The sequence below is a fragment of the Photobacterium sp. TY1-4 genome, assembly GCF_025398175.1.
Taxonomy (GTDB): Bacteria; Pseudomonadota; Gammaproteobacteria; order Enterobacterales; family Vibrionaceae; genus Photobacterium.
Map to the genome: position 1 here is coordinate 286,287 of NZ_CP099734.1, position 113,997 is coordinate 400,283.

The window sequence follows — 113,997 nt, forward strand, 5'->3', positions numbered from 1 at the left end:
GATCTGCTGGCAGCCACACTCGCACTGTTCATGGCTTCCAGGTTTATCAGCGCGCTGCTCTCACTTGACACGCAATTGCTTAATCCTTAATTTTCCGCATTCCGCATTCCGCATTCCGCATTCCGCATTCCGCATTCCGCATTCCGCATTCCGCATTCCGCATGGATGATTATTTTTCACCCAAGGGGTTGCACTGAAAAACGTGATCTGTATAATGCTCGCCACTGCCCGAGATATTGATTCTCGTAACTGCAGTTGTGAACCAATAAGCATTGAGGAAGAAGCTGCTAGACAGCTTAGCAATGTATACTCTGACTTATGTTCGCAGTCATTTAATTGGCTGACAATGTGTCCGATAGGGACACTACGTTCACATAAATCAATCGGCATTCTCTCGTCTTAACGAGTCTGAGTGGCGATATTGTTTGTGTAAATTTTTTAATTGGAGCTCTGTCTCATGCAGAACCAACGTATTCGTATCCGCCTCAAGGCTTTCGATCACCGTTTGATCGACCAGTCTACTGCGGAAATCGTAGAAACAGCCAAGCGCACCGGTGCTCAGGTGAAGGGTCCAATCCCTCTGCCTACTCGCAAAGAGCGTTTCACTGTTCTTATTTCTCCACACGTAAATAAGACTGCACGTGACCAGTACGAAATCCGTACTCACAAGCGCCTTATCGACATCGTTGAGCCAACAGACAAAACTGTTGATGCTCTAATGCGTCTAGATCTAGCTGCTGGCGTTGACGTTCAGATCAGCCTAGGTTAATCGGGGAGATAAGAGAATGATTGGTCTAATCGGTCGTAAAGTGGGCATGACCCGCGTATTTACCGAAGATGGCGTTTCTATCCCAGTAACTGTGGTTGAAGTTGAAGCGAACCGTGTTTCTCAGGTTAAATCTGTAGACACTGACGGCTACAACGCAATCCAGGTAACTGCTGGTACAAAGAAAGCTAACCGTGTTTCTAAGCCAGAAGCTGGCCACTTTGCCAAAGCTGGTATCGAAGCAGGTCGCGGTCTTTGGGAATTCCGTCTGGAAAACAATGAAGAGTTTGCTGTTGGCGCTGAGCTGACTGTTGAGCTGTTCAACGAAGTTAAAAAAGTAGACGTTACTGGTACATCTAAGGGTAAAGGTTTCCAAGGTGCTGTTAAGCGCTGGAACTTCCGTACTCAAGATATGACCCATGGTAACTCCTTGTCTCACCGTGCTCCTGGTTCTATCGGTCAGTGTCAGACTCCAGGTCGCGTATTCAAAGGCAAGAAAATGGCTGGTCACATGGGTGCTGAGCGTGTAACGACTCAAAACCTAGAGATCGTGCGTGTTGACGCTGAACGTAACCTGCTGCTCATCAAAGGTGCAGTCCCAGGTGCGACAGGTGGCAACGTGATCGTTAAACCAGCTGTTAAAGCGTAACGTCAAGGAGTTAGTAATGGAATTGGTAGTCAAAGGCGCTGACGCGCTAACTGTCTCCGAAGCTACTTTTGGGCGTGATTTCAATGAAGCGCTTGTACACCAAGTAGTTGTTGCTTACGCAGCAGGTGCTCGTCAAGGTACACGTGCTCAGAAGACTCGTTCTGACGTTTCTGGTGGTGGCGCGAAGCCATGGCGCCAGAAAGGTACAGGCCGCGCTCGTGCAGGTACAATCCGTAGCCCACTATGGCGTACCGGTGGTGTAACTTTCGCTGCTCGTCCACAAGACCACAGCCAGAAAGTTAACAAGAAAATGTACCGTGGTGCTATGAAGAGCATTCTGTCTGAGCTGGTTCGTCAAGAGCGTCTGATCGTTGTTGACAACTTCTCAGTTGAAGCACCTAAAACTAAAGCACTGGTTGCCAAGCTGAAAGAGCTTGAGCTGACTGATGCACTGATCGTAACTGGCGAACTAGATGAGAATCTATTCCTGGCAGCGCGCAACCTGTACAAGGTTGACGTACGCGATGCTAAGGCAATCGATCCAGTGAGCCTGATTGCTTTCGATAAAGTTGTGATGACTGCTGATGCAGTTAAACAAGTTGAGGAGATGCTGGCATGATCACTGAAGAGCGTATTCTAAAAGTTCTACGTGCTCCGCACATCTCTGAAAAAGCGACTATGGCTGCTGAAAACGGTAACACTATCGTTTTCAAAGTAGCGAAAGACGCAACGAAGAAAGAGATCAAAGCAGCAGTTGAAAAACTGTTTGAGGTTGAAGTCAAGTCTGTAAACACTCTTGTTGCCAAGGGTAAGACCAAACGTCAAGGTATGCGTGAAGGCCGTCGTAGCGACTGGAAAAAAGCGTATGTAATCTTGAAAGAAGGTCAGGACATCGACTTCGCTGGCGGTGCAGAGTAAGACTAGGAGCAAAGAAGAATGGCTATTGTAAAATGTAAGCCGACTTCCCCAGGTCGTCGCCACGTTGTTAAAGTGGTTAACTCTGACCTGCATAAGGGTAAGCCGTACGCGCCACTACTAGAGAAAAAATCTAAGACTGGTGGTCGTAACAATAACGGTCGTATCACAGTACGTCACATCGGTGGTGGTAACAAAAATGCTTACCGTATCATCGACTTCAAACGTACTAAAGATGGTATCCCAGCGAAAGTTGAGCGCCTAGAATACGATCCAAACCGTAGCGCAAACATTGCTCTGGTTCTGTACGCAGACGGTGAGCGTCGCTACATCATCGCACCGAAAGGTCTGAAAGCTGGTGACTCTATCCAGTCTGGCGCAGATGCTGCGATCAAAGTTGGTAACACACTACCAATGCGCAACATCCCAGTAGGTTCAACTGTACACTGTGTTGAACTGAAGCCAGGTAAAGGTGCTCAGCTGGCTCGTTCAGCTGGTGCTTATGCTCAGATCGTTGCACGTGCAGGCACTTACGTGACTCTGCGTCTGCGTTCTGGTGAGATGCGTAAAGTTCTGGCCGAAGGTCGCGCGACTCTAGGTGAAGTTGGCAACGCAGAGCACATGCTACGTGAACTGGGTAAAGCCGGTGCTTCACGCTGGCGCGGTGTTCGCCCAACTGTACGTGGTGTTGTAATGAACCCAGTTGACCACCCACACGGTGGTGGTGAAGGTCGTACTTCTGGTGGTCGTCACCCAGTGACGCCATGGGGTGTACCGACTAAGGGTTACAAGACTCGTAAGAACAAGCGTACCGACAAGTACATCGTACGTCGTCGTAACAAGTAATTTATATCAGAGGATAAGCCATGCCACGTTCTCTCAAGAAAGGTCCTTTTATTGACCTGCACTTGCTGAAGAAGGTAGAGAAAGCGGTGGAAAGCGGTGACAAGAAGCCTGTTAAGACTTGGTCCCGTCGCTCAATGATCATCCCTCAGATGATCGGTTTGACCATCGCTGTCCATAATGGTCGTCAGCACGTTCCTGTTTTCGTTTCTGAAGAAATGATCGGTCACAAGCTTGGCGAATTTGCACCAACACGCACTTACCGCGGTCACGCTGCGGATAAGAAAGCTAAGAAGCGCTAAGAGGAGTATAGGTAATGGAAGCTATCGCTAAACATCGCTTTGCTCGCATCTCACCGCAGAAAGCACGTTTGGTTGCAGATCAACTGCGCGGTAAGCCAGTTGCACAAGCTCTGGAAATTCTGCAGTTCAGCAACAAAAAAGCTGCTGATCTGATCAAGAAAGTTCTGGAATCTGCTATCGCTAACGCAGAACACAACGAAGGCGCAGACATCGATGATCTGAATGTTGCGAAAATCTTCGTTGACGAAGGTCCTACCATGAAGCGTATTATGCCTCGTGCTAAAGGCCGTGCCGATCGCATCTTGAAGCGTTCTAGCCACATCACTGTTGTTGTAGCAGACCGCTAAGAGACTAGGAGAGAAAGCAATGGGTCAAAAAGTACATCCTAATGGTATTCGTCTTGGCATCGTTAAGCCATGGAATACCACTTGGTTTGCTAACAGCCAAGAGTTCGCTGACAACCTAGACGGCGACTTCAAGGTACGTCAGTTCCTGACTAAGGAACTATCTAAAGCGTCTCTGTCACGCATCGTTATCGAGCGTCCTGCGAAGAGCATCCGTGTGACTATTCACACTGCTCGCCCAGGTGTTGTAATCGGTAAGAAAGGTGAAGACGTAGAAAAACTACGCGCTCACGTTGCGAAGATCGCTGGTGTTCCAGCTCAGATCAACATCGCAGAAGTACGTAAGCCTGAGCTAGACGGTCAACTGGTTGCAGACAGCATTACGTCTCAGCTGGAGCGTCGTGTGATGTTCCGTCGCGCGATGAAGCGTGCGGTTCAGAACGCTATGCGTCTTGGCGCGAAAGGTATCAAAGTAGAAGTAAGCGGCCGTCTTGGCGGTGCTGAAATCGCACGTACCGAGTGGTACCGTGAAGGTCGTGTGCCTCTGCACACTCTACGTGCTGACATTGATTACGCAACTTCTTCGGCTCACACCCAATACGGTGTAATCGGCGTTAAAGTTTGGATCTTCAAAGGTGAAGTTCTGGGCGGCATGCCAGTTGCTGAGCCAAAGGCTGACAAGCCTAAGAAGCAGCGCAAAGGCCGTAAATAAGGAGTTTATCGATGCTGCAACCTAAACGCACTAAATTCCGCAAGGCTCATAAGGGTCGTAACCGCGGTCTAGCGAACGGTACTGACGTAAGCTTCGGCACATTTGGTCTGAAAGCTGTTGGTCGTGGTCGTATCACTGCTCGCCAAATTGAAGCGGCTCGTCGTGCTATGACTCGTCACATTAAACGTCAAGGTCAAATCTGGATTCGTATCTTCCCAGACAAGCCAATTACCTCTAAGCCTCTTGAAGTTCGTCAAGGTAAAGGTAAAGGTAACGTTGAATACTGGGTAGCCCAGATTCAACCAGGTAAAGTTCTGTACGAAATGGATGGTGTTCCTGAAGCACTGGCTCGTGAAGCATTCGATCTTGCTGCACGTAAGCTACCTATCAAGACTACATTCGTAACTAAGGCGGTGATGTGATGAAAGCACAAGATCTGCGCGCTAAAAGCGTTGAAGAGCTGAATGCTGAGCTTGTGGGCCTTCTGCGCGAACAGTTCAACCTGCGTATGCAGGCTGCGACTGGTCAACTACAGCAGACTCACACTCTGAAAGCTGTACGTCGCGATATCGCACGTGTTAAAACCGTTCTGACTGAGAAGGCTGGCGCATAATGAGCGAGAAAATTCGTACTCAGCAAGGTCGTGTAGTTAGCAACAAAGGCGACAAGTCTATCGTTGTTGCAATCGAGCGTAAGGTGAAACACCCAGTCTACGGGAAGTACATCACTCGCACGACTAAACTGCATGCACACGACGAAAACAACGAGTGTGGCCAAGGCGATACTGTTGAAATTCGTGAGTGCCGTCCACTGTCTAAGACGAAGTCTTGGACTCTGGTTCGCGTAGTTGAGAAAGCTCGCGTCTAAGCGAACTTGACAACATCCTAACTGAGCGGCCCCGAAAATTTTGGGGCCGTTTATTTTTTGTCTACCCATCGGGCGAAAAGAGTGTTATCATTCGCCGCCTTTGTAGAAAAGGCAAAGCGACCCGTGATGGGTCTAGATGTTTTAAATTAGCGGAGCACTAACATGATCCAAATGCAAAGTATGCTAGAAGCTGCCGATAACTCCGGCGCTCGTAGCGTAATGTGTATTAAGGTTCTGGGTGGTTCACACCGTCGCTATGCACATATCGGTGACATCATCAAAGTTACTGTTAAGGAAGCAATTCCACGCGGTAAAGTTAAAAAGGGTGATGTACTGAAAGCGGTGGTTGTGCGCACTCGTAAAGGCGTACGTCGTCCAGACGGCTCTGTCATTCGTTTTGACCGTAATGCTTGTGTATTGTTGAACGACAACACTGAGCAACCAATCGGTACTCGTATTTTCGGCCCTGTGACTCGTGAGCTTCGTAACGATAAGTTCATGAAGATCGTTTCACTAGCGCCAGAAGTACTGTAAGGAGTAATTCAAATGGCAGCTAAAATCCGTCGCAACGACGAAGTTATCGTTCTTACTGGTAAAGACAAAGGTAAGAAAGGTAAAGTATCTAAGGTTCTAGCAACCGGTAAAATCATCGTTGAAGGTATCAACCTTGTGAAGAAGCACCAGAAGCCTGTACCGGCTATGGGCATCCAAGGTGGCATCGTTGAAAAAGAAGCAGCAATTGACGCTTCTAACGTTGCAATCGTAAACGGTGAAGGTAAAGCGGACCGTGTAGGCTTCCGATTCGAAGACGGCAAAAAAGTCCGTTTCTTCAAATCGACTGGCGAAACTATCAAGTAATTCTGGAGTAGTACACTATGGCGAAACTGCATGATTACTATAAAGAGACTATTGTAAAAGAGCTTGCTGACAAGTTCGAATACAAGAGCATCATGCAAGTCCCAAGGATCGAAAAAATCACACTGAACATGGGTGTGGGCGATGCGATCAACGACAAAAAACTGCTAGAGAACGCAGCTGCTGACATGACTGCAATTGCAGGTCAGAAGCCGCTGATCACTAAAGCACGTAAGTCTGTTGCTGGCTTTAAGATCCGTGAGGGCTACCCTATTGGCTGTAAAGTAACTCTACGTGGCGAACGTATGTGGGACTTTTTCGAGCGTCTAATTTCAATTGCTGTTCCTCGTATCCGTGATTTCCGTGGTCTGAACCCGAAATCATTCGACGGTCGTGGTAACTACAGCATGGGCGTTCGTGAGCAGATTATCTTCCCAGAGATCGATTACGATAAAGTTGATCGTGTACGTGGTCTAGACATCACGATTACGACTTCTGCGAATTCTGACGAAGAAGCTCGTGCTCTGCTATCTGCTTTTAACTTCCCATTCCGTAAGTAAAAGTAAGGGTTACTAATGGCTAAAGAATCCATGAAGGCGCGCGAAGTAAAACGCGCCAAGCTAGTAGCAAAGTTCGCTGAAAAGCGTTCTGCGCTGAAAGCTCTAATCAACGACGTGAACGCGTCTGAAGAAGACCGCTGGAATGCAGTGCTTAAACTTCAGTCACTACCACGTGATTCTGCGAAGTCTCGTCAGCGTAACCGCTGTAACCAGACTGGACGTCCACACGGCTACCTGCGTAAGTTTGGTCTATGCCGTATCAAGGTTCGTGAAGCTTGCATGAAAGGCGAGATTCCGGGTCTGCGTAAAGCTAGCTGGTAATTTGTTACCAAATTAGAATCACGGAGTAATTGACTTATGAGCATGCAAGATCCGATTTCGGATATGCTGACCCGCATTCGCAACGGTCAGGCAGCGAAAAAAGTTGCTGTTAAAATGCCATCTTCTAAGCTGAAAGTTGCTATCGCTAAACTGCTGAAAGAAGAAGGTTATGTGGCTGACTACACCATTGCTGGTGAAGTGAAGCCTGAGCTAGAAGTGACTCTTAAGTACTTCGAAGCGAACCCAGTTATTGAGCAAATCCAACGTGTATCACGTCCAGGTCTGCGCATCTACAAGAAAAAAGATGCTCTGCCTTCAGTGATGGGCGGCCTGGGTATTGCTGTTGTATCCACTTCCAAAGGTCTGATGACTGACCGCGCTGCTCGCAAAGCGGGTCTTGGCGGTGAGATTATCTGCTACGTAGCTTAAGGAGTAGGAAATGTCTCGTGTTGCAAAAGCACCTGTAGTAATTCCTGCCGGCGTAGAAGTTAAACTTAACGGCCAGGAAATCACTGTAAAAGGTGGCAAGGGCGAACTAACTCGCACTATCCATGATGCAGTAGTTCTTTCCCAGGAAGAAAACGCAATCACTTTCGGCCCTCGTGAAGGTGTCGAAAAAGCTTGGGCACAAGCAGGTACTGCACGTGCACTAGTTAACAACATGGTTGTTGGTGTTACTGAAGGCTTCACTAAGAAGCTGATTCTTAAGGGTGTTGGTTACCGTGCTGCTATCAAAGGCAACGCTGTTGGTCTGACCCTAGGTTTCTCGCACCCAGTTGAGCACGAACTACCAGCAGGTATCAAAGCTGAATGTCCAACCCAGACTGAAATCGTACTGACAGGTACTGATAAGCAGCTGATTGGTCAGGTTGCTGCTGATATTCGCGCTTACCGTAGCCCTGAGCCTTACAAAGGTAAAGGTGTTCGTTACGCCGACGAAGTTGTGCGTACTAAAGAAGCTAAGAAGAAGTAAGGTAACACTATGGATAAGAAAGCATCTCGTATCCGTCGTGCGACCCGTGCACGTCGTAAGATCGCTGAGCTGGGTGCAACCCGCCTGGTTGTACACCGCACGCCACGTCACGTGTACGCGCAGGTTATCGCACCAAATGGTTCTGAGGTAATCGCAGCCGCTTCTACAGTAGAAAAAGCGATCCGTGAGCAGGTTAAGAGCACCGGTAACAAAGACGCTGCTGCAGCTGTAGGTAAAGCTATTGCTGAGCGCGCGATTGAAAAAGGCATCTCTAACGTTGCATTCGATCGTTCTGGTTTCCAATACCACGGCCGTGTTGCTGCACTAGCAGAAGCTGCTCGTGAAGCTGGTCTGAAATTCTAAGGTAGGCGGAAGATGGCTAACGAAAAAACTCAATCAGATTTGCATGAAAAGCTGATCGCTGTTAACCGTGTATCTAAGACGGTTAAAGGTGGTCGTATTTTCAGCTTTACTGCACTAACTGTAGTTGGTGACGGTAACGGTCGCGTTGGTTTCGGTTACGGCAAGGCACGTGAAGTACCTGCTGCGATCCAGAAAGCGATGGAAAAAGCTCGTCGTAACATGGTTAATGTTGCCCTAAACGACGGTACTCTGCACCACGCTGTTAAAGGCCGCCACACTGGTTCTAAAGTGTACATGCAGCCTGCATCAGAAGGTACTGGTATCATCGCCGGTGGTGCAATGCGTGCAGTTCTGGAAGTTGCGGGCGTTCGCAACGTTCTGGCAAAAGCATACGGCTCTACAAACCCAATCAACATCGTTCGCGCGACTATTGACGGTTTGAGTGGCATGAACTCTCCAGAAATGATCGCTGCGAAGCGTGGTCTTTCTGTTAAAGAAATTCTGGAGTAATCGACATGGCAAAGACTATTAAAGTAACGCAGACCAAGAGCTCAATCGGCCGTCTGCCTAAGCACAAAGCTACTTTGCGTGGCCTGGGTCTACGTCGCATCAACCACACTGTAGAACTTGAAGATACTGCTTGCGTACGCGGCATGATCAATAAAGTTATCTACATGGTTAAAGTTGAGGAGTAATCAGAATGCGTTTGAATACTCTATCTCCGGCTGCGGGTTCTAAGCCTTCTGCGAAGCGCGTAGGCCGTGGTATCGGTTCAGGTCTGGGTAAAACTTGTGGCCGTGGTCACAAAGGTCAGAAGTCACGTTCAGGTGGTTCTGTACGTCCAGGCTTCGAAGGCGGTCAAATGCCTTTGAAACAGCGTCTACCAAAATTCGGTTTTACTTCTCGCAAGAGCCTGGTAACAGCTGAAGTTCGTCTAGCAGAGCTGGCGAAAGTTGAAGGTGACGTAGTAAGCCTAGAAACACTGAAGGCTGCGAACGTAGTCACTAAGAACATCGAGTTCGTGAAAGTTGTACTTTCTGGTGAAATCGCTCGCTCAGTTACAGTGAAAGGTCTACGCGTAACTAAAGGCGCTAAAGCTGCGATCGAAGCTGCAGGCGGTAAAATCGAGGAATAATTAACTCGAGGATGAGGTACAGATGGCTAAACAACCAGGACAAGATTTTCGTAGCGCCCAAGGTGGCCTAGCAGAGCTTAAGACTCGCCTACTTTTTGTATTAGGTGCAATCTTAATTTTCCGAGCCGGCTCCTTTGTGCCTATTCCTGGTATTGACGCTGCTGTACTTGCCGATCTGTTCGAACAGCAAAAGGGCACCGTCATTGAACTGTTTAACATGTTCTCTGGTGGTGCACTTGAGCGTGCTTCCATCTTGGCGCTGGGGATCATGCCGTATATTTCGGCATCGATTATTGTCCAGCTGCTGACGGTTGTTCACCCGGCCTTGGCCGAGTTGAAAAAGGAAGGGGAGTCTGGCCGTCGTAAGATCAGCCAGTACACTCGTTACGGCACGCTTGTTTTGGCAACCTTCCAAGCAATTGGTATTGCAACGGGGTTACCAAGTATGATCCCAGGCCTGGTGATTAATCCGGGCCTCGGATTTTACTTTGTCGCGGTAGTGAGTTTGGTCACCGGTACCATGTTCCTGATGTGGTTGGGTGAGCAGATTACCGAGCGTGGCATTGGTAACGGTATTTCAGTAATTATCTTTACTGGTATCGTTGCAGGTTTGCCGCCGGCTATTGGACAGACCGTAGAGCAAGCACGTCAAGGTGAATTGCACGTACTTCTTCTACTATTAATTGCAGTTATCTCTTTCGCTGTAATTTATTTTGTAGTGTTCATGGAGCGTGGTCAGCGTCGTATCGTCGTCAACTACGCCAAACGTCAGCAAGGCCGTCGTGTTTTTGCTGCGCAGAGCACTCACCTGCCGTTGAAAATCAACATGGCAGGGGTAATTCCAGCGATTTTTGCATCCAGTATTATTCTGTTCCCGGGCACACTGGCTCAGTGGTTCGGTCAGAATGAGAATCTAGGTTGGCTCAGCGATATCTCGCTGGCGCTCAGCCCAGGTCAGCCACTGTATGTTATGCTGTATGCTGCTGCGATTATTTTCTTCTGTTTCTTCTATACCGCGTTGGTGTTCAACCCGCGCGAGACAGCGGATAACTTGAAGAAGTCTGGTGCGTTCGTACCTGGTATTCGCCCGGGTGAGCAGACCGCGAAGTATATTGATAAAGTGATGACTCGCCTGACACTGGCAGGTGCTCTGTACATTACCTTTATCTGTCTGATCCCCGAGTTTATGATGATTGCATGGAATGTCCGCTTTTACTTCGGCGGTACATCACTACTGATTGTAGTTGTAGTTATTATGGACTTCATGGCTCAAGTTCAGACACATCTGATGTCTCAACAATATGAGTCTGTTTTGAAAAAGGCTAACCTTAAAGGCCACGGCCGATAAGACTAGTTATCCATTTACGGAGTTTAGCAATGAAAGTTCGTGCTTCCGTTAAGAAAATCTGCCGTAACTGTAAAGTTATCAAGCGCAACGGTGTTGTGCGTGTAATTTGCAGTGAGCCAAAGCACAAACAGCGCCAAGGCTAATTAGCAGAAATATTTCTTGCAAATTGAAGGTAGGTTGGCTAAATTAGCCAACCAATCTTTTGTGTGTGCAAAAGAATTGTCCCACCGCTGCGTATCCTAAACGGGCTTTGCAGCGGTTATTCTTGAAAAGTACTAGGAGTGAATAGTGGCCCGTATTGCAGGCATTAACATTCCTGATCATAAACATTCTGTAATCGCTCTTACTGCGATCTACGGCATCGGTAAAACTCGCTCAAAAGCTATCCTAGCTGAAGTGGGTATTGCTGAAGATGTTAAGATCAGTGAACTGACTGAAGAGCAGATCGATCTACTGCGTGATGGTGTAGCCAAGTACACTGTAGAAGGTGATCTACGTCGTGAAGTTTCCATGAACATCAAGCGTCTAATGGACCTTGGTTGTTACCGTGGTCTTCGTCATCGTCGCAGTCTACCACTACGTGGACAGCGTACTAAAACCAACGCACGTACCCGTAAGGGTCCGCGCAAGCCGATCAAAAAATAATCGGATAAGGTAGAGTACAATGGCAAAACAACCAACTCGCGCTCGTAAGCGCGTACGTAAGCAAGTTGCTGATGGCGTTGCGCACATTCATGCTTCTTTCAACAACACAATCGTAACCATTACTGACCGTCAAGGTAATGCTCTGTCTTGGGCAACTGCCGGTGGTTCTGGTTTCCGTGGTTCTCGTAAATCTACGCCGTTCGCTGCACAGGTTGCTGCTGAGCGTTGTGGTGAAATGGCCAAAGAATATGGCGTTAAGAACCTGGAAGTTATGGTTAAGGGCCCAGGTCCAGGTCGTGAGTCTACTATCCGCGCTCTGAACGCTGCGGGTTTCCGTATCACTAACATTGTTGATGCGACTCCGATCCCTCATAACGGTTGTCGTCCACCTAAGAAACGTCGCGTATAACGTTTCGTTTCTAGGAAAACTGGAGAAAGAACATGGCAAGATATTTGGGTCCTAAGCTGAAGCTTAGCCGTCGTGAAGGTACAGACTTGTTCCTTAAGTCTGGCGTTCGCGCGATTGATACCAAGTGTAAAATCGATAACGCACCAGGTGTACACGGCGCTCGTCGCGGTCGTCTATCTGACTATGGCGTTCAGCTTCGTGAGAAGCAAAAAGTTCGTCGTACGTACGGCGTTCTGGAAAAACAATTCCGTAACTACTACAAAGAAGCTGCTCGCCTGAAAGGCAACACAGGTGAAAACCTGCTGCAACTTCTGGAAGGTCGTCTGGATAACGTAGTTTACCGCATGGGCTTCGGCTCAACTCGTGCTGAAGCACGTCAGCTGGTAAGCCACAAAGCGATCCTAGTTAACGGTCAAGTCGTAAACGTTCCTTCTTTCAAGGTAGCGGCTAACGACGTTGTTAGCGTTCGTGAGAAAGCTAAGAACCAAGCACGCATCAAAGCAGCTCTAGAAGTTGCTACTCAGCGTGAACTACCGACTTGGGTCGAAGTAGACAACAGCAAAATGGAAGGTACGTTCAAGCGTCTTCCAGAACGTTCTGATTTGTCTGCCGACATCAACGAACACCTGATCGTCGAGCTTTACTCTAAGTAAGGCTATAGTTAAGAGAGGACACAATGCAGGGTTCTGTAACAGAATTTCTTAAGCCGCGTCTTGTTGATATTGAACAAGTTAGCACGACGCATGCAAAAGTAACTCTTGAGCCGCTAGAGCGTGGTTTCGGTCACACCCTAGGTAATGCTCTACGTCGCATCCTACTATCTTCAATGCCGGGTTGTGCTGTCACTGAAGTAGAGATCGACGGTGTGTTACACGAGTACAGCACCAAAGAAGGAGTACAGGAAGATGTTCTTGAGATCCTTCTGAACCTTAAAGGCCTGGCCGTTAAGGTTGAGGGTAAAGACGAAGTTATCCTTACTCTGAATAAGTCTGGTGCAGGCCCTGTTGTTGCAGGTGACATCACCCACGACGGTGATGTTGAGATTGCGAACCCAGAGCACGTAATCTGCCACCTAACTGATGACAATGCTGACATCAGCATGCGCATCAAGGTAGAACGTGGTCGTGGCTACGTACCAGCGTCTGCTCGTATTCATTCTGAAGAAGATGAGCGCCCAATTGGTCGTCTGCTAGTTGATGCAACTTTCAGCCCAGTTGACCGTATCGCTTACGCTGTTGAGGCTGCACGTGTTGAACAACGTACAGACCTGGACAAGTTGGTTATCGATATGGAGACAAACGGTACGCTTGATCCTGAGGAAGCTATCCGTCGCGCGGCTACAATTCTGGCCGAGCAACTGGATGCATTCGTAGATCTGCGTGATGTACGAGTTCCTGAAGAGAAAGAAGAGAAGCCTGAGTTCGATCCGATCCTACTGCGTCCTGTAGACGATCTTGAACTAACTGTTCGCTCTGCTAACTGTCTGAAAGCAGAAGCGATCCATTACATCGGTGATCTTGTTCAGCGTACCGAGGTTGAGCTACTGAAAACGCCTAACCTGGGTAAGAAGTCTTTGACTGAAATTAAAGACGTGCTGGCTTCACGTGGTCTGTCTCTGGGTATGCGTCTAGAGAACTGGCCGCCAGCATCAATCGCTGAAGATTAATAGTTACTGATATCTAGTTAGAAGGATTAGGTCATGCGCCATCGTAAGAGTGGTCGTCAACTCAACCGCAACAGCAGCCATCGCAAAGCGATGTTCAGCAACATGGCTGGCTCTCTGGTACGTCACGAGCTTATCAAGACTACCCTGCCTAAGGCAAAAGAGCTGCGTCGCGTAATTGAGCCATTGATTACCCTAGCTAAGACTGACAGTGTTGCTAACCGTCGTCTGGCATTCGCACGTACTCGTGATAACGAAGTTGTTGCGAAACTATTTAACGAATTAGGTCCACGTTTCGCTCAGCGTCCAGGCGGTTACACTCGCATTATGAAATGCGGTTTCCGTGCTGGCGATAAAGCCCCTATGGCTTACATCGAGCTAGTAGACCGTCCTGAAGCTCAGGAAGAAGCTGCTGCTGAATAAGCAAATGCGCGTTAAATGAAAGAGGCCGAGTCATTGACTCGGCTTTTTTTATACCTGCGGTTTGGGTTTCGCCGTTGTGATACAAATGAATCCTTCGTTTTGCCCTTTACTGAGTTTGCAAAGTTTTTCCTCTTTCTTTTCTCTTCTCTTTCTCTGCTTATTAATTTCGGTTTGATTACCGGGATGCACTTACCATTCACACCGTGTTGTACTGCTGTTGCTTGCTCTTCGATATGATAAAAATCGGAAATGAGGAGAGGGGAGTATCAAAAGACAGCGTTTTTGTGTGCTTGTGGTTGGTTTTTCATCGTTCGTGTTTTTTTTTGAAATTTAGGGTTGCCAAGTGGATTTGGTTCTCTATAATGCCGCCTCACTGACAGGGACGAAGCAAGCAAACAGCGAGCTGGATTCCACAGTAAGGTACCAAGAATTAATTTTGAAAAAGTGTTTGACACTGAAAATTGATTCGATAGAATGGCTGCCCTGTTCAACGGTAAACCTCAAGCACGAAGTTAACTAGTTGAATAATTTGTTCTTTAACAATTTGACCATGCAATCTGTGTGGGCACTCGTGAAATGATAGTCAAAAGATTTATCAGTGAACTGAGTGACCAAATTGATACTTCGGTATCAGCACAGTCAATTTATTTTTGCTTCTGCTTTTTTAAAAAGCGGCGGCAAGAAATCAGTAATCACTGAGCCGTTTCTTCGGAAACACCAAAACTTTAATTGAAGAGTTTGATCATGGCTCAGATTGAACGCTGGCGGCAGGCCTAACACATGCAAGTCGAGCGGCAGCGACAACATTGACCCTTCGGGTGATTTGTTGGGCGGCGAGCGGCGGACGGGTGAGTAATGCCTGGGAACATGCCTTAGTGTGGGGGATAACCATTGGAAACGATGGCTAATACCGCATAATCTCCTGTCTTTTGCGAGATGGGAGCAAAGAGGGGGACCTTCGGGCCTCTCGCGCTAAGATTGGCCCAGGTGGGATTAGCTAGTAGGTGGGGTAACGGCTCACCTAGGCGACGATCCCTAGCTGGTCTGAGAGGATGATCAGCCACACTGGAACTGAGACACGGTCCAGACTCCTACGGGAGGCAGCAGTGGGGAATATTGCACAATGGGGGAAACCCTGATGCAGCCATGCCGCGTGTGTGAAGAAGGCCTTCGGGTTGTAAAGCACTTTCAGTCGTGAGGAAGGCGGCTAAGTTAATAGCTTAGTTGTTTGACGTTAGCGACAGAAGAAGCACCGGCTAACTCCGTGCCAGCAGCCGCGGTAATACGGAGGGTGCGAGCGTTAATCGGAATTACTGGGCGTAAAGCGCATGCAGGCGGCTTGTTAAGCCAGATGTGAAAGCCCGGGGCTCAACCTCGGAATCGCATTTGGAACTGGCAGGCTAGAGTCTTGTAGAGGGGGGTAGAATTTCAGGTGTAGCGGTGAAATGCGTAGAGATCTGAAGGAATACCGGTGGCGAAGGCGGCCCCCTGGACAAAGACTGACGCTCAGATGCGAAAGCGTGGGGAGCAAACAGGATTAGATACCCTGGTAGTCCACGCCGTAAACGATGTCTACTTGGAGGTTGGTGTCTTGAACACTGGCTTTCGGAGCTAACGCGTTAAGTAGACCGCCTGGGGAGTACGGTCGCAAGATTAAAACTCAAATGAATTGACGGGGGCCCGCACAAGCGGTGGAGCATGTGGTTTAATTCGATGCAACGCGAAGAACCTTACCTACTCTTGACATCCAGAGAACTTTCCAGAGATGGATTGGTGCCTTCGGGAACTCTGAGACAGGTGCTGCATGGCTGTCGTCAGCTCGTGTTGTGAAATGTTGGGTTAAGTCCCGCAACGAGCGCAACCCTTATCCTTGTTTGCCAGCACTTCGGGTGGGAACTCCAGGGAGACTGCCGGTGATAAACCGGAGGAAGGTGGGGACGACGTCAAGTCATCATGGCCCTTACGAGTAGGGCTACACACGTGCTACAATGGCGCATACAGAGGGCTGCAAGCTAGCGATAGTGAGCGAATCCCAAAAAGTGCGTCGTAGTCCGGATTGGAGTCTGCAACTCGACTCCATGAAGTCGGAATCGCTAGTAATCGTGGATCAGAATGCCACGGTGAATACGTTCCCGGGCCTTGTACACACCGCCCGTCACACCATGGGAGTGGGCTGCACCAGAAGTAGATAGCTTAACCTTCGGGAGGGCGTTTACCACGGTGTGGTTCATGACTGGGGTGAAGTCGTAACAAGGTAGCCCTAGGGGAACCTGGGGCTGGATCACCTCCTTAACGATATGACACATTGTTTGATGCAGTGTCCACACAGATTGCCTGGTTAAAATGTGAAGAGCGAAACGATGCTGGGTCTGTAGCTCAGGTGGTTAGAGCGCACCCCTGATAAGGGTGAGGTCGGTGGTTCAAGTCCACTCAGACCCACCACTTCCTGCCCAAGGGAAGTTGGTGAGGCATCGGAAACGTCGGGGCTATAGCTCAGCTGGGAGAGCGCCTGCCTTGCACGCAGGAGGTCAGCAGTTCGATCCTGCTTAGCTCCACCACTCTTTAAGGGTTTTCCCTGAGAATCTTTAAACAGTGGTTTGTTTCTCTTTGGAGAAAACGAAACACATGCTCTTTAACAATCTGGAAAGCTGACTAGTAATTCGATTTTTAGGAATCGAAATTATTGTTTCACCGCAAGGTGAAACGAGTTCTCAAGCAATACACATTCAAGTGTCTTGTGTAAGAAGAGTCCGGCAAAACAAACGAATCCATCAAGCAATTGATGGAAACCTTGGTTGTTTACGATACAGACCCTTTGGGGTTGTATGGTTAAGTGACTAAGCGTACACGGTGGATGCCTGGGCAGTCAGAGGCGATGAAGGACGTACTAACTTGCGATAAGCGCAGATGAGGCAGTAAGAGCCACTTGAGTCTGCGATTTCCGAATGGGGAAACCCAGCTGCAGAAGCAGTTATCATTAAGTGAATACATAGCTTAATGAGGCGAACCGGGGGAACTGAAACATCTAAGTACCCCGAGGAAGAGAAATCAACCGAGATTCCGGCAGTAGCGGCGAGCGAAACCGGATTAGCCCTTAAGCTTTTTATGCGTCAGGTGAAGGCTCTGGAAAGTGCCGCGATACAGGGTGATAGCCCCGTAGCCGACAACGCATTTAAAGTGAAAACGAGTAGGACGGGACACGTGTTATCTTGTCTGAAGATGGGGGGACCATCCTCCAAGGCTAAATACTCCTGACTGACCGATAGTGAACCAGTACCGTGAGGGAAAGGCGAAAAGAACCCCTGTGAGGGGAGTGAAATAGAACCTGAAACCGTGTACGTACAAGCAGTAGGAGCACCTTCGTGGTGTGACTGCGTACCTTTTGTATAATGGGTCAGCGACTTAATTTCAGTAGCAAGGTTAACCATCTAGGGGAGCCGTAGGGAAACCGAGTCTTAACTGGGCGTGCAGTTGCTGGGATTAGACCCGAAACCAGGTGATCTAGCCATGGGCAGGTTGAAGGTGCGGTAACACGCACTGGAGGACCGAACCGACTAATGTTGAAAAATTAGCGGATGACTTGTGGCTAGGGGTGAAAGGCCAATCAAACCTGGAGATAGCTGGTTCTCCCCGAAAGCTATTTAGGTAGCGCCTCGGACGAATACTACTGGGGGTAGAGCACTGTTAAGGCTAGGGGGTCATCCCGACTTACCAACCCTTTGCAAACTCCGAATACCAGTAAGTACTATCCGGGAGACACACGGCGGGTGCTAACGTCCGTCGTGGAGAGGGAAACAACCCAGACCGCCAGCTAAGGTCCCAAAGTTATCGCTAAGTGGGAAACGATGTGGGAAGGCTCAGACAGCCAGGATGTTGGCTTAGAAGCAGCCATCATTTAAAGAAAGCGTAATAGCTCACTGGTCGAGTCGGCCTGCGCGGAAGATTTAACGGGGCTAAGCGATACACCGAAGCTGCGGCAATGTAGTTTACTACATTGGGTAGGGGAGCGTTCTGTAAGCCGTTGAAGGTGGTCTGTAAGGGCTGCTGGAGGTATCAGAAGTGCGAATGCTGACATGAGTAACGATAAAGGGGGTGAAAAACCTCCTCGCCGGAAGACCAAGGGTTCCTGTCCAACGTTAATCGGGGCAGGGTGAGTCGACCCCTAAGGCGAGGCCGAAAGGCGTAGTCGATGGGAAACGGGTTAATATTCCCGTACTTCTTACTATTGCGATGGGGGGACGGAGAAGGCTAGGTGGGCCTGGCGACGGTTGTCCAGGTTCAAGGGTGTAGGCTGATGGTTTAGGCAAATCCGGACCATCTTAAGGCTGAGACCCGATGTCGAGCTGCTACGGCGGTGAAGTCATTGATGCCATGCTTCCGGGAAAAGCCTCTAAGCTTCAGATAGTAAGGAATCGTACCCCAAACCGACACAGGTGGTCGGGTAGAGAATACCAAGGCGCTTGAGAGAACTCGGGTGAAGGAACTAGGCAAAATGGTACCGTAACTTCGGGAGAAGGTACGCTCTTGACGGTGAAGTCCCTCGCGGATGGAGCTATTGAGAGTCGCAGATACCAGGTGGCTGCAACTGTTTATTAAAAACACAGCACTGTGCAAAATCGAAAGATGACGTATACGGTGTGACGCCTGCCCGGTGCCGGAAGGTTAATTGATGGGGTTATCTTCGGAGAAGCTCTTGATCGAAGCCCCGGTAAACGGCGGCCGTAACTATAACGGTCCTAAGGTAGCGAAATTCCTTGTCGGGTAAGTTCCGACCTGCACGAATGGCGTAATGATGGCCACGCTGTCTCCACCCGAGACTCAGTGAAATTGAAATCGCAGTGAAGATGCTGCGTACCCGCGGCTAGACGGAAAGACCCCGTGAACCTTTACTACAGCTTGGCACTGAACATTGACCCTACATGTGTAGGATAGGTGGGAGGCTTCGAAGCAGGTACGCCAGTATCTGTGGAGCCGTCCTTGAAATACCACCCTTGTAGTGTTGATGTTCTAACGTCGCCCCCTTATCGGGGGTGCGGACAGTGCCTGGTGGGTAGTTTGACTGGGGCGGTCTCCTCCCAAAGCGTAACGGAGGAGCACGAAGGTGGGCTAATCACGGTCGGACATCGTGAGGTTAGTGCAATGGCATAAGCCCGCTTGACTGCGAGAATGACGGTTCGAGCAGGTGCGAAAGCAGGTCATAGTGATCCGGTGGTTCTGAATGGAAGGGCCATCGCTCAACGGATAAAAGGTACTCCGGGGATAACAGGCTGATACCGCCCAAGAGTTCATATCGACGGCGGTGTTTGGCACCTCGATGTCGGCTCATCACATCCTGGGGCTGAAGTCGGTCCCAAGGGTATGGCTGTTCGCCATTTAAAGTGGTACGCGAGCTGGGTTTAGAACGTCGTGAGACAGTTCGGTCCCTATCTGCCGTGGGCGTTGGATGATTGAGAGGGGCTGCTCCTAGTACGAGAGGACCGGAGTGGACGAACCGCTGGTGTTCGGGTTGTGTCGCCAGACGCATTGCCCGGTAGCTAAGTTCGGAATCGATAACCGCTGAAAGCATCTAAGCGGGAAGCGAGCCTCAAGATGAGTCATCCCTAAGGCTTTAAGCCTTCTGAAGGGTTGTCGTAGACGACGACGTTGATAGGCAGGGTGTGTAAGCGCTGTGAGGCGTTGAGCTAACCTGTACTAATTGCCCGTGCGGCTTAACCATACAACACCCAAGGGGTTTTACGGACTCCATGAGCACTTGAATGATGTGCTGAGACTTAGTCAGATTTTCCGAGATTGTGATTGACTGCCCGAGGGCGGTGAATCAAAGAATTTGCTTGGCGACCATAGCGTTGCGGACCCACCTGATCCCATGCCGAACTCAGCAGTGAAACGCAGCAGCGCCGATGGTAGTGTGGGGTCTCCCCATGTGAGAGTAGGACATCGCCAGGCTTGATTAACGTGTTCATTTTTTGAAAAGATGAACATCAAAGCAAATAAAGCGGTAACTTGTAAGACTTTATTTGTCACGCAGAATTGCGTGCTGGTATAGCTCAGTCGGTAGAGCGCACCCTTGGTAAGGGTGAGGCCCCCAGTTCAAATCTGGGTACTAGCACCACTATTTTGTTCAGCGACAACAGCACAATGGTCCCACCTGATCCCATGCCGAACTCAGAAGTGAAACGTTGTAGCGCCGATGGTAGTGTGGGGTCTCCCCATGTGAGAGTAGGACATTGCTGAACACCCATTTTAAAACCCAGCCGAAAGGCTGGGTTTTTTCGTTTCTGCTCAGTCACTTTCATGAAAATTTCTCAATATTGCAGCTCGTTGCCCAATTCTTTTTAAGTGCTTTTCCTTGCACCTTGCCAGAAAGTTATATAGTTTATTTAGAAATCTGGACGTCTAAACATCCTGGTGGCGCATTGAATCGATCCGCGCTCGCATCCAAAGGCCGCCAGGTTGTTCGGAAACATGTTGAAGGAGCAAACCAAGATGCCGATAAAAATTCCTGACCAACTCCCTGCAACGGATATTTTGCGTGGCGAGAACATTTTCGTGATGTCTGAAGCGCGTGCAGCGAGCCAGGAGATCCGCCCCCTCAAGGTTTTGCTGTTGAATTTGATGCCCAGGAAGATTGAGACGGAAACTCAGTTCTTGCGGTTATTATCGAATAGCCCGCTTCAGGTGGATGTCGAGCTGCTTCGGATTGATAACCGGCCCACCAAGAATACGCCGACGGAGCATTTAGATACCTTCTACCGCCAGTTTGATATGGTGAAGGGGCGTAATTTTGATGGTTTGATTGTGACTGGCGCCCCTCTGGGGTTGGTACAGTTTGAGGATGTGCTGTATTGGGAAGAGATCCAGACCATCATGAGCTGGGCGAAAGCACATGTAACCTCGACTCTGTTCGTCTGCTGGGCGGCACAGGCGGGGCTCAAGCTGCTGTATGATTTGCCGAAGCGAACCCGGAAGGAGAAGCTTTCCGGGGTGTATTATCATCGCATCCATGATTGCCATCATCCTATATTGCGCGGCTTTGATGATACCTTTCTTGCGCCACACTCACGCTACGCGGATTTCTCCCCGGATTATCTGGCCCAACATACGGATCTCGATATCCTGGCGACGTCTGAACAAGCCGGGGTTTACCTAGCGGCGACGAAAGATAAGCGGAATGTCTTTGTGACCGGTCATCCTGAATATGATGTGCATACCCTGCATAATGAGTATGTGCGTGATTTGAGTGAAGGGATGGAGCCGAATATTCCTGTGAATTACTACCCGGAGGGAAATCCGGACAATCCGCCGGTGGCCAGTTGGCGCAGTCATGGCCACTTGTTGTTCTCGAACTGGCTGAACTACTGTGTGTATCAGCAGACGCCATATGATCTGGAGCATTTCTCGGAGGATAATTTTACCCGGGATGACTAACCATTCCTTGGCTGGCTGGTATGTTGCTGTTGAGGCCCCTTCGCTGTTACATCCCGTGAAGACTAAAAGACCTGCCGAGGCAGGTCTTTGTCATTATTACTTGGCGTTGTCGGCTTCCCAGAGTTTGGCTTTCTGAATCATCGGGGTAATGGTTGAGCCTTGGATCAGAATGGAGAACACCACGACGGCATAGGTCATCACCAGAATCATCTCGCGCACATCAATGTTCTTTTCCGGGATCACGATGATACCGGCTGGAATGGCCATGGCCATCGCTAACGCCAGACCGCCACGCAGGCCGCCCCAAGTCAGGATCTTCACTGAATGCGGGTTATAGCTACGGTAACGCTGGAACCCGAAGTAGGACAACTGGATGCTGAGGAAGCGGCTGAGCAGCACCAGCGGTACGGCGATGACCATCAGGATCCAGTCTTCCTCATGGAAGCTGAACTGCAGCATACTCAGACCGATCAGCAGGAACAGTACCCCGTTGAGGAACTCATCGACCAGTTCCCAGAAATGGTCCAGGTGATCCTCACTTTCTTTTGAGAACCCGATATAGCGCGTCCAGTTCCCAATCATGATCCCGGAGACCACCATCGCCAGCGGACCGGAGACATGGATCAGATCGGCGAAAGCATATCCGGCAGTCGGTACCCCGATAGTCAGCAGCAGTTCCATGGAGTGATCATCTGTGGCACTGATCAGGTAATGGAACAGCAGGCCAAGCAGGAATCCGTAGGCAATCCCACCGATTGCTTCCTGAATAAACAGCTGGCCGACGCCGAGCACGGTCGGTGCTTCGTTACCGAAGGCAATGGTGAATAAGGTGACAAAAATGACCAGGCCGAAGCCATCGTTGAACAAGGACTCGCCTTCAATCTGGGTGGAAATCCGGCGTGGGGCATTGAGTTTCTTGACGATGGCCAGGACGGCGATGGGGTCGGTCGGGGAGATCAGGGAGCCGAAAATCAGGCAGTAAATGAGGTCAAAGTTGATACCGATGAGCTGACAGATGCCCCAGAGAGCAAAGCCGATAAAGAAGGTGGAGAACAGCGTGGCGGCCAATGCCAGAACGGTGATTTCCCACTTCTGATCTTCCAGGTTGGGGAGCTTGATCCCGAGCCCGCCGGCGAACAGCAGAAAGCCTAAAATCCCTTTGAGCAAAAATGATTCGAAGTTGATTTCACCCAGCTGGCTGGCTGCGATTTCTTCTAAATGAAACCATCCGTTTTGACCGGCGATCACGATGCCTAAGGATAAGAGCAGTGCGCCGGCCGTGATCGCAATCGTTGTTTGCATTTTCCCTATTTTGCTGTTGATAAACGCAATAATCATTGCTGCGGCAGCAAGAAAGCAAAGGGTGCTATAAACGGACATCCATGAACCTCGATATAAGCTGAAAAGTAAAGAGACAAATTGTGTCAAAATATAAAGCCATCATGCATTGATAGCTACTGAAAACTTTTCAATATTGAGCCTGAGCCCGGAAACAATAATTCATTTGGACGTCTAGATTTCCATCTAACCTGTGGTAGGATGTTATTCAGCTGTAAAAATGGATAAGGAAGTAGTGCGGTGGGAAAGGGCAAGGAAATATTACAAGCGCGGTTGGCGCAGCAAATCCTGATCATTGACGGCGGGATGGGCACCATGATCCAGGGTTATAAGCTGGACGAAGCAGATTATCGTGGGGAGCGGTTTGCTGACTGGCCTTCTGACCTGAAGGGCAATAATGACTTATTGGTGCTGACCCAGCCCCAGTTGATCCGCGATATTCACAATGCTTACCTGGAAGCGGGTGCCGATATCCTGGAAACCAACACGTTTAACGCCACGACGATTGCGATGGCCGATTATGACATGGAATCGCTCAGCGCCGAGATCAACCGTGAAGCCGCCCGACTGGCGCGTCAGGTGGCTGATGAGTGGACGGCCAAAACGCCGGACAAGCCGCGCTTTGTTGCCGGGGTGCTCGGTCCGACTAACCGTACCTGCTCAATTTCACCGGACGTGAATGATCCGGGCTACCGGAATGTCTCCTTTGATCAACTGGTCGAAGCCTATGCCGAGTCGACCCATGCCCTGATCGAAGGCGGTGCCGATATTATCCTGATTGAAACTATTTTCGATACCCTCAATGCCAAGGCGTGTGCCTTTGCGGTCGATCAGGTGTTTGATGAGCTGGAGATGGCTCTGCCGGTGATGATCTCCGGGACTATCACCGATGCCTCCGGACGAACCCTTTCCGGTCAGACGACCGAAGCTTTCTACAACTCCCTGCGCCATGTCCGGCCAATTTCGTTCGGCCTCAACTGTGCCCTGGGTCCGGATGAGTTGCGCCAGTATGTGGAAGAGCTGTCGCGGATTTCTGAATGCGCGGTCTCGGCTCACCCCAATGCGGGCTTGCCGAATGCTTTTGGTGAGTATGACTTATCGCCGGAGGAGATGGCCGAGCATATTGCGGAGTGGGCGGAGTCCGGTTTTCTGAACCTGGTCGGTGGTTGTTGCGGCACCACACCGGAGCATATTCGCCAGATGGCCGCCGTGACGGCAACCGTAACACCGCGTCCGCTGCCGGAGCTACCGGTGGCCTGCCGGTTGTCCGGACTGGAGCCGCTGGCCATTGAGAAAGACACGCTGTTTGTCAATGTCGGGGAGCGGACCAATGTCACCGGCTCGGCACGCTTCAAGCGACTGATTAAAGAAGAGCAATACGATGAAGCGCTGGAAGTGGCCCGGCAGCAGGTGGAAAACGGCGCCCAGATCATCGATATCAATATGGATGAAGGGATGCTCGATGCCGAAGCCTGTATGGTGCGTTTCCTTAACCTCTGTGCCTCCGAGCCGGAAATTTCCAAAGTACCGATCATGGTTGACTCCTCCAAGTGGGAAGTCATCGAGGCCGGCCTGAAGTGTATCCAGGGCAAGGGGATCGTCAACTCGATCTCGCTTAAGGAAGGCAAAGACAAGTTTATTGAGCAAGCCAAACTGATCCGCCGTTATGGCGCGGCGGTGATCGTGATGGCCTTTGATGAAGTCGGTCAGGCAGATACCCGCGAGCGCAAGCTGGAGATCTGTACCAATGCGTACCGGATCCTGGTCGATGAAGTCGGCTTCCCGCCGGAAGATATCATTTTTGACCCGAACATCTTTGCTGTTGCCACCGGGATTGATGAGCACAACAACTATGCGGTCGACTTTATCGAAGCGGTGGGTGACATCAAACGGGATCTGCCCCATGCGATGATCTCCGGTGGGGTGTCGAATGTCTCGTTCTCTTTCCGCGGTAACAACTACGTCCGTGAAGCGATCCATGCCGTATTCCTTTATCACTGCTTCAAGCGCGGGATGGATATGGGGATCGTTAATGCCGGCCAGCTGGAAGTCTACGACAACGTGCCGGAAAAACTGCGTGAAGCGGTAGAAGATGTGGTGCTCAACCGCCGGGATGATGCAACCGAGCGGCTGCTGGACATTGCGGCTGAATATGCCGGTAAAGGCGTTGGTAAGGAAGAAGATGCCTCGGCGCTGGAGTGGCGGACCTGGCCGGTGGCCAAGCGGCTGGAGCATGCGCTGGTCAAGGGGATCACTGAGTTCATTGTGGCAGACACCGAAGAAGCGCGCGCCAATGCCAGCAAGCCGTTGGAAGTGATCGAAGGCCCGTTGATGGACGGCATGAATGTGGTCGGCGATCTGTTCGGTGAAGGGAAAATGTTCCTGCCCCAGGTGGTGAAATCCGCCCGGGTAATGAAACAGGCGGTGGCCTATCTGGAGCCGTACATCAATGCCGAGAAACAGAGCGGGCGATCGAACGGCAAGATCCTGCTGGCGACGGTGAAAGGGGATGTGCACGATATCGGTAAAAATATCGTTGGGGTCGTCCTGCAGTGTAATAACTACGAGATCATCGATCTCGGGGTGATGGTGCCGTGCGAGCAGATCCTTAAGGTCGCCAAGGAAGAGAATGTCGATATTATCGGTCTGTCCGGTCTGATCACGCCGTCGCTGGATGAAATGGTCCATGTGGCTAAGGAAATGGAGCGTCAGGGCTTTGATCTGCCACTGTTGATTGGTGGTGCGACGACCTCCAAAGCGCACACGGCGGTGAAAATTGAGCAGAACTACCATCAACCGGTGGTCTATGTGAACAATGCTTCGCGGGCGGTGGGCGTGTGTACTTCGCTGCTGTCGGATGAGCTTCGTCCGGTCTTTGTTGAAAAACTCGATGCTGATTATGTCCGGGTACGGGATCAGCACAGCCGCAAGAAACCGCGGACCAAGCCGGTGACGCTGGAAGCGGCCCGGGCGAACCGGGTGGCCATTGACTGGTCCAGCTACATGCCGCCGGTGCCGGCAAAGCCGGGCACCCATGTCTTTGATAACTTTGAGGTCGCGACCTTACGCCAGTACATCGACTGGACCCCGTTCTTTATGACCTGGTCGCTGATGGGTAAATACCCGGCGATATTGGACCACGAAGAAGTGGGGGAAGAAGCGCGTCGCTTGTTTGCCGATGCCAATGAATGGCTGGATCGGATTGAGCTGGAAGGCCTGATGAAAGCACGTGGCATGTGTGCCCTGTTCCCGGCCAACAGCGTTGGGGATGACATTGAGGTCTATACCGATGAGTCCCGCAGTCAGGTAGCGCAGGTGCTGTATAACCTGCGCCAGCAGACGGAGAAACCGAAAGGCTTTAACTACTGCCTGTCGGATTATATTGCGCCGAAAGATAGCGGAAAACCGGACTGGATCGGGGCATTTGCCGTCACCGGCGGCATCGGAGAACGAGAGTTGGCCGATAAATTTAAAGCCCAGGGTGATGATTACAATGCCATCATGGTACAGGCGGTGGCTGACCGGCTGGCAGAGGCCTTTGCCGAGTACTTGCACGAGCTGGTACGCAAGGAAATCTGGGGCTATTCACCGGACGAAGCGCTGTCGAATGACGAACTCATCCGTGAGAAATACCAGGGGATCCGTCCGGCACCCGGCTACCCGGCGTGTCCGGAACATACCGAGAAAGGCACCTTGTGGGAGATGCTCAATGTCGAAGAGGCCATTGGGATGTCACTCACCACCAGCTATGCTATGTGGCCGGGCGCCTCGGTGTCGGGTTGGTACTTCTCCCACCCGGACGCGCGTTACTTTGCCGTCGCCCAGATCCAGGAAGATCAGCGTGACAGCTACGCTGAGCGCAAAGGCTGGGATTTGATTGAAGCGGAGAAGTGGCTGGGGCCGAACCTGTCGGCTTAGGCTCATGGGTCGGCTTCGGCTCATCAATGAAAGCACCATCATGAAGGGCGCCGATTGGCGCCCTTGCTGTTTCTGGTGTGAGCGTTGTGGCTTAAGCTTCCAGGCTTAGGCTTCCAGGATCTGGCGGTGCAACGACTGGACTACCGATTTGGCATCCTGCTCCTGAACCAGGAAGCAGAGGTTATGCGGGCTGGCGCCATAGCAAATCATGCGCAGGTTGTAGTCATCCAGCGAGCCGAAAATTTCCTTGGCGGAGCCCTTGGTCCGGCTCATCCGGTTACCAATCAGGGCCACCAGGCACAGACCCTGCTCAACCTCGACCCGGCACAGTTGGCTGAGCGCTGCCACGGCGGCTTCCGGGAGTTGCGGTGCGCCGCCGGCGGTGTCAGTTTTATCCAGGGTCAGGGAAACGCTGACTTCGGAGGTCGTAATGAGATCGACCGAGACTTTGTGCTCGGCCAGGATCCGGAACACCTCCGCCAGGAAACCGTAGGCATGGAACATGTTCAGGCTGGTCAGGGTCACCATGGTCTGGTTGCAACGTAGGGCAAGGGCCCGGAACAGCGGCGCATCACTGACCTGATCACGGATCCAGGTCCCGCCTTGCTCCGGCGCACGGGATGATCCGATAAACACCGGGATCTGCTGGCGGATCGCCGGGACCAGCGTGGACGGGTGCAGGATCTTGGCTCCGAAGTTAGCCATCTCGGACGCTTCACTGAAACTGATCTCCCGGATGGGTTTCGCTGCGGCGGTGATCCGGGGATCGGTGGTATACATGCCCGGTACATCGGTCCAGATTTCCAGCGTCGTTGCACGGATCGCTTCGGCAACCAACGCCGCGCTGTAGTCACTGCCGCCCCGGCCCAGAGTGGTGGTATTCCCGTCTGGATCGGCGCCGATAAAGCCCTGGCTGACCACGACCTGCTGGGCCAGCAACGGCTCCAGATGGGTTGTGGCCAGTGCACGAATGTCATCCGGTTGTGGGATCGCTTTGCCGAACTGATTGTCGGTGCGCAGGATGTCACGGATATCGACACGCACCGCGTTTACGCCCAGCTCGCAGAGGATCTGGGTAAACAGGTGGGTCGACAGGAGCTCGCCATTGGCAACCAGCTGATCGGTCAGCTGGGCACTCGGCTGGGTTGCAGCCTGCGCGGCCAGTGTTGCGATGCTGTCGAGATGGTCATTGAGCGCCGGCGTGATAAGTTCCGGCGATACTAGCTCGTTCAGGACGGCGTAGTGAATATCTTTCAGTTGGGTCAGTAATTGCTGGCGTCGGTCCGCGTCCCGGACCCCGCCGGCCAGTTCAACCAACAGGTTGGTGACGCCGGAGCAGGCGCTGATCAGGGCCACCCGGGCTGCCGGGTTATGTTTGATGATCATGGCACTGCGGTGCATGGCGGTAAAATCGGCAACACTGGTGCCGCCGAATTTGGCGACGGTCAGGGTGGCGGCGTTATCAACAGGGCTCAAAGCAAGTCTCCCAATATCAGTAATGGTGATGAAGATAGGGATTGACTCGGGAGGTTAGTTCCCGACATCCAATTGTCAGGAGAGCAAATCGGTGAGACGGATAGTTCGCGCTACAACCAGAAGCTCCCCACCTTTCACGACGAAAGGTGACAGCCAGAAGGATTCAGCCTTACTGGCCGATACTGTGGTTCCCCAACCCGGCAGTATCTCGGCGTTACTCCCCCTTGCCAGGATGCCTTGGGGTGGGGCCCCGCAAACCTGGTTACCTGGGTAACGCTCCTCTTCTGTTTTTTCCTGCTGACACTTTGGTCATCAGGGTGAACAAAAAACGTTCTTCATTGAAGCGGATTTACCAGGGGCTTGTCAATGGGCGGATGAAAAATTATGCGGGGAAAATGCAAGGGTGGTCGTTCTAGGGCGCAGGGTTGCGTCCGGGGGCAATTCCCTGAATACTGGACTATTCCCTGAAGCGTTACCGGTGTCGGTGGCCGCTCAGAGAATCATGAACGCTTACCCAGGAGATATAATAATGACAATCGGTAGTTTTTACCCACCACAACGTACCCTGATGGGCCCGGGCCCGTCAGATATCTACCCGCAAGTGTTGCAGGCGCTGAGTCGTCCGACCGTCGGCCACTTAGATCCGTTGTTTATCGGCATGATGGATGAGCTGAAACAGTTGCTGCAGTATGCCTTCCAGACCCAGAACCCGTTCACTATTGCCGTGTCTGCGCCGGGCAGCGCCGGCATGGAAGCGTGTTTCGTGAACCTGGTCGAGCCGGGCGATAAGGTGATCGTCTGCCGCAACGGCGTGTTTGGCGACCGGATGCGGGAAAATGTCGAGCGCTGCGGCGGAGAGGCGGTGATGGTTGAGAACACCTGGGGAGATCCGGTCGATCCGCAGTTGGTCGCCCAGGCGTTGGACGCCAACCCGGATGCAAAAATCGTTGCTTTTGTCCATGCTGAAACCTCGACCGGTGCCCTGACCGATGCCGAAGCGATTGCCAAACTGGCCCGCCAGCACGATTGCCTGACCATTGTCGATGCCGTCACCTCACTGGGCGGCGTCCCGTTGCTGGTGGACGAGTGGCAACTGGATGCGGTGTATTCAGGCAGCCAGAAGTGTTTGTCCTGTGTGCCGGGCCTGTCGCCGCTGACCTTCTCGCCGCGAGCGGTGGAGAAAATTCAGCAGCGCCAAAGCAAGGTTCAGAGCTGGTTCCTCGATCAAAGCCTGGTGCTGGGATACTGGAGCGGTGAAGGCAAACGCAGCTATCACCATACTGCGCCGGTAAACAGCCTGTACGCCCTGCATGAAGCGCTGGTGTTGCTGAAAAATGAAGGACTGGAAAATGCGTGGCAGCGTCATCAGGATACACACTGGGAGCTGCGTGACGGGCTGGAGAAACTCGGGATTGAATTTGTGGTCAATGAAGCGTACCGCTTGCCGCAGCTCAATGCGGTGTACATCCCGGACGGTGTCGATGATGCGCAGGTGCGTCAGACCCTGCTGGAGCGTTACAACCTGGAAATTGGTGCCGGACTGGGCGCCTTGGCCGGGAAGGCGTGGCGGATTGGCCTGATGGGATATGCCGCCCGTAGTGAAAATGTAGCGCTGTGCCTGAAGGCGCTGGAGACGACGCTGAAGTAAGTCAGCTCGGCATCAACCGGAGGCCCGGCACGTGTGCTGGGGGCAGGATCAACAACGGCTACCTCGGTAGCCGTTGTTTCGTGTTTTGTGGCGTTTACTTGGTCTGCGGCGGACAAGCGTTAGTGCACAGGCGTCCGCTTGCCCGGTTCCGGTGTGCTCGCTATTGCGGGATGGTAGACGGCAGGTTCGGCGTCACTCCCTGGCTGAGTGAGGGTAGGTTACCCTCAAAGAGGGGGGTCAGTGCGGCCGGGCTGAAATCATGGGCAGGGAACAGGTACTCGGCTTCCTGGCGGATCTGGGCGGCCCGTGTCGGATTGTCCAGCAACTGGTAGGCGGCGATGAGGTTCTGGTACAAGGCCGGCCTCGGCCAGCTTTTGGCTTTCTCGGTTGCCCAGTCCACATAGTGCTGGATCAGGGCCGGATCCCGGGTTGCTGCACCCAAATGGAGCTGGGTGATTGCCACATCCCACGAGAGCCGGGTCTCCCAGGCCCATGGATTGTTGACGTGTTGCAGGTAGCCGATCTCCGGTGGCCGGGAAGTCTCAAACTTGGTCAGCCAGTAGCCTGAGTAGAGTGTGGTTACCATATAGCTGCTGATCAGCAGCGGCAGCAGGATCATGCAACATCGGATCGCCAGGACATAATTGAGGGTGAGTTTGTAATACTTGGCGGTGAGGTTATCCACCCAATAGATCAGGAGCACGAAGATCACCCAGTGCACCAGGGCATGATAAAACGGGTACTCAAGCTGGGTGTGCAACGTGAGCGGAAAGAACAGAGCCACCAGTGCCAGCCGGGTTCCCGGCGGGGCTTTGCGAATGCGGCTCAGTACGGCGGCCGCAGCGAGCAGCAAGCCAAGTAACGGCAGAGTCCCGCCTTCTACCGCCCAGTACAGGAGCTCGTTGTGCGGATGATCCAGCGCCGGCAGACCGTGCGGTTGCGCGGGATCATGATGGTGCCACTGGGCCGTCTGGGTAAGGTAGGCCGACTCAAAGTTGCCGTAGCCGTAGCCGAGCCACGGCGACTTCCGGTACATCTCCCAGGCTTGCGGCAGGTGAATACTCCGTGCGCTGTGCAGGCTGATCCGGTCTTCCGCCGGGGCCCAGCTGACGGTGGTGCTTAAATGCCAGGACAGACTCAGGCCCAGAGCGACCATCAGCAGCCACATCCGCCATTGTGCTTTGGCGGCAAACCGACACAGGTAAGGCAGGATCAGCAAGGTACCGATGATAGCGGCCAGCCACCCGGTCCGGGAGCTGACAAATACCAGTACCGGGATCGTGACGACCGGAGTGAGCAGCAATCCGGCCTGATGGAGTGACCATTGTCCCCGGTACATGGGTAAGCGGGCCAGGAGGTAAGCCGACAGCACCAGGCCGGTGGCCAGGAACGTCGCCATCACATTGGGCTGCTGAAAAATCCCGTACGGGCGGTTGGCGATGGTGTCGTAGCCGATGGGGTTGTCCGCTTCCAGGCCGAAGAACTGATACCAGCCCAGCAGCGCCTGCAGCCAGACCGCGGCGAGGATCAGCCAGAGCAGGTGCTGGCGTTGCTTGTGGCTGAAGGCAAATTGCTGCAAAGCCAGGAAAAAAAGAAAACCGGCCCACAGCCCCAGTAACCGGCCCGTTGCAGCACTGTCGCCGGCATTCGGGTAGAGCACGGGCAGAGTGAGGAGGATGCAGCAGGCAAACAGGATCAGGGTCAGGCGGGAGTAACGCCAGGTTTTCTGACGGCAGATTTCAAACAGCCCGAAAGCGATTGAGAAGCTGAGCGGGATCCAACTGGCGGTATTGAACGAGAGGGCCAGCCCGGATCCCCCCGGGTTGTGCTGGAAATAGTGCATGGTAAACAGGAACAACACGCTGAGCGTGGCCATAAACGGCTTGATCACCGGTTTGCTGATGCGCTGCTCTGCCAGCCGGGTGCCTTGTACATGTAACAAATTCATGGTCGTTTTCTGCCTGTTGCGCTGCTCGCCTTGTTTGGTTGCAGGCTGAGCGGACCCAGCCTGCGATGGAGATTATCGGGCCTCGGCCAGCTCGGGGTTGGTGGCGGCCGGGAGCAACGGCTTGAGGAAGCGCGCTGTATGGGAGCCTTCAACCCGGGCCACCTGCTCCGGGGTACCGGTGGCAATGATTTCACCGCCGCCGCTGCCGCCTTCCGGACCCAGATCGATGATCCAGTCCGCGGTCTTGATCACATCCAGGTTATGTTCGATCACCACAATGGTGTTGCCGTGATCCCGCAGGCGGTGCAGCACACTGAGTAGCTGCTGGATATCGTGGAAATGCAGACCGGTGGTTGGCTCATCCAGAATATACAGGGTCTTTCCTGTATCGCGCTTGGATAACTCGCGTGCCAGTTTGACCCGTTGGGCCTCACCACCGGACAGGGTGGTCGCGGCTTGGCCCAGCCGGATATAAGATAGGCCAACATCCATCAGCGTCTGCAGTTTTCTTGCAATTGCTGGAACCGCATCAAAGAATTCCCGCGCATCTTCCACCGTCAGCGCCAGCACTTCATCAATGCTCTTGCCTTTGTAGCGGATCTCCAGGGTTTCCCGGTTATAGCGCTTGCCGTGGCAGGCATCGCAAGGCACGTAGACATCCGGCAGGAAGTGCATTTCAACTTTCAGTACCCCATCACCCTGGCAGGCTTCGCAGCGTCCGCCTTTGACGTTGAAACTGAAACGGCCCGGTTTGTAGCCGCGCGAGCGGGACTCCTGGGTACCGGAAAACAGTTCGCGGATCGGGGTGAAGATGCCGGTATAGGTCGCCGGGTTGGAGCGCGGCGTCCGTCCAATCGGGCTCTGGTCGATATCGATCACCTTGTCGCAGTGGTCCAGATCGCGGATTTCCCGGTACGGCGCGGCGTCACCGGCGGTTGCCCCGTTGAGCTGGTGGTGGGCAATCTTGAAGAAAGTGTCGTTGATCAGGGTTGATTTCCCGGAGCCGGAAACACCGGTCACGCAGGTCAGCAGGCCGACCGGGATTTCGACATCAACGTTCTTCAGGTTGTTGCCGGTCGCGCCGATCAGCTTGACGGTCCGCTCGGGATCCATCGCGACCCGCTGCTCAGGGACGGCAATGCTTTTCTTGCCGCTGAGGTACTGGCCGGTCAGTGAGGCGTCGGAGGCAAGGATATCTGCCAGGGTACCTTCGGCAATCACGTTGCCGCCGTGGACCCCGGCACCCGGACCGATATCGATCACATGGTCGGCGGTGCGGATGGCGTCCTCATCGTGCTCGACCACGATCACCGTATTGCCGAGATCCCGCAGGTGGGTCAGGGTGCTGAGCAGGCGCTCGTTATCGCGCTGGTGGAGGCCGATGGACGGCTCGTCCAGCACGTACATCACGCCGACCAGCCCGGCGCCAATCTGGCTGGCCAGACGGATCCGCTGGGCTTCACCGCCGGACAGGGTCTCGGCGCTGCGGGACAGGTTGAGGTAGTTAAGGCCGACATTGACCAGAAAGTGCAGCCGATCGGAGATCTCTTTCAGCACTTTTTCCGCAATTTTGGCTCGCTGCCCGACCAGCGACAGGTTGCCGAAGAAATCCAGCGCCTCATTAATACTCATCTCGCTGATCTGCGGCAAGGTGGTGTCGGCGACAAAGACGTTGCGGGCTTCCAGGCGCAGGCGCGAGCCGTGGCAACTGCTGCATGGCTTGGTCGAGATAAACTTGATCAGATCCTCACGCACCGAGTTGGACTCGGTTTCGCGGTAGCGGCGCTCCATGTTGTTGAGGATCCCCTCGAACGGATGACGCCGGACCGTAATATCGCCGCGGTCATTGATGTACTTAAATTCGATTTCCTGCTTGCCGGACCCCTTGAGGATCACCTGCTGGGTTTTCTGCGGTAGGCTGTTGAACGGCGCTTCGACGTCAAAGTCATAGTGCTCGGCCATCGAGGTGAGCATCTGGAAATAATAGAAGTTGCGTTTGTCCCAGCCGCGGATCGCCCCGCCGGCCAGGCTCAGCTCGCCGTTCTGGACCACTCGTTCCGGATCGAAATATTGCTGCACGCCCAAGCCGTCACAGGTGCCGCAGGCACCGGCCGGGTTGTTGAAGGAAAACAGGCGCGGCTCGAGTTCCTGCATACTGTAGCCGCAATGCGGGCAGGCAAAGTTGGCGGAGAAAATGATTTCCTCGTGTTCGCCGGCCGTCATCGGGCTGACCACCACGGTCCCGCCGGACAGCTCCAGCGCGGTTTCGAACGATTCTGCCAGACGCTGTTGCAGATCGTCGCGGACCTTGAATCGATCGACGACCACTTCGATGGTGTGCTTCTTGTGCAGCTCCAGCGTCGGCGGATCGGACAGGTCGCAGACTTCACCATCGATCCGGGCGCGGATATAGCCCTGGGCGGCAAGGTTGGCCAGGGTCTTGACGTGCTCCCCCTTGCGCTCTTTGACTACGGGGGCCAGCAGCATCATCTTGCTGCCTTCGGGCAGGGCCAGCACTTGATCGACCATCTGGCTGACGGTTTGTGCTGCCAGGGCCACATGGTGCGTCGGACAGCGTGGCTCACCGACCCGGGCAAACAGCAGTCGCAGGTAGTCATACACCTCGGTGATGGTCCCGACGGTCGAGCGCGGGTTGTGGGAGGTTGACTTCTGCTCAATGGAGATGGCCGGAGACAAGCCTTCGATATGGTCGACATCCGGTTTTTCCATCAGTGACAGAAACTGCCGGGCATAGGCCGAGAGGGATTCGACATAGCGGCGCTGGCCTTCGGCGTAGAGTGTATCGAATGCCAGGGAAGATTTCCCCGAGCCGGACAGGCCGGTGATCACAATCAGCTTGTCACGTGGCAGAGTTAGACTGATGTTTTTGAGGTTATGGGTCCGGGCACCCCTGACTTCGATTTGATCCATAGTATGTGAGCTTATGACTGACAAAGTGGGCCGTCATTATCACACAAGGCGAAAACGCTTGAAAGTGGAAACTGTATAAAGATACAGTGTTTGGAGCGATTATTGAGCATTTTGTCCAGGGGCAGATCCGGGCCGCAGTGGCGTGGGGAAACGTGCCGGGCGGCAGCCGGATTGCCGCGGATGAAACGCGAGGATAATTTTGCGCGGAATCACACGGTCTCGCCCTGTTCCCGAACCGGGCAGCATGGTAGACTGCGCGATTCAGTATAAACTTTGAGTAGCAGCCGCTGTAGCAGAATACAGCCCAGCGATCAGATCTGGAGTGAATTATGGCCAGTCGTGGCATCAATAAAGTTATCCTGGTGGGTAACCTAGGAAATGATCCGGAAATCCGTTACATGCCGAATGGTGGTGCAGTAGCAAATATTACCGTTGCTACTTCTGAGTCATGGCGTGACAAGAGCACCGGTGAGCAGCGTGAAAAAACTGAATGGCACCGTGTGGCGCTGTTCGGCAAGTTAGCAGAAGTGGCTGGTGAGTACCTGCGTAAAGGCTCGCAAGTTTACATCGAAGGCCAGCTGCAAACCCGCAAGTGGCAAGATCAGAACGGCCAGGACCGTTACACGACTGAGATCGTGGTTCAGGGTTACAACGGCATCATGCAGATGCTGGGTGGCCGTCAGGGCGGTGGCCAGGGGATGGGCGCACCAATGGGTGGTCAGCAGCAGCAGGGTGGTTGGGGACAACCGCAGCAACCGGCAGCCGCACCACAGCAGGGTTATGCGCCGCAGCAGTCAGCCCCGCAGCATCAAGCGCCGCAACAGCCACAACAGCCTCAGCAGCAGTATAACGAACCGCCGATGGATTTCGACGACGATATCCCGTTCTGAGTCGACAGGTTTGACTGACGGTTGATAAAAAAGCAGCGCCCGGCGCTGCTTTTTTATTGGCTGAAAATGATGCCTCAACCGGCGTTGGCCTTGTCTTTGATAAAATCGATGAACAACTTGGTTTTCACGTGGTTGTATTCGAGTTTGGGGTAATAGGCAAACGCAGCGCTCCGGGGTTGCTTCAGGGCTGGTAGCACCGGGACCAGCAGGCCCTTGCACAGCTCGCGCTGGACCATTTTCTCCCCGGTCAGGATGATCCCCATCCCTGCGACTGCGGCGGCCACCAGGGCTTCGGGGTTTTGGGTGGTGAAATTACCGCGCAGGCGCAGGCGGACGTTGTTTTCAAACACATGCTCTTGCTCATGACCATGGTTGCCGAACAACAGGCAGTTATGCTGCGCCAGCTGCTCCGGGCTGCTGATGTGTGGCTTGTTGTCCAGGTAGCCCGGGGCGGCATAGAACCCGGGCTGGAAGGAGAACAACCGGGTCGCGATATAGCTGGCTGAATTGAAGTCGGTCAGCTCGCGGCTGATAAAGACATCCAGGTTGTGATCGGGCAACTGGCCCGGGGTCACCGTGTGCAGCTCGACCTGAATGTTGGGGTAGGTTTCGATAAATTCGGCCAGGTAATAGACCAGCAGGCGGCTGCCGGTGGCCAGCGGGGCCCCGATCCGCAGTACGCCGCTGACTTCGCCGTAGGTTGACGTGGTTTCAGCCAGCATCTGCTGCCAGTCTTCCAGCAACCGGGCGCTGCGCTGATAAAACAGTTTACCGGCGTCGGTCACGGCCAGGCTGCGGGTGGTTCGTTTGAGCAGCTGTACCCCCAGCTGCTGTTCGAGCCAGGTCAGTCGCTTGGACAGCGCAGAGCTGGAGGTATTGAGTTTGGTCGCGGCCTGGGCCAGCGAGCCTTGGTCGACAACGGTGACAAAACTGTTCGTACAGGTGATCCAATCCATTCTTTCTATCCGCAGGCGGTGACGGTAACCAGTTGACCATCATAACAAATTGGACGGGAACTGCTTGCCTTCTGCTGACCGGGGATTCGGATCAAAGTCAGTGCGCCGCGTCTGCTCTTGGGATTAGCTTCAAAAGGCTAAATTTTACAAATTGTTAAAGTGTCGGCTCACCCACTGACCTCCCGGGTCGGGAGTGGTACTTTGCAACTTTCACCGGCGGGTTGGCCGCCGGAAATATCGTCCATAACCGAGTTCAGTTGGATTTTTATGAGAAAAGCCTCAGGGATGAAGTTGACCAACCGCCTGGTGGCGTTTGTGACGCTCATTGTAATTTGTGCCATTTTCGTCATTTTCATTGGTGGTGCCGTCAGCTTTCGCAAGCTGGGGCAGGATTATCTGACCCATTATCTTGACGGGGTGGTGGCGGTCATTGATCAGGAGTTGGCCGACCCGCAGGGGGCGGATTCCCTGTCGCGCTGGCTGCCCAAATTGCTCAAGGCCAGTAACGTGGTGGAGCTTGAAATCGCCAGTCCGGCCGGGGTGATGTACGCCTATAAGGGGTTGCAGCCGATCAATGATCCGGCGGTTTTGCACCAGGGCAATTATACCCTGAGCCATAATCCCGGCTTTACGGTGCACTTAAAGTCCATCCCGCCGTATACCGAATTTACCTACTCCATCGGGGCCATGTCGTCGATCAGCCTGGCGGTGGTGATCATTATTCTGGGTCTGGTCTGGGGAATGAACTGGCTGCGCCAGCAGTTGTATGGCTCTGAGTTGCTCGAGCACCGTGGACGGATGATCCTGGCCGGGAAAGTGGATGACAATGCCGTCGGCGACGAGCTGGAATGGCCAGCGACGGCCAGCCTGGCGCTGGATCAGATGATTGCCGAACTCAAAGATGCCCGCCAGGAGCGCAGCCGATTTGACACCTTCATCCGGACCCATACCTTTTTGGATCAGCTGACCGGTGCGGCCAACCGGGTGCTGTTTGACAGCCGGCTGCAATCGCTGGTGCAGGAGCCGGAAACCCACGGCGCGGTCCTGATGGTCCGGATTGAGGATTGGGAAGAGCTGCTCGCCGAGCAGGGCAAAGAGGTGGCGGATGAGTTGATCCAGGATGTCGGGATGATCCTGTCCAACCTGATCCAGCGCTACCCCGACACTGTGCTGGCCCGTTATTTCGATGCGGAGTTTGCGATTTTGTTGCCGCAGCAACCGGCCAAAGAAGTGAAGCAGTTTGCCAACCAGTTGCTGAAAGCCCTGGATCGGTTGGATCCCCCGGCGCCGCTGCAGCCGGACAACTGGTGCCATATCGGGATGACCTACTGCGCCAGCGGGGATCGCCGGGGACGGATCATGGACGCGGCAGATATGGCGCTGCGCAGTGCTCAGCTGCAGGGCACCAACAGCTGGGATACCTTCCAGAAAGCGCCGCAGTTTGAAGAAGGCCGGGGCAGCGTGCGCTGGCGCAGTCTGCTGGATCAGGCGTTTGACGGCGGCGGAGTGCTGTTGTATCAGCAACCGGCGCTGACCCTGGATCACCAGGTGATCCACCGGGAGCTGCTGGCCCGGATCCCGGATGAGCAAGGGAAGCTGATCAAAGCGTCCCATTTCTTGAGTGCCGTGACTCAGGTGGGGTACCACACCAGGATGGACAAGGTAGTGGTGGCGAAGACCCTGACCATGCTTAAGCACGGACCGGTCGGGGATGCCCTGTCGGTGAATGTCAGTGTCGAAGCGCTGCTGGAGAAGGCGTTTGTACGCTGGTTGCGTGACGAGTTGTTGCAGACCCCGAGAACGGTGCTCAACCGGCTGTCGTTTGAAATTCCGGAAAGCAGCCTGGTCAAGCACCTTGATGCGATGCGCCCGGTGGCCCGGATGTTGGTGGGGCTGGGCTGTAAGCTGGTGGTCGATCAGGCCGGTCGCACCATTGTCAGCACCCACTATATCAAAGACGTGAAAGCCGATTACATCAAGCTGCACCGGGGATTGATCCGGGGCATTCACCAACGGCAGGAAAACCAGCTGTTTGTCCGCAGTATGCTGGGGGCCTGTGCCAACTCGGCCGCGCAGGTGATTGCTGTCGGGGTGGAAAATGATCAGGAATGGCAAGTGTTGAAGCAATTGGGCGTTCAGGGCGGTCAGGGACGTTTCTTTACCCGCGAAATGTCGTGTGGCTCTAAAGAGGTCTAACCTCTGGTATCTGAATGACAAGAAAATACTATATTATTGATAAAATATCCTTATAATAGTCAAATTATTGACGGAGTGGCGTTATCCGTATTTTCGCGTTGCAAAGAAGACCTATGGTAGAAAGGCTGGCTGGAATTTCATGAAATCTAACCCGTTGCTTAACAGATATTTTCAGAAGAAAAGACGGATAAAGACGGCAAGCCTGGCGATTTTTACCGATTCCGTCACGCTTGTGTATGAAAGTGACACGGGATGGGTGTGTGATCAGCAGGCCGCGATGACGCAGGAAGAGCGCGTTGCGACTGTGGCCGGGCTGATCACGCGTCATCAGCTGGATGGCGCGCAGTTCCGCCTGGTGCTGGGCCATGGCCTGTACCAGAGCATGCTGATCGAAAAGCCGGATTTGCCCCGCGATGAGTATCCGACGGCGCTGCCGTTTCTGGTCAAAGATTTAGTCAACGAATCGCCGGCTTCGCTGGTTGCTGACGGTTTTCCGGCGCCGCTGAAAGAGCGGCTTCAGGTGTTTGTCACCGGGCGGGATCAGGTGATGCAGTTTGTCCGGGTGTGTACGGATGCGGGCGGGACGGTAGCGTTGATCACCGCTGAAGAAGTGGTGTGGGGCCAGCTCACGTCACCGACCCTTAACCAGCTGGTGATGCACCGCCGCCACCAGGGCAACCTGCAACTGACGGCTTTTCAGAGCCAGGAGATGTGTTTCCAGCGCCTGCTGCGCGGCTTTCCTGTGCCGTTGCTGTCGCCGTCTGAAGGCGATGACATGGCCACTGCGTTGCAGCTGGACAGCCTGGCCCTGGAGCTGCAACGCTCCCTGGATTTCCTCAGTGCCCAATTGCGCGATACCCCGATCACACAATTGCTGATCGCTTGCGATGATGAAGATGACGACGCGCTGGCGGCGGCCTTGCGTCAACGCTTGAGTGTGGCGGTCCATGCCGTCACGCCTGTGGATCCGATACTGGCCGGCAATGCGGCCCGGATCGCTCAGGCTGCCCTGACCGCGCCGCTGGATCGTGGCATTAATTTCTACAGTGATGCCCTCAAACCGCAAATCCGCTTGATGACCCTGCAAAATGTCGTGCTGAGCTGGCTGCTCGGGGTGGTGGTGATCGGCTCGCTGGCCGGTTGGCTGGGCTGGCAGAACTATCACCAGGCCCAGCTGCTGGCTGCGGAAAAGACCCGGTTGCAGGCCAAGCAGGATGAGCTGGATCGGGCCAAAGTAGCCCTGGCCAAACATATTCCGAGCCAACTGAAAGTCGAGGTCGCCGGGGAGCTGGAGCAGCACCTGGCAGCCCGTCAGGCAACGCTGGCGGCAATCGAAATGCATGATGACAGCCTCAAGGTGGGGTATGCCGGGATGCTGCAACAATTGTCGCAGGCAGCCAGCCGCGATATTTCCGTGCAGCGGATCCGGGTCAGCGGCCAGCAGATGGACCTGGAAGGCATTGCCCGGACCCCGGATGCCGTCCCGAACTGGTTGCAGGCGTTTCAGGCTCATCCGGCCCTGGCGGAGCGCCGTTTTGAGCAAATGACCCTGGGGCGTGATGAGCGCAATGTGGTGACCTTCGCGTTGCATGCCGAACGTCAGGCGGCAGAACCGCTGGGGCAGGCGCTCTCGAAAATGGGGGACATGCAGTGAACTATTGGTACAAATTGAGTGAGCGCTTTGATCTGCTGACCCGCCGCGAGCAAGGGTTGATCCTGGTGTCAGGATGGACGGTGCTGTTGTTTGTCGGCTTTATGGTGGTGATTGAACCCAGAATGCAGGCCTTGGATTCGGTTGAGCGGCAAATCCTGTCATTAGCCGGCCAGCTGTCCAGCAACGAGCAGCAGATCGATCATATTCAGCGAAAGCTGCAACGGGATCCGAACCGGGAGGTTGAACAGAAAATCAATATGCTGGCGCAGGAAAATGACGCTCTGGAAGCGACACTACAGCAACGGGTGGCCAGCCTGGTTAGCCCGATGCAGATGTCGGCGTTGCTTGAGCAGGTGCTGAAGCGGACCGATCGGCTGCGCTTGCTGTCGCTGACCTCCATGCCGTCCGCCCAGCTCATCAGCGGCAAAGACGAAGGCTATTATATCCACCCGGTTCGGCTGACCTTGCGCGGCCGGTATTTTGATTTGGTGGACTATCTGGATCAGCTCGAAGCCCTGCCGGTGAAATATTACTGGCGTAGCCTGAATTACCAAGTCGATACCTACCCTTGGGCAGAGATTGAGCTGGAAGTATACACCCTGGGCGAAAGTAAGGACTTTATCGGTGGTTAGAGCAGGTTTATTGGGTGCGGTTGTTCTGGCTGCACTGGCCGGGCCGGGCTGGGCCGCCCAGGATCCGACAGCGCCGTTTGGTTGGCAGGCTCCGGCACAGACAAAGCCGGTTGTCCGGGCGCGGTTGCCCCAGCTGCAGGCAGTGGTCTGCGGCGGGCCGGGTGGTTGCCTCGCCATTTTGAACAACGTCCCGGTGGCGTTGGGAGAGCGCATCAGCGGGTATACCCTGGCTGAGATCCGGGAAGGGGCAGTCACCCTCAGCCGGGGTGGAAAGCGATGGCGTTTGGAAGTGTTTGCCGACGATATCAAAACAAACGATTAATTGAAGTGGTTAAGATGCGTGGATTTTTTCTAGGGGTTGCTTTGCTGTCGCTGGCGGGCTGTTCAACCCAGATGGGACACCGGGATCCGGTCGAAATTAAAGGGGCGCTCAATGAAGCGGCCAACGAGGCCAACAGCCGTCCGCTGACCGAGCTGCCGCCGTCGGTCCGGGCCGATTTGCTGCCGCAGGTCGCGTTGCCGGATTATGCCCCGATCAGCGTGCTGGAGAAGCGGTTCCGGGTTAATGCCCGGAATGTCGAGGCGCGGGCCTTTTTTGGCAGCCTGGTCAAAGGGACGGCAGTGAATATGGTGATCCACCCGGAAGTCAGCGGGCGGATTTCCCTGACGTTGCGTGACGTGACCCTGGATGAAGTACTGGCTGTGGTCTCGGACATCTACGGCTATAACACCACGCGCAAAGGCAATATCATCCAGGTGTTCCCGGCCACCCTGCGCACGGAAGTGATCCCGGTTGATTACTTGCAGCTCAAGCGCCGCGGGATCTCGCTGACCTCGCTGACGACCGGCTCGATCACCAGCAGTGAGTCGAGCACCTCGCGCAATAACCGCGACGGCGAAGACAATAACAGCAATAACTATTCCGAAAGCAATGCCACCGCGACCGGCGGCACGACGATTGAAACCACCTCGGAAAGCGATTTCTGGCAGCAACTGGAAAAAGCCGTGCAGGCGATGATCGGCACCGGTCAGGGCCGCAGCATTGTCGTCTCGCCGCAGGCCAGCCTGATCTCAGTCCGGGCGTTCCCGAACGAGCTGCGCGAAGTGAAAACCTTTCTGGGAATTTCCCAGCAGCGCCTCAAACGCCAGGTGGTGCTGGAAGCCAAAATCATGGAAGTGACGCTGAGCGACGGCTATCAGCAGGGGGTGAACTGGAGCAACATCTCCAAGACGCTGGGCGGCACCAGCATTAATGTCGGCCGGACCAGCATCAGCGAAACCCTGCCGGGCGGCAATGCGATTGCCTCGCTGCTGGGCGGCCAGACCAACATTACGATTTCAGACGGCAACTTCGCGTCGGTACTCAGCTTCCTCGATACCCAGGGGGATTTGAATGTCCTGTCGAGCCCGCGGGTCACGGCGGCCAACAACCAGAAAGCGGTGATTAAGGTCGGCGGCGATCAGTATTTCGTGACGGATATTTCCGGCGGCGAAGTGAACAGCGACGGCGGTACGGCATCGCCGGATATCGAGCTGACGCCGTTTTTCTCCGGGATCTCGCTGGATGTGACCCCGCAGATTGATGATGAAGGCGGCGTGCTGTTGCATGTCCATCCGGCGGTGGTGGATGTGACCACTGAAGTGCGTGATATCGAGCTGGGAGAGACGTTCGGAACCTACAAACTGCCGTTGGCGAAAAGTTCGGTGCGGGAATCGGACTCGGTGATCCACGCCCGCTCCGGAGACGTGGTGGTGATCGGCGGCCTGATGAAATCGGCTACCAATGATCAGGTGTCGAAAGTGCCTCTGCTGGGGGATATCCCGGTTCTGGGCCACCTGTTCCGCAACGTCAACAAAGTTGAGAGCAAAACCGAGCTGGTGATCCTGCTCAAGCCGACCGTGGTGAGTGAGCTGACCTGGCAGCAGGAAATTGAGCGCTCGCGCGCTCTGGTCAACGAGTGGTTCCCTGACGAGGGCTGAGCATGTACCAGTCGCATTTCGGACTCAAGGCGCTGCCTTTTACCCTGACGCCGAATACCCGCTCGTTCGTGGCGCTGCCGCCACATCTGGAAGCGATTCAGATGACGCTGGCGGCGCTGGAGATGGGCGAGGGGATCATCCAGATCTCCGGCGAGGTCGGCACCGGCAAAACGCTGGTGTGCCGGATGCTGATCCGCCAGTTGCCGGCCCAGTTCGAGCTGGCTTACCTGCCGACCCCGGCGACCAGCGGTGATGAATTGCGCCGGGCACTGGCCCGGGAGCTCGCGCTGAGCGCCGAGATCCCGGCTGCAACCTTGACCGAGCAGCTCCAGCAGGCACTGATCGCCCGCAAAGCGGCAGGCAAGTCCGTGGTGGTGGTGATTGATGAAGCACAGGCCTTGCCCGATGATGCCCTTGAAGCGATCCGCTTGCTGGGCAACCTGGAAACCGAGCAGGAAAAGCTGCTGCACATTGTACTGTTGGGCCAGCCGGAGCTGGATCAGCGTCTGGCGCAGCATCACCTGCGCCAGTTTCGCCAGCGGATCACCTTCCGCGCCTGTCTGCGCCCGCTCGATCTGGCAGAAACCATCGCTTATATCGAGCAGCGCTTGGCCGAGGCCGGTTGCGAGCGGCCGCTGTTGCAGCTGGCGCAATACCGGGAGATCTGGCTGGCGAGTCGGGGTATCCCGCGATTGATCAACCAGTTGTGTCACAAAGCATTTATTGCGGCATGCAGTCATGGCGTGCCGGCAATTCGTCGAAAAGAAGTCCTGATGGCAATTAAAGATACCCTGGGGGCACGTCAGCCGATGTGCACCTTCCCGATCCTGTGGGGATGGCACGGAGCATGAGTGAAATCAACAAACAGCTGAACGCCCTGAGCCAGCAACAATCGCGTGCCGGTGCGGTGCCGCCGTTGCAGGCCGCCGTGGTCAAACCGGTGCCGTCCCATCCCCGTCGCTGGCGAGCCGTGGCGGCTGCGGGCCTGCTTGTCGTGACCGGCGGTGCGGGCTGGTGGCTGGGGGTCCATGCCCGGCCGTCATCGCCGGCTGATACGGTCGCAGCAACGGCGGTCGAAGCAGAAATGTCGGTCGAGGCATCAGTAGAGACGGCGGTAGAAGCGACAACCGCTGCACCTGAACCAACGGTGGTCTCATCGGTGCGGACCGAACCCCCGTTGCCGCAGGCTGATACGGTGCGAGTGACGGCAATTGCCTCGGCACCGAAATCGGTGTCAGGGCCGGAATCCAAGCCAGAATCAAAGCCGGGCGACGTGCCGGTCATGGCGTTGTCGTCCCGGGCCGCGGTGGCAGTAGCGCCCAAGCCGCAAGCGCCACAGCAAGAGGCGACGCCAATTGCTGCCCATCAACCCGCGAAGGCTGCATCCGTATCATCGGGTGCTGCTCCGCTGAAGCAAGCCGCGGTTGCTGCTGTGCCAGCCCAAACGCCTGCCGAATCCCAGGTTGAAACAACAGGCAATGAAGCGGGCGATGAGCTGGCGGCGGATGAAGCCCTGGTGATCGAAACCGTTGAACTCGACGGTGAGCAACTGTCCCGGGTGGCGTATCAGCGGGCGGAGCAAGCTCTGAAAAGCGGCGACAGCCGCAAAGCGATCCGTCATCTGCGCGAAGCCGTGCAGTACCAGCCGGACTGGATCCTGGCCCGGCAAAAACTGGCGGCGCTGCAATATGGCCGCGGTGAGAGTCGCCAGGCGATGGCGACCTTGCAGGACGGCCTCGCTCTGGATGCGGACCAGCCGGATTTACGTCTGACCCTGGCCAAGCTGTTGGTCAATGAATCGCAACCGCAGGCCGCGCTCAATGTGCTGAGTCAGTTGCCGGAAGCAGGCCGTCATGAATACCTGGCGATGCGCGGCGCCCTGGCGCAGCAGCTGGATCAACCCGAGCTGGCGATGACCAGCTACCAACGCCTGGTCGACGAGCAGCCTTATGATGGCCGCTGGTGGATGGGGCTCGGGATTGCCTTGGAGCGCAATCAAACCCCGGCGCGCGCCCGTGATGCTTATCAGCAGGCACTGTTGATGGGGCGTATTTCACAACAATCACAGCAATTTATTCAACAGCGGCTGGCGCTGCTTGAAGCGCAGGAGGGCTAAGCGCGATGCAAATCCGATTACGAAAACGACTGGGAGACTTGCTGGTCGAAGAGGGCATCGTGGCACCGGAGCAACTGGAGCAGGCGCTGAACCAGCAGCAGAGCACGGGACGGAAGCTGGGCGATACCCTGATCAGCATGGGATTTCTCAGTGAGCAGCAGATGCTGCAGTTTCTCTCCCGTCAGCTGGACATTCCTCTGATTGATTTGACCCGGATGACCGTGTCGCCGGAGGCGGCGGGGTTGCTCTCGGAAGTGCATGCCCGGCGGCTGCGGGCGTTGGTGATCAGTGCCCAGGGAGATACGGTGCGGGTGGCGATGAGCGACCCGGCCGATCTGGCGGCCCAGGAGGCGGTGTTTAATCAGCTGGCGCGGTACCGGGTCGAGCTGGTGATCGCGCCGGAGCGCCAGTTGCTGGCGGCGTTCGATCGCTATTATCGCCGCACACAGGAAATTGTCTCCTTTGCCGAGCAGTTGCAGGCCGAACACCAGAATCGCTCGGAGTTCGGGTTCGGCATGGACGATCCGAACAACGAAGAAGTCACGGTCGTCAAGCTGATCAACTCCCTGTTCGAAGATGCGATCCAGATCGGGGCGTCGGATATCCATATCGAGCCGGATGCCGATGTGCTGCGGATCCGCCAGCGGATCGACGGGGTGCTGCATGAGACCCTGCTCAACGAGCCGAGTGTATCGGCGGCCCTGGTGCTGCGCCTGAAGCTGATGAGCGGGCTCGATATCTCGGAGAAACGTCTGCCGCAGGACGGCCGCTTTAATGTCAAAGTGCGCGGCCATTCCGTGGATGTCCGTGTGTCGACCATGCCGGTGCAGTACGGCGAGTCGGTGGTGATGCGTTTGTTGGATCAGTCGGCGGGGATCCTCAGCCTGGAAGAAATCGGCATGCCGCCGGCGCTGCTGAGTCGTTTGCGACGTCAGCTCAAGCGCCCGCACGGGATGATTTTGGTCACCGGGCCGACCGGCTCGGGTAAAACTACGACCTTGTACGGTGCGCTGAGTGAGCTGAATCAGCCGGGCAAGAAATTGATCACCGCCGAGGATCCGGTGGAGTATCGCTTGCCCCGGATCAACCAGGTTCAGGTGAACAGCAAAATCGGTCTGACGTTTTCATCAATCCTGCGCACGTTTTTGCGTCAGGATCCGGACATCATTCTGATCGGGGAGATGCGGGATCAGGAGACGGTGGAGATCGGCCTGCGATCGGCCCTGACCGGTCACCTGGTCCTCTCGACCCTGCATACCAACGATGCCATCGACAGCGCCTTGCGGATGATGGATATGGAAGCGCCCGGCTATCTGGTGGCCAGTGCGGTGCGGGCGGTACTGGCCCAGCGACTGGTGCGCCGGGTATGCCGGGACTGCGGCGATTCGGTCGCTGTGGAAACCGCCGAGCAACAGTGGCTGGCGGCTCGGTTTCCGCAGCATCAGGCGCGGGCGTTTCATCGGGGGCGGGGCTGCCAGAGCTGCAACTTTACCGGCTATAAAGGGCGGGTAGGGGTGTTTGAGCTGCTGGAGCTTGACCAGCCGATGATGGACGCCCTGCGGGCCAATGATGCCGTGCAGTTCAGCCAAATCGCCCGCAAGTCGGTGGGGTACACGCCGTTGATTGAATCAGCGATGGCGCTGGCGCTGGACGGGGTGACCAGCCTCGCCGAAGTCATGCTGTTGGGCGAAGGGGATTTGAACTTCGCCGGGGCGCAGTAATGAACCGACAGGAGAATGGCGATGCCGACGTTTAACTACCGCGGCCGCGGCCAGCAGGGGGAGTTGAAGCGCGGCCAGATCGAAGCCGCGACCCAGGATGCGGCTGCCGATGCCCTGATGCGTAAGGGGATCATTCCGCTGGAAATCCGCCAGGGACAAGAGCGGAGCGCAGGGCAGGATTGGCAGATGCTGTTCCAGCGTTCAATTCCGCTGGAGGTGCTGGTGATTTTCTGCCGTCAGCTCTACAGCCTGACCAAAGCCGGTGTGCCCTTGCTGCGGGCGATGAAAGGGCTGAGTCAGAGTTCGTCGCATCCGTTAATGCAACAGACGCTCGAAGCCGTCTCCGATGAGCTGGCCAATGGTCGCACGCTCTCGGTGGCGATGAAGCAGCATCCACGGGTCTTCGGCGAACTGTTTGTGTCGATGATCCATGTCGGGGAAAACACCGGTCGGCTGGATGACTCCCTGCTGCAGCTGGCGGGATATTTTGAGCAGGAAATGGAAACCCGGCGGCGGATCAAGTCAGCGATGCGTTATCCCAGTTTCGTCCTGGCGGCGATCATGCTGGCGGTTGTGGTGCTCAATGTGAAAGTGATCCCGCAGTTTACCGCCATGTTCAGTCGCTTCGGAGTCGAGTTGCCCTGGTCGACCAAATTGTTGATCGCCAGCTCGGAGTTTTTTGTCAGTTACTGGCCGCTGATGATCGGGGCCGGGATCGCGGGTTGGATTGGCACCAAAATGTGGCGCCAGACACCGGCGGGCCAGGAAAAATGGGATGCCTGGCGGCTCAGGGTGCCCATTGTCGGGGGGATCATCAATCGGGCCCAGCTGTCGCGCTTTTCACGGACTTTTGCCCTGATGATCCGGGCCGGAGTGCCGCTCAATCAGGCCATTCAGATGGCAGCTGAAGCGTTGGGTAACCGCTTTCTGGAAAACCGTCTGCTGGAGATGAAAAACGGCATTGAAAGCGGCAGCTCGATTGCCAGTACGGCCAACCGGGCCGGGGTGTTTACCCCGCTGGTGCTGCAGATGATCGCGGTCGGTGAAGAGACCGGCCAGGTGGATGATCTGCTGCTGGAGGCGTCCGATTTCTACGATCGGGAAGTGGATTACGACCTGAAAACCCTGACCGCGCGGATTGAGCCGATCCTGCTGGGGATTGTCGCGATGATGGTGCTGCTGCTGGCGTTGGGGATTTTCCTGCCGATGTGGAGTCTGCTCGATGTGGCGCGCGGGGTTTAACCACCGACAGCAGTACAGGATCCACCAGTTCCTCTGGCTCAGTGCCGGTCTGGTGGTGGTGGCCCTGTTACTGCTGGAAGGACGGCGGGTCTATGAGCGGGCGGAGCAGACCCGGTTGGATGTTTTGGTACAGACGTTGCAAAGTAGTGCTTCGAGCCTGCGTCAGCGCTGGGAGCTTGACGGCCGGCCGGCCCGTCAACAACTGGACGGGATCGCGTACGAATTTACCCGGCTGGGGTGGCCGGTGGTGCGTCGGGATGGTGCGCTTGATTGCGAAAAAATCTGGATTTTACTGTCATCCCGGCAGCAACCGGTCCCTTATCAGGGTTTCATTGTGCAAGGTGATGACAATAAACGTCAAAATCAGACCTGTTTTTACGAAATTAACGATAAGAAATGGGTGGCATTATTTTATGAAAGTGAGACAATACACATCAACGGTTTTTTGACGCTTGGTGTGAATTTGTGACGTTGTTTTGACGTTGTGAGTGGAAGGTAGGTAAAAAGTGAAAAAACAAACCGGTTTCTCGCTGGTGGAACTTGTCATCGTGATCATTGTGGTTGGCCTGCTGGCTGTTGCGGCATTGCCGCGCTTCATGAATGTCACGGATGAAGCGAAAAAAGCTTCAATACAAGGTGTTGCGGGTGGTTTTGCAACAGCCGTCCTGTCGGCGCGCGCACAGTGGGAAGCGAATGGACGTCCGGTGTCGGGGAACTACAACGTGGTGAACTATGACGGACAGAACTTTTATCTGACCACGGCCGGGAGCGATCAGGGAGTGATCTCTGAAGGTTACCCGCTGGCTGAGTCGGAAAAGAACATTCGCCAGTTTCAAAGCAGTGATTGTGCGTGGTTGATGGAGAATTTGATGCAAAATCCTCCAAAGGTCACCAGTGTCGCAGAATCGGCCACCAAGAGCGATTACGCTTACCTGGCCAAGGCTGATAATGCGCAATGTCATTTCTACCAGTTAGCGTCGGCAGCTGCCGGCTCGAACGGGGATGCCGTGTCTGCAGAGTCAGGGCATCAATTTGTGTACAAACTGGCCAATGGCCAGGTTGAAGTCCAGTTAGTGAACTAAAAAGAAAGTTGGAGTCAGTTATGAAAAGACAAGGTGGATTTACATTAATCGAGATGGTGGTGGTGATCGTCATCCTGGGTATTTTGGCTGTGACCGCGGCACCGCGTTTCCTGAACCTGCAAGGTGATGCCCGCAACTCGGCCCTGCAAGGCCTGAAAGGTGCGGTCAATGGCGCAGCCGGGATCGTGTACGGCAAAGCAGCGATCGAAGGCCAGGAAAACAAGGCGACAGCCGTTGATGTTGCTGGTGTTAAAACTATTTTCGGTTACCCGACAGCACACGCGGACGGGATCGTCAAAGCATTGTCTAACTTCGATGAAGAGTGGGTCGTGGTAAAAGATACCGGTCAAACTGAAGAAGCAGGTAAAACTATTCTGCTGACCCTGAAAGAGTATAAAAATACTGCGGAAGGCGAGATCCCATATGCGTGTTACCTGACTTACACTGCAGCGACTTCTGCAACGGAAGGCGCGACTGCAACTGTGACAGGCGAAGCGTGTAAAGAGGCTCCAGCGAGCAAACCAACAGACGGTACTGACGCTGGCGACAAAGCTTAATCCGTCAGATAGAGCTCTTCGGAGCTCTATTTACCCAGGGCATCGTGCGGATGCCCTGCGTAAATAGAAAGCTATCTTTATTTCTGTATTTCAGGGTGCGTCATGCCCGGACATCAACGTGGTTTTACCTTAATTGAGCTGATAGCGGTGATTATCCTGGTGGGGATCATCAGCGTGACGGCCGCGTCGCGTCTGATCGGCCGCAGCCATTTTGATGCCTACCTCAACCGGGATCAGGCCATCGCCCTTGTCCGGCAGATCCAGACCATTGCCATGAATCAGGGCGATGTCTCCGCAGCCCCCGATCCCTGCCACGCGCTGATGGTGTCTTCAACCCGCTTCGGCGCGCCGGACGGTTGCTCTCAGACCCAGGCGGCGCTCACGGCGACGGACCATCAGTTGCAATTGTCGGTCACCGGAGCACCGGTGACGGCAATCCGCTGGTATTTCAACCTGCTGGGACGGCCTTATTATCTCAATGCCGATCACCAGCCCCAGCCGCTGTGCCTGAACGGCTGCCGGTTGACGTTTGCTTCCGGCGACCGGGAGCGAGCGGTGATGGTGATCAACCGGGAGGGATATGTGTATGCCGAATAAGCGATGCCCGGATCTAGGGTCATGCCAGTACCAGCGCGGGTTTACCCTGATCGAGGGGGTGATCACCATTGTGATCCTCGCCATTGCGATGATCACCCTGACCAGTTTCCTGTTTCCCCAGGCGGAACGCTCGGCCATTCCTTTTTATCAGGCCCGGGCGGCGGCGATTAGTCAGGCGTTTCTCAACGAAGTCTTATCGCGTAAGTTTGACGAGCATTCGGATCCGAACAATGACAGCGTGCTGCGCTGTGGTGAGGCGGGTGCTGTGGCGTGCTCTGTACCAGAGAGTTCCGGTCGCTGGCCGCGGGATAATGTCGCCGCGGATGGGACCAGCCCGGAATATTTTGCGTATCTCGATCCGGTGAATGACGCGCAGAAAGGTTGGGGCCTGCGGGTTCCGGCAGCCGATGATGTCGATGACTTTCATGGTTGCTGGGGCGAGTTTACGCTCTGTGGTCAGCGCTACGGCAGCAATGCGTATCCCTGGCGCGGGGTGATAGATAGTCTGCTGGAAGCGGAAAAACAGCACGCAGATACCTATCGCAACATGACGGTCCGAATTGATGTGCGCTATGAACCGTCCCTTAATCACGGCGATGGCACAACATACCCACATCAGCATAAGAAAATTGAAGTCACCGTCGATACCGGCCGTTACGGCATCTATACCTTCGTGGCCCTGCGGAGTAACTACTGATGACATCATTTCAGGCTACCCGGGGCTTTACCCTGATGGAAATGATCATCGCGCTGGTGATCCTGGCGATTATTTCCCTGGCGGTGGGCAACTTTTTGCAGTTTGGTGCTCAGAGCTACCTGGATACGGTGCACCGTGACCGGTCGCAGCAGATCGCCCGCTTTGCACTGGAGAAAATGAGCCGCGAGTTGCGCCATGCCGCCCCCAACAGTGTCCAGACCGAGCAAGATGGTCAGTGTGTGGCGTTTTATCCGGTGATGGCTTCCGGTGCTTACTGGGGCAGTGCCCGCGATCAGTCGCAGCTGACGGTCGGCTGGAACAGCGAAGCGGCGCCGGACATACGGGTCGGTGATCATGTGGCAATCGGCTATTACGGTTTTCGTGAATATGAACGTCAGCGTTTGTCGGTGGTCAGCCTGGATGTTTCCGCCCATCAGCTGAACTTAAATGACATCGCCATCGCGGACTCGCCGGGACAGCGGTTTTACATCTACCGGCAGAAAGTCCGGTTCTGTGTCGAGCAGGGCGCGCTCTATCGCCTGATCGGGGACGAGCCGGCCAGTCCGCTCAATCAAATTGCCGACCATCTCGTGCTGCCCGACCCCGATCAGAGCGAGCCGCAGCAGGTGTTCTCTGCCAGCGGCGGCGCGGCCAATTTCGGCGTGGTGCAAATCTTCCTCAAAGTACAGCGTGAGCGGAGCGATGAAGTTTCCCGCTATAACCATACCGTGCAGGTGATCAATGTTTTATAGCAAGCAGCGCGGCAGTGCCCTGATGGTGGCCATTTTCGTCATGACGGTGATGGCCGTGATGGCAGCGGCGATGATCCGGATCGACTGGTCGGGGCAGACCACCACCACCCGCGAAGTGCTGGCGACCCGGGCCTGGTTCGCGGCTCATTCCGGCAATGAGTACCTGCTGAGCCGCTTGTTCCCGCTGGGTCAGACCACTGCCGATGCACAGGTTTGCCAGGGGCAGCCGATCTCCGGATTGGATGCCACGCTGTTTCAGTGCCGCAGCCTGACGCTGCGCTGTGAAACCCGCGAGGTCGGCCCTCACAAGCAATATTATTTAACCGCCACGGCGACCTGTGGCTCGGGCGAAATGTCAGTGACCCGGACCCAGGAGACCTGGGCGAGAGAGTTGGAGTGAAAAACTGATGTGTTGGCGTGTTTTATTCTGTCGTGTCTTTTTCTTGATGGTGCTCCTGGCGCCTGCTGTCGGACTACAGGCCAAGACACTGGAGTTTGGTCGTTACGATGTGTTGGCGACGTCAGGCTTTGCTGACTGTATTGATCAGCCTTGTTCCATCAATTTTCAGGAAAGTTATACCACACCGCCTTTGGTCTTTCTGATGGATACAGTTGAATTTCGCAATGAGGATGATCAGCCATCCAGCTTGGTGATCCTCAATGTGACCCGAGAATCCGTGACGTTCCAGCAACAGCTTCCGCCGTCCCGGCGGAACACAAACCCGAATTTGACTCCCCGGCCGATGCGCCTGATTGACTATCTGGTGATTGAAAAAGGGGTGCACCGGCTGAATGACGAGACTATGTTGATCGCGGAATCAGTCTCGACTCGAAAGTATCAGTATCGTTTAACCACACAAAATAACGCTCACAGAGGCCAATGGGAAACCATTCGCTTTGCGCAGATCCCCGGGGCCGGGAATTTCCCGGCAGGGGTGATCCCCGGCGTGCTCCACCAAGTGCAAACCAGAAATAATGCGGCAGCCAGGTATGCCGACTTCTGGCTGACATCCACGGTTCAGGGGGTCAGCAATCAGACCTTTGAGATTGCTTTGGAGCGCTCTGAAGTGGATGGTCTTTGGGGGCAAAAGCAACGGCCGTACCCGACGGTGGCAGAGGAGATTGGTTATGTTGCCGCTTATGGCTCTGGCACACTCAATGGCCGCCGGTTTCAGATGGGGAGTCAGCAAACCACCAACTCGATCGGCAAAGGCGATCCGGTCACCATTGGCTGTGATACTTATGCCCATTTTGGCCCCTTTCAGTCGATTCCGATTCTTATCGCCAATAAAAACTCCCGTCAGGGCAATAACGGCGGCTGGGTCCGGCGCTGTCGGATGGAACCCGATAAAGCCAGTTTTATGATCGATGAAGACATGGATACCGATGCTGAACGGGGCCATGTCGCGGAGCGGGTGGGTTACTTCCTGTTTGAAAAACCGTTTGAAGTGCAGACCTGTGATTATTTTAACAGTGCAGTTCAGACCTGGAAATTAGCGGACGGGGTGATTGACCATGAGGGGCGGCTGTCGATGTCCGGCAATGCGGCGATTTATGGCGCGGCCCCGGGCCGTCAGGTAGGTTTTTTGCCCAACAGGGTGGTATTCAACGGCAATAGTGGTTGCCCTAGTGGCGGATGCTCCGGGAATGCGGATCTGATGCTGGCGAAAAAGCCGGAATTTACTCCGTTTACCCCGGCGGCCGGCAATGTGATTGCGCCTAAGAATAACCGTGTAGTGCTGGCTCCGGGGAATTACAGTGAAGTGAAACTCAGTGGCCGTGACGAGTTGGTCCTGAGCGGTGGGGAGTACTGGATCGGCAGCCTGAAGGTGTCGGGGCAGGCGTCGATTGAGGTGATCCGGAAGTCGGTCCTGAACGTCAATAGCGCCAGTATTTCGGGGGCCAATGTCCGGGTGAACTATCGTAACGGTCAACCGGGTAATCCGGGGGATCTCTACATTATTCAGCAGGCGCCCAATGGGGAAATCGCTTTATCGGGCGGCATTATCAGTGCTTATCTGGTCAGTCACTACTCGGTGTCGATGAGTGGGATTGTTTACGTCAACGGGGCCGTGACGACGAAGTATTTGAGTATGTCCGGCAATGCCCAAATTCATGGGGACTTGGATGGCTGCGGTCAGCCACCGGTTTCACGGCGGCTGGTGATCACGCCGCAGACGGCCTATGGCCTGACCTGCGAGCGGATGCCGATCAAATTCGAGGTGCAGAAAGCCGATGGCACCATCGATACCGGATTTGTCGGCAATATGCAGGTTTCACCGGACTCCGATCCTGATGGCGCACTTTGTTGGGCGGCGACGCCGAATGGCATTTGTGAGCCGGGCAGCACCTCGATCCCGATGTCCGGCGGGGAGCGCTGGTTGTATTTGCAAAGCCAAAATGTCGGGGATATCCAGGTGTCGGCCCAGCTGACGACGGAGCAGGGCAACACGTTACAGGCGACAGGCGGCCCGTACCGTTTTGCGCCGTTTGGATTTCGGATCAATGGCGGCGCGCCTGCGGCGATGATCGCAGGAAAGCCCCTCAACTTAAAAGTCGAGGCGGTCGCATCGCAAGGGGCCAGCTGCGAAGTGATCCAGGATTACGGTAAAGCGGTCGGTGAAGCAAAAACGTTGACGGTACATTCGTTACGGTATGTCCGGCCGACCACACAGAACATGACGCCCGAAATTGCCGATCAGTCTCTGCGTCCAGGACAAAGCCACGAAACCCAGTTGCGCTTTCAAAACGGGGTCGCGACTTTGCCGATGCAGTATTTTGATGCCGGTGAATTGCAATTTAAATTGCAGGATCTGGCTTGGCAACCGCAACAGTGCGGTGGTGACAGTTGCGAGGATCACCAGGGTGACTGGCAAGGGCTGTTCGGGACGGCTGTGATCTACGCGCGGCCCTATACCTTTGCCTTGTGCGATATTCAATCGGCTGCTGGAAACACTGATTTTTCTGGTACGTCGGGTGATGAAAACTCGCCCGGCTTTGCCCGGGCCGGGGAGCGATTTTCAGTCACGGTGAAACCGCTGGCTTACCCGGATTTTGCCCATTCCTCCGGAAACTATACCGGTGACGGCCCGGGTGAGCTGCTCACCGCGCAGGCGCGTTGGTGCCGCACTCGGGTAACACCGAATTACTATCAGGTGAGTCGCCAGGCACTTGATGCACCGCTGGCCTTGTCGGTCGCCGACAAGCCCCATACTCCGTCAAATGGACAAAGGGGGGAGCTGACAGGCAGCTTGGTACAGCAGTACCAAAGTCCGGCTCAGGCCAAACAGGGGTTGGTGATCGATAACTTGCGCTGGAGCGAAGTGGGAAGCTTATGGCTGAAAGCGGACGGGCGCTATCTGGGATCGGACATTTCTCCCGGGGTTGGCGCCATCGGCCGCTTTTATCCGGCCGCTTTTGTACTGGAAACGAGTGCAGTAAAAAATGCTTATGGCAGCTTTACCTATATGGAGCAGGCGTTTTCGACTGCGTTTTCCGTAGAAGCGCGCAACATCCAGGGCGAGCCAACCCGGAACTATGGTTTATTTTCTCCGGCCCTGAAGGCCAAATTGGCGTTGGTTGCAACCGATCAGGCGCCGGCCGTTTTTCAGCCCAATGACTTAACCGACAGGTTGGCCGGGCCGTCGCGGTGGCAGGACTGGCAGCAGGCAACGCTATCTGTGCCTGATGCTGCACTTGTGTTTAAGCGCAAATGGCTGAAACCGGGCACCCTTGAACAACCGGGGATCTCCGAGCCGGATGGTCCGTATATGACGGATATCGGCTTGGTGGTGATGCCTCGGGATGACTGTACGCACCGAGGCTGTGCCGATTTCGCGAGCCTGGATCTGACGGTTTACGATTCGCAGGGGATGCCGGACAAAGAAGGCACCAAGTTATCTGGCACAGTTGATGCGCGCTACGGCCGGATGACGCTGGAAGATGTCACCGGGCGCTCCGATAGCGAGATCGCTGTGCCGCTGCGGGTGGAATACTGGGACGGTCGCGAGTTTGTCACCAATGTCGACGACAGTGCCTCCTGGTTTGACGGCAAGCATTATTGCAAGCAGATTGTCTCGCAATCGATGAACCTGAACAGTGAGTCAAAGACACTCGAAGGACATCATCAGGTCCGGTTTGGTCAGGCTGTCAACGGCTGGCTCACAGCGTTTCCGCATCAATTGAAGCAAAACGGAGAGGCGCCGGTTGTCTATTACCTCGAGCAGGTCCGCTTCTGGCAAAAACTGGTCAATCATCAGCCGGACAAGGTCGCCTCTACGGATCAGGAGATCACCTGTGAATCCGGATTTGCCGGACCGCAGCCGCAGCCCTGGTTGCTGTATAACTGGCGGGGCAAGGGCGATGAGAATCCCTCGGCGCGGGTGACTTTCGGCGCCTATCGCGGTAACGATCGGGTCATCTACCGCGGGGAAAAAGGTATCAATATCCTGCTCAACTAAAGAAAATGCGGATCTGTGGCAGGTTTGACAAAGCTTGCCTTGTCTCGATCCGTGCCCCCTGTTACATTTAGCGCAATTTAACGATTTTGTAAGCTTGCAGGAATTAGCCGAAGACTATGTTTAAAAAACTTCGTGGCATGTTTTCTAATGACCTGTCTATTGACTTGGGTACAGCCAATACCCTGATTTATGTCAAAGGCCAGGGCATCGTACTTGATGAACCATCCGTTGTAGCCATTCGCCAGGATCGTGCGGGCGCTACCAAAAGTGTTGCCGCCGTTGGCCATGATGCCAAGCAGATGTTGGGGCGAACGCCGGGGAACATTGCCGCGATCCGTCCGATGAAGGACGGGGTGATCGCTGATTTCTACGTCACGGAAAAAATGCTCCAGCACTTTATCAAGCAAGTGCATGACAACAGTATCCTGCGTCCAAGCCCACGCGTGCTGGTGGCCGTACCATGTGGTTCAACCCAGGTTGAACGCCGTGCGATCCGCGAATCGGCCCAGGGTGCCGGTGCGCGCGAAGTGTATCTGATTGATGAGCCGATGGCCGCTGCAATTGGTGCCGGCATGCCGGTGTCGGAAGCGACGGGCTCCATGGTGATCGATATCGGTGGCGGGACCACGGAAGTGGCCGTGATCTCCCTGAACGGCGTGGTGTACTCCTCTTCCGTTCGCATCGGGGGCGACCGCTTCGACGAAGCCATCATTAACTATGTGCGCCGCAACTACGGCAGCCTGATCGGTGAAGCAACAGCAGAGCGGATCAAGCACGAAATCGGCTCGGCCTATCCGGGGGATGAAGTCCGTGAGATCGAAGTCCGTGGCCGCAACCTGGCGGAAGGGGTGCCGCGTAGCTTTACCCTGAATTCCAATGAAATTCTGGAAGCGCTGCAAGAGCCGCTGACCGGGATTGTTTCTGCCGTGATGGTGGCGCTGGAGCAGTGTCCGCCGGAGCTGGCGTCTGATATCTCTGAGCGCGGGATGGTATTGACCGGTGGTGGTGCCCTGCTGCGTGATCTGGATCGCCTGCTGACCGAAGAAACCGGGATCCCGGTGGTTGTGGCCGAAGATCCCCTGACCTGTGTGGCCCGTGGTGGCGGCAAGGCGCTGGAAATGATCGACATGCACGGTGGTGATCTCTTCAGCGAAGAATAATGCCGTCTCTGGCAATCAATCAAACAGGTTATAGCGTTAGATGAAACCTATATTTGGCAGAGGTCCATCCCTGCAACTACGCCTGTTTCTTGCCGTCTTACTGTCAGTCAGCCTGATGCTGGCTGACAGTCGCCTGGATGCCTTCGCCAATGTCCGTTATCTGCTGAACTCCGCAATCGCCCCGCTGCAATACGCGGCAAACCTGCCCCGCGAATTGCTGGAAGGGATGTCGGGACAACTCAGTTCCCATCAACGTTTGTTGGCTGAAAACAAAGCACTGAAGCGCGATTTACTGGTGAAGCAGAGCGACATCCTGTTACTGGATCAGTTGCAGCAGGAAAACCAGCGTTTACGGGATCTGCTGGGCTCGCCGTTTGTCCGTGATGAGAAAAAACTGATTGCGGAAGTGATGGCGGTCGACTCCGATCCGTACAGCTACCAGGTGATGATCGACAAGGGACGGGTTGACGGCGTTTACGAAGGCCAGCCGGTGATCAATGAGAAAGGGGTCGTCGGCCAGGTCTCATACGTCGGGGCCCATAACAGCCGGGTGCTGCTGTTGATCGACGCCACCCATGCCCTGCCGGTTCAGGTGGTGCGCAATGATATTCGGGTGATAGCGTCGGGCAGCGGTCATATCGATCAGGTCCAGCTGGAGCATGTGCCGAGCAGTACCGACATTGAAGTCGGGGATTTGCTGGTCACGTCCGGCTTGGGCGGGCGTTATCCGGAAGGTTATCCGGTCGGCCATGTGACTGAATTTTCGTTTGATAACAAACGACCTTTTGCTCAAATCAAGGCCAAGCCAACCGTGCAGTTTGACCGCTTGCGTTATTTATTGCTGGTGTGGCCGACACCGCGGGAAACTCTCATCGTAGGAGATCAATAGTGGCAACAAGTCGACCGAATGGCCGCTTGCTGATCTGGCTTTCGTTTATTGTGGCGCTGATTTTACAGGCCGCCCCCTGGCCGGGGGAATTGGAGTTATTTCGCCCGTCCTGGGTATTGCTGGTCGCTTTCTACTGGGTGTTGGCCCTGCCGCACCGGGTCAATGTGGGCACTGCCTTGGTACTGGGGCTGCTGTGGGATTTGATGCTGGGCTCGACCCTCGGGGTGCGTGGCCTGATGATGTCGCTGCTCTGCTACATCGTCGCCCTGAATTTCCAGTTGATCCGCAATCTGTCATTGTGGCAGCAAGCCATTCTGGTGGCGTTCCTGACGCTGGCCGGTAAACTGATCGAGTTCTGGGCCGAATATCTGGTTTCCGTCGTCGCGTTCGAGCCGGAGCGTCTGTGGGCGGTCCTCCTGAACTGCCTGCTGTGGCCCTGGCTGTTCTTGTTGTTGCGGCGAATGCGACGCAAGCTCTCAATTCGTTAAATTATTTTTCAAACAAGCCCCGTTCGATGTTAGGTTTTAAGACATGATATCGAACGGATCTTTTTGATAATTCAGTAAATGGTATCATCATGTCTGCATTACAACTGTATCTGGCTTCGGGCTCCCCGCGTCGTAAAGAACTTCTGGCACAACTGGGTTACCGTTTCGAGCGGGTGGCCGTCGATGTGGCAGAGTGCCACCAGCCCGGGGAGAGCCCATCCCAGTACGTTCAGCGCCTGTCGCAGGACAAAGCGCAGGCCGGTGTGGCAGCCACTGACGGCCAGACGCCGGTGCTGGGGTCGGATACGATTGTCGTTGTCGATGATGAGATTTTGGAAAAGCCGAAAGACTTTGCCGATGCCCAGCGGATGCTGCGGCTGCTTTCCGGCCGGGAGCACCAGGTGATGACAGCCGTAACCCTGGCGACGGCAGCTCGCCAGGACACCCGTCTGGTGATCACCAATGTGTGGTTTAAGCCGCTGACAGAACAAGAAATAGAAGCCTACTGGCACAGCGGAGAGCCGCAGGATAAAGCCGGCAGCTACGGGATCCAGGGGATCGGTGGCAAATTTATTGAGCGTATCGATGGCAGTTATTACGCTGTGGTGGGGTTACCCTTAATGGAGACCGACATCATGGTTCAAGACTTTTTAAGTTTATCAATTTAGAGGCAACCATGAGCACAGAGCTGCTGATTAACATAACGCCGAGCGAAACACGTGTGGCGATGATTGAAGGAGGGAGCCTTCAGGAAATACACATCGAGCGAGAATCCAAACGCGGGATTGTCGGTAATATCTACAAGGGCCGCGTGAGCCGGGTGCTGCCGGGGATGCAGGCGGCATTTGTCGATATCGGGCTGGAAAAAGCTGCGTTTCTGCACGCGTCCGATATCGTGCCGCATACGGAGTGCGTGGCCGAAAATGAAAAACAGCAGTTTCAGGTCCGGGATATTTCCGAGCTGGTGCGCCAGGGCCAGGACCTGGTGGTGCAGGTGGTCAAAGATCCGCTGGGCACCAAAGGCGCTCGCCTGACCACTGATGTCACTCTGCCATCGCGTTATCTGGTGTTCATGCCCGGTGCCAGCCATGTCGGCGTGTCTCAGCGCATTGAAAGCGAGAGTGAGCGTGAACGGCTGAAAAAGATTGTCGGTGAGTATTGCGACGATCTCGGGGGCTTTATTATCCGGACCGCTGCCGAAGGGGCGACGGCCGAAGAGATGTCGCAGGATGCGGCGTTTCTCAAACACTTGTGGCGTAAGGTGCTCGAGCGTCGGGCCAAACATAAGCCCAAATCGATGCTCTACGGTGAGCTGGGGCTGGCCCAGCGGATCCTGCGCGACTTTGTCGGTACCGAGCTGGACGCCATTCTGGTTGACTCGCGCATGGGCTATGAAAAGCTCAAGGAATTTACCGACGAGTTTGTCCCGGAGCTGAGCGATAAGCTGGACTATTATGCCGGTGAGCAACCGATCTTTGATCTCTATGATACCGAGAGCGAGATCCAACGCTCGCTGGAGCGCAAGGTCGAGTTGAAATCGGGCGGCTATCTGATCATCGATCAGACCGAGGCCATGACCACGATTGACATCAATACCGGCGCGTTTGTCGGTCGCCGTAACCTGGAAGAGACCATCTTCAATACCAATATTGAAGCGACCAAGGCGATTGCCCGCCAGCTGCGGCTACGCAATCTGGGCGGCATTATCATTATCGACTTTATCGACATGGCGGTGGACGATCACCGGCGTCGGGTTCTGCTCGCGCTGGAGCAGGCGCTGTCCTATGATCGGGTGAAAACCAACATCAACGGCTTCACCCAGCTCGGGCTGGTGGAAATGACCCGCAAGCGGACCCGTGAGAGCATCGAACATGTGCTGTGCGGCACCTGCCCGACCTGTGAAGGTCGCGGGACGGTGAAAACCGTGGAAAGCGTCTGCTATGAAATCCTGCGGGAAATCACCCGGGTCAACCGCGCCTACGATGCGGATCGCTTTGTGGTGTACGTCTCCCCGGCCGTGGCCGAAGCCCTGGCTGGTGATGAGTACCATGCCCTGGCTGAGCTGGAAGTCTTTATCGGCAAACAGGTCAAGATCAAGGCGGAGCCATTGTATATCCAGGAACAATTTGACGTCGTCATGATGTAATTACGATGCGAGGATATTGAGTGACAACGGTTCCGGTTCGCCTGGCACGAGGCGTGATGTGGCTGGCCCTGATGATCCTGGTGCTGGCTGCACTGGCCATCAGTGGCTTGCGTTTTTTTCTGCCTCAGTTGAATGACTACCGCGAACCGATCCGCCAGTGGGCCTCGCAGGAGGCTGAGGTCCGTCTGGAAATCAGCCACGTCGAGGGGCACTGGCGCAACCGCGGTCCGTCGCTGGTGCTGCAGGGGGTTGAAATTGCTCAGGCGGATAAACTGGCGTCCATCATCCATATCGGGGATGTGGAAATGCAGCTCGACCTGCTGGGCTCCGTCCTGGCATGGCGGCCGGTGTTCACCGATGTCCGGATCAGCCAGCTCAGCCTCGACCTGACTCGCCTGCCGGACGAACTGTTGCCCTTGCGCAGCGAACCGGCGTCCGCTGCCGGTGCGGATCAGGATTCCGCTGCATTGATTGCCCGGCTAGAAACCCTGTTTTTTGTCCAGTTGGGTAAATTCTCCCTCAAAGACTCCCATGTCACCTTGAACTCGCCGGCCGGTAAGCCGCTGCGGGTTGATATCAATGAATTGAAGTGGGATGCCACCGGCGCCCAGCACCGGGCAGAAGGGGTGATCAGCGTAGCGGACACTCACTTCAGCCAACTGCAGGTGATTGCCAACTTATCGGCCAACCGCTCCCTGCCGGAGATGTCCGGCAGCATCTATCTTCAGGCACGCAACCTATCAATGACACCGTGGCTGGATCAGCAGCTCGGCAATGCCGAGGTCACCGGCAGCAACCTCAATACCGCGGTGTGGTTGAATTTAAAAGACGGCAAGCTGGCTGACAGCCGGCTGCGCCTGGATAACAGCACCCTGCGCTGGCGGCGTGACGGCCAGTCTCATGAATTTCGCATTCACCACGGGCTGTTGGCACTCAAGCCGCAGCAAACCGAGCACGGTGAGCTGCGCTGGCGCATCGACAGTGAACCAATTCGCTTGCAGACTGACACCCAGCTGTGGCCGGCATTTACCCTGGCCGGGCAGTGGCAGCCGTCGGACTGGCAGCTGGCCATCAGCCGCTTGCCGCTTGCGCCTCTGCTGCCGTTTACCGGTTTTCTTCCCCCTGAGAGTCAGGCCGCCGCTGCATTGGATGCGCTACAGCCCAGTGGCCAGTTACAGGATATCCGCCTGGCTGGCGTTCAGGATCAAGCCCCGCGCTTTTCGGCCCGGTTACATCAGCTCGGGCTGAAACAATGGTCGCTGTTTCCGGAAGTGCACAAGCTGGATGCCGTGGTGTCCGGCAGCCTGAGCGGGGGCAAAGCCGTGCTGTTGCTGCAAGACGATACGCTGCCGTACGGCGATGTCTTCCAGGCCCCGCTGCCGATAGATCGCGGCGAAGTGACGGCTTACTGGCAAGTGGGCGAGGACGGGTGGCGCTTGTGGAGTGATCAGGTGTCGGTTGCCACGCCGGATGTTCGTGCCGATGGCCAGTTCCGGCTCGATTTTCCGGCCGATGCGCCCGCCTGGCTGTCTTTTTACGGGGAAGCGGCCGTCCGCCATGCCGGTGAAGCCTGGCGATACCTGCCGACTTTGGCGCTGGGGCGCGAGCTGACCGATTACCTGTCGGCGGCGATCCGCGGCGGGACCACCGATCAGGCCCAGCTGCTGTGGTATGGCGAGCTGGCGGACTTTCCGTATCCGCGCCACGAAGGGATCTTCCAGGTGAAGGTGCCGTTGACGCAGGGGCGGTTCAGCTTTGATACCCATTGGCCGGAGCTGACGGATCTGGCGTTGGATCTGAGGTTTGAAAATGATCAGATGTTCATTGCGGCCAGCCAGGCGAAAACCCTGGGGGCCACAGCCTCGCGGGTACGCGGTGCTGCCGATTTAGCCCCGGACGGCCATTTAAAGCTGACGCTGGATGTGGCGGCCGAGGGAGCAGCGATCCGGGATTACATGCTGGCGACCCCCCTGGTGGACACCGTCGGGGCAGCACTGACCACGGTGCAGGTCAGCGGGCCGGTAACGTCGCGTTTTCATTTGGATATTCCGTTTGACGGCAGCGAGGTGCGGGCCCAGGGACAGGCTGAGCTGGCGGACAATACCATCGTCATGGAAACACCGCCGCTGCAGCTGGATCAGGTCAGCGGCACCCTGAACTTCGACAACGATCAGGTCCGGGCCGATGCGATCCGCGGCCAATTGCTGGCGCAGCCGGTGTCGGTCAGTTTTACCGGTCAGCAGGCGGATGCCGGGTACCGGGTTGGGGTCCAGGTGAACGGTGACTGGTCGGTGGCGGCGTTGCAACAGCAGATCCGTGATCCGCTGCTGGCCCGGGTTGAAGGGCTGAGCCGCTGGCAGGCGGATGTCGGGGTCGATTTGCATGACACCGGGTTTAATTACCAGGTGAAGGTCAAAGCTGATTTGAATGATGTGCACAGCGAACTGCCTTACCCGCTGACGCTGGTGCGTGGTAACCAGCAGTCGGCTACGCTGACGGCGCGGGGCAATGCGGAGCGCCTGGAGGCGACGTTGCGGATGCCGGAGGCGGCATACCGTGCCCGGATTGGCCTGGGCAGCCCGCTGGTGATCACCGCCAGTCAGCTGGCTGTGGGTGACGGTAAGCTGCGGGCGTTGCAGCCGGGCAAGCACCGGGTGGATCTGGCGGGCCGATCGCTGGACGGCGATCGCTGGATCGCGCTGAGTGAAGAGATTGCTGAGCGGGAAGGCGAAGGGGAGTCCGGGATGCCGGTAATCCCGTTGCCGACCGAGGTCAACGCCCAGCTCAAAAAGCTCAAACTGGCAACCCTCAACTGGCATGATATCGACCTGGCCGTACGTAAGCAGCCGGGGCAATGGCACTTTTTGCTCGACAGCCGCGAGATGAGCGGCGAAGGGATCTGGCCGCACGGTAAGCCGTTGCAGCTGGCACTGGATCAATTGCATCTCAACCTGCCGCAGCTGGATGAACAAGGGGCGTCCACGCCGGCACCGTATGTGCCGCAGCAACAAGTGCCGATGGCGACAGATTTTGACCGCGCCCTGATGGCCAATTTGCCGGAAGTCGATCTGCAACTGGCAGATGCCTGGCTGCAGGGTTACCGGCTGGGCGAAGTGTCGGGCAAGCTGCGCCGGGACGGAACCACGCTGGCTTTGCAGAATTTCCAGGTCGCTTCCGGCTCGACCTTGCTGAGCCTTGATGGTCACTGGACCCTGGAGGATAACCAGAATGAAACTCATATTGCCTTTGATATCGAAGGGGAAAACAGCTCGGAGCTGATGGGTCGACTGGGGATTTCCGGCGGGATCCAGGGGGCAGAATTTAGCAGTTACGCGTCCATTCAGTGGCGGGGCGCGCCCTGGTCGATGCACCGCGAGACCCTCAATGGCGAGTTGAAAACCGAAACCGGAAAAGGGGTGATCAGTGAAGTCGGCGGGGCCGGCCGGATCCTTGGCTTGTTCAGTATCGATTCGCTGATTCGGAAAATGCAGCTCGATTTCTCCGGCGTCTTTGATGATGGCCTGGCGTTTAACTACATTCGGGGCTCGGGCACGCTGGAAAATGGCCGGTTTGAAAGCAGCGATATCAAGATGCAGGCGCTGGCCGGGGACATGTATATTACCGGAAGTGCTAATCTTGTAAGTGAAACCGTGGATGCGAAAGTGCAGTTCTACCCGGACTTTACCTCGGGGATCCCGGTTCTGACAGCCTTTGCCGTCGCACCGCAGACCGCGATACTGGTGTTCGCGATTTCAACGGCCTTGTCGCCGGTATTGGATGTATTTACCCAGATTAACTATGAAGTGAAGGGGCCGATTGAGGCACCGGTGGTGACGGAGAAATCTCGCTTTACCGGTGAATATACCGTGCCTGAAGAGTTCAGGGAGTAAATCGGCGCGCTTGCCAGGAGCCCCCGGTCAGAATAAGGAAGTCATGATGACAAAAGTGGGTGTGGTACAAATGAATTCCGGGGCCGACCCGGCACTGAATTTGAGACAGCTGAAGAAAAAACTCAAAGGGCTACAACTCCAGGGGGCCCAGCTGGTGGTGACGCCGGAAAACTGTCTGGTGTTCGGGACCCGGGCTGATTATCAGCGTTATGCCGAGCCGTTGGGCGCGGGACCGTTGCAGGCAGAGCTCTCGGCCCTGAGCAAACAACTGGGGATCTGGTTGCTGATGGGCTCGATGCCGATCCGCCAGGCCGATGGGTCGGTGACAACGACTGCATTGCTGTTTGACAGCGACGGCCAGTGCCGGGCCCATTATGACAAACTGCATATGTTTGACGTCGATGTGGCCGATGCGCACCAGAGCTACCGGGAATCGGACACGTTCCGTCCCGGCCATGACATTCAGGTGGTGCCAACACCCTTTGGCAATATTGGTCTGTCAATCTGTTATGATGTGCGCTTTCCGCAGCTGTATGCTGCGTTGAGGGCACAAGGGGCTGACATCATTGTCGTGCCTGCCGCTTTTACCAAAGTGACCGGCAAAGCGCACTGGGACATCTTATTACGGGCCCGGGCCGTCGAAACCCAGTGCTGGATTGTCGCTGCCGCGCAATGGGGTGAACATCACGATGGACGGGAAACCTGGGGGCACTCGATGGTGATCGATCCCTGGGGACAAGTGGTTGCCTGCCAGCAGCAGGGAACCGGCGTACTGACGGCCGATCTGGACCTGAATCTGAGCCAGACGATCCGAACAAACATGCCGCTGATGCAACATGCCCGTTTCGGGGTGCATCAGCGCGGTATCAATGAAGAGCAAATTGAATGACGCTGGAAACCGTAGAAAATACCATGCTGGCCCAGTCCGGGCTGGGGCGTGAAGAGTTAAGCAAAACCCTGGGGCTGATTGCCGCCCGGGATGTCGACTATGCCGATATTTATTTCCAGTCCTGCTGGCATGAATCGCTGGTACTGGAAGACAGTATCATCAAAGACGGCTCATTTAACATCGACCGCGGGGTCGGGGTCCGGGCGGTGGCGGGGGAGAAAACCGGCTTTGCCTACTCGGATCAGATCAATACCCTGGCCCTGACCCAGAGTGCCAAGGCGGCCCGCGGAATTGTGCGCAGTGGTCGTCAGGGCAAGGTGCAGGCCTTTGCCCCGACCATGGCGGGTGGCGTGTATGCGCCGGTGAATCCGCTGGAGAGTCTGGACAAGCATCAGAAGATCGCCTTGCTGGAAGAGATTGACCGCTACATTCGCACCAAAGAGCCGCGGGTCAAAGAAGTCTCGGTCAGCATTAACGGGGTCTATGAGCAGGTGTTGGTCGCAGCTCTGGACGGGACCTATGCCGCCGACATCCGTCCGCTGGTGCGCCTGTCGATTAGTGTGCTGGTGGAAAAAGACGGTCGTCGCGAGCACGGCAGCGCCGGGGGCGGTGGCCGCTACGGCTACGAGTATTTTCAGGGAGAAGAAAACGGCAAGCCCATTGCGCTGATTTATGCCGATGAAGCCCTGCGTCAGGCGCTGGTGAACCTGGAAGCGGGTGATGCACCGGCCGGAACCATGCCGGTGGTCCTTGGTGCGGGTTGGCCGGGCGTGTTGCTGCACGAGGCCGTTGGTCATGGTCTGGAAGGGGATTTCAACCGCAAGGGCTCGTCGATGTTTTCCGGTCAAATGGGACAGCAGGTGACTTCGCCGCTGTGTACCATCGTCGATGACGGCACGCTGGCGGATCGCCGGGGCTCACTGAATATTGATGATGAAGGGGTGCCGGGCCAGTATAACGTCCTGGTTGAGGGCGGGAAGCTCAAAGGCTATATGCAGGACAAACTCAATGCGCGTCTGATGGGCGTGGCGCCGACCGGCAATGGTCGCCGCGAGTCCTACGCGCACCTGCCGATGCCGCGCATGACCAATACGTATATGCTGCCGGGCCAGCATACGCCGGAAGAGATCATTGCCAGCGTCAAGCAGGGGATTTATGCCCCGAACTTCGGCGGTGGTCAGGTCGATATTACGTCGGGCAAGTTTGTCTTCTCGGCCTCGGAAGCTTACCTGATCGAAAATGGCAAAGTGACGCGTCCGATCAAGGGCGCGACCCTGATTGGCAGCGGTATCGAAGCGATGCAGCAGGTGTCGATGGTCGGTAATGATCTCGATATTGATCGCGGGGTCGGGGTGTGTGGCAAAGCCGGACAGAGCGTGCCGGTCGGGGTTGGTCAGCCAACGCTAAAAATTGATTCGATGACGGTAGGCGGCACGCAGTGATCTGCCGCAGCCCCGAGTGACTGTCCGTCGAGACAAAAATGCCAGCGCCGTGAACGGGCGCTGGCATTATTTTATCTGACCGGACGAAGCTTTGTCTTTCAAAGGGCGCTCCGTCTTTCAGCATTGCTCCGCCTTTCCGTGGTACTCCGCTTTTCAGAGGATGCTTAGTCTTTCAGGTACAGCTCTTTGAGGTACTGGAAGATTTCACGGTAGGCTTTGGCCGGCTTGTTCAGGGTCTTTTCTTTGCTGGCCTGGCGAACCAGCTGACGCAGGCGCTGGCGATCCGCGTGCGGATGCTCGGCCATGATCTCATTGATCATGCTGTCGCCGTTGTCGATCAGTGCATCGCGCTTTTGCTCCAGTTTGTGCAACTGAGCTGTGGTCTGCGAGTGTTTGTTGCGCAGTTTGTCCAGGGCTACCTGGATCGGCTCGATTTCAATCTGGCGCATCATCTTGCCGATCAACTGCAACTGGCGACGGCGCGCTTCGTTCTTGAAGCGTTGGGCGTCTTTAATCGCGTCCCGCAACGCGTCATCCAGTGGGATTTTGGCCAGGGCATTGGGTTTGAGAGCGACCAGCTCTTCGCCAATTTTCTGCAGCGCTTCCATATCGCGCTTCATCTCGGACTTGCTGACCCAGATGATCTCTTCTTCCTCTTCCCAAGGGGCTTTTTGGTTTTTACGGCTCATATCAGGCTCACTCAAAAGTTAACGGGGCCATTTTACCAGTTTAATCAAGATTTGGGGGCGCAAATTCCGCATCGGCAATGTTATGCTATAAGTAATACGCACAGGTACAACTTGGCTGTGGCCGGGTTGGTGCAGACCCTAACAAGTTCCCCCCTTTCATGATGGCTCAGCCGGAAATCTTTCGGGCGTCCCATGATGAAATGGGGAAAATATTCTGAGAATGTGAAGGTATGGATGTAAAAGAACAGGTTGCCCGGCAGCGTGTGGAGCTCGAAGCTGCGGTGGCCAAAGCACTGGAGCTGGCCGGCCAACAGGCGGATGCGGCTGAAGTGGCCATTAACAAAACCACCGGGATCAGTGTGTCGACGCGGATGTGCGAAGTGGAAAACGTCGAGTTCAACAGCGATGGCGCGTTGGGGATCACTGTTTACCGCGGTCAGCGCAAAGGCAGCGCATCAACGTCAGACCTGAGTGAAGCGGCGATTGCCCAAACCGTCGCGGCGGCGCTGGATATTGCCCGTTATACCTCGGAAGACCCTTTTGCCGGACCGGGCCCGAAAGAGCTGATGGCTACCGAGATCCCGGATCTGGACTTGTTTCATCCCGATGAGCCGGAACCGGATCATGCCGCATCTATTGCCATTCAGGCCGAGCAGGCGGCGTTGGATCACGATCCGCGGATCAAGCAGAGTGACGGTGCCAGCTATGACAGTCACTACGGGATCCGGGTGTACGGCAACAGCCACGGGATGCTGGCCAGTTATGCCTCCAGCCGTCACAGCACCAGTTGCTGCGTGATCGCCCAGGGTAAAAACGGCGATATGGAGCGGGATTACAGCTATACCACCGCGCGCCATACGGACGATTTGTGGACGCCGGAGCGCGTGGGTCGTCATGCCGCCGAGCGTACCGTGGGCCGGATTGATCCGCAAAAGCTGTCGACCCGTCAGGCGCCGATCATGTTTGCTGCCGATGTGGCAACCGGCTTGTTCGGTCACCTGGTGATGGCGATCAGCGGCTCGAACCTCTACCGTAAGTCCTCGTTTTTGCTTGATAAACTCGATGAGCAAATTTTCCCGGACTGGATGAACATCAGCGAGCGCCCGCATATCCTGCGCGGGATGGCGAGTACGCCGTTTGACAGCGAAGGGCTGGCAACGCACGACCGGGAAATTATCCAGGACGGGGTGCTGAAAACTTATCTGATGACCAGCTATGCGGCCCGCAAACTGGGCCGCCAGCCGACCGGGCATGCCGGGGGGATCCACAACTGGCTGGTGAAATCGACCGGGGAAAGCTTTGAGCAGATGCTGAAAAAAATGGATCGTGGCCTGCTGGTAACCGAGTTGATGGGCCAGGGCGTGAATATCGTCACCGGGGACTATTCCCGCGGGGCGGCCGGTTTCTGGGTCGAGAACGGTGAAATCCAGTTCCCGGTCAGTGAAGTGACCATTGCCGGCAATCTCAGGGATATGATGCAGAATATCGTGGCGGTCGGGAGCGATACCGAAACCCGCAGCCAGATCCAGACCGGATCGGTGCTGCTCGATACCCTGAAAATCGCCGGGGAATAAGGCTGGCGGCGTGTCAGCTGTTCAACAAATGAGAGCCGGGCGGCTCTCGTTTTGTTTTGGGAGCGGTGGTTGCGGTGAGCACAGCCGTTCAGGCGGTGAGGACCGTCACGAAGGTTGCCAGTACAGCGGTGCAGGCTGCCAGGCCGACAATTCAGTCGGCCCTACATATCGTCGTTAGACCAGAAAGACCGTTGCCAGGCCAAGGAAGACTGACAGTCCGATGATGTCGGTAATGGTGGTTAGCGCCATGCCGCCGGCCAGGGCCGGGTCGATATTGAGCTTTTTCAATAGCAGCGGCACACAGACGCCGGCGACGCCAGCCACCAGCAAGTTGGTGAGCATCGCACCGGCGATAATGACGCCGAGCAGCAGGTTTTGTTTCCACACCACCACCACGCCGCCGATGATCAGTGCCCAGAGCACGCCGTTGATCAGGCCGACCCGGGCTTCTTTGCTCAGCAGCCAGCGGGTGTTGGTTTCCCCGATATGGCCGACGGCCAGGCCGCGGATCACCAGCGCCACGGTCTGGTTACCGGCCACCCCGCCCATCGAGGGTACGATGGTCATCAGGATCGCAATCGCGGCCATCTTGTCCAGGGTGTCTTCAAACATGTTGGAGACCGAGGCCGCTGCCAGGGCCGCGAGGACATTGACCCCGAGCCAGATGCTGCGGCGCCGGGCAGACTTCATCACTGGGGCAAAGGTGTCTTCATCGTCGTCCATCCCCGCCATACTCATCATCGAGTGTTCGGCATCTTCCCGGATAATGTCCACGACGTCATCGATGGTGATCCGGCCAACCAGGTGGTTGTTCGCGTCAATCACCGGTGCTGAGAGCCAGTTGCGGCGCTCGAACAGGGTGGCAACTTCCCCGTCATCCATATCGACAGCGATGGCTTCATCGGCGTCATCCATCACTTCTTCGATTTTGATGTCCGGTTGGGTGGTGATCAGGGTTGCCAGCGACAGGTGGCCGATCAGGCGCTCTTCCTGATCGATGACATACAGGGAGTCGGTGGCTTCCGGCAGTTCACCTTTCATCCGCAGGTAACGCAGCACCACATCGGCGGTCACATCACTGCGGATGGTGATGAAGTCGGTACTCATGATCCCGCCGGCGGTCTCCTCCGGATAGGCCAGTGCTTTTTCGACCCGGTGGCGGTCAATGGCATCCATCTGCGCCAGCACTTCCTGATATTTGTCATCCGGCAGGCTCCGCAGAACGTAGGCGACATCGTCCGAAGCCATCCCTTCGGTGACGGCGGCGAGTTTGTCCGGGGCCATCTGGGCCACGATGCCGTCTTTGACATCCTCCGACAGCTCATCAAGGATATCCCCTTGCTCTTCGGGATCGGTCAGTTGCCACAAAACCTGACGTTCTTTGGGGGGGGAGGCTTCGAGCAGGTGGGCGATATCTTCCGGCTCCATGTCCTGGAGCAAGCGACGGACATGGACAAACATGCCGTTTTCAAGTGCCTGATTGACTTCCTGCAGCGTCTGATGCGTTTGGTCTTGTTCTAATACATCCGCCATAAGCGTGCTACCCCAAATGAGTGTAATGCCGGCCGCCATACCGCTGGACAGGAAAAAGGGGGCAGATAGATACCTGGAAGGTATGGGAAAACTGCGAAATGGGATCTGTCGTATGCGGTTGTGGCGCAATAAGTTGAATTTTAACGCAATAGTGTGGTGCTTGTCTCACCAGATCTGAGAGGAAATAAAGATTTCATCTGCGCCGGACAAGGCTCTCCGGGAGCGGAATACCAGGGGATCGCGAAGGTCGGGACAGATGGCAGCAAGAAGGCTGCCATAGCCAGGGATTTGTTGATTTTGATGTTTCAGGCCGGGGTTAACATTCTTCGTCAAAGCCGGCTTCAATCAGCGCGGTCACTGCCGCCAGTGCGGCTTCGGCATCACGACCTTCGGCACTGACACAGACTTGCTGGCCCTGAGCGGACTCGAGCATCAACAGACCCATGACACTATCGGCAGTGGCACTTTTTTCATCGTTGCTGATGGTGACGGTGGCTTCGAAGCTCTGTGCCAGTTCGACGAGCTTGATCGCCGCCCGGGCGTGGAGGCCAAGGCGGTTTTTGATGAACAGTTCGCGGCACACCCGACTCATGACTGACTTTCCAGGGTACGGTGGCGAACCTGGATCTGGTGGCCCTGATCACGGAAATGCTCTGCCAGTTGCTGGGCGATATAGACCGAGCGGTGCTGCCCGCCGGTGCAGCCAATGGCCACGGTCAGGTAGCTGCGGTTGTTTTTTTCCAGCATCGGCAGCCAGGTGTCGATGAAATTGCGGATCTGGTAGATCAGCTGGTTCACTTCCGGGTGACCGGCAAGAAATTCCTGCACTCCGCGGTCGAGGCCAGTGAGCGGCTTGAGCTCAGGGACCCAGTGCGGATTAGGCAGAAAACGGACGTCGAAGACGAAATCGGCATCGCTCGGCAGCCCGTGCTTGAAGCCGAATGATTCGAACACCATGATCAGTTCGCGGGCATCGCGCCCCAGCAGGCGGGCGCGAACGGTTTCGCTGAGATCATGAATCGACTTGTTGGTGGTGTCGATCACCAGATCGGCCTGCTCTTTGAGCACGCTCAGGCGGGCACTTTCCGACTGGATGGCCTGCTCCAGGCTCATATTGTTGCGCGAGAGCGGGTGGAGGCGGCGGGTTTCGCTATAGCGTTTGATCAGCTCTTTATCATCGGCATCAAGGAAAATGACGTTCACATCCAGGGTGTCGCTGAGCTGGGACAGGGTGTCGCGGATCTCATCCGGGTCGTCGGGCATGTTGCGTACGTCAATGCTGACGGCAATGTCCTGCTGCTGATTGTTGACGGTGCTGACGAGCTGGGGCAACAGGTTGACCGGCAGGTTATCGACACAGTAGTAGCCCAGATCTTCCAGAACCCGCAGGGCGACGGACTTGCCGGAGCCGGAGCGACCGCTTACAACCATTAACATCATGCTGGTTTACCTTAACTGACAACAGTGGCGCGTGTGATGTTCATTATGAATCACGCGTGAGGATTTGATAAAGCTCTTCGTCGCTTTTTGCAGTCCGCAGCTGTTTACAGACCTGCTTGTCGCTGAGCTTTTCCGCCATGCTGGCCAGGGTCTTGAGGTGCTCTTTACACTGGGCATCCGGCACCAGCAGGGCAAACAGTAGGTCGACCGGCTGGTTATCGATGGCATCAAACTGGATGGGGGCCTGGCACTGGATCAGCACGGCGATGGCCTGATCACTGTCGGTGATACGGCCGTGCGGGATGGCGATCCCGTTGCCGATCCCGGTACTGCCCATTTTCTCGCGGTTGAGCATACACTCAAACAGCGGTTGCGGATTCTGGTCCAGGTGCTTGGCGGCGACTTCGCTGATAATTTCCAGGGCGCGCTTTTTGCTGGAGCAAGGGACTGCACTCTTGGTGCAGTCCAGGCTCAATACATTACTCAGTTGCATGATCAGTGGCTATTGAGTTTATCTTTATGTTTATTAAGTTGACGCACCAGTTTATCAGTTAATGCGTCAATCGCGGCATACATATTTTCTGAATCCGCTCTGGCGTGGATTTCTCCGGCATTAATGTGCAGGGTCGCTTCCGCCACCTGCTGTAATTTCTCGACGTTGAGGATCACATGGACATTATTGATTTTATCGAAGAAACGCTCGAGCTTGTCGAACTTGGAATTGACGTAATCACGCAGGGATGGAGTAATTTCGACATGGTGTCCTGTGAGATTAATTTGCATAGACATCTTCCTCCTGTTGGCGCCTGCAACTCACAGCAGGCGTTTACGTTGGTTCGATGGCGGGATCCCCAGGGATTCACGGTACTTGGCAATGGTGCGCCGGGCAACCATGATCCCCTGTTCCGCCAGTAATGTCGCAATCTTGCTGTCGCTGAGCGGCTTGGCCTGATTCTCAGCGGCAACCAGTTTTTTCACCAGTGCCCGGATCGCGGTCGAGGAGCACTCGCCGCCGTTGTCCGTACTCACGTGACTGGAGAAGAAATATTTCAGTTCAAAAATCCCCCGCGGGGTGTGCATGAACTTCTGGGTGGTGACCCGGGAAATGGTCGATTCGTGCATGTCGACCGCCAAGGCGATGTCATTGAGCACCATAGGTTTCATCGCCTCTTCGCCGTATTCGAAGAAGTCCTGCTGGTGCTCGACAATGCAACGCGCTACTTTCAGCAGGGTTTCGTTGCGGCTCTCCAGGCTTTTGATCAGCCATTTGGCGTCTTGCAGGTGGGAGCGGATGAACTGGCTGTCGGCGCTGTTGCGGGTACTTTTGCTCAGCGCTGCGTACTGCTGGTTGACCCGCAGCCGAGGCACGCTGTCCGGGTTGATGGTGACCACCCACTTGCCGTGATCTTTGAACACCGACACATCCGGAATGACATATTCGGTCTCGCTGTTGACGACCCGGTTGCCCGGGCGCGGTTCGAGACTGTGGATCAGTTGCATTACCGCTTTCAGCTCCGGCTCTTTGAGCTTGGTTTCCCGCATCAGCTGCCGGTAGTCGCGGTTGGCCAGCAGGTCGATGTAGTCGTTGAGCAGGGTCTTGGCTTCGGCTAGCCAGGGGGTGTCTTCCGGGTAAGTGCGCAGCTGCAATAACAGGCATTCCTGCAGGTTGCGTGACGCGACGCCCAGCGGGTCAAACTGCTGAACCCGTTTCAGGACGGCTTCGACCTCGTCCAGTTCGACCTCGTCGTTGCCGAGGCTGTCGAGGATCTCTTCGGCTGAGCAGGTGAGGTAGCCTTTCTCGTCGATGCCATCGATGATGGCGGTGGCAATGGTCAGATCGGTATCGCTGAACGGTGTCAGCTGTACCTGCCACATCAGGTAATCTTGCAGGCTTTCGGTGGTTTCGCCCTGGTAAACCGGCATGTCGTCGTCCATCGCAATCCCGGTACTGCCGGTGCCGGCGCTGTAGACATCGTCCCAGGTGGTATCAACCGGGAGATCTTCCGGCATTTCACGCTGCTCAATGACCTCAGACGTGTCATAGTCGTCCGGATCGCTGTCGGCACCGTCGGCTTTGCTCTCGGCGGGGTCGGGGTGATCCGAAGCGGTGTCCGAGCCGTTTTCATTGAGGTTCTCGTCCAGCTCCAGCAGGGGGTTGGCGTCCAGGGCTTCCTGGATTTCTTGCTGCAGATCCAGGGTAGATAACTGCAAAAGGCGGATGGCCTGTTGCAATTGTGGCGTCATTGCCAGTTGTTGACCTAGTTTGAGCTGGAGCGAGGTTTTCATATAAGTCAGTGCACCTTATTTTTATCTTTGGTAACGGGCGCCAAATACGGCTTCAACTTCGGCTGGTGGTTCGTGCAGTCAACCGGGCGACATCCCAGTCAGCCCATATTCTAACTATAGACGGAACTGGTCCCCCAGATAGACTCGTTTTACGTGCTCATCGTTGAGGACATCGCTCGGGGTACCATGGGCGATCAGGTGCCCCTGGCTCACGATGTAGGCCTGCTCACAGACATCGAGCGTTTCCCTGACATTATGATCGGTGATGAGGACGCCAAGGCCACGATCGCGCAAATGCTCGATGATCTTTTTGATATCGATCACAGATATCGGATCGACCCCGGCAAAAGGCTCATCCAGCAGAATAAATTTCGGGTTGGCGGCCAGGGCGCGGGCGATCTCCACCCGGCGGCGTTCCCCGCCCGACAGGGCCATGCCCAGGCTGTTGCGAATATGCTGAATGTTAAATTCATCCAGCAGTTCTTCGAGCTTGTCCTGGCGTTCGGCCTTGCTCAGCTCTTTGCGGGTTTGCAGCACGGCCATCAGGTTGTCGTGCACCGAGAGCTTGCGGAAAATCGAGGCTTCCTGCGGCAGGTATCCGATCCCCATCCGGGAGCGGTTGTGCATCGGCTGCAGGCTGATATCGGTGCCGTCGATGGTGATGGTGCCTTCGTCGCGGGCCACCAGGCCGACGATCATGTAGAAGGACGTGGTTTTCCCGGCTCCGTTCGGGCCGAGCAGGCCGACAATCTTGCCCGATTGTACTTCCAGGCTGACATCGGAGACAACCTTACGGCCGTTGTAGCTTTTTGCCAGGTGTTCTGCTTTTAGCGTTGCCATAATGGTCCGGTTTATTTCTTATTGCTGTTGAGCTGGTTTGGCTGCAAGATGGTGGTCACGCGTTTTTTCTTGCCGCTTTCCGCAACCAGCTTCTGCTCGTCAATCTTGTAACTGATCACCTTACCCTGAATTTCGCTGCCTTCCTGGATCAAAATGGCTTCATCGGTCATTTTCAGAAATTCGGTCGCGGTATCGTAGCGCATCCGGTGGGCGGCGCCGTCAATCGGCTTGCCGTTATCCATCACCTGGTGGAAGGTGGCCGGTTTGCCGTAGGCGTCGATGATCTCTTTGCCGTCACCGGCAGTCTGGCGGGTGACCACCAGCTTGTCGGCACGAATATCAATACTGCCCTGGCGGAGCACCACGTTCCCGGTGAAGGTGACGATATTTTTCTGAATATCGAGTTCCTGATTGTCCGAGTTGATGTAAATCGGTTGCTCTGTATCATTACTGAGTGCCCAGCTTGATGCACTGAGACAAAGGCAGAGCAAGGTACTAATTTTTAAAAGCTTCATATCTACCTTTTACATTCTCTAATAAGGTTGCCACGCTGCGGTCCATGTTGCCCTGCATGCCGGTGCCTTCGTTCTGGAAGTTGCTGCCGGTGATGAGGACATGATCCGGGGTGTCAAAATCTTTGTTGATCAGGTCAAGCCTCAGACTATCTGTCTGGATCACTTTAATCGCGGACTCGGGCAATAGGTTAAAGATGCGGACACTGCCGTTCATCTGTAATACCTGGTCTTTATCCAGAGTGGCGGTGCTGGCACTGATCCGCCATTCGGTCTCTGTGCCGTCGCGGTAAATCCACAGCACCGGCGCGACGAAGTTGGTGTCACCGCTGGCGCTGAAATGCTCCAGATACTCGGAATCAATCTGGTAGCTACGCAGCCCGGCGGCGTTATAGGAGGTATTGACCACGGTGTTGCCGGTAAACAGCGGTTTTTCCGCATCCGGTTCGACCTGGATATCCTCCTGCCAGCGGTTGTTCAGCAGGTAGTACCCGGTCCAGCCACATACCACGACCAACAGCGCACAGAGCAGCCTCTGTAAGGTCATATGCTCAAACCTTTATGTTTATCTAATTCACCCTTAGCTTCAAGGATCAGGTCGCACACTTCCCGTACGGCACCGTGACCACCAGGGATCCGGGTCACAAAATCGGCCCGGCGGGCCAGCAGCGGATGGCCGTCTGCCACACAAACCGACAGCCCGACTTGGGCCATGACCGGCCAGTCGATCAGATCGTCGCCGATGTAGGCGGTCTGGCGCGGGTCAATGCCCAGGGTGCGTTCGATGTCGGCATAAGCGGCCAGCTTGTTGTCCTGACCCTGGTACACATGCCGGATTCCCAGCGCTGACATGCGGTTCTCGACAATCGTCGACTTCCGGCCGGTCACAATAGCGATCTCCACCCCGGCACCCATCAGTGATTTGATGCCGTAGCCATCGCGGGTGTGGAAGGTTTTCAGTTCTTCGCCGTCATTGCCCATGTAGATCCGGCCGTCGGAAAACACGCCGTCGACATCGCAGATCAGCAGTCGGATGTCTTTGGCGCGCTGATAGATGGTTTGACAGACCGGGCCATAAATAGTTTCGACTTGCATTACATCACTCCGGCTTTCAGCAGATCGTGCATGTTCAGGGCGCCGACCAACTGGTCGTTTTCGGTGACCAGCAGACCGCTGATCTTACGCTCTTCCATCAGTTTCAGCCCTTCCGCGGCCAGCAGGTTGGGGGCAATGATCGCCGGCCGGCGGGTCATGACATCGCCGATAGCGGTGGTATGAATATCGACCCGGTTATCGAGCAGGCGGCGGAGATCGCCGTCGGTAAACACCCCGAGCAGGTGCTGCTGGTGATCAACCACGGCGGTCATGCCCAGCCCCTTGCGCGAGACTTCGAGCAGCGCATCTTTGATCGTGGCCTGCTCGCCGACCCTCGGCAGGCGCTCGCCAGTGTGCATGATATCGGCAATGCGCAGCAGCAGTTTGCGTCCCAGCGCGCCACCCGGATGCGAGAGGGCAAAGTCATCGGCGGTAAAGCCGCGCGACTCCATCAGGGCAATCGCCAGGGCATCGCCCATCGCCAGAGTCGCGGTGGTACTGGATGTCGGCGCCAGATTGAGCGGGCAGGCTTCCTGGTCGACGGTGATCTGCAGATGGATCTGAGCCATTTGGGCCATGCTGGATTCCGGCTTGCCGGTCATGCTGATGAGCGGGATCCCCAGACGTTTGATCACCGGCAACAGCGTCAGGATTTCTGAGGCTTCGCCGGAGTTTGAAATTGCCAGAACGACATCGCCTTTATTGATCATGCCCAGATCGCCGTGACTGGCTTCGCCCGGGTGAACGAAAAAGGCCGGAGTGCCGGTGCTGGCCAGTGTTGCCGCAATTTTATTGCCGATATGGCCGGATTTCCCCATCCCCATCACGATCACTTTGCCGGTGCAGGCTGCAATGAGCCGGCAGGCTTCGCTGAAGCTGCCGTTGATGTACTGGGTGAGCTTTTGCAGTGCTTCTACTTCAATTTCAATAACTTTGCGACCATGGCCGCAATAATCAAACGTCTCTGACATGGTTCGGATCTCCGTTAAGACGCCAGATTATAAAACAGATAGCCCTGATAGGCGACAAAGCAGCAGATCAGGAACGCACCTTCCAGCCGATTGATCCGACGGCGTTTTCCGAGCGCCATCAACAGCAGGAGGACGGAGACCCCCAGCATCACATAGTAGTCGCGGCCCATCGCCAGCGGGCTGAGGACGGACGGGTTCAGCAGCCCCGGGATCCCCATCACGGCCAGGATATTAAAGACATTGGAGCCGATAATGTTACCGACCGCCATGTCATCCTCACCTTTGAAGATGCTGGCAATCGACGCGGCCAGTTCCGGCAGGCTGGTGCCGATGGCGATGATGGTCAGGCCGATCACCAGATCGCTCATGCCGTAGATTTTGGCAATGGTCACGGCAGAGTCGACCAGCATACTGGCTGCATAAGGCAGCAGGACCAGGCCAATCACCACCCAGATCAGGGCCGCGCTGTTGCTGACGCCGTCCGGGATCTCTGATTCCTGCTCTTCCGTCAGGGGATCGCCGTTCTTTTTGCCGTCGCGGCTGATTTTCAGCATCACCAGCAGGAACAGGGCAAACAGGCTGACCAGCAGTACGCCTTCCATAAAGCCCAGATGGCTGTCCCACAGTAGGGCGCCGGCGATGAGGGTGACCGCGATCATCAGCGGCAGCTCACGACGAATAATTCCGGAACTGACGGCCAGTGGCTTGATCAGTGCCGTTAAGCCCAGGATCAGAGCGATGTTGGCAATGTTCGAACCGAGCACGTTACCGACAGCGGTGTCGGTTTTTCCGTCCAGGGCTGCGGTCGCTGAAACCATCATTTCCGGTGCCGAGGAGCCCATCGCCAGGATGGTCATCCCGATCACCAATGGCGTGACGCCGAGGTTTTTGGCCAGCGCGGCGGCACCAAATACAAGTCGATCTGCACTCCATACCAGCAAGGCTAAACCTATACAGAGCAACACAATGGCTTCGAGCATTCTTATCCCTTTTGTCGTTAATCATGAAAATCTTGTTTAAGGGAGTAATTTTGACGGTTCAGTCGCCAAAAGAAAAGCAAAAGCCGTGACATTTTGTGTGTGGGGATGTGAAAGCTGGCGTGACGCTGAGCGGGTCGGGAAAGTGCCGGTCGTCTGAGGGGGCGACCGGCGGCGGAAGCTGAAGCTGGACTGAAATTACACAGTTCTTACAGTTCATGGCTTGAGTTGGTTGCATAATGTACCTATGATCGGTAACTAGCTGTAAACTGATGAATAAAATTGGTGGTATCCTCCCCAATGGCGGTGGATGTCGGAGAGTAACGTATGGCCATGGGCCGACGGGATGGCTATGGAGCAGAGTGAAGCGCTCGTTTCGATCAAGAATATGACGTTCTCGCGGGGTGACCGCAAGATCTTTGATGATGTGACCCTGGAGGTGCCCAAAGGCAAGGTAACGGCCATTATGGGGCCGTCCGGGATCGGCAAAACCACCTTGCTGCGCTTGATTGGCGGTCAGCTTCAGCCGGATAGCGGCGAGATTTGGTTCGAGCACTGGAACATTCCGGCGCTGGGGCGCAGTGAGTTGTACCGGGCCCGAAACAAGATGGGGATGTTGTTTCAATCCGGCGCCCTGTTTACGGACATGAATGTGTTCGACAATGTCGCGTTTCCGCTACGTGAGCACACGCAGCTCCCGGAGGATTTACTCCATACTCTGGTGCTATTGAAGCTGGAAGCTGTCGGGTTACGTGGCGCCGCCCGGCTGATGCCGAGTGAATTGTCCGGCGGCATGGCCCGGCGGGCGGCGCTGGCCCGCTCGATTGCCCTGGACCCGGAGCTGATCATGTATGACGAGCCGTTTGTCGGCCAGGACCCGATCAACATGGGCATGTTGGTCAAATTGATCCGGGATCTCAACCGGGCGCTCGGAATTACTTCGATGATCGTCTCTCACGATGTGTTGGAGGTGATGAGTATTGCCGATCATGTTTACTTGCTGTCCGGCGGCAAGATTATCGGCCGGGGATCGCCGGACGAGCTGCGGGCAAACCCGGATCCCCAGGTCAGGCAGTTTCTTGACGGGAAGGCTGACGGCCCGGTGCCGTTTCACTATCCGGCCCGGGAACTGGCGGAAGATATCTTTGCCGGTTCCCAAGCTTAGAGGCCGTTGCCATCGTCGTGGGGAACCGGCAGACGAACACGCAGAATGAATAAGGGTATACATTAGATATGATCGCGGATTTTATTGCCCGACAGGGACGCCGGGGGATTGCCCAGTGCCAGACCGTCGGGCGTGCCAGCCTGTTGCTTTACGGCGCGCTGGTGAGCAAACCCCAGCCGAGAAGAATGTTCCCGCTGCTCATGAAGCAGTTGTACTCGGTGGGCGTGTTGTCGGTCGCCATTATCCTGGTATCGGGGTTGTTTATCGGGATGGTGCTGAGCCTGCAAGGCTACATCGTACTGATTGATTTCGGCGCTGAAACCAGTTTGGGCCAGATGGTCGCACTGTCACTGCTACGGGAGCTCGGGCCGGTGGTGACCGCGTTGCTGTTTGCCGGACGTGCCGGTTCGGCATTGACGGCGGAAATCGGCCTGCTCAAAGCCTCCGAGCAGCTCTCCAGCATGGAAATGATGGCGGTCGATCCGCTGCGTCAAGTCATTGCGCCGCGCTTCTGGGCCGGGGTGATATCCATGCCGTTTTTAACGATGCTGTTTTGTGCCGTCGGGATCTGGGGCGGTGAATTGGTCGGCGTGAACTGGAAAGGGATCGATTACGGCAGTTTCTGGTCAGTCATGCAGTCTTCGGTCGAGCTGGGATATGATATCGGAAACAGCATTATTAAAGCGGTGGTGTTTGCGATCACGGTGACCTGGATTGCGGTCTTCAACGGGTATGACGCGATGCCGACGTCGGAAGGCATCAGCCGGGCCACAACAAAAACGGTGGTGAATTCGTCACTGGCCGTTTTGGGATTGGATTTCGTGCTGACGGCCCTGATGTTTGGGAACTAACGGGTGCTCGGCAACACAAGTAATGTGGGATGAAACGAATGCAACAGATAAAAAAATTAGAACTGTGGGTCGGGGCATTTATGCTGGCCGGGTTTGCCGCCATCTTGATGCTGATCTTCAAGGTCGCGGATGTTCAGAGTCTGGGGAACGGCGAGTCGTACACCCTCAAGGCGCAGTTTGACAATATCGGTGGCCTGAAAGTGCGCTCCCCGATCAAAGTCGGTGGGGTGACTGTGGGGAAAGTTACCGCGATCACGCTTGATACCGACACCTATGTCCCCGTGGTGACCCTGTCGATTGAGAAGCGCTTCGGTTACTTTCCAGAAACCAGTTCGGCTGCCATCCTTACTTCAGGCCTACTGGGCGAACAGTATCTTGGGATTGAACCGGGATTTGTGGAAGAAGGGATCGAGATGCTCACCGACGGTGCTTTGATCCAGGACACCAAATCCGCATTGGTACTGGAAGATATGATTGGTCAGGTGCTCTACAGCATCGGCGGCGAGAATAAATAAAAAGGGGATATGATGAAATTGTTTCGAGTTTTGCTGGTTGCTTTGCTGGCGCTGCCGTTGGTTGCCCTGGCGGCTCCTGTCGATAAAACAGACCCGTATCATTTGATCCAGGTGGTGTCGCAACAGACCTTTGATCGCCTGAAGGCGCAACAGGATCAGATCCAGCGTAACCCGGAGTTGCTGCGCGGCGTAGTACGCCAGGAACTCTTGCCTTACATTAATACCCGCTACGCGGCTTATAAGGTGCTGGGGCCGAACCTGAAGAAAACCACAGCGGACCAGCGCAACAACTTTGTCAATGCCTTTACCGATTACCTGGTTGCGTCTTATGCTCAGGTGCTGACCCAGTATACGGATCAGGATATTCGGATCGAATCGCCCCAGAAAATCCCGGCGGGCCGCACCATTGTTTCTGTCCGGGTGGATATCCTCGGGGGCAGCCGCCCACCCATCCGCCTCGATTTCAAACTGCGTAAGAACGAGAAAACCAGCGAGTGGCAGGCGTATGACATGGTCGCTGAAGGGGTGAGCATGATCTCGACCAAACAAAGCGAGTGGAGCGGCCAGCTGCGCAACGAGGGCGTGGACGCCGTGACAGCCAACCTGCGTGGACTTGCGGCGAAGCCTATTCGCCGTGAGGACAGTGCAAATGAGTAAGCCGAAGATTGAGTGGCAGGTTCAGGAAAATGGCCATTACAGCTTGTCAGGAACGCTGGAACGTGACACAGTTCCAGCTTTTTGGCGGCAACGGCATGAATGGATGCCGCGTGAGTCTCAGGTTCAGCTCGATCTGCGTGCTGTGACCCGGGTGGATTCCGCGGGGATGGTCATGCTGCTTCATATTTATCAACAGCTCAGCAGTAACGGCAGTGAACTGACCCTATTGCATGTGCCGGAACAGCTGGTCACTTTGCTCCGCCTGAGTCATGTCGAATCAATGTTAGCTGCGTGTATTGCCTAAGCAGTGAAAGAGGATAGCTTGTGGAAATCTCTGAAATTAAAAAAATTCTGGAAAATGCTCTGGATCTTGATGAAGTCATTGTCAAAGGCGAGGGCAGCCACTACGAAGTGATTGCTATCGGGGCGCTGTTTGAAGGCATGAGTCGGGTGAAGCAGCAGCAGGCCATCTATGCGCCGCTGATGGCCCAGATTGCTGCCAATGATATTCATGCGCTCAGCATCAAAACCTTTACGCCGCAAGAGTGGGCACGTGACAAAAAACTGATGTCGCTGTCTTAAGAGGGTTGATGATGGAGAAGTTTCGAATTCAGGGCGGCGGCCCGCTCAGCGGTGAAGTGACGATTTCCGGTGCGAAAAACGCGGCTCTGCCGATTTTGTTCGCCGCTCTGCTGGCCGAAGAGCCGGTAGAAGTGGCCAATGTGCCGAAATTGCGGGATATCGATACCACTATGGAGCTGCTGGGGCGCTTGGGTGCCAAGGTCAGCCGCAACGGGTCGGTGTATGTGGATGCCAGCGGTGTAGACCAGTACTGCGCCCCGTATGAGCTGGTGAAAACCATGCGCGCTTCGATTTGGGCGCTGGGACCGCTGGTGGCCCGCTTTGGTGAGGGTCAGGTGTCTCTGCCCGGTGGCTGTGCGATTGGTGCTCGTCCGGTAGACCTGCATATTCACGGCCTGGAGCAACTGGGCGCCAAGATTGTCCTGGAAGAAGGGTACGTGAAAGCCACGGTTGACGGCCGCCTGAAAGGGGCCCACATCGTGATGGACAAAGTCAGTGTCGGGGCGACGGTGACGATTATGTCGGCGGCCACTCTGGCCGAAGGCAAGACTGTGATTGAAAATGCCGCCCGTGAGCCGGAAATTGTTGATACGGCGAACTTTCTGAATACTCTGGGGGCCAAAATTACCGGTGCCGGCAGTGATACCATCACCATCGAAGGGGTGGCGCGTCTGGGCGGTGGTTACCACAAAGTGGTGGCCGATCGCATTGAAACCGGAACATTCCTGGTGGCGGCAGCGGTGTCCGGTGGTAAGATTATCTGCCGCAATACCAAGCCTTCACTGTTGGAAGCTGCACTGGCGAAACTGGAAGAGGCCGGCGCTGCGGTGGAAACCGGGGAGGACTGGATCAGCCTGGATATGACCAGCCGCGAGCTGAAAGCCGTGAATATCCGCACTGCGCCGCACCCGGGATTCCCAACGGATATGCAGGCCCAGTTCTCATTGTTGAACCTGGTGGCTAAAGGGACCGGGATCATTACCGAAACGATCTTTGAGAACCGTTTCATGCACATTCCCGAGTTGATCCGGATGGGGGCTCATGCGGAAATCGAGGGCAATACGGTGATTTGCGGTGATACCGATGGCTTGAGCGGGGCTCAGGTCATGGCGACCGATCTGCGCGCTTCAGCCAGTCTGGTGATTGCCGGCAGCATTGCCAGTGGTGAAACCATTGTGGATCGGATTTATCACATCGACCGCGGCTATGAGCGGATTGAAGATAAGTTCAGTGCGCTGGGCATGCACATTGAGCGCTTCAGCGAATAAATTGCTGCCCTGACCCTAAAAAACCAGCCATATGGCTGGTTTTTTTGTATGCGGGTTCGGGGCGGTCTTGGGGGTTAGTACACGTTGGGCTCGTCGGCGATTAGCACCGACAGGGTCAGCGGCTTGCCGTTGCGTAGCACCTTCATTTCGACCTGGTTGCCCGGGCGCAGCTCGGTCACAATATCGAGGACGTTGCGCCGATCGGTGACTTTTCGGCCGTCAATTTCAATCAGGATATCCTGGACCTGAAATCCGGCCTGGGCGGCCGGACCGTTTGGATCCATGCCGGTGACGATAATACCGCTGATCTGATCGGCATCATACAGCCGGGCCATCACCGGGTTAACATCGCGGGCTTCGATGCCGATATAGCCGCGGATCACCCGGCCGTCGGCAATCAGCTTGTTCATGATTTTCTGCGTCAGCTCATAGGGAATGGCAAAAGAAATGCCATAGGTTTCGATATCGGTGGCCTGCTGGAACGAGGCGGTATTGATCCCGACCAGCTCGCCCCGGGTATTGACCAGGGCACCACCGGAGTTCCCTTCATTGATGGCCGCATCGGTTTGCAGGAAATCCTGGCGGCCGTAAAAGCTCATCCCGGAGCGGCCGGTGGCAGAAATGATGCCGTAGGTGGTGGTCTGGCCCAGATTATAGGGATTCCCAATCGCCAGGACCACGTCTCCGACGGCAGGTTGGTAGGTCTCATTGAGCGGGATCACCGGCAGGTTTTCGGCCTGGATTTTCAGAACCGCTAAGTCCGTCCGGCGATCTTTACCGATCAGCTGCGCGGTAAAAATCCGGCCGTCCTGCAGCGCGGCAATCACCTGATCGGCCTCCGCCACCACATGGTAGTTGGTGACGATATATCCCTTATTGCTCATAATGACCCCGGAGCCCAGTCCCTGGGTGCTGAGCTTCAGGCGATCGGAGGCGTTGTAGCGGCGGTTGTAGATATTGACGACTGCCGGCGAGGCACGCCGGACGGCATAGTTATAGGAGAGTTGGGCTTGATCCGTTTCCAGCGGCGCGAAATGCGTCGGGGCCGGGGTCATCTGGGTACGCAGGTCGGGAAAGATGACCAGCAACGCAAGAGCTGTGACGACGCCAAGGACAATGGATCGACGAAAAAAAGCCAGCATGCCTGCTCCCTAAAACCAAAAAAAGCGCCGCGACGCAATAAAATACGAGTAATTTGGTCGAGGATATCATTACCGGCAGCAGATACCAAACTGAAGCCGCCGTGCGGGAAAGCGGTGTGGATGGCTTGGGATTTTCGGAGAAGAGTCGGACCGTTTCCGGCCCGACTGGTGTTTAGCGGATGATCAGATACTGCACGTTATTGCCGCGCTTAACTTCCAGCGCCAGCACGTTTGGATTTTTCTCCAGCGCCTTGCGCAGCTCACCCAGGTTGCGGACCGGCTGGCGGTTCAGGCCGAGGATAATATCGCCTTGCTCCAGGCCGTAGCGGGCCGCGATGGACTGCTCTTCCAGGCGGGTGACTTTGACCCCCTTTACTCCGTCTTCGGCTGAAGTGTTGGCAAACTCAGCACCGGCGAGGCGTTCGTGGAGGTTCTCTGCCTTGACCTTATTCTGGTTGGCCGCTTGCAGCACCACATCGACCGTCCGGGATTCCCCGTCGCGGACAATGCCCAATGCTGCTTTCTTGCCGGCGCCCAGCGTGGCGATTTTCGCCCGCAGCTCACTAAAGGTGCGGATCTGTTTACCGTTGACCGAGACAATAATATCACCGGCTTTCAGTCCGGATTTTTCAGCCGCCGAGTCCGGGATCACTTGGTTGATGAAGGCGCCGTGGTTGGTCTCATAGCCGAAGGCTTCCGCCAGTTCGGTGGTGAGCTCGCCCCCGAGCACGCCCAATACGCCCCGTTTCACTTCACCGAATTCCAGGATCTGCTCGGTCAGGCTTTTGACCATATTGACCGGAATGGCAAAGCCGATCCCGACGTTGCCGCCGTTCGGGCCGAGAATCGCGGTGTTGATCCCGACCAGCTCCCCGTTGAGGTTGATCAGGGCGCCGCCGGAGTTACCGCTGTTGATGGCGGCGTCGGTCTGGATAAAGTTCTCGAAGTTCTCAATGTTCAGGCCGCTGCGGCCCAGCGCGGAAATAATCCCGGACGTCACGGTTTGGCCTAAGCCGAACGGGTTCCCGATAGCCACGGCAAAATCCCCGACCCGCAGGTTATCTGAGTTGGCCAGCTTAATGGCAGTCAGGTTCTTGGTTTTTTCGATTTTCAGCAGCGCGATATCGGACATCTCGTCGCTGCCGATCAGCTCGGCACTGACTTCACGGCCATCATACAGCTGGACAGCGATTTTATCGGCACCGTTGATCACGTGATGGTTGGTGACGATATAGCCCTGATCGGCATCAATGATCACCCCGGATCCCAGGCCGCGAAACGGACGCTCCTGCAGTTGCTCGGTTGGGAATTCAGGGCCGAAGAAAAAACGGAAGGTTTCCGGCAAGCGTTGCCGGGAGACCTGACGGCCTTCGATGGCGATGCTGACCACGGCGGGGGTGACGTTTTCCAGCATCGGGGCCAGGCTGGGCAATTGTTGGCTGCTGACGGCCTGGGGGAGTGCTGCGGTGGCGGTCACCGGGACCAGGACAGAACTGATACTTAATGCGATTGCACTTAATACAAGCAAAGGTTTTTTCATTATGACTAAACTCCGGTTTACGAGTAGAAGTACCATTCCATGTGACTATAAATAGTGATGAATCAATCACCAAGCATTGGAACCAGTATTTGCTCTGACTTGAAAACCGGGGTTTAGTTCCAGAAAAACTAACTGGCTTTGGTGGCTTCCAGTTTCTCCGGGGTGTCGACTGATTCCGGCTCACCCTTTAACAGGCCGCTGGCACCGTTGGCGTAGTCGCGTGGCGGTGCGGCAGTCTCCCCGCTGTCGGCAACCGGCATCAGGGTGCTGATGCGGCGGGCAAACGGGTTGTCCTGCTCCGGCAGATTCGGCATCAGCTCGGTAGAGGTTTTGGCCATGTGCTCATACAGCTTGCTGTAGTCTTTGGCGATGTTGTCCAGCAGTTCCGCGCTGCGGGCAAAATGGTCGACCAGCTCCTGGCGGAACTGCTCCAGTTCGTACTTAGACTTGTCCAGGTCTTTTTTCAGCTCTTTTTGCTGTTGCAGGCTTTTGTTGCCCAGTCGCGCAGCAAAACCGCCGACAATGGCACCGGCGGCAAAAATCAGAAGCGCATAAATCCAAGCCATGGAAAACTCCTTGTGGTTACTATCAATACCAGATGACAGCCGGCCATGCTGTTTGTTGGCGCGCCGAGAGCGACGTACCTGCCGGCATATGGGTTGTTGTTATCGTCATCGCTGGGGGAAGCCCTTGCTGAGTCACAAATCAATAACCCTGTTTCGTATCGTTACTATACATGCACAAACCGGGGCATGGTACTATCCGATGCCAAAGATGGGATCAAAAGAGTTACAGCAACGGATGACGCCACAGCAAAAATACCAGCAAGACCTTCAGCGTGAAGAGTTCATCGCCGATCCGGCACAGGCCATGGCAGTGCAGCACTTAGAGGATCTGTTTCATCGGATGCAGGCGCCGAAGCCGGAGCCGGCCAGGTCGTCGCTGTTTTCCCGCCTGCTCAAGCGGCAGGGCCCATCGGCCGTGGTGCCGGTGAAAGGGCTGTATTTCTGGGGCGGGGTCGGCCGGGGGAAAACGTATCTGGTGGATACCTTTTTTGAGTGTCTGCCGACCGAGCGCAAGATGCGGGTCCACTTCCACCGTTTTATGCACCGGGTGCATCAGGAGCTCAAACAGCTTGGCGCGCAGGAAAATCCGCTGGAGCGCGTCGCTGATCGGTTTCAGGCTGAAACTGATATCATCTGCTTTGATGAGTTTTTCGTTTCCGATATTACCGACGCCATGATCCTCGGGACCTTGTTTGAAGCCCTGTTTCAGCGCGGGATCACCCTGGTGGCGACCTCGAACATTCCGCCGCAGGAGCTCTATCGCAACGGCCTGCAGCGCGCGCGCTTTCTGCCGGCAATTGCCTTGATCGAGCAGCATTGCGAGGTGGTCAATGTCGACTCCGGGGTTGATTACCGGCTTCGTACCTTGGAGCAGGCGGAAATTTTCCATTATCCGCTCGATGCCCAGGCGGAGCAGAATTTGAATCAGTATTTTCAACAGCTGAGTGTTGAGCCCCGCGCCGAAGGCAAGGCCATTGAAATCAACAACCGGATGTTGCCGACCCGGCACGAAGCGGACGGGGTGGTGCATTTTACGTTCCAGACCCTGTGCCAGACCGCACGCAGCCAGAACGATTACATGGAAATTGCCCGGATTTACCATACCGTGTTGGTGTCAGAGGTGATCCAGATGGGGGAGAAGGAGGATGATGCTGCCCGGCGTTTTATTGCCATGGTGGATGAGTTTTATGAGCGTAACGTCAAGCTGATCATGTCGGCGGAAACTGAGTTATCTCAGCTTTACCGGCAGGGACGGCTGACATTTGAGTTCAAACGCTGTTGCTCGCGGTTAATTGAGATGCAGAGCCACGAATACCTGGCGCGTCCGCATCTGGCATAACCGCATAAAACGAGGGGTTCGGGCCGCCCGGCCCCCGTTTTGTTGTCAGAATCCCCCGTTACGGCCATGCTGAGAAAAAATCTCAATTTTTTTTGAAAAAAAGGTGATTTTTTCTCCACCCTTCCCTATAATCTTGCGACCCACCGTACCTGTAACGGCAAAAGCCGGGAGTGCCAACCACTCGAAGGGGTGATGACTGGGCTCTGTACAGAGGGAGCTATAGGCTCCTGTAAAGTGAAACTAATTAATTTTGGGTAAGAATTAGCATGAAAACTTTCGTTGCTAAACCAGAAACTGTAAAACGTGACTGGTATGTTGTTGACGCTGAAGGTAAAACACTGGGTCGTCTGGCAACTGAAATCGCATCTCGTCTACGTGGCAAGCACAAGCCTGAGTACACTCCGCATGTTGACACTGGCGACTACATCGTCGTTATCAACGCTGAGAAAGTTGCGGTAACTGGTGCGAAGCGCACTGACAAGATGTACCACCGCCACACTGGCTACATTGGTGGTCTGAAGTCTATCAGCTTCGAGAAGCTAATCGATAAGAAACCAGAAATGGTTATCGAAACTGCTGTTAAAGGCATGCTTCCTAAAGGTCCTCTAGGCCGTGCAATGTACCGTAAGCTGAAAGTTTACGCGGGTACTGAGCACAACCACGCTGCACAGCAGCCTAAAGTTCTAGACATCTAATTGGGGAAGATGACAATGGCAGAGAATCAATACTACGGCACTGGTCGCCGCAAAAGCTCAGCTGCTCGTGTTTTCATTAAACCGGGTACTGGCAACATCGTAATCAACAAGCGCAGCATCGAAGAATACTTCGGCCGCGAAACAGCTCGCATGGTTGTTCGTCAGCCACTAGAGCTGGTTGAAATGACTGAGAAACTGGATCTGTACATCACTGTTAAAGGTGGCGGTATCACAGGTCAGTCTGGCGCAATCCGCCACGGCATCACTCGCGCTCTGATGGAGTACGATGAGTCTCTACGTCCTACTCTACGCGCAGCGGGTTACGTTACTCGTGACGCACGTAAAGTTGAGCGTAAGAAAGTTGGTCTGCGTAAAGCACGTCGTCGTCCACAGTTCTCTAAGCGTTAATTTACGCGCCGGTTTACCGGTTGTACTGTGTACAGAAAAAGCTCAACCTTCGGGTTGGGCTTTTTTTTGTCTGTAAGAAACATCCGGTTTGGCCTTCTGAGCCGGTCAGTATTTCCCCGCACCGTGAAAATTCAAAACAAAAAGAACATACCTCTCACATTTGTTGCCGAAAGGTAGCTTTATCTTGTCAAAAAGTGGGGTTTTATTTATCATTTGGCGCGATTCACAACAGCTTAAAAAATTACCAATTATCTGTTGTATCTTTCCGTTGAGAGTTAGCCGTAAGCTCCAGGGACGCCAAGGGACATAATAATAATCCAGAGCGGGAGCACATGGGAGAATGTTTGGATGAGCAATGCGCCAGTAAGTAACGGTCGCCGCCGCTTCCTGACTGCGACAACGTCAGTTGTCGGAGGCTTAGGTGCAGTCGCTGTAGCTGTGCCTTTTATCAAGTCGTGGAACCCGAGCGCCAAAGCAAAAGCCGCCGGTGCGCCAGTCGAAGTTGATATCAGCAAATTGGAAGACGGCCAAATGGTTCGCGTCGAATGGCGTGGTAAACCGGTTTGGGTCGTGCGCCGTAGCGAAGCAATTATCGAGGAACTGGGCGGTCATGATGATCAGCTGCGTGATCCGTCGTCAGGCGAACCACAGCAGCCGGGTTATGCCCAGAACCAATATCGTTCAGTGAAGCCTGAAATCTTTTTAGCCGTAGGTATCTGTACCCACCTTGGTTGTTCGCCAACCTATCTGCCTGACAGTTTCAGCGAGCAGGTGAGTGGCGTCTCCGCTGGCTTCTTCTGTCCGTGCCACGGGTCTAAGTTTGATATGGCAGGCCGTGTATTTTCAGGAGTACCGGCACCATTGAACCTGGTGGTGCCGCCTCATATGTTCTTGGATGACAACACCATTATCGTCGGTGTCGATGAGGAGACAGCCTAATGGAAGCATTACTTGGTTGGGTCGAAAAACGACTGCCAGTGATGAATGCTTACCGTAAGCATTTATCCGAATACCCGATGCCGAAGAACTTCAACTTCTGGTATCTGTTTGGTTCATTGGCCATGCTGGTGTTGGTGAACCAGATCCTGACTGGGATCTGGCTGACCATGAACTATACGCCTTCCGGCGACGGTGCGTTTGCATCGATTGAATACATCATGCGTGATGTGGAATATGGTTGGTTGTTGCGTTACATGCACTCGACCGGCGCTTCGGCGTTCTTCGTCGTGGTGTACCTGCACATGTACCGGGGTTTGATCTACGGCTCGTACCAGAAGCCGCGTGAGCTGCTGTGGTTGTTCGGCATGCTGATCTTCCTGGTGCTGATGGCCGAAGCGTTCATGGGTTACCTGCTGCCATGGGGCCAGATGTCTTACTGGGGTGCCCAGGTGATCATCTCCCTGTTTGGTGCGATTCCGGTGATTGGTGACGATCTGACGCTATGGATCCGCGGTGACTACGTGATCTCCGGTGCGACGCTGAACCGTTTCTTTGCCTTGCACGTCATTGCGCTGCCGATTGTGTTGCTGTTGCTTGTCGTCCTGCACGTCCTGGCGTTGCATGAAGTGGGTTCGAACAACCCGGACGGGATTGAGACCAAGCTGCCGAAGGGGAGCAAAGGTGAAGGATATAAGAGCCAGTTCCCGTTCCATAGTTACTACAGCAAGAAGTACGATATCATCGACTCGATTCCTTTCCACCCGTACGGGACCGTGAAAGATATGGTCGGGGTGGCGGTGTTTGCCTTCTTGTTCAGCTACGTGATTTTCTTTAACCCGGAAATGGGCGGCTACTTCCTTGAGCCACCTAACTTCGAAGCAGCAAACCCGCTGAAGACGCCTGAGCATATTGCGCCGGTATGGTACTTCACACCGTTCTACGCCATCCTGCGTGCGGTGCCGGACAAGCTGTTGGGTGTTATTGCCATGGGCGCCTCGATTGTCGCGCTGTTCCTGCTGCCGTGGTTGGATCGCTGTAAAGTGCGCTCTTACCGCTACCGGAGCAAACTGCATCTGGGCAACATTGTTCAGTTTACGATTTGCTTTATTGCGCTGGGTATTCTGGGTGCGCTGCCGGCGACCCCGACTTATACCCTGATGGCACAGGTATTTAGCTTTGGTTACTTTATGTTCTTCGTGCTGCTGTTCTTCTACAGCAAAAATGAAGCTACCAAACCGCTACCAGAGAGGGTGACATTCAAATGAGGAAGTTGATTGTATTGTTATTTGCCCTGTTGCCGTCTCTGGCAATGGCGGCAGGTGCAAAAGTGCCGTTGGATGCTGCCAACAACGATCTGTCGGATAAAGCCTCGTTGCAGCGTGGCGCGCAAACGTTCATGAACTACTGTTTCGGCTGTCACGCCACGCAGTATCAGCGTTATGAGCGTGTCGCCAATGATCTGGATATTCCGGCTGAGCTGATGAAAGAGCACATGATCTTTGATCCGGAAGTCAAAATCGGTGAGCTGATGCACAATGCGATTCCGACCGAGTATGCGGCGACTTCTTTCGGTGCTCCGGCACCGGATCTGACGCTGGTTGCCCGGGTTCGTGGCACGGATTGGATTTACACCTACCTGCGTTCTTTCTATGCCGACCCAAGCCGTCCGTTTGGGGTGAACAATGTGGTCTTCCCGAGTGTGGGCATGCCACACGTGCTGGAAGAGCTGCAGGGCGTACCGTCGAAGGTATACGAGACCCGTCTGATTGATGGTGTAGAAGTGAAGGAACTGGTCGGCATTGAGTCTGACGGTTCCGGTGAGCTGAACACCGAAGAGTATGACGCCGTGGTCCGTGATCTGGTGAACTTCCTGGAATACTCGGCAGAGCCAATGAAGCTGGAGCGTCAGCGTCTGGGTCTGTGGGTGATGGGCTTTATCGTCGTATTCTTTGTACTAACCTTACTGTTGAAGAAAGAGTATTGGCGCGATGTCCACTGATCAGGTAATCTAGTGGGTTAAGAACTCGCAATGGGGGCTCGGGCCCTCGTTGCTTTTTGTGTATATAAGTATACTGGAGGGGTTAATGGCTGTTGCTGCCAATAAACGCTCTGTGATGACTCTGTATTCTGATGCTTCGGATATCTACAGCCATCAGGTGCGTATCGTTCTAGCGGAAAAGGGTGTCAGTGTTGAAATCGAGCTGGTTGATCCGGATAACTTACCTGAGGATCTTCTGGACCTGAACCCGTACAACTCTGTTCCGACCCTGGTTGACCGCGAGCTTGCGCTGTACCAGGCCAACATCATTATGGAGTATCTGGATGAGCGTTTCCCTCACCCGCCGCTGATGCCTGTTTACCCGGTCGCCCGGGGGAACAGTCGCCTGATGATGTACCGTGTTGAGCGTAACTGGTATACCCTGGCTGAGAAAGTCAATCAAGGCACGCCGGATGAAGCCGAGAAAGCGCGCAAGCAATTGCGTGAAGAGTTGTTGGCACTGGCCCCGGTGTTTGCTGAATTCCCTTACTTCATGAGTGAAGAGTTCAGCCTGGTAGATTGCTACCTGGCACCGTTGCTGTGGCGTCTGCCGCAAATGGGCATTGAGCTGTCCGGTCCGGGCGCCAAAGAAGTGAAAGCGTACATGACTCGTGTCTTTGAGCGTGATTCTTTCCTGGCTTCGTTGACCGAAGCTGAGCGTGAAATGCGTCTGGCTGGCCAATAATGGATATGGCAACGATGACGCCGCGCCGTCCCTATCTGGTGCGGGCTTTTTATGACTGGCTGGTCGATAATGACTTAACCCCGCATTTGGTGGTTGATGCGACCTTGCCGGGCGTGAAAGTGCCGATGGAATTTGTCAGCGACGGCCAAATCGTGCTGAACATTGCCCCGCGTGCGGTAGGGAACTTGGAGCTGGGCAATGAGGCTATCAGCTTCAATGCCCGCTTTAGCGGTCGTCCGCACTCCGTGATCGTGCCGCTGTACGCGGTGATGGCGTTGTATGCGCGTGAAAACGGTGCGGGAACCATGTTTGAGCCGGAGCCGGCATATGAGCCAGAGCTGGTCGAACAGGCCGAACTCGATGCGGCGGATGAACCGCAGATTGAGATCGCTGACACCGACACCATGTCTCCGCTGGCGGAAGTCACGGAAACGGCAGACAGTGATGCGCCGGATGATGAGCCGCCTCGTCCGCGAGGCCGACCAAGTCTGCGCGTTGTCAAGTAACGCCAAGTGCGAGTCATCAATGTCGCCATCGCATAAAAAACGCAGCCCGGGGCTGCGTTTTTTTATGGATGTCGATTGATCTCATGGGATAGCGCAAGGGCAAAGTGCACGCTCGTCTCACGCTCCCCCCTGCCACTCTCGCCTTATGACGGGTCAGCAGCCGGCGGGCTCTCCAGATACTCAAACACCTTCACGACTTGCTTCACCCCGTTGACGTTGCGGGCGATTTCTGTGGCGATATGGGCCTGCTCCCGGGTGACATAGCCCAGTAGGTAAACCGCCTGGCTTTCGGTCAGCACCTGGATCGCGACATCCTGTAGTTTCTTACTGCCGATGAGCTGCGATTTCACCTTGGTGGTGAGCCAGCTGTCTTGGCTGACCTCGCCCAGCTTGGGCAACGGACGGACCTGGATTTGGTTGAACACGGTGCTGACGTTGCTGAGCTGGCGGATCTGCTCGGCTAGCTGTGACTTGGTCGCCTCATCGACGGCCTGGCCGACGAGCAGCACTTTGCCGTCAAAGGCGACCGCGTTGATCCGGGCCTGCTGACGGTAAGGCGGCTTGTTCACCAACCCGCCAATTTCCATTTCGATGTGCTGGTCAAACCATTGCCGCTTGGCAGAGCGGGGATCGCTGGGAACCAGAGTGGCGCACCCCTGGAGCAGCAATAACGCGGCCAGCAGCAGCGCTTGAAATTTGCGCATGAATTATCCTTCGTGTTGTGGGAACAATACTTTATCGATCAGATCACACAAACAATGGACGGTCAGCAAGTGTCCTTCCTGGATCCGGGCTGTCCGTTGTGACGGGATCCGGATTTCAACATCCTGGACGCCGAGCAGGCCGGCCATTTCGCCGCCGTCTTTTCCGGTCAGGGCCACAATGGTCATATCCCGGGTCAGGGCTGCTTCCATCGCTTTGATGATGTTCTTGCTGTTACCGCTGGTTGACAGCACAAACAGGATATCGCCGGTCTGGCCCAGGGCCCGGACCTGCTTGGAGAACACTTCATCATGGTGGTAGTCGTTGGCGACTGCCGTCAGAGTGGTGGTGTCCGCCGTCAGTGCCAGGGCCGGTAGGCTCGGACGCTCGGTTTCGAAGCGGTTAATCAGGCACGATGCAAAATGCTGGGCGTTGGCCGCGGAGCCGCCGTTACCGCAGCACAGGATCTTGTTGCCGTTCAGCAGGCTTTGCACCATCAGTTGCGCGGCCTGGGCAATCGCATCCGGCAGGGCTTCCGCCGCCGCAATCTGAGTCTGAATATTTTCGGTAAAACTTTCTTTAATGCTCTCTAGCATGGATTAACCTTCCACCAGGATATTGGTAAGCCACTCAATGTGTTGTTCGGTGCCTTGGATGGCCACGACATCAAATCGGAACTCGGTGTGTTCGGCCGCGAGGCCATTACGTTGCAGCCAGAAGAGTGCGGCACGTTTGAGGCGTTGCAGCTTACGCCAGTTTACCGTTTCTGCGGCAGAACCGTAATGGGGACGTTGACGAAATTTGACTTCAATGAAGACCAGGCAGCGGCGATCGCGCATGATGAGGTCGATCTCACCGCCCCGGCATTGGAAATTTCGACAGACGGGATGCAGCCCCTGGCGGTGCAGATATTGCTCCGCCAGTTGCTCATAAGCCTGCCCTTGGCGGCGTCTATTGGGCAGGTTCAACGCCATTCCCGGAGAACATGGCCCAGCTGAGTTGGCGCTGGATGACACACTGATCGTCCAGGCTCAGTCGGCCGGTTTTCCCTTGCGTGCTGTAGTTATCGACAGCCTGCATCTGCGGGAGTTCTGTGATCATTTTATACGCGTCCATCCCGAAGGCGTGCAGGCGCAGATCCGTGTTGTTCGCATTTGGCCAAAGCTCATTGTACCGGGTCATGAAATGGTGGTTGGCATCCACCAGCAGCGGAATATCACTGAACTCAATCCCGCGTAACTCACTGAAATTGGCTTTGCTGTCCGGGTAGCTGCGTGAGCTGGCGTACAGCTTCGGTGGCTGGATGTCCGGGTTGATCGCGACTTCGATAAACGGCTTGAGGAGCGTCAGCTCGTTCTTGTTGGCGATCAGGTACACAGCATCGGTGTCACGGCGGCTGCGAGGCTGGGTTTCCAGCTCGATCCCCAGCAACTGGTTCATCTGTTGGATCCGGGACTGACTTTCGGTCAGGCCGAAGACCGCCGCAATTTGCTGTTGGACCTGCTTGCGCGAGCTGAACGTGCTGCTGGCCGGTTCGTGGCCGGTCAGTTGTTGCCATTGCGAGATAAAGGCCTGGCTGACCCGCTCACCGAAGTCGTTGCCCGGGGCGAGGACCATCGGATACTGATGCCCCTTGGCAAACAGATGGCGGGCGGCTTGCTCGGCTTCCTGCTCCGGCGACAGGGCAAAGTAGCAGACTTTGCCCTGGGTTTGGGCAGACTGATCCGGCTCATTCAGGGCCAGCATCGTCATCTGTGACTGGTTCAGCCGCTGGAAGTCCGTGATTTTGTCTTTGCGCAGCGGGCCAATCACCAGCTCGATCCCGGCTTGCTCCAGCTTGCTGATGATCGCCGGCAGGGGTTCTGCCTCAGTATCATAAATGGTCAGCTCCGTCTCGGCGTCCCGGGCGGTATCATCAAGCATGGCATTGATAAAACCGTCGCGTACCGCTTTACCCGCATGCTCATAGCGTCCGGACAGCGGCAACAGCAGGGCGACATTGCTGAGCTCGGGGATCTCCAGCGCCAGGATCGCGGCCAGCTCGGCCGGTAGGGACTGGTTAGCCGGATGGTAAGGGTGCTGCGCCAGCCATTCGTCGACGGCGCTTTTCAGCCGGGCCGGGCGTTGCGAGTAAGTGTTCTTCAGGATGCTCAGCTGAACCCAGCCGCGCAGGACGGTTTCGTCCTCGGCGATTTTCGCCGATTGCAGCTGGTTGTTATTGAAGCTGGCCAAGTCCTGCCACAAACGCTGCCAGTTGGCGGCTTTTTGCTCGGGTTGCAGGTACTGATCCAGGGCTGTGCGCTCACGGGCGGCTGCCATCGGCTGGTTGGTCTGCGCCAGCAATTCAGCCCGCAGCATGTGATAGCGCAGGTACTGCCGGTCGTTCAGCGTCCACCAGGATTGGAAATTCAGGGTCTCCAGGGCCGACTGCGGCTGGCCTTGCTGATAGCGCAGGGTGGCACGTGCCAGCTGCCATTCTGCCATCTGGACCGGGTTCATCGACAGCCGGGCCAGGCGGTTGGCCTGCTGCTCGGCCTGCTCCAGGCGGCCTTCTTTGATCAGAGCCTTGAGGGCAAGAATGTGCCAGTCAATACTGGCGATGCCTTCGCTGGACTCCGCTCGGATCAGATAATTAGCCGCACTGTCCGTCACCGGCGCAGTGATATCCAGGGTCACGGTTTCTTGGGTGGGCGTCGAACAGCCCGCCAGGATCACGGCAAGGGCTACAGGCGCGATGAGTCGTGATACACTTTTACGCTTATGGGTAAAATCGAACATTGAATTTTTTCAACTGTGACAAATTACTCTCTATATTAATTGCAGATGAGATCTTAGACAAATGAGTGAGACCAATTCATGCCCGGTAGATGTCGCAACTTTGTACATCGTACCTACACCGATCGGTAATCTGGCGGACATCACGCAGCGTGCATTGGATGTATTGGCAAATGTGGACCTGATCGCCGCTGAAGACACCCGTCATACCTCGCGCTTGCTGACCCATTTTTCTATCTCAACCCGCACCTTTGCGCTTCACGATCACAACGAGCAGCAGAAAGCTGACTTTTTGATTGAGAAGCTGCAGGCGGGCACCAGCATCGCCTTGGTTTCGGATGCCGGCACGCCTTTAATCAGTGATCCAGGATACCATCTGGTCAATCGCTGTCGTCAAGCCGGTGTCAAAGTTGTGCCGTTGCCGGGCCCTTGTGCGGTGATCACTGCCTTGAGCGCGGCCGGGCTGCCGTCAGATCGCTTCAGCTTTGAAGGGTTTCTGCCACCGAAAAGCAAAGGACGCCGGGATTGTTTCCAGGCACTGGCCGATGATCCGCGCACGCTGATCTTCTATGAATCCCCGCACCGGATCATGGATTCCCTGGCGGATATGCTGACGGTGCTGGGCGAGGCGCGTCAGGTGGTGCTGGCGCGCGAACTGACCAAAACCTATGAAACCATTCATGGCGCGCCGCTGGGAGAGCTGATTGCATGGCTGCAAGAAGACAGTAACCGGATCCGGGGTGAGATGGTGGTGCTGGTGGCCGGTCACCGGGCGGAAAAAGAAGCGTTGCCGGCGGATGCCCTGCGCACGCTGGGGTTGCTGGCGGCTGAGTTGCCGCTGAAAAAGGCGGCGGCGCTGACGGCGGAGATCCATGGCGTGAAGAAAAATGCCCTGTATAAGTGGGGGCTGGAGCACCTGGACTAGCCGATGATGGCGTTGCCGCGATGGGATTGCTCTCTTTTCGAGCGACCCGCGCCCCGCGGCGACATTTCGCTGGCAACCGGGATCGAACTTCGCTACAATCCGCTCCCTGAGTTGGCCAGGTAACCGCTGCTTCGTTGATGTCCTTTGGGAGACTGGCGAAGGGGAGGAAAGTCCGGGCTCCACAGGGCAGGGTGCCAGATAACGTCTGGGGGGCGCAAGCCTACGACCAGTGCAGCAGAGAGCAAACCGCCGATGGCCCGCTTTTCGAAGTGGTGCACAGGTAAGGGTGAAAGGGTGCGGTAAGAGCGCACCGCGCGGCTAGTAATAGTTCGTGGCACGGTAAACTCCACCCGGAGCAAGACCAAATAGGTCCCTAATGGCGTGGCCCGCGTTGGGGACGGGTAGGTTGCTTGAGCCTGTGAGTGATTGCAGGCCTAGAGGAATGGTTACCACCGCGCAAGCGGGACAGAACCCGGCTTATCGGCCAACTCCCCTCATTCTCTATAAAAGGTGATGTATTGCTTCAATTTGAGGCGAACATCACCTTTTATCGTTTTAGGGCTTTGCGGCGGAAATGGACTGCTTTGGCAGAATATCTGTTTGGAATCAATGCAAAACCTGTCTCCGGTAATATCATGTGTTTGTCAGAAATCCAGCCCCTTGCTTGACAATTTTTTTGTGTCATACGTACACTTTGCGATGGGATTTTGCGGGAAAAGCCAATCTTTACGCGAAAAGCATCGGTTTTTTGTTGAAATCGTGAGCTGACATGCAGTTTCCCTGACTTACACGCTTTCAGGCCGGCACGCCCAGGCGACTGTGGCGGCGTCGGTGAGCTTTCACTATCGCTGAATGAATTTTATGTCTGAACAATTTGAGCACGTTTCCGTCTTGCTCCAGGAATCTGTCGACGGTCTGGCCATCAAACCGGATGGCATCTATATCGACGGTACATTTGGCCGCGGTGGGCACAGCCGGCTGATCCTTTCGCAATTGGGGGAAAATGGTCGCCTGTATAGTATCGACCGCGATCCGCAGGCCATTGCCGAAGCGCAGAAAATCAATGATCCGCGTTTTACCATTATTCACGGCCCGTTTTCCGGCCTGGCAGAGTATATGGAAGCGCGCGGGCTGAGCGGCAAGATTGACGGGGTGCTGCTTGATCTGGGCGTGTCGTCGCCGCAACTGGATGATGCCGAGCGTGGCTTCAGCTTTATGCGTGACGGACCGCTGGACATGCGCATGGATCCGACGTCCGGGATCTCGGCAGCAGACTGGCTGGCTGAAGCGGATGCCGATGACATTGCCTGGGTGCTGAAAGAGTTCGGCGAAGAGCGTTTTGCCAAGCGCATTGCCCGCGGCATCGTGGCGCATCGGGAAGATCCGGACAAAGAGCCGCTGACCCGCACCTTGCAGCTGGCCAGCCTGATCGCTGAAGTGTCGCCGTTTCGCGATAAGCACAAGCACCCGGCGACCCGCAGCTTCCAGGCGATCCGGATTTATATCAACAGTGAGCTGGAAGAAATCGACACCGCGCTGAACGGCGCTGTCCAGGTGCTGGCCCCGGGTGGCCGTCTGTCGGTGATCAGCTTCCATTCGCTGGAAGATCGACTGGTGAAACGCTTTATCCGCAAACAGAGCAAAGGGCCGGAAGTACCCGCCGGTTTGCCGTTAACGGAAGCACAGATCAAGGCGCTGGGCTCGGCCGCGCTGAAAACCGTGGGCAAGGCAATTAAGCCGTCGACAACGGAAATCAGTGGCAACGCCCGTTCGCGTAGCTCAGTCCTGCGTCTGGCAGAACGGCTATGAGTGCCGCATCAGAGCCGTCAGAAAATCTGGCACGGCTGATCGCCCGGGATCTGGTGACGATCGGTCGGGTGCCGTTGATCCTGCTGGTTCTGGTGCTGATTTCTGCGCTCTGGGTGGTGCTGATCACCCATCACTCGCGTCAGCTGATTGCCGAGCAGGAGCAATTGCTGATCGAGCGGGATCAGCTCGATATTGAATGGCGGAACCAACTCCTTGAGGAAAACGCCCTGGCCGAACATAGCCGGATTGAGCAACTGGCTGAAAAAGAGCTGGAGATGAAGCGCCCGTCACGGGACAGCGAAGTCGTCGTACAGTAATGAGTTTGATGAATAAATTAAAGCGTCAGCAGTCTGATAATCAGCGTCGCCAGAAAGCGCCACCGGTGTTTATCCCGTGGCGCTTTGGTGTCATTTGCGGATGTATTCTGCTGGCGTTACTGGCTTTAATTGGCCGCGCGGCCTATATCCAGGTGCTGGAGCCGGGCAAGCTGATCCAGGAAGGGGATATGCGTTCGCTGCGGGTGAAGGCGATGCCGTCCGCCCGTGGGATCATCTCGGATCGCAATGGCGAGCCGCTGGCCGTCAGTGTGCCGGTCCAGGCGGTGTGGGCCGATCCGGTCCAGATCTACAAAAGCGGCGGGATCCAGAGCCCGGATCGCTGGTATGCCCTGGCAGATGTGCTGGGCCTGGATCGCCAGGATCTGCTGGCGCGGCTGGAGAGCAACCAACAGCGTCGCTTTATCTATTTGCAACGCCAGGTCAGTCCGGCCATGGCGGCGTATGTCAGCAAGCTGAAGCTGCCGGGGATCGGCCTCAAAGATGAGTCCCGCCGTTTTTATCCGGCCGGTGAAGTCAGCGCTCATTTGCTGGGCGTGACCGGGATTGACAGCCGGGGCCTGGAAGGGGTCGAGCGGACCTACGATGGCTGGCTGACCGGTGAGCCGGGGCGGCGTACGGTACGCAAGGATCGCTACGGCCGGGTGGTCGAGAATATTTCCCTCAAACAGCGTGAGCCGGGCAAGTCCCTGAGCCTGAGTATCGACCAGCGTCTGCAGGCGGTGGCCTATCGGGCGGTGAAGCAAGCGGTCGCCGATTACCGGGCGACTTCGGCCTCGGTGGTGATGGCGGATGTTCGCACCGGTGAAATCCTCGCCATGGTCAATGCGCCTTCTTATAACCCCAACAACCGCGAACAACTGCAAAGTTTCCGGATGCGCAACCGCGCAATCACCGATGCAATGGAGCCGGGCTCGACGATCAAGCCGTTTGTGGTGCTGGCGGCGATGGAAAATGGGGTGGCCGATGAAGACACGATTATCGATACCGGCAACGGCCTGATGCAGGTCGGCGGCAGCCGGGTGCGCGACGTCTCCCGGGTCGGCAAGGCTGATCTGACGAAGATTCTGAAAAAATCCAGTAACATCGGGGTCAGTAAGCTGTCCCTGGCCATGCCGGTCGATGCGGTTCTCGGGATGTACGGCAGTGTCGGGCTTGGGGATGCCTCGGGGATCAACCTCATCGGCGAAGCGCAGGGCTTTTTCCCCGATCGCCGGCGTTGGTCTGATTTTGAACGGGCGACCCTGTCGTTCGGCTACGGGATCTCGGTAACCCCAATCCAGCTCGTGCGTGCTTACGCCACCCTCGGCGCCATGGGCGTCAATCGTCCGTTGTCGATCCTCAAAACCGAGCAGGTGGTCCCCGGTCGCCAGGTTGCCTCGGTTGAAAATACACGCAAGCTATTGAACATGCTGGAAACCGTCACGCAGGAAGGCGGCAGTGCGTTCCGGGCGGCGGTGCCGGGGTACCGGGTCGGGGCGAAAACCGGAACGGCGAAAAAAGCCATGGCCGGCGGCTACAGTGATGAATATATCGCGATGACAGCCGGCATCGCGCCGATCAGCAACCCGCGCCTGGCGATGGTGGTGGTGATCAATGAGCCGCAGGGTGATAAGTATTATGGTGGCCTGGTGGCCGCGCCGATTTTTGCTGAAGTGATGGAAAGCGCGCTTCAGATTTTGAATGTTCCGCCTGATGCCGGAACCGGTGAACTCAAAGTCGTACATAACAGAGGCCAATCCCATGCCGGTACTTAACCCCATTCGTCAGCTCGGCGAACTCTTGTCTCCCTGGATCGCCCCGGCGCACTGGCCGGCTGAGGCGGGTCAGGTGGTGCTGTCGGCAATGACCTTAGACAGCCGCCGGATCCAACCCGGTGATTTGTTCGTGGCGGTGAACGGGCATGTTGTCGATGGCCGCCGGTTTATCCCGGCGGCGATTGAAGCTGGCGCCAGCGCGATCCTGGCGGAAGAAACCTCGGATGCGCCAGCGCGTATCGAGATGCAGCAGGGGATCCCGGTGCTGTATCTGCCCGCACTGGGCCAGCATCTCTCGGCGGTTGCCGAGCGTTTTTATGGTGCGCCGGATCAGGCGCTGAAGCTGGTGGCCGTGACCGGCACCAATGGCAAAACAACGATTTCCCAGCTGCTGGCCCAGTGGGCAGAACAACTCGGCTATTGTGCCGGGGTGATGGGCACCACGGGCAACGGTCTGCTGCAACAGTTGAAACCGGCGGCCAACACCACCGGTAGTGCGATTGAGATTCAGCACGAGCTGGCCGGGCTGGTTGCGCAGGGAGCCGATTTTGCCGCGATGGAAGTATCTTCCCACGGCCTGGTGCAGGGCCGGGTGAAAGCGCTGGATTTTACCGCCAGCATTTTTACCAACCTCAGTCGTGACCATCTGGATTATCACGGCGATATGGCCGCGTACGCGCAAGCCAAGAAAACCCTGTTTACAGAACATCAGGCGGGTGTCGCGGTGATCAATGCCGATGATGCTGTCGGGCGTGAATGGCTGGGCGAGCTGCCGCAGGCGGTTGCCGTTGCCAGCCAGCAGGCGCTCATAGCAACGCACTCAGGGCAGGCCCTGTGGCTGGAGCAGGTCCGCTATACCACCGAGGGCGTTACCGTCGCTTTTGATTCTTCCTGGGGTGCCGGTGAGTTGACTGCGCCGCTGGTGGGCTCTTTTAACGTCACCAATCTGATGCTGGCGCTGGCCACTTTACTGGCGACGGGCCACCCGCTGGCACAACTGGTTGCGACCGCGCCGCAATTGCAGGCGGTCATCGGCCGGATGGAAGTTTTTCAAACCCCTGACAAACCTATGATGGTTGTTGATTATGCTCACACGCCGGATGCGCTGGAAAAGGCGCTGCAGGCGCTGCGGGTGCATTGCCGGGGCAAACTCTGGTGCATTTTTGGGTGCGGTGGCGATCGCGATACCGGCAAACGGCCGCTGATGGCCGCAGTAGCCGAACGGCTGGCCGACCATATTATTCTGACCGACGACAACCCGCGCAGTGAAGCACCGGCGGCGATTGTCGCGGACATGCTCGTCGGGCTGGCGCAGCCGGCGCAGGCCCGGGTTGAGCACGATCGCGCCCGTGCCTGTGAGTGGGCATTTACCCAAGCCGCCGCCGACGATATCGTGCTGGTGGCCGGGAAAGGACATGAAGATTATCAGGTGCTGGCCGATCGCACGGTTCATTACTCGGATCGGGAAACGGTCGCCGCACTATTGGAGAACAAGGCATGATCAACGTTCAGCTGTCACAACTGGCCCCGGTTCTGGGCGCCGAGCTGATGGGGGCGGATGCGGGCATTGCCCAGGTGTCGACTGACACCCGAAATATGCAGCCCCACACTTTATTTATCGCCCTGAAAGGCGAGCGTTTTGATGGCCATGATTTTTGCGCCAATGCCCGGGAAAACGGCGCAGCCGCACTGTTGGTAAGCAAACACTTACCGCTCGATATCCCGCAACTGGTGGTCAAAGATACCCGCCTGGCCTTAGGGCAGCTCGGTGCCTGGCTGAAAGCGGAAATGGCCGACCAGCATGGGTTGCAGACGCTGGCCCTGACCGGCAGCTGCGGCAAAACCACGGTCAAAGAGATGACCGCCGCCATTTTGGGGCAAAAAGGCAAGGTGCTGGCCACGGCCGGCAACCTGAACAATGATCTCGGCGTGCCGCTGACCCTGCTGCGGCTCGAGCCTAGCCATGAATTTGCGGTGGTCGAGCTGGGGGCAAACCATCAGCAGGAAATTGCCTACACCACTGCGCTGGTGCGGCCGCAAGTGGCGCTGATCAATAACCTGGCGGCAGCCCACCTGGAAGGCTTCGGCTCGCTCGATGGCGTAGCCAAGGCCAAAGGGGAGATTTTTGAAGGCCTGGGTGAGCGCGGCGTGGCGATCATCAATGCAGATTCCAACGCCCGGGCGTTGTGGCAGCCGATGCTGGAGGCCCACCAGGTGGTCACATTTTCGGCGACGCAGCCGGAAGCGGATTTCACAGCTTGCGACATATTTATTAACAATCTTGGCTGCGCTTGTTTTACAATGCGCACCCCCGATGGGGATGCGCCGGTTGAGCTGACGCTGCCGGGGGCGCATAACGTGGCGAATGCCCTGGCTGCGGCGGCCCTGAGTATGGCCGTGGGTGCCAGCCTGGATCAGGTCCGGGCCGGTCTGGCCAAAGTTCAGCGGGTCAAGGGACGGGTGGAAATCAGCCAGCCGGCCCCGGGCCTGCGGTTAATTGATGATACCTACAATGCCAGCGTCGCTTCGGTGAAAGCCGCGATTGATTTGCTGGCGACCTTTGAGGGCCAGCGCTGGCTGGCGCTCGGTGATATGGCTGAGCTGGGGGACGAGAGTCTCGCGCTGCACCGCGAAGTAGCGGAATATGCTCAAGCCAAGGCGTTGGATAAGGTCTTTACCTTCGGCAACGCCAGTGCGGTGGTCAGTGAACTCAATGACGGTCATCATTTTGCCGAGAAACCGGCGCTGATTGCGCAGCTGAAAGCAGAGCTTCATCAATTTCAACATAATTCACAAAATACAGAGGTTACAGTGCTGGCAAAGGGCGCCCGGAGCACCCGGATGGAAGACATCATTGTCGCATTGCAGGAACATAAAGAATGATTTATTGGTTAGCCGACTTACTTGAGTCCACATTCCCGTTTTTTCGTCTGTTTGAATATCTGACGTTCCGCGCCATTATCAGCATCCTGACGGCCCTGATGCTGTCGCTGTGGATGGGGCCGCGCCTGATCGCCCGTTTACAGATGTTGCAGATAGGCCAGGTAGTGCGTCATGACGGGCCGGAGTCGCATTTCAGCAAGCGGGGCACCCCGACCATGGGCGGGATTATGATCCTGGCCGCGATTGCGATTACCGTGCTGCTGTGGGCAGATTTGTCGAACCCGTATGTCTGGGCGGTCCTGACCGTCATGCTGGGCTACGGGGCGGTCGGCTTTGTCGATGACTACCGCAAAGTGGTGCGCAAAAATACCGATGGTTTGATCGCCCGCTGGAAATACTTCTGGCAGTCGGTGATTGCATTTGGGGTCGCGTTCGCCCTGTATGTTCACGGCCAGGATACCGCGGCGACTCAGCTGGTGGTGCCGTTCTTCAAAGATGTGATGCCACAGTTGGGGCTGTTCTACATCGTGATGACTTATTTCGTGATTGTCGGCACCAGTAACGCGGTGAACCTGACCGATGGCCTGGATGGCCTGGCGATCATGCCGACCGTGATGGTGGCCGCCGGGATGGCCTTCATTGCCTGGGCCACCGGTAACGTCAACTTTGCCGAATACCTCAATATTCCGTATCTCAAAGATGCCAGTGAGCTGGTGGTGGTGTGTACTGCCATCGTGGGTGCTGGCTTGGGCTTTTTGTGGTTCAACACCTATCCGGCCCAGGTCTTTATGGGCGATGTCGGCTCGCTGGCGCTGGGTGGCGCGCTCGGCACCATCGCCGTGTTGGTACGTCAGGAGCTGCTGCTGGTGATCATGGGCGGGGTGTTCGTGATGGAAACCGTGTCGGTGATCCTGCAGGTCGGTTCGTACAAGCTGCGCGGCCAGCGTATTTTCCGCATGGCGCCGATCCACCACCACTATGAGCTCAAGGGCTGGCCGGAGCCGCGGGTGATTGTACGTTTTTGGATTATTACACTGATGCTGGTGCTGATCGCGCTGGCAACCCTGAAGGTACGCTAAATGAATGGCTTGGACGGTGTCAAACAGGTTGTGGTGATTGGGCTGGGGATGACCGGCCTCTCGGTGGTGAACCACCTGCTGCGTCAGCCTGGCGAATTGGTGATTCAGGTCATGGATACCCGCCCGACACCGCCCGGGCAGGATCAGCTGCCGCCCTCGGTCGCCCTGCACAGCGGTGGCTGGCAGATGGACTGGCTGCTGAGCGCTGATTTGATTGTTGCCAGTCCGGGTGTGGCACTGGCGACACCGGAGCTGGTGGCTGCCCGCGAAGCCGGGATTGAGATTGTCGGCGACATTGAACTGTTTGCCCGCGCCGTTACCAAACCTGTGGTGGCGATCACCGGGTCGAACGGCAAGAGCACGGTGACCAGCCTGGTTGGCGAGATGGCCCGCGAGGCCGGGATCAACGTCGGCGTCGGCGGCAATATCGGTTTTGCAGCGCTGGATATGCTGGCGCAGGATCATGATCTGTATGTGCTGGAGCTGTCGAGCTTTCAGCTGGAAACGACCACCTCGCTGGCGCTTCAGGCCGCGACTTACCTGAATTTGTCTGAAGATCATATGGATCGCTATGACAGCCTGGCCGATTATAGTCAGGCCAAAATGCGGATTTTCGAACATGCCGAGCTGGCGATCTGGAACCGCGATGATCCGGCAACCTGTCCGGCTGATTTTTCCGGTGCAATGACCAGTTTTGGCTTTGATCCCCAGGCTTACGGTCTGGTTGAGCAGGACGGGGTCGAGTGGCTGGCGGTGGATCAGCAAGCGCTGATGCCGGCTGCCGAGGTGGCTCTGGTCGGACGGCACAATCTTGCCAACAGTCTGGCCGCGCTGGCGCTGGCCGATGCCGCTGGCGTTGATCGCCTGGCGGCCTGCCGCGCGCTGCGCCGCTATCACGGCCTGGCGCATCGTTGCCAGTTGGTGGCGGAGCATCAGGGCGTACGCTGGGTCAATGACTCGAAAGCGACCAACCTGGCCAGTACCCTGGCGGCCCTGAAAGGGCTGTCGCTATCTGGCACCCTGCATCTGCTGATGGGCGGGGACGGTAAAGGGGCGGATTTCTCTGAGCTTAAACCGGTTTTGGCGCCGCTGAATGTTCACTTGTATTGCTACGGCCGGGACGGGGCGCAGTTCCTGCCGCAGGCTGACACCGCCACCCGGGTTGAGACCCTGGCCGAGGCGATGGCGCTGGCAGCAGCCGTGGCCAAAGCCGGTGATATGATCCTGCTTTCGCCGGCTTGTGCCAGCTTTGATCAGTTCCCGAATTTTATGGCCCGGGGCGATGCCTTTGTGGCTCTGGCGCAAACCCTGAAATTTCAAGTGGCCGGGAGCGCGTGATGCTGAGCGCACTGCGAGATCGCCTGGAGGGGCTGGGAGAGTGGCTGACCCGTCCGGCGGCGCCGTGTTGGTATGATCGCCAGCTGGTCTGGATCGCCCTGATCCTGATGGTGACCGGCCTGGTGATGGTGACTTCTGCCTCGGTCCCGGTCGCGACCCGGTTGACCGGAATGCCGTTTTATTTCGCATTGCGCCATGGCTTTTTCCTGATCTGTGCGCTGGTGATCGCCGCGTTCGTGGTCCAAATCCCGCTCGAGCGCTGGCGTCAACTCAGCGTTCCCATGCTGTTGGGCTCGATCCTGTTGCTCATTGCCGTGCTGGTGGTGGGCCGCTCGGTCAATGGTGCGGCGCGCTGGATCCCGCTCGGGATCTTTAACCTTCAGCCGGCCGAAGTGGCCAAGCTGTCGCTGTTTATTTTCCTCTCCGGCTATCTGGTGCGTCAGTATCATCAGGTGCGGGAGAGTTTTTACGGTTTTATTAAACCTTTGGTAGTGCTGGCGATTTTGGCCGGGCTCTTGTTGATGCAGCCGGATCTCGGCTCTTTTGTGGTGATGTTTGTCACCACGGTCGGCATGCTGTTTATTGCCGGGGCCAAGCTGTGGCAGTTTCTCGCCATGCTGGCTGCGGCCGTGCTGGGCATTGCCCTGCTGATTATTTTTGAGCCCTACCGTCTGCGCCGCGTGACGTCCTTTATGGATCCGTGGGAAGACCCGTTCGGCAGTGGTTATCAGCTCACCCAGTCCCTGATGGCCTTTGGCCGGGGTGACTGGCTGGGGCAGGGACTGGGCAACTCGATCCAGAAACTGGAATATCTGCCCGAAGCCCACACCGACTTTGTATTTTCGGTACTGGCGGAAGAAGTCGGCCTGCTCGGCGTCACCGTGGTGCTGCTGCTGATTTTTTCCCTGGTGTTTAAGGCCTTGCTGATCGGGCGCAAATGTCTGCAGTCGCGGCAGCTGTTCGGCGGCTTTCTGGCTTTCGGCTTCGGCTTCTGGTTTGCGTTCCAGACGTTGGTCAACGTCGGAGCGGCTGCCGGACTGGTGCCGACCAAAGGGTTGACGCTGCCGCTGATCAGTTACGGCGGCTCGAGTTTATTTATTATGGCGACTGCGGTGGCGATTTTAATTCGCATTGATCATGAGCAGCGTCTGGCGGCCCGGTACGGGCCTGCAGAAGAAACAGATGAAAACGATGACGAACAAGAATAAGCGCTTACTGGTGATGGCCGGCGGGACCGGGGGGCATGTGTTTCCCGGCCTGGCTGTGGCCCGGAAACTTCAGCAGGAAGGTTGGGAAATCCGCTGGCTGGGGACGGCCGATCGGATGGAAGCCGAGCTGGTGCCCAAGCATGGGATTGACATCGACTTTATCAAGGTCAAAGGCCTGCGGGGCCAGGGGATTGCCCGGCTCCTGGCGGCACCTTTTAAAATTATCGGCGCCATTGCTCAGGCCCGGCGTTATATCAAAGCCTGGCAGCCGGACGTGGTGCTGGGGATGGGCGGTTATGTCAGCGGACCCGGCGGCGTTGCAGCCTGGCTGTCTGGCGTTCCGGTCGTCCTGCATGAGCAGAATGCGGTGGCCGGCCTGACCAACCGCTGGCTGTCGCGGATCGCATCGGCGGTGTTGCAGGCATTCCCCGGTGCGTTTGCCGGCAAAGATGTGGTGGGCAACCCGGTACGCCGCGATGTGACCGAGCTGCCACCGCCGGCGGCGCGTTTTGCCGAGCGGCAGGGCCCGCTGCGCATCCTGGTGATGGGCGGCAGTCAGGGGGCGCGGATTTTGAACCAGACCCTGCCGGTCGTGGCCGGCCTGCTGGGCGATCAAGTTACGATTCGCCATCAGGCTGGTAAAGGCAATCAGGTCGAAACCGAACAGGCTTATGCTGCCAATACGGCGGTTGAGCATGAGATCACCGAGTTCATCGATGATGTGGCGTCGGCTTATGCCTGGGCCGATTTAGTGGTGTGCCGCTCCGGGGCGCTGACGGTTTCAGAGCTGGCTGCGGCTGGTGTTGGTGCGATCTTCATTCCCTTTATGCACAAAGATCGCCAGCAGGCGCTGAATGCTGATCATCTGGTGCAGTGTGGTGCAGCCAGGATGATTGAGCAGGCCGACCTGACCGCGGCAGGACTGGCTGCGCAAATTGACCAACTTGATCGCCGCGCCTTGGCCGCGATGGCCGAAGCTGCGCGCGATGCAGCGATTCTGGATGCTGATGCCCGCGTGGCCGCGGTGATCCGAACGCTGGCAACCCCATAACATGAGACAGAGTGATGAAAGAACTGGATAACCAGCAATTAGCAAAAATCAGAACCATGGTACCAGAGATGCGTCGTGTCGAGCGCATCCACTTTGTCGGGATCGGCGGCGCGGGCATGAGCGGCATCGCCGAAGTGTTGATTAACGAAGGCTACCGGATCAGCGGCTCGGATCTGGCACCGAATGCGGTGACCGAGCGTTTGAGTGACAAAGGGGCCGAAATCTTTTTCGGCCATGCCGCCGAGAACATTGACGGCGCCAGTGTGGTGGTCGCCTCCACGGCGATTGTGGCAGAGAACCCCGAGCTGCAGGCGGCCCGGGCCAAACGGATCCCGGTCGTTCGCCGCGCTGAAATGCTGGCTGAGCTGATGCGCTATCGTCACGGGATTGCGATTGCCGGCACCCACGGCAAAACCACCACCACGGCCCTGACGACCCAGATCTACTCTGAAGCCGGCCTGGATCCGACATTCGTGAACGGCGGGTTGGTGAAAAGTGCCGGAACCAATGCCCGTCTGGGGTGCAGCCGCTATCTGATCGCTGAAGCGGATGAGAGCGATGCGTCGTTCCTGCACCTGCAGCCGATGGTGTGTGTGGTGACCAATATCGAAGCCGATCATATGGAAACCTACGGTGGGGATTTTGAAGTCCTGAAACAGACTTTTATCGATTTTCTCCACAACCTGCCGTTCTACGGTCTGGCCGTGATGTGTATTGATGATCCCGTGGTGCGCGAGTTGCTGCCGCGGATTGGCCGCCAGGTACTGACTTATGGCTTTGCAGAAGATGCAGACGTTCGTCTGGTCAACTACCGCCAGCAAGGCCAGCAGGGGTTCTTTACCATCGTCCGTCGGGGCAAGCCGGATCTGGACGTGAAACTCAATATTCCGGGACGTCACAACGCGCTGAACGCGACGGCCGCTGTGACGGTGGCGACTGAGGAAGGGGTGGAGGATGACGCGATCATCCGTGCCCTGGCAGAGTTCCAGGGCACTGGCCGCCGCTTCGATCACTTGGGTGAGTTTGACTCCGGCAACGGCAGCGTGATGCTGGTGGATGATTACGGCCACCACCCGAGCGAAGTGGCGGTGACGATTCAGGCCGCCCGCGCCGGCTGGAAAGACAAACGCCTGGTGATGGTGTTTCAACCGCACCGCTACAGCCGGACCCGGGATCTGTACGACGATTTTGCCAATGTGCTGGAGCAGGTGGATGTGCTGGTGATGCTGGATGTCTACTCGGCGGGTGAAGCGCCGATTGCCGGGGCTGATGGTCGCTCGCTTTGCCGCACCATCCGCCGACGCGGCAAGATCGATCCGATTTTTGTGCCGAATGGCGAAGCTTTGCCGTCCGCATTGGCCAATATCATCCAAGAGGGTGATCTGGTGTTGACGCAAGGGGCCGGTGATGTGGGTCGAATTGCCCGAAATCTGGCAGAAATGCAGTTGAATATTGCCACAATGCGTCGCAGTTAACGGCTGAAGGGGATGCTGGCGATAAATGGTACATTTATTGCATCGTTTTTGAGCAGGTCCGGGCGGCAAGCAGAGCCAAGAGTGGGTTTTACGTTCAGGAATTGCTTGGAAAGCGGCAACAGGAGTTGGAGAGCAACAGGTTGGTCGGTATAATCGATCAACTTTGCTTGTCGACTCCTGGTGGTCGACGCCATCCTTGAGACTGCAATGAGCTATTTTTGGGCGGTCCGGACAACGGAATGAAAGCAAGTAGGCAAGATTATGGCTGATGCAGTGATGACAAGCATCGCTCTGCCGGCATCGGCAAAGCGGGTTCCGTGGACTGGCGCGGCATTTTTTCTCGCCGTCATTGGCTTTATTGCATGGCTGTTCAGTGCCGCGCTGCACTGGATGACGGACGCGAATCGCTTGCCGTTGTCCCAGCTGGTGATTCAGGGGGAGCTCACTTACCTGAAGGCCGATGATGTCCGCCGGGGGATCCTGGCGCTGGAGCATCTCGGCAGTTTTATGACCCAGGATGTCGATGACATGCAGCTGGCCCTGGAGGCCCTGCCATGGGTGGCCCGGGCTTCGGTCCGCAAGCAGTGGCCGGATACGGTCAAAGTGTATCTGGTCGAGCATCAACCGGCTGCGGTATGGAACCAGCAGTATCTGGTCAATACCGAAGGCGGGGTCTTCCCTGCCCCGGCGGCACAGGTCAGTGAGCTGGGGCTGGTCGAGCTCAGCGGACCTGAAGGCAGCAGCGCGGAAATGCTGGCAGCCCAGCGGGAAATGCAACCGAAATTACAGCGTGCCGGCCTGGAGATGGCGCAGCTCGCACTGAACGAGCGCCGCTCCTGGCGGGTATGGTTAACAAATGGGATCCGGCTTGAGTTGGGCCGGGAAGGCAGGATGGAGCGCCTGATGCGTTTTATCAGCCTGTATCCTGAATTAGAGCAGCAAGGAAAAGCCATAGAGTACGTAGACTTGCGCTACGATACCGGGGCTGCTGTGGGTTGGAACCAAGTTCCAGAATAAGACAGCCGGACGACACTCCGCCGAACAGAGGGGTGCGGGTGAGTATAACGATAAGAGTGTGCGCTAATGACGAAGGCGGCAGATAAAAAACTCATAGTAGGCCTGGATATCGGCACGTCCAAAGTCTGTGCTTTGGTCGGGGAAGTGCTGCCGGATGACAAGGTCAATGTCATTGGTGTCGGTAGCAGCCCATCACGGGGTATGGATAAAGGCGGGGTCAATGATCTTGAGTCCGTGGTTAAGTCAGTGCAGCGGGCCGTCGATCAGGCCGAGCTGATGGCTGACTGCCAGATTTCCTCCGTGTTTTTGTCCTTATCCGGCAAACACATACGTTGCCAGACAGAAAAAGGCATGGTGCCGATTTCTGACAAAGAGGTAACACAGGATGACGTTGATAATGTTATCCATACAGCGAAGTCGGTAAAAATTAGCGATGAACATCGAACTTTGCATGTAATTCCCCAGGAATTTGCTATTGATTATCAAGAGGGAATTAAGAATCCGGTTGGGTTGTCAGGGGTACGGATGGAAGCCAGCGTTCACTTGATCACCTGCCACAATGACATGGCCCGAAATATCGTCAAGGCCGTTGAACGATGCGGGTTGAAGGTTGACCAACTGATATTCTCCGGCCTGGCCGCCAGTCATGCGGTTCTGACCGCCGACGAGCGCGAACTGGGCGTATGTGTGGTGGATATCGGTGGCGGCACCATGGATCTGGCCGTTTGGACGGGCGGGGCATTGCGACATGCCGAGGTGATCCCGTATGCCGGGAATGTGGTCACCAGTGATATTGCTTATGCCTTCGGTACGCCCCCGGGCGATGCCGAGGAAATCAAAGTCAAATACGGCTTTGCGCTGAGCGAGCTGGTCAGCAAAGACGCCAAGGTGGATGTCCCGAGCGTGGGCGGTCGTCCGTCGCGGAGTCTGCAAAGCCAGACGCTGGCGGAAGTGATCGAGCCTCGTTACAGTGAGCTGCTGGGGCTGGTGAATCAGAAGCTACTGGAAATACAGGAACAACTGCGTACTGCGGGGGTGAAGCACCATTTAGCGGCAGGGATCGTCCTCACCGGAGGCGCTGCGCAAATGGAAGGGTTGATTGAGTGTGCCGAGCGGGTTTTCCGCAATCAGGTACGGATCGGGCAGCCGCTTGAGCTGAGCGGGCTGACAGATTATGTCCAGGCCCCGCATTATGCAACGGCAGTAGGATTACTGCATTACGGAAAGGACAGTCAGACATTTGACGAGAGTGAGCCGGAGCCGAAACGTTCTGTTTCCGGGATCTTCACGAAAATCAGTGGTTGGCTAAGAAAAGAATTTTAAACCTGATGCGAACAGGAAAAACGGAGAGAACAAATGTTTGAACCGATGATGGAAATGTCTGATGAAGCGGTAATTAAGGTCATTGGCGTTGGCGGCGGCGGCGGTAATGCTGTCGATCACATGGTACGTGAGTCGATTGAAGGGGTTGAGTTCATCAGCGTGAACACTGATGCTCAGGCCTTGCGTAAAAGTAGTGTCAGCACCGTCATCCAGATTGGTGGCGACATCACAAAAGGTCTTGGTGCCGGCGCAAACCCTCAGGTAGGGCGTGACTCCGCACTGGAAGATCGT

At 55.9% G+C, this 113,997-nt stretch carries 112 protein-coding genes, 3 tRNA genes, 4 rRNA genes, 1 other RNA gene and 1 riboswitch (1 of these 121 cut by a window edge); of the genes, 95 read left to right on the plus strand and 25 right to left on the minus strand.

What is annotated here, in order from left to right:
* The first annotated feature begins 457 nt into the window (after positions 1-457).
* The 36 genes from rpsJ (at position 458) to metA (ending at position 21,521) form a co-directional block, all read left to right on the plus strand.
* Complete coding sequence (rpsJ, locus tag NH461_RS01360; protein ID WP_005302781.1) at positions 458-769, plus strand: 30S ribosomal protein S10; 312 nt, start codon at positions 458-460, stop codon at positions 767-769.
* A 16-nt stretch (positions 770-785) separates the two neighbouring features.
* Positions 786-1,415 carry a 50S ribosomal protein L3 gene (gene rplC, locus NH461_RS01365; protein ID WP_261601581.1) on the plus strand — a complete coding sequence of 210 codons (630 nt, stop codon included), beginning with the start codon at positions 786-788 and terminating at the stop codon, positions 1,413-1,415.
* Positions 1,416-1,431: 16 nt separating this feature from the next.
* Complete coding sequence (rplD, locus tag NH461_RS01370; protein ID WP_261601582.1) at positions 1,432-2,034, plus strand: 50S ribosomal protein L4; 603 nt, start codon at positions 1,432-1,434, stop codon at positions 2,032-2,034.
* On the plus strand, positions 2,031-2,333 hold the full coding sequence (gene rplW, locus NH461_RS01375) for a 50S ribosomal protein L23 (RefSeq protein WP_261601583.1): 303 nt from the start codon (positions 2,031-2,033) through the stop codon (positions 2,331-2,333). The genes rplD and rplW overlap by 4 nt, the downstream gene beginning before the upstream one ends.
* Positions 2,334-2,351: 18 nt before the next feature.
* Positions 2,352-3,176, plus strand: coding sequence for a 50S ribosomal protein L2 (rplB, locus tag NH461_RS01380; RefSeq protein ID WP_261601584.1), 825 nt, complete (start codon positions 2,352-2,354; stop codon positions 3,174-3,176).
* 20 nt (positions 3,177-3,196) lie between these two features.
* A complete protein-coding gene (gene rpsS, locus NH461_RS01385) occupies positions 3,197-3,475 on the plus strand; it encodes a 30S ribosomal protein S19 (RefSeq protein ID WP_007469141.1) in 279 nt (92 codons plus the stop codon).
* A gap of 14 nt (positions 3,476-3,489) precedes the next feature.
* Positions 3,490-3,822 (plus strand): 50S ribosomal protein L22, encoded by a 333-nt coding sequence (rplV, locus tag NH461_RS01390; protein ID WP_255389251.1) that lies wholly within the window; start codon positions 3,490-3,492, stop codon positions 3,820-3,822.
* A gap of 19 nt (positions 3,823-3,841) precedes the next feature.
* Positions 3,842-4,531, plus strand: a complete 690-nt coding sequence (rpsC, locus tag NH461_RS01395; RefSeq protein ID WP_261601585.1) for a 30S ribosomal protein S3 — start codon at positions 3,842-3,844, stop codon at positions 4,529-4,531.
* Positions 4,532-4,542: 11 nt separating this feature from the next.
* Complete coding sequence (rplP, locus tag NH461_RS01400; RefSeq protein WP_261601586.1) at positions 4,543-4,953, plus strand: 50S ribosomal protein L16; 411 nt, start codon at positions 4,543-4,545, stop codon at positions 4,951-4,953.
* Positions 4,953-5,144 carry a 50S ribosomal protein L29 gene (rpmC, locus tag NH461_RS01405; protein ID WP_261601587.1) on the plus strand — a complete coding sequence of 64 codons (192 nt, stop codon included), beginning with the start codon at positions 4,953-4,955 and terminating at the stop codon, positions 5,142-5,144. The genes rplP and rpmC overlap by 1 nt, the downstream gene beginning before the upstream one ends.
* Complete coding sequence (gene rpsQ / locus NH461_RS01410; protein ID WP_261601588.1) at positions 5,144-5,398, plus strand: 30S ribosomal protein S17; 255 nt, start codon at positions 5,144-5,146, stop codon at positions 5,396-5,398. Before rpmC ends, rpsQ begins: the two co-directional genes overlap by 1 nt.
* A 162-nt stretch (positions 5,399-5,560) precedes the next feature.
* A complete protein-coding gene (rplN, locus tag NH461_RS01415; protein ID WP_261601589.1) occupies positions 5,561-5,932 on the plus strand; it encodes a 50S ribosomal protein L14 in 372 nt (123 codons plus the stop codon).
* Positions 5,933-5,944: 12 nt separating this feature from the next.
* Entirely contained in the window at positions 5,945-6,256 is a 312-nt protein-coding gene (gene rplX / locus NH461_RS01420) for a 50S ribosomal protein L24 (RefSeq protein WP_255389257.1), read from the plus strand.
* A gap of 17 nt (positions 6,257-6,273) precedes the next feature.
* Positions 6,274-6,813, plus strand: coding sequence for a 50S ribosomal protein L5 (gene rplE, locus NH461_RS01425; RefSeq protein ID WP_255389258.1), 540 nt, complete (start codon positions 6,274-6,276; stop codon positions 6,811-6,813).
* Positions 6,814-6,828: 15 nt separating this feature from the next.
* Positions 6,829-7,134: a 30S ribosomal protein S14 gene (gene rpsN / locus NH461_RS01430; RefSeq protein WP_261601590.1), complete on the plus strand. Its 306-nt coding sequence runs from the start codon at positions 6,829-6,831 to the stop codon at positions 7,132-7,134.
* 36 nt (positions 7,135-7,170) lie between these two features.
* On the plus strand, positions 7,171-7,563 hold the full coding sequence (gene rpsH, locus NH461_RS01435; RefSeq protein WP_261601591.1) for a 30S ribosomal protein S8: 393 nt from the start codon (positions 7,171-7,173) through the stop codon (positions 7,561-7,563).
* A gap of 10 nt (positions 7,564-7,573) precedes the next feature.
* On the plus strand, positions 7,574-8,107 hold the full coding sequence (rplF, locus tag NH461_RS01440; RefSeq protein ID WP_261601592.1) for a 50S ribosomal protein L6: 534 nt from the start codon (positions 7,574-7,576) through the stop codon (positions 8,105-8,107).
* A 9-nt stretch (positions 8,108-8,116) separates the two neighbouring features.
* Positions 8,117-8,470 carry a 50S ribosomal protein L18 gene (rplR, locus tag NH461_RS01445; protein ID WP_068330631.1) on the plus strand — a complete coding sequence of 118 codons (354 nt, stop codon included), beginning with the start codon at positions 8,117-8,119 and terminating at the stop codon, positions 8,468-8,470.
* A gap of 12 nt (positions 8,471-8,482) precedes the next feature.
* The gene (gene rpsE, locus NH461_RS01450; RefSeq protein ID WP_261601593.1) at positions 8,483-8,980 is read left to right on the plus strand and encodes a 30S ribosomal protein S5; all 498 of its coding nucleotides are present in this window, start codon (positions 8,483-8,485) and stop codon (positions 8,978-8,980) included.
* Between the two features lie 5 nt (positions 8,981-8,985).
* On the plus strand, positions 8,986-9,165 hold the full coding sequence (gene rpmD, locus NH461_RS01455; protein WP_107299064.1) for a 50S ribosomal protein L30: 180 nt from the start codon (positions 8,986-8,988) through the stop codon (positions 9,163-9,165).
* Between the two features lie 5 nt (positions 9,166-9,170).
* Positions 9,171-9,605, plus strand: a complete 435-nt coding sequence (gene rplO, locus NH461_RS01460) for a 50S ribosomal protein L15 (RefSeq protein ID WP_261601594.1) — start codon at positions 9,171-9,173, stop codon at positions 9,603-9,605.
* A 22-nt stretch (positions 9,606-9,627) separates the two neighbouring features.
* Complete coding sequence (gene secY / locus NH461_RS01465; protein WP_255389265.1) at positions 9,628-10,953, plus strand: preprotein translocase subunit SecY; 1,326 nt, start codon at positions 9,628-9,630, stop codon at positions 10,951-10,953.
* Between the two features lie 29 nt (positions 10,954-10,982).
* Positions 10,983-11,096 (plus strand): 50S ribosomal protein L36, encoded by a 114-nt coding sequence (rpmJ, locus tag NH461_RS01470; RefSeq protein ID WP_000868186.1) that lies wholly within the window; start codon positions 10,983-10,985, stop codon positions 11,094-11,096.
* A 145-nt stretch (positions 11,097-11,241) separates the two neighbouring features.
* The gene (gene rpsM, locus NH461_RS01475; RefSeq protein ID WP_047876506.1) at positions 11,242-11,598 is read left to right on the plus strand and encodes a 30S ribosomal protein S13; all 357 of its coding nucleotides are present in this window, start codon (positions 11,242-11,244) and stop codon (positions 11,596-11,598) included.
* A 19-nt stretch (positions 11,599-11,617) separates the two neighbouring features.
* Complete coding sequence (gene rpsK, locus NH461_RS01480) at positions 11,618-12,007, plus strand: 30S ribosomal protein S11 (protein ID WP_005370963.1); 390 nt, start codon at positions 11,618-11,620, stop codon at positions 12,005-12,007.
* A gap of 32 nt (positions 12,008-12,039) precedes the next feature.
* Positions 12,040-12,660 (plus strand): 30S ribosomal protein S4, encoded by a 621-nt coding sequence (gene rpsD, locus NH461_RS01485; protein WP_261601595.1) that lies wholly within the window; start codon positions 12,040-12,042, stop codon positions 12,658-12,660.
* A 23-nt stretch (positions 12,661-12,683) separates the two neighbouring features.
* Positions 12,684-13,673 (plus strand): DNA-directed RNA polymerase subunit alpha, encoded by a 990-nt coding sequence (locus NH461_RS01490; RefSeq protein ID WP_261601596.1) that lies wholly within the window; start codon positions 12,684-12,686, stop codon positions 13,671-13,673.
* Positions 13,674-13,706: 33 nt separating this feature from the next.
* Positions 13,707-14,093 carry a 50S ribosomal protein L17 gene (gene rplQ / locus NH461_RS01495; protein ID WP_007468807.1) on the plus strand — a complete coding sequence of 129 codons (387 nt, stop codon included), beginning with the start codon at positions 13,707-13,709 and terminating at the stop codon, positions 14,091-14,093.
* Positions 14,094-14,819: 726 nt separating this feature from the next.
* Positions 14,820-16,385, plus strand: a 16S ribosomal RNA gene (locus NH461_RS01500).
* A gap of 73 nt (positions 16,386-16,458) precedes the next feature.
* Positions 16,459-16,535 (plus strand) — tRNA-Ile (locus NH461_RS01505).
* 40 nt (positions 16,536-16,575) lie between these two features.
* Positions 16,576-16,651, plus strand: a tRNA-Ala gene (locus NH461_RS01510).
* A 269-nt stretch (positions 16,652-16,920) separates the two neighbouring features.
* Positions 16,921-19,809, plus strand: a 23S ribosomal RNA gene (locus NH461_RS01515).
* 114 nt (positions 19,810-19,923) lie between these two features.
* A 5S ribosomal RNA gene (gene rrf, locus NH461_RS01520) occupies positions 19,924-20,039 on the plus strand.
* A gap of 90 nt (positions 20,040-20,129) precedes the next feature.
* A tRNA-Thr gene (locus tag NH461_RS01525) sits at positions 20,130-20,205 on the plus strand.
* 8 nt (positions 20,206-20,213) lie between these two features.
* Positions 20,214-20,329, plus strand: a 5S ribosomal RNA gene (gene rrf / locus NH461_RS01530).
* The 16S, 23S and 5S rRNA genes sit together here with 3 tRNA genes alongside, the layout of an rRNA operon.
* Before the next feature lie 250 nt (positions 20,330-20,579).
* Entirely contained in the window at positions 20,580-21,521 is a 942-nt protein-coding gene (gene metA, locus NH461_RS01535; RefSeq protein ID WP_261601597.1) for a homoserine O-succinyltransferase, read from the plus strand.
* A 96-nt stretch (positions 21,522-21,617) separates the two neighbouring features.
* Here the strand turns inward: metA and NH461_RS01540 are convergent, their stop codons facing one another.
* Positions 21,618-22,901 carry a cation:proton antiporter gene (locus tag NH461_RS01540; RefSeq protein ID WP_261601598.1) on the minus strand — a complete coding sequence of 428 codons (1,284 nt, stop codon included), beginning with the start codon at positions 22,899-22,901 and terminating at the stop codon, positions 21,618-21,620.
* A 198-nt stretch (positions 22,902-23,099) separates the two neighbouring features.
* Here NH461_RS01540 and metH point away from each other — a divergent pair, with 198 nt between their 5' ends.
* Positions 23,100-26,777 carry a methionine synthase gene (gene metH, locus NH461_RS01545; RefSeq protein WP_261601599.1) on the plus strand — a complete coding sequence of 1,226 codons (3,678 nt, stop codon included), beginning with the start codon at positions 23,100-23,102 and terminating at the stop codon, positions 26,775-26,777.
* Positions 26,778-26,882: 105 nt separating this feature from the next.
* On the opposite strand, the gene lysC is transcribed toward metH, so the two are convergent.
* The gene (gene lysC, locus NH461_RS01550; RefSeq protein WP_261601600.1) at positions 26,883-28,253 is read right to left on the minus strand and encodes a lysine-sensitive aspartokinase 3; all 1,371 of its coding nucleotides are present in this window, start codon (positions 28,251-28,253) and stop codon (positions 26,883-26,885) included.
* 112 nt (positions 28,254-28,365) lie between these two features.
* Positions 28,366-28,545: riboswitch (Lysine riboswitch) on the minus strand.
* 237 nt (positions 28,546-28,782) lie between these two features.
* Between lysC and NH461_RS01555 the strand changes: the two genes are divergently transcribed.
* A complete protein-coding gene (locus NH461_RS01555) occupies positions 28,783-29,901 on the plus strand; it encodes a pyridoxal-phosphate-dependent aminotransferase family protein (protein ID WP_261601601.1) in 1,119 nt (372 codons plus the stop codon).
* 160 nt (positions 29,902-30,061) lie between these two features.
* Here NH461_RS01555 and NH461_RS01560 read toward each other — a convergent pair whose 3' ends face one another.
* On the minus strand, positions 30,062-31,849 hold the full coding sequence (locus tag NH461_RS01560; RefSeq protein ID WP_261601602.1) for a PglL family O-oligosaccharyltransferase: 1,788 nt from the start codon (positions 31,847-31,849) through the stop codon (positions 30,062-30,064).
* A gap of 72 nt (positions 31,850-31,921) precedes the next feature.
* On the minus strand, positions 31,922-34,780 hold the full coding sequence (gene uvrA / locus NH461_RS01565; protein WP_261601603.1) for an excinuclease ABC subunit UvrA: 2,859 nt from the start codon (positions 34,778-34,780) through the stop codon (positions 31,922-31,924).
* Positions 34,781-35,109: 329 nt separating this feature from the next.
* Between uvrA and NH461_RS01570 the strand changes: the two genes are divergently transcribed.
* Positions 35,110-35,670 (plus strand): single-stranded DNA-binding protein, encoded by a 561-nt coding sequence (locus NH461_RS01570; protein ID WP_261601604.1) that lies wholly within the window; start codon positions 35,110-35,112, stop codon positions 35,668-35,670.
* A gap of 74 nt (positions 35,671-35,744) precedes the next feature.
* Here NH461_RS01570 and NH461_RS01575 read toward each other — a convergent pair whose 3' ends face one another.
* Positions 35,745-36,626, minus strand: a complete 882-nt coding sequence (locus tag NH461_RS01575; protein WP_261601605.1) for a LysR family transcriptional regulator — start codon at positions 36,624-36,626, stop codon at positions 35,745-35,747.
* Positions 36,627-36,893: 267 nt separating this feature from the next.
* Between NH461_RS01575 and csrD the strand changes: the two genes are divergently transcribed.
* From csrD to tldD, 25 genes are all read left to right on the plus strand, one after another.
* Positions 36,894-38,822 (plus strand): RNase E specificity factor CsrD, encoded by a 1,929-nt coding sequence (gene csrD / locus NH461_RS01580; protein ID WP_261601606.1) that lies wholly within the window; start codon positions 36,894-36,896, stop codon positions 38,820-38,822.
* Between the two features lie 139 nt (positions 38,823-38,961).
* The gene (locus NH461_RS01585; RefSeq protein ID WP_261601607.1) at positions 38,962-40,476 is read left to right on the plus strand and encodes a PilN domain-containing protein; all 1,515 of its coding nucleotides are present in this window, start codon (positions 38,962-38,964) and stop codon (positions 40,474-40,476) included.
* Positions 40,473-41,108, plus strand: coding sequence for a type II secretion system protein M (locus tag NH461_RS01590; RefSeq protein WP_261601608.1), 636 nt, complete (start codon positions 40,473-40,475; stop codon positions 41,106-41,108). The genes NH461_RS01585 and NH461_RS01590 overlap by 4 nt, the downstream gene beginning before the upstream one ends.
* Positions 41,101-41,430: an MSHA biogenesis protein MshK gene (locus NH461_RS01595; protein WP_261601609.1), complete on the plus strand. Its 330-nt coding sequence runs from the start codon at positions 41,101-41,103 to the stop codon at positions 41,428-41,430. The genes NH461_RS01590 and NH461_RS01595 overlap by 8 nt, the downstream gene beginning before the upstream one ends.
* Before the next feature lie 14 nt (positions 41,431-41,444).
* Positions 41,445-43,088: a pilus (MSHA type) biogenesis protein MshL gene (mshL, locus tag NH461_RS01600; RefSeq protein WP_261601610.1), complete on the plus strand. Its 1,644-nt coding sequence runs from the start codon at positions 41,445-41,447 to the stop codon at positions 43,086-43,088.
* Positions 43,089-43,090: 2 nt separating this feature from the next.
* Positions 43,091-43,939, plus strand: coding sequence for an ExeA family protein (locus NH461_RS01605; protein WP_261601611.1), 849 nt, complete (start codon positions 43,091-43,093; stop codon positions 43,937-43,939).
* On the plus strand, positions 43,936-45,204 hold the full coding sequence (locus NH461_RS01610) for a tetratricopeptide repeat protein (RefSeq protein WP_261601612.1): 1,269 nt from the start codon (positions 43,936-43,938) through the stop codon (positions 45,202-45,204). Before NH461_RS01605 ends, NH461_RS01610 begins: the two co-directional genes overlap by 4 nt.
* 5 nt (positions 45,205-45,209) lie before the next feature.
* The gene (locus NH461_RS01615) at positions 45,210-46,925 is read left to right on the plus strand and encodes a GspE/PulE family protein (protein ID WP_261601613.1); all 1,716 of its coding nucleotides are present in this window, start codon (positions 45,210-45,212) and stop codon (positions 46,923-46,925) included.
* 21 nt (positions 46,926-46,946) lie between these two features.
* Positions 46,947-48,167: a type II secretion system F family protein gene (locus tag NH461_RS01620; RefSeq protein WP_261601614.1), complete on the plus strand. Its 1,221-nt coding sequence runs from the start codon at positions 46,947-46,949 to the stop codon at positions 48,165-48,167.
* Entirely contained in the window at positions 48,148-48,636 is a 489-nt protein-coding gene (locus NH461_RS01625; RefSeq protein WP_261601615.1) for a hypothetical protein, read from the plus strand. Before NH461_RS01620 ends, NH461_RS01625 begins: the two co-directional genes overlap by 20 nt.
* A 37-nt stretch (positions 48,637-48,673) precedes the next feature.
* Positions 48,674-49,249 (plus strand): prepilin-type N-terminal cleavage/methylation domain-containing protein, encoded by a 576-nt coding sequence (locus tag NH461_RS01630; RefSeq protein WP_261601616.1) that lies wholly within the window; start codon positions 48,674-48,676, stop codon positions 49,247-49,249.
* A gap of 20 nt (positions 49,250-49,269) precedes the next feature.
* Positions 49,270-49,806, plus strand: coding sequence for a prepilin-type N-terminal cleavage/methylation domain-containing protein (locus tag NH461_RS01635; protein ID WP_261601617.1), 537 nt, complete (start codon positions 49,270-49,272; stop codon positions 49,804-49,806).
* Positions 49,807-49,908: 102 nt separating this feature from the next.
* A complete protein-coding gene (locus NH461_RS01640) occupies positions 49,909-50,403 on the plus strand; it encodes a type II secretion system protein (protein WP_261601618.1) in 495 nt (164 codons plus the stop codon).
* Positions 50,393-51,100, plus strand: a complete 708-nt coding sequence (locus NH461_RS01645; protein WP_261601619.1) for a prepilin-type N-terminal cleavage/methylation domain-containing protein — start codon at positions 50,393-50,395, stop codon at positions 51,098-51,100. Before NH461_RS01640 ends, NH461_RS01645 begins: the two co-directional genes overlap by 11 nt.
* Positions 51,100-51,852 (plus strand): PilW family protein, encoded by a 753-nt coding sequence (locus tag NH461_RS01650; protein ID WP_261601620.1) that lies wholly within the window; start codon positions 51,100-51,102, stop codon positions 51,850-51,852. Before NH461_RS01645 ends, NH461_RS01650 begins: the two co-directional genes overlap by 1 nt.
* Positions 51,842-52,252 (plus strand): MSHA biogenesis protein MshP, encoded by a 411-nt coding sequence (locus NH461_RS01655; RefSeq protein ID WP_261601621.1) that lies wholly within the window; start codon positions 51,842-51,844, stop codon positions 52,250-52,252. The genes NH461_RS01650 and NH461_RS01655 overlap by 11 nt, the downstream gene beginning before the upstream one ends.
* Positions 52,253-52,259: 7 nt before the next feature.
* Complete coding sequence (locus NH461_RS01660; RefSeq protein WP_261601622.1) at positions 52,260-56,312, plus strand: DUF6701 domain-containing protein; 4,053 nt, start codon at positions 52,260-52,262, stop codon at positions 56,310-56,312.
* A 116-nt stretch (positions 56,313-56,428) separates the two neighbouring features.
* The gene (gene mreB / locus NH461_RS01665) at positions 56,429-57,472 is read left to right on the plus strand and encodes a rod shape-determining protein MreB (protein WP_005303629.1); all 1,044 of its coding nucleotides are present in this window, start codon (positions 56,429-56,431) and stop codon (positions 57,470-57,472) included.
* Between the two features lie 40 nt (positions 57,473-57,512).
* Positions 57,513-58,361, plus strand: a complete 849-nt coding sequence (gene mreC / locus NH461_RS01670; RefSeq protein ID WP_261601623.1) for a rod shape-determining protein MreC — start codon at positions 57,513-57,515, stop codon at positions 58,359-58,361.
* A complete protein-coding gene (gene mreD, locus NH461_RS01675; RefSeq protein ID WP_261601624.1) occupies positions 58,361-58,849 on the plus strand; it encodes a rod shape-determining protein MreD in 489 nt (162 codons plus the stop codon). Before mreC ends, mreD begins: the two co-directional genes overlap by 1 nt.
* A gap of 89 nt (positions 58,850-58,938) precedes the next feature.
* Positions 58,939-59,517 (plus strand): Maf family protein, encoded by a 579-nt coding sequence (locus NH461_RS01680; protein WP_261601625.1) that lies wholly within the window; start codon positions 58,939-58,941, stop codon positions 59,515-59,517.
* Between the two features lie 8 nt (positions 59,518-59,525).
* Positions 59,526-60,995: a ribonuclease G gene (rng, locus tag NH461_RS01685; RefSeq protein ID WP_261601626.1), complete on the plus strand. Its 1,470-nt coding sequence runs from the start codon at positions 59,526-59,528 to the stop codon at positions 60,993-60,995.
* 20 nt (positions 60,996-61,015) lie between these two features.
* Positions 61,016-64,885, plus strand: coding sequence for a YhdP family protein (locus NH461_RS01690; RefSeq protein ID WP_261601627.1), 3,870 nt, complete (start codon positions 61,016-61,018; stop codon positions 64,883-64,885).
* A gap of 46 nt (positions 64,886-64,931) precedes the next feature.
* Positions 64,932-65,774 carry a carbon-nitrogen hydrolase family protein gene (locus NH461_RS01695; RefSeq protein WP_261602801.1) on the plus strand — a complete coding sequence of 281 codons (843 nt, stop codon included), beginning with the start codon at positions 64,932-64,934 and terminating at the stop codon, positions 65,772-65,774.
* A complete protein-coding gene (tldD, locus tag NH461_RS01700; protein WP_261601628.1) occupies positions 65,771-67,216 on the plus strand; it encodes a metalloprotease TldD in 1,446 nt (481 codons plus the stop codon). Before NH461_RS01695 ends, tldD begins: the two co-directional genes overlap by 4 nt.
* A gap of 164 nt (positions 67,217-67,380) precedes the next feature.
* On the opposite strand, the gene yjgA is transcribed toward tldD, so the two are convergent.
* Positions 67,381-67,905: a ribosome biogenesis factor YjgA gene (gene yjgA / locus NH461_RS01705; RefSeq protein WP_261601629.1), complete on the minus strand. Its 525-nt coding sequence runs from the start codon at positions 67,903-67,905 to the stop codon at positions 67,381-67,383.
* A gap of 230 nt (positions 67,906-68,135) precedes the next feature.
* Between yjgA and pmbA the strand changes: the two genes are divergently transcribed.
* A complete protein-coding gene (pmbA, locus tag NH461_RS01710; RefSeq protein WP_261601630.1) occupies positions 68,136-69,479 on the plus strand; it encodes a metalloprotease PmbA in 1,344 nt (447 codons plus the stop codon).
* 174 nt (positions 69,480-69,653) lie between these two features.
* On the opposite strand, the gene mgtE is transcribed toward pmbA, so the two are convergent.
* From mgtE to NH461_RS01770, 12 genes are all read right to left on the minus strand, one after another.
* On the minus strand, positions 69,654-71,012 hold the full coding sequence (gene mgtE / locus NH461_RS01715; protein ID WP_261601631.1) for a magnesium transporter: 1,359 nt from the start codon (positions 71,010-71,012) through the stop codon (positions 69,654-69,656).
* Between the two features lie 316 nt (positions 71,013-71,328).
* Positions 71,329-71,604: an HPr family phosphocarrier protein gene (locus NH461_RS01720; RefSeq protein ID WP_261601632.1), complete on the minus strand. Its 276-nt coding sequence runs from the start codon at positions 71,602-71,604 to the stop codon at positions 71,329-71,331.
* Positions 71,601-72,452, minus strand: a complete 852-nt coding sequence (gene rapZ / locus NH461_RS01725; RefSeq protein WP_261601633.1) for an RNase adapter RapZ — start codon at positions 72,450-72,452, stop codon at positions 71,601-71,603. The genes NH461_RS01720 and rapZ overlap by 4 nt, the downstream gene beginning before the upstream one ends.
* A gap of 43 nt (positions 72,453-72,495) precedes the next feature.
* A complete protein-coding gene (gene ptsN, locus NH461_RS01730; protein ID WP_261601634.1) occupies positions 72,496-72,945 on the minus strand; it encodes a PTS IIA-like nitrogen regulatory protein PtsN in 450 nt (149 codons plus the stop codon).
* Positions 72,946-72,947: 2 nt separating this feature from the next.
* Positions 72,948-73,235: a ribosome hibernation promoting factor gene (hpf, locus tag NH461_RS01735; RefSeq protein WP_261601635.1), complete on the minus strand. Its 288-nt coding sequence runs from the start codon at positions 73,233-73,235 to the stop codon at positions 72,948-72,950.
* A 30-nt stretch (positions 73,236-73,265) separates the two neighbouring features.
* A complete protein-coding gene (locus NH461_RS01740) occupies positions 73,266-74,738 on the minus strand; it encodes an RNA polymerase factor sigma-54 (protein WP_261601636.1) in 1,473 nt (490 codons plus the stop codon).
* A 114-nt stretch (positions 74,739-74,852) separates the two neighbouring features.
* Positions 74,853-75,578, minus strand: coding sequence for an LPS export ABC transporter ATP-binding protein (gene lptB, locus NH461_RS01745; RefSeq protein WP_261601637.1), 726 nt, complete (start codon positions 75,576-75,578; stop codon positions 74,853-74,855).
* Positions 75,579-75,589: 11 nt separating this feature from the next.
* Positions 75,590-76,093, minus strand: a complete 504-nt coding sequence (gene lptA, locus NH461_RS01750) for a lipopolysaccharide transport periplasmic protein LptA (protein ID WP_261601638.1) — start codon at positions 76,091-76,093, stop codon at positions 75,590-75,592.
* Complete coding sequence (lptC, locus tag NH461_RS01755) at positions 76,074-76,637, minus strand: LPS export ABC transporter periplasmic protein LptC (RefSeq protein WP_261601639.1); 564 nt, start codon at positions 76,635-76,637, stop codon at positions 76,074-76,076. The genes lptA and lptC overlap by 20 nt, the downstream gene beginning before the upstream one ends.
* Positions 76,634-77,185 carry a 3-deoxy-manno-octulosonate-8-phosphatase KdsC gene (gene kdsC / locus NH461_RS01760; RefSeq protein ID WP_261601640.1) on the minus strand — a complete coding sequence of 184 codons (552 nt, stop codon included), beginning with the start codon at positions 77,183-77,185 and terminating at the stop codon, positions 76,634-76,636. The genes lptC and kdsC overlap by 4 nt, the downstream gene beginning before the upstream one ends.
* A complete protein-coding gene (locus NH461_RS01765) occupies positions 77,185-78,156 on the minus strand; it encodes a KpsF/GutQ family sugar-phosphate isomerase (RefSeq protein WP_261601641.1) in 972 nt (323 codons plus the stop codon). The genes kdsC and NH461_RS01765 overlap by 1 nt, the downstream gene beginning before the upstream one ends.
* 14 nt (positions 78,157-78,170) lie before the next feature.
* The gene (locus tag NH461_RS01770) at positions 78,171-79,136 is read right to left on the minus strand and encodes a calcium/sodium antiporter (RefSeq protein ID WP_261601642.1); all 966 of its coding nucleotides are present in this window, start codon (positions 79,134-79,136) and stop codon (positions 78,171-78,173) included.
* A 349-nt stretch (positions 79,137-79,485) separates the two neighbouring features.
* Here NH461_RS01770 and mlaF point away from each other — a divergent pair, with 349 nt between their 5' ends.
* The 7 genes from mlaF (at position 79,486) to murA (ending at position 84,171) form a co-directional block, all read left to right on the plus strand.
* Positions 79,486-80,298, plus strand: coding sequence for a phospholipid ABC transporter ATP-binding protein MlaF (gene mlaF / locus NH461_RS01775; RefSeq protein ID WP_261602802.1), 813 nt, complete (start codon positions 79,486-79,488; stop codon positions 80,296-80,298).
* Positions 80,299-80,366: 68 nt separating this feature from the next.
* A complete protein-coding gene (gene mlaE / locus NH461_RS01780; protein WP_261601643.1) occupies positions 80,367-81,149 on the plus strand; it encodes a lipid asymmetry maintenance ABC transporter permease subunit MlaE in 783 nt (260 codons plus the stop codon).
* Positions 81,150-81,187: 38 nt separating this feature from the next.
* Positions 81,188-81,664 carry an outer membrane lipid asymmetry maintenance protein MlaD gene (gene mlaD, locus NH461_RS01785; RefSeq protein WP_261601644.1) on the plus strand — a complete coding sequence of 159 codons (477 nt, stop codon included), beginning with the start codon at positions 81,188-81,190 and terminating at the stop codon, positions 81,662-81,664.
* A 12-nt stretch (positions 81,665-81,676) separates the two neighbouring features.
* Positions 81,677-82,321, plus strand: coding sequence for a phospholipid-binding protein MlaC (mlaC, locus tag NH461_RS01790; RefSeq protein WP_261602803.1), 645 nt, complete (start codon positions 81,677-81,679; stop codon positions 82,319-82,321).
* A complete protein-coding gene (locus NH461_RS01795) occupies positions 82,314-82,625 on the plus strand; it encodes a lipid asymmetry maintenance protein MlaB (RefSeq protein ID WP_261601645.1) in 312 nt (103 codons plus the stop codon). The genes mlaC and NH461_RS01795 overlap by 8 nt, the downstream gene beginning before the upstream one ends.
* Before the next feature lie 20 nt (positions 82,626-82,645).
* Positions 82,646-82,903 (plus strand): BolA family iron metabolism protein IbaG, encoded by a 258-nt coding sequence (gene ibaG / locus NH461_RS01800; RefSeq protein WP_261601646.1) that lies wholly within the window; start codon positions 82,646-82,648, stop codon positions 82,901-82,903.
* 11 nt (positions 82,904-82,914) lie between these two features.
* Positions 82,915-84,171 carry a UDP-N-acetylglucosamine 1-carboxyvinyltransferase gene (murA, locus tag NH461_RS01805; RefSeq protein ID WP_261602804.1) on the plus strand — a complete coding sequence of 419 codons (1,257 nt, stop codon included), beginning with the start codon at positions 82,915-82,917 and terminating at the stop codon, positions 84,169-84,171.
* 74 nt (positions 84,172-84,245) lie between these two features.
* Here the strand turns inward: murA and degS are convergent, their stop codons facing one another.
* From degS to zapG, 3 genes are all read right to left on the minus strand, one after another.
* Complete coding sequence (gene degS / locus NH461_RS01810) at positions 84,246-85,313, minus strand: outer membrane-stress sensor serine endopeptidase DegS (protein ID WP_261601647.1); 1,068 nt, start codon at positions 85,311-85,313, stop codon at positions 84,246-84,248.
* Positions 85,314-85,485: 172 nt separating this feature from the next.
* A complete protein-coding gene (locus NH461_RS01815) occupies positions 85,486-86,853 on the minus strand; it encodes a Do family serine endopeptidase (RefSeq protein WP_261601648.1) in 1,368 nt (455 codons plus the stop codon).
* Between the two features lie 128 nt (positions 86,854-86,981).
* Positions 86,982-87,419 (minus strand): Z-ring associated protein ZapG, encoded by a 438-nt coding sequence (gene zapG, locus NH461_RS01820; RefSeq protein WP_261601649.1) that lies wholly within the window; start codon positions 87,417-87,419, stop codon positions 86,982-86,984.
* A gap of 235 nt (positions 87,420-87,654) precedes the next feature.
* Here zapG and zapE point away from each other — a divergent pair, with 235 nt between their 5' ends.
* From zapE to sspB, 8 genes are all read left to right on the plus strand, one after another.
* Positions 87,655-88,758, plus strand: coding sequence for a cell division protein ZapE (gene zapE / locus NH461_RS01825; RefSeq protein WP_261602805.1), 1,104 nt, complete (start codon positions 87,655-87,657; stop codon positions 88,756-88,758).
* 266 nt (positions 88,759-89,024) lie between these two features.
* On the plus strand, positions 89,025-89,453 hold the full coding sequence (rplM, locus tag NH461_RS01830) for a 50S ribosomal protein L13 (RefSeq protein WP_255389306.1): 429 nt from the start codon (positions 89,025-89,027) through the stop codon (positions 89,451-89,453).
* A gap of 15 nt (positions 89,454-89,468) precedes the next feature.
* On the plus strand, positions 89,469-89,861 hold the full coding sequence (gene rpsI / locus NH461_RS01835) for a 30S ribosomal protein S9 (RefSeq protein ID WP_261601650.1): 393 nt from the start codon (positions 89,469-89,471) through the stop codon (positions 89,859-89,861).
* Positions 89,862-90,209: 348 nt separating this feature from the next.
* Entirely contained in the window at positions 90,210-90,800 is a 591-nt protein-coding gene (petA, locus tag NH461_RS01840) for a ubiquinol-cytochrome c reductase iron-sulfur subunit (RefSeq protein WP_261601651.1), read from the plus strand.
* Positions 90,800-92,065: a cytochrome b gene (locus NH461_RS01845; protein ID WP_261601652.1), complete on the plus strand. Its 1,266-nt coding sequence runs from the start codon at positions 90,800-90,802 to the stop codon at positions 92,063-92,065. Before petA ends, NH461_RS01845 begins: the two co-directional genes overlap by 1 nt.
* On the plus strand, positions 92,062-92,799 hold the full coding sequence (locus NH461_RS01850) for a cytochrome c1 (protein WP_261601653.1): 738 nt from the start codon (positions 92,062-92,064) through the stop codon (positions 92,797-92,799). The genes NH461_RS01845 and NH461_RS01850 overlap by 4 nt, the downstream gene beginning before the upstream one ends.
* Before the next feature lie 85 nt (positions 92,800-92,884).
* Positions 92,885-93,523, plus strand: a complete 639-nt coding sequence (gene sspA / locus NH461_RS01855; RefSeq protein WP_261601654.1) for a stringent starvation protein SspA — start codon at positions 92,885-92,887, stop codon at positions 93,521-93,523.
* The gene (gene sspB, locus NH461_RS01860) at positions 93,523-94,029 is read left to right on the plus strand and encodes a ClpXP protease specificity-enhancing factor (RefSeq protein ID WP_261601655.1); all 507 of its coding nucleotides are present in this window, start codon (positions 93,523-93,525) and stop codon (positions 94,027-94,029) included. The genes sspA and sspB overlap by 1 nt, the downstream gene beginning before the upstream one ends.
* A 143-nt stretch (positions 94,030-94,172) precedes the next feature.
* Here the strand turns inward: sspB and NH461_RS01865 are convergent, their stop codons facing one another.
* Genes NH461_RS01865 through NH461_RS01880 form a run of 4 tightly spaced genes read right to left on the minus strand, consistent with a single transcriptional unit; the run spans position 94,173 to position 97,509 of the window.
* A complete protein-coding gene (locus NH461_RS01865; RefSeq protein WP_261601656.1) occupies positions 94,173-94,733 on the minus strand; it encodes a BON domain-containing protein in 561 nt (186 codons plus the stop codon).
* A 3-nt stretch (positions 94,734-94,736) separates the two neighbouring features.
* Positions 94,737-95,327 (minus strand): phosphoheptose isomerase, encoded by a 591-nt coding sequence (locus tag NH461_RS01870; RefSeq protein ID WP_261601657.1) that lies wholly within the window; start codon positions 95,325-95,327, stop codon positions 94,737-94,739.
* Between the two features lie 3 nt (positions 95,328-95,330).
* Positions 95,331-95,705, minus strand: a complete 375-nt coding sequence (locus NH461_RS01875) for a YraN family protein (RefSeq protein WP_261601658.1) — start codon at positions 95,703-95,705, stop codon at positions 95,331-95,333.
* Positions 95,683-97,509 carry a penicillin-binding protein activator gene (locus NH461_RS01880; protein ID WP_261601659.1) on the minus strand — a complete coding sequence of 609 codons (1,827 nt, stop codon included), beginning with the start codon at positions 97,507-97,509 and terminating at the stop codon, positions 95,683-95,685. Before NH461_RS01880 ends, NH461_RS01875 begins: the two co-directional genes overlap by 23 nt.
* 61 nt (positions 97,510-97,570) lie before the next feature.
* Between NH461_RS01880 and rsmI the strand changes: the two genes are divergently transcribed.
* From rsmI to ftsZ, 15 genes are all read left to right on the plus strand, one after another.
* Positions 97,571-98,431, plus strand: a complete 861-nt coding sequence (gene rsmI, locus NH461_RS01885) for a 16S rRNA (cytidine(1402)-2'-O)-methyltransferase (protein WP_261601660.1) — start codon at positions 97,571-97,573, stop codon at positions 98,429-98,431.
* Positions 98,432-98,538: 107 nt separating this feature from the next.
* Positions 98,539-98,927: RNase P RNA component class A (gene rnpB, locus NH461_RS01890), an RNA gene on the plus strand.
* 365 nt (positions 98,928-99,292) lie between these two features.
* Positions 99,293-100,240, plus strand: a complete 948-nt coding sequence (gene rsmH / locus NH461_RS01895; protein ID WP_261601661.1) for a 16S rRNA (cytosine(1402)-N(4))-methyltransferase RsmH — start codon at positions 99,293-99,295, stop codon at positions 100,238-100,240.
* Positions 100,237-100,557: a cell division protein FtsL gene (gene ftsL / locus NH461_RS01900; RefSeq protein WP_261601662.1), complete on the plus strand. Its 321-nt coding sequence runs from the start codon at positions 100,237-100,239 to the stop codon at positions 100,555-100,557. Before rsmH ends, ftsL begins: the two co-directional genes overlap by 4 nt.
* Positions 100,558-100,565: 8 nt before the next feature.
* Positions 100,566-102,332 (plus strand): peptidoglycan glycosyltransferase FtsI, encoded by a 1,767-nt coding sequence (gene ftsI, locus NH461_RS01905; RefSeq protein ID WP_261601663.1) that lies wholly within the window; start codon positions 100,566-100,568, stop codon positions 102,330-102,332.
* A complete protein-coding gene (murE, locus tag NH461_RS01910; protein ID WP_261601664.1) occupies positions 102,319-103,833 on the plus strand; it encodes a UDP-N-acetylmuramoyl-L-alanyl-D-glutamate--2,6-diaminopimelate ligase in 1,515 nt (504 codons plus the stop codon). The genes ftsI and murE overlap by 14 nt, the downstream gene beginning before the upstream one ends.
* A complete protein-coding gene (murF, locus tag NH461_RS01915) occupies positions 103,830-105,215 on the plus strand; it encodes a UDP-N-acetylmuramoyl-tripeptide--D-alanyl-D-alanine ligase (protein WP_261601665.1) in 1,386 nt (461 codons plus the stop codon). Before murE ends, murF begins: the two co-directional genes overlap by 4 nt.
* On the plus strand, positions 105,212-106,294 hold the full coding sequence (gene mraY, locus NH461_RS01920) for a phospho-N-acetylmuramoyl-pentapeptide-transferase (RefSeq protein ID WP_261601666.1): 1,083 nt from the start codon (positions 105,212-105,214) through the stop codon (positions 106,292-106,294). The genes murF and mraY overlap by 4 nt, the downstream gene beginning before the upstream one ends.
* Positions 106,295-107,632 (plus strand): UDP-N-acetylmuramoyl-L-alanine--D-glutamate ligase, encoded by a 1,338-nt coding sequence (gene murD / locus NH461_RS01925; protein ID WP_261601667.1) that lies wholly within the window; start codon positions 106,295-106,297, stop codon positions 107,630-107,632.
* Entirely contained in the window at positions 107,632-108,840 is a 1,209-nt protein-coding gene (ftsW, locus tag NH461_RS01930) for a cell division protein FtsW (protein ID WP_261601668.1), read from the plus strand. Before murD ends, ftsW begins: the two co-directional genes overlap by 1 nt.
* Entirely contained in the window at positions 108,824-109,891 is a 1,068-nt protein-coding gene (gene murG, locus NH461_RS01935; protein ID WP_261602806.1) for an undecaprenyldiphospho-muramoylpentapeptide beta-N-acetylglucosaminyltransferase, read from the plus strand. The genes ftsW and murG overlap by 17 nt, the downstream gene beginning before the upstream one ends.
* 14 nt (positions 109,892-109,905) lie before the next feature.
* Positions 109,906-111,366 (plus strand): UDP-N-acetylmuramate--L-alanine ligase, encoded by a 1,461-nt coding sequence (murC, locus tag NH461_RS01940; protein ID WP_261602807.1) that lies wholly within the window; start codon positions 109,906-109,908, stop codon positions 111,364-111,366.
* A 261-nt stretch (positions 111,367-111,627) separates the two neighbouring features.
* Positions 111,628-112,383, plus strand: coding sequence for a cell division protein FtsQ/DivIB (locus NH461_RS01945; RefSeq protein WP_410000087.1), 756 nt, complete (start codon positions 111,628-111,630; stop codon positions 112,381-112,383).
* A gap of 66 nt (positions 112,384-112,449) precedes the next feature.
* The gene (gene ftsA / locus NH461_RS01950) at positions 112,450-113,706 is read left to right on the plus strand and encodes a cell division protein FtsA (protein ID WP_261601670.1); all 1,257 of its coding nucleotides are present in this window, start codon (positions 112,450-112,452) and stop codon (positions 113,704-113,706) included.
* A 33-nt stretch (positions 113,707-113,739) separates the two neighbouring features.
* Positions 113,740-113,997 carry the 5' end (the start) of a cell division protein FtsZ gene (gene ftsZ, locus NH461_RS01955; protein WP_261601671.1) on the plus strand. The gene runs 936 nt beyond the window's last position, so the window shows 258 of its 1,194 coding nt (coding positions 1-258); it begins with the start codon at positions 113,740-113,742; the stop codon falls past the right edge of the window.

Bases quoted from the DNA above. Each gene is read 5' to 3' on its own strand.
- rpmD (WP_107299064.1), top strand. From the start codon at position 8,986: ATGGCAAAGACTATTAAAGTAACGCAGACCAAGAGCTCAATCGGCCGT.
- rpmC (WP_261601587.1), top strand. From the start codon at position 4,953: ATGAAAGCACAAGATCTGCGCGCTAAAAGCGTTGAAGAGCTGAATGCT.
- ftsI (WP_261601663.1), top strand. From the start codon at position 100,566: ATGAATAAATTAAAGCGTCAGCAGTCTGATAATCAGCGTCGCCAGAAA.
- murF (WP_261601665.1), top strand. From the start codon at position 103,830: ATGATCAACGTTCAGCTGTCACAACTGGCCCCGGTTCTGGGCGCCGAG.
- rplE (WP_255389258.1), top strand. From the start codon at position 6,274: ATGGCGAAACTGCATGATTACTATAAAGAGACTATTGTAAAAGAGCTT.
- NH461_RS01865 (WP_261601656.1), bottom strand. From the start codon at position 94,733: ATGCGCAAATTTCAAGCGCTGCTGCTGGCCGCGTTATTGCTGCTCCAG.
- NH461_RS01815 (WP_261601648.1), bottom strand. From the start codon at position 86,853: ATGAAAAAACCTTTGCTTGTATTAAGTGCAATCGCATTAAGTATCAGT.
- rsmI (WP_261601660.1), top strand. From the start codon at position 97,571: ATGAGTGAGACCAATTCATGCCCGGTAGATGTCGCAACTTTGTACATC.
- rng (WP_261601626.1), top strand. From the start codon at position 59,526: ATGAGCACAGAGCTGCTGATTAACATAACGCCGAGCGAAACACGTGTG.
- mreC (WP_261601623.1), top strand. From the start codon at position 57,513: ATGAAACCTATATTTGGCAGAGGTCCATCCCTGCAACTACGCCTGTTT.
- rpsD (WP_261601595.1), top strand. From the start codon at position 12,040: ATGGCAAGATATTTGGGTCCTAAGCTGAAGCTTAGCCGTCGTGAAGGT.
- NH461_RS01620 (WP_261601614.1), top strand. From the start codon at position 46,947: ATGCCGACGTTTAACTACCGCGGCCGCGGCCAGCAGGGGGAGTTGAAG.
- NH461_RS01610 (WP_261601612.1), top strand. From the start codon at position 43,936: ATGAGTGAAATCAACAAACAGCTGAACGCCCTGAGCCAGCAACAATCG.
- rplV (WP_255389251.1), top strand. From the start codon at position 3,490: ATGGAAGCTATCGCTAAACATCGCTTTGCTCGCATCTCACCGCAGAAA.
- NH461_RS01845 (WP_261601652.1), top strand. From the start codon at position 90,800: ATGGAAGCATTACTTGGTTGGGTCGAAAAACGACTGCCAGTGATGAAT.
- zapG (WP_261601649.1), bottom strand. From the start codon at position 87,419: ATGGCTTGGATTTATGCGCTTCTGATTTTTGCCGCCGGTGCCATTGTC.
- rplC (WP_261601581.1), top strand. From the start codon at position 786: ATGATTGGTCTAATCGGTCGTAAAGTGGGCATGACCCGCGTATTTACC.
- rplB (WP_261601584.1), top strand. From the start codon at position 2,352: ATGGCTATTGTAAAATGTAAGCCGACTTCCCCAGGTCGTCGCCACGTT.
- NH461_RS01870 (WP_261601657.1), bottom strand. From the start codon at position 95,327: ATGCTAGAGAGCATTAAAGAAAGTTTTACCGAAAATATTCAGACTCAG.
- rpmJ (WP_000868186.1), top strand. From the start codon at position 10,983: ATGAAAGTTCGTGCTTCCGTTAAGAAAATCTGCCGTAACTGTAAAGTT.
- rsmH (WP_261601661.1), top strand. From the start codon at position 99,293: ATGTCTGAACAATTTGAGCACGTTTCCGTCTTGCTCCAGGAATCTGTC.
- metA (WP_261601597.1), top strand. From the start codon at position 20,580: ATGCCGATAAAAATTCCTGACCAACTCCCTGCAACGGATATTTTGCGT.
- NH461_RS01850 (WP_261601653.1), top strand. From the start codon at position 92,062: ATGAGGAAGTTGATTGTATTGTTATTTGCCCTGTTGCCGTCTCTGGCA.
- NH461_RS01695 (WP_261602801.1), top strand. From the start codon at position 64,932: ATGACAAAAGTGGGTGTGGTACAAATGAATTCCGGGGCCGACCCGGCA.
- csrD (WP_261601606.1), top strand. From the start codon at position 36,894: ATGAGAAAAGCCTCAGGGATGAAGTTGACCAACCGCCTGGTGGCGTTT.
- NH461_RS01795 (WP_261601645.1), top strand. From the start codon at position 82,314: ATGAGTAAGCCGAAGATTGAGTGGCAGGTTCAGGAAAATGGCCATTAC.
- mreB (WP_005303629.1), top strand. From the start codon at position 56,429: ATGTTTAAAAAACTTCGTGGCATGTTTTCTAATGACCTGTCTATTGAC.
- NH461_RS01555 (WP_261601601.1), top strand. From the start codon at position 28,783: ATGACAATCGGTAGTTTTTACCCACCACAACGTACCCTGATGGGCCCG.
- ptsN (WP_261601634.1), bottom strand. From the start codon at position 72,945: ATGCAACTGAGTAATGTATTGAGCCTGGACTGCACCAAGAGTGCAGTC.
- NH461_RS01635 (WP_261601617.1), top strand. From the start codon at position 49,270: ATGAAAAGACAAGGTGGATTTACATTAATCGAGATGGTGGTGGTGATC.
- murD (WP_261601667.1), top strand. From the start codon at position 106,295: ATGAATGGCTTGGACGGTGTCAAACAGGTTGTGGTGATTGGGCTGGGG.
- rplX (WP_255389257.1), top strand. From the start codon at position 5,945: ATGGCAGCTAAAATCCGTCGCAACGACGAAGTTATCGTTCTTACTGGT.
- NH461_RS01605 (WP_261601611.1), top strand. From the start codon at position 43,091: ATGTACCAGTCGCATTTCGGACTCAAGGCGCTGCCTTTTACCCTGACG.
- mlaC (WP_261602803.1), top strand. From the start codon at position 81,677: ATGAAATTGTTTCGAGTTTTGCTGGTTGCTTTGCTGGCGCTGCCGTTG.
- murC (WP_261602807.1), top strand. From the start codon at position 109,906: ATGAAAGAACTGGATAACCAGCAATTAGCAAAAATCAGAACCATGGTA.
- mlaE (WP_261601643.1), top strand. From the start codon at position 80,367: ATGATCGCGGATTTTATTGCCCGACAGGGACGCCGGGGGATTGCCCAG.
- NH461_RS01740 (WP_261601636.1), bottom strand. From the start codon at position 74,738: ATGAAAACCTCGCTCCAGCTCAAACTAGGTCAACAACTGGCAATGACG.
- NH461_RS01655 (WP_261601621.1), top strand. From the start codon at position 51,842: ATGTTTTATAGCAAGCAGCGCGGCAGTGCCCTGATGGTGGCCATTTTC.
- rpsQ (WP_261601588.1), top strand. From the start codon at position 5,144: ATGAGCGAGAAAATTCGTACTCAGCAAGGTCGTGTAGTTAGCAACAAA.
- NH461_RS01650 (WP_261601620.1), top strand. From the start codon at position 51,100: ATGACATCATTTCAGGCTACCCGGGGCTTTACCCTGATGGAAATGATC.
- NH461_RS01680 (WP_261601625.1), top strand. From the start codon at position 58,939: ATGTCTGCATTACAACTGTATCTGGCTTCGGGCTCCCCGCGTCGTAAA.
- rplD (WP_261601582.1), top strand. From the start codon at position 1,432: ATGGAATTGGTAGTCAAAGGCGCTGACGCGCTAACTGTCTCCGAAGCT.
- rpsE (WP_261601593.1), top strand. From the start codon at position 8,483: ATGGCTAACGAAAAAACTCAATCAGATTTGCATGAAAAGCTGATCGCT.
- mlaD (WP_261601644.1), top strand. From the start codon at position 81,188: ATGCAACAGATAAAAAAATTAGAACTGTGGGTCGGGGCATTTATGCTG.
- murA (WP_261602804.1), top strand. From the start codon at position 82,915: ATGGAGAAGTTTCGAATTCAGGGCGGCGGCCCGCTCAGCGGTGAAGTG.
- rapZ (WP_261601633.1), bottom strand. From the start codon at position 72,452: ATGATGTTAATGGTTGTAAGCGGTCGCTCCGGCTCCGGCAAGTCCGTC.
- NH461_RS01945 (WP_410000087.1), top strand. From the start codon at position 111,628: ATGGCTGATGCAGTGATGACAAGCATCGCTCTGCCGGCATCGGCAAAG.
- ftsL (WP_261601662.1), top strand. From the start codon at position 100,237: ATGAGTGCCGCATCAGAGCCGTCAGAAAATCTGGCACGGCTGATCGCC.
- NH461_RS01720 (WP_261601632.1), bottom strand. From the start codon at position 71,604: ATGAGTCGGGTGTGCCGCGAACTGTTCATCAAAAACCGCCTTGGCCTC.
- NH461_RS01875 (WP_261601658.1), bottom strand. From the start codon at position 95,705: ATGGCGTTGAACCTGCCCAATAGACGCCGCCAAGGGCAGGCTTATGAG.
- ftsW (WP_261601668.1), top strand. From the start codon at position 107,632: ATGCTGAGCGCACTGCGAGATCGCCTGGAGGGGCTGGGAGAGTGGCTG.
- rpsH (WP_261601591.1), top strand. From the start codon at position 7,171: ATGAGCATGCAAGATCCGATTTCGGATATGCTGACCCGCATTCGCAAC.
- NH461_RS01880 (WP_261601659.1), bottom strand. From the start codon at position 97,509: ATGTTCGATTTTACCCATAAGCGTAAAAGTGTATCACGACTCATCGCG.
- NH461_RS01585 (WP_261601607.1), top strand. From the start codon at position 38,962: ATGAAATCTAACCCGTTGCTTAACAGATATTTTCAGAAGAAAAGACGG.
- NH461_RS01770 (WP_261601642.1), bottom strand. From the start codon at position 79,136: ATGCTCGAAGCCATTGTGTTGCTCTGTATAGGTTTAGCCTTGCTGGTA.
- rplM (WP_255389306.1), top strand. From the start codon at position 89,025: ATGAAAACTTTCGTTGCTAAACCAGAAACTGTAAAACGTGACTGGTAT.
- mshL (WP_261601610.1), top strand. From the start codon at position 41,445: ATGCGTGGATTTTTTCTAGGGGTTGCTTTGCTGTCGCTGGCGGGCTGT.
- rpsJ (WP_005302781.1), top strand. From the start codon at position 458: ATGCAGAACCAACGTATTCGTATCCGCCTCAAGGCTTTCGATCACCGT.
- NH461_RS01660 (WP_261601622.1), top strand. From the start codon at position 52,260: ATGTGTTGGCGTGTTTTATTCTGTCGTGTCTTTTTCTTGATGGTGCTC.
- petA (WP_261601651.1), top strand. From the start codon at position 90,210: ATGAGCAATGCGCCAGTAAGTAACGGTCGCCGCCGCTTCCTGACTGCG.
- rplW (WP_261601583.1), top strand. From the start codon at position 2,031: ATGATCACTGAAGAGCGTATTCTAAAAGTTCTACGTGCTCCGCACATC.
- sspB (WP_261601655.1), top strand. From the start codon at position 93,523: ATGGATATGGCAACGATGACGCCGCGCCGTCCCTATCTGGTGCGGGCT.
- NH461_RS01765 (WP_261601641.1), bottom strand. From the start codon at position 78,156: ATGTCAGAGACGTTTGATTATTGCGGCCATGGTCGCAAAGTTATTGAA.
- NH461_RS01570 (WP_261601604.1), top strand. From the start codon at position 35,110: ATGGCCAGTCGTGGCATCAATAAAGTTATCCTGGTGGGTAACCTAGGA.
- kdsC (WP_261601640.1), bottom strand. From the start codon at position 77,185: ATGCAAGTCGAAACTATTTATGGCCCGGTCTGTCAAACCATCTATCAG.
- NH461_RS01560 (WP_261601602.1), bottom strand. From the start codon at position 31,849: ATGAATTTGTTACATGTACAAGGCACCCGGCTGGCAGAGCAGCGCATC.
- rplQ (WP_007468807.1), top strand. From the start codon at position 13,707: ATGCGCCATCGTAAGAGTGGTCGTCAACTCAACCGCAACAGCAGCCAT.
- rpsS (WP_007469141.1), top strand. From the start codon at position 3,197: ATGCCACGTTCTCTCAAGAAAGGTCCTTTTATTGACCTGCACTTGCTG.
- NH461_RS01490 (WP_261601596.1), top strand. From the start codon at position 12,684: ATGCAGGGTTCTGTAACAGAATTTCTTAAGCCGCGTCTTGTTGATATT.
- lptB (WP_261601637.1), bottom strand. From the start codon at position 75,578: ATGGCAACGCTAAAAGCAGAACACCTGGCAAAAAGCTACAACGGCCGT.
- rpsI (WP_261601650.1), top strand. From the start codon at position 89,469: ATGGCAGAGAATCAATACTACGGCACTGGTCGCCGCAAAAGCTCAGCT.
- sspA (WP_261601654.1), top strand. From the start codon at position 92,885: ATGGCTGTTGCTGCCAATAAACGCTCTGTGATGACTCTGTATTCTGAT.
- rpsN (WP_261601590.1), top strand. From the start codon at position 6,829: ATGGCTAAAGAATCCATGAAGGCGCGCGAAGTAAAACGCGCCAAGCTA.
- tldD (WP_261601628.1), top strand. From the start codon at position 65,771: ATGACGCTGGAAACCGTAGAAAATACCATGCTGGCCCAGTCCGGGCTG.
- uvrA (WP_261601603.1), bottom strand. From the start codon at position 34,780: ATGGATCAAATCGAAGTCAGGGGTGCCCGGACCCATAACCTCAAAAAC.
- secY (WP_255389265.1), top strand. From the start codon at position 9,628: ATGGCTAAACAACCAGGACAAGATTTTCGTAGCGCCCAAGGTGGCCTA.
- lptC (WP_261601639.1), bottom strand. From the start codon at position 76,637: ATGACCTTACAGAGGCTGCTCTGTGCGCTGTTGGTCGTGGTATGTGGC.
- yjgA (WP_261601629.1), bottom strand. From the start codon at position 67,905: ATGAGCCGTAAAAACCAAAAAGCCCCTTGGGAAGAGGAAGAAGAGATC.
- rplN (WP_261601589.1), top strand. From the start codon at position 5,561: ATGATCCAAATGCAAAGTATGCTAGAAGCTGCCGATAACTCCGGCGCT.
- NH461_RS01645 (WP_261601619.1), top strand. From the start codon at position 50,393: ATGCCGAATAAGCGATGCCCGGATCTAGGGTCATGCCAGTACCAGCGC.
- hpf (WP_261601635.1), bottom strand. From the start codon at position 73,235: ATGCAAATTAATCTCACAGGACACCATGTCGAAATTACTCCATCCCTG.
- rpsC (WP_261601585.1), top strand. From the start codon at position 3,842: ATGGGTCAAAAAGTACATCCTAATGGTATTCGTCTTGGCATCGTTAAG.
- NH461_RS01640 (WP_261601618.1), top strand. From the start codon at position 49,909: ATGCCCGGACATCAACGTGGTTTTACCTTAATTGAGCTGATAGCGGTG.
- ftsA (WP_261601670.1), top strand. From the start codon at position 112,450: ATGACGAAGGCGGCAGATAAAAAACTCATAGTAGGCCTGGATATCGGC.
- pmbA (WP_261601630.1), top strand. From the start codon at position 68,136: ATGGATGTAAAAGAACAGGTTGCCCGGCAGCGTGTGGAGCTCGAAGCT.
- rplF (WP_261601592.1), top strand. From the start codon at position 7,574: ATGTCTCGTGTTGCAAAAGCACCTGTAGTAATTCCTGCCGGCGTAGAA.
- murE (WP_261601664.1), top strand. From the start codon at position 102,319: ATGCCGGTACTTAACCCCATTCGTCAGCTCGGCGAACTCTTGTCTCCC.
- degS (WP_261601647.1), bottom strand. From the start codon at position 85,313: ATGCTGGCTTTTTTTCGTCGATCCATTGTCCTTGGCGTCGTCACAGCT.
- rplO (WP_261601594.1), top strand. From the start codon at position 9,171: ATGCGTTTGAATACTCTATCTCCGGCTGCGGGTTCTAAGCCTTCTGCG.
- NH461_RS01540 (WP_261601598.1), bottom strand. From the start codon at position 22,901: ATGTCCGTTTATAGCACCCTTTGCTTTCTTGCTGCCGCAGCAATGATT.
- rplP (WP_261601586.1), top strand. From the start codon at position 4,543: ATGCTGCAACCTAAACGCACTAAATTCCGCAAGGCTCATAAGGGTCGT.
- rpsK (WP_005370963.1), top strand. From the start codon at position 11,618: ATGGCAAAACAACCAACTCGCGCTCGTAAGCGCGTACGTAAGCAAGTT.
- zapE (WP_261602805.1), top strand. From the start codon at position 87,655: ATGACGCCACAGCAAAAATACCAGCAAGACCTTCAGCGTGAAGAGTTC.
- lptA (WP_261601638.1), bottom strand. From the start codon at position 76,093: ATGAAGCTTTTAAAAATTAGTACCTTGCTCTGCCTTTGTCTCAGTGCA.
- mraY (WP_261601666.1), top strand. From the start codon at position 105,212: ATGATTTATTGGTTAGCCGACTTACTTGAGTCCACATTCCCGTTTTTT.
- NH461_RS01615 (WP_261601613.1), top strand. From the start codon at position 45,210: ATGCAAATCCGATTACGAAAACGACTGGGAGACTTGCTGGTCGAAGAG.
- mgtE (WP_261601631.1), bottom strand. From the start codon at position 71,012: ATGGCGGATGTATTAGAACAAGACCAAACGCATCAGACGCTGCAGGAA.
- mlaF (WP_261602802.1), top strand. From the start codon at position 79,486: ATGGAGCAGAGTGAAGCGCTCGTTTCGATCAAGAATATGACGTTCTCG.
- NH461_RS01625 (WP_261601615.1), top strand. From the start codon at position 48,148: ATGTGGCGCGCGGGGTTTAACCACCGACAGCAGTACAGGATCCACCAG.
- rplR (WP_068330631.1), top strand. From the start codon at position 8,117: ATGGATAAGAAAGCATCTCGTATCCGTCGTGCGACCCGTGCACGTCGT.
- murG (WP_261602806.1), top strand. From the start codon at position 108,824: ATGACGAACAAGAATAAGCGCTTACTGGTGATGGCCGGCGGGACCGGG.
- NH461_RS01575 (WP_261601605.1), bottom strand. From the start codon at position 36,626: ATGGATTGGATCACCTGTACGAACAGTTTTGTCACCGTTGTCGACCAA.